The sequence below is a fragment of the Marinobacter adhaerens HP15 genome (genome assembly GCF_000166295.1).
Lineage (GTDB): Bacteria > Pseudomonadota > Gammaproteobacteria > Pseudomonadales > Oleiphilaceae > Marinobacter > Marinobacter adhaerens.
On the sequence record NC_017506.1, the window covers coordinates 282,709 to 396,203 of the forward strand.

The window sequence follows — 113,495 nt, forward strand, 5'->3', positions numbered from 1 at the left end:
TGGCGGCGGATTACGATAACGACTTTGCAGGGCGTTTTTTCGCTGACAAGACAGAGCTCACGGCGATCGCATTCACGCCCTCGGTTTCTCTTAACAATGGCCAGGGCCTGTCAATGGGTGTTGGTTTGAATGTCCTATACGCGGAAGGACGCTTGAGCCGCTACCAGGACATCAGTGCTCAAGTAGGGACAGCGGCGCTTGCGCTTGAGGAGCCTTATGCGGATGCAGAGGGTGACGATGTTGGCATGACGTTCCGTGTTGGCTTTCTTTATGAGTTGACCAGCGCTACTCAGATTGGCCTCACGCTTCAGACGGGTACGGAACTCGAGCTGGAGGGTGACCTTGAAATCTCTGGCATAACCAATCCGTCCAACCCGATGGGGCCGACGCTGTCCGCCTCAGAGAGTATCAAGGTGCCTCTGGCGATTCCTGAGAGCGCGACCCTGGGGCTTCGTCACAGCCTTACCGATAACGTTACTCTTCTGGCTGGAGCAACTTACGCTCGTTGGAGCCGATTCGAGGAGCTTGATATCGTCAGCACCGAAGCTGGTGGTGCCATTAGTGGTGCGCCGCAAGAAGGCGCTGTGATTTCTCATGTTACCGAACAATGGGAAAACAGCTGGCAGATCAACGCTGGTGCTATCTGGCAGGCTTCGCCTGAATGGGCGTTTAAAGCCGGATATGCCTGGGATGAGTCGCCCGTGAATCAGTATGTTACCGCCCGAATTCCCTCCAGTGATCGTCACTGGCTGACTCTCGGTGCCCAATGGGCTGACGCCCAAAGTGGCTGGACGGTCGACGTAGCGGTTGGAACGCTCTTGTTCACGGACGATCCACGAGTCAACGATCGGAATTACCAGCATGAAAACCCGAGCGAGATCGCGCAACTGGCGCCTGGTGTTGAGGATCCAAGCCTTTACGCTGCTGAGTACGATCTGAGCGCCTGGAGCGCTGCGTTCGAAGTAAGCAAGTCCTTCTAAAATCCGGAGAATCTGGCCGGCTGAAGGCCGGTCAGCCAACCACCTGGCCACGGTAGATGACTTTTTTCTTCCGTGGCGGGTCGATCTGTCCCTCCTCGTCCTGTTCCGCTGATGCGGGCGGAGCATCGGCAATGACCTGGCCTCTGTAGTTACGCTTCAGGCCGTCATCTTCTTCCTCGGGCTCAATATTGAGCTGCGGAACCCGTTCTTTGAGGGTCTCCCAAACACGAGTCAGCTGACTGGAGCGGGTTTTCCGCGCGTAATCGGCCAGTTGTTGTTCCAGATGCTCTTCCGTGAGGTGCAGTTTGACGCCGAATTCCGTGTGAATCAGGCGGCGGCACTGGTGAACCAGTTTCAGCACGCTGGGGTCCAGCAGCCAGCTACGTTCAGATGCCAGAGAAGTCATGGTATGAGCCTCGGAGATGGGTGTCACAACATGGCGCAGCCCGGAGTGTCTGATGGGACGGCGCCGACTCTGGAATCGTAGCGAATATCGTGCCGTAAAGGCGATAGAATCGGCCGGCCTTGGCGCCTCCGCGGCCTGGCGGCAAGCCGCGAAAGCTGAGGGCAGGTTCAGTGTTTGCAAGTATGAGCGTTTTCGGTGCGTGCAAGGGCGTCCATGCCCTGTTTTGGGGAGCGTCAGTGTGCCTCATCCCAGTTGTCGCCGACGCCGGCTTCCACCAGCAGGGGAACGTCCAGCTCGGCCGCTGCCGACATACGCTTCTCAAGTCCTGATCGGATCTTGTCGAGTGCCGATTCTTTGACCTCAAGAATCAGTTCATCGTGCACCTGCATGGTCATGCGAGCTTCATCGGCGTGCTCTTTGAGCAGCCAGTTCTCTACATCCACCATGGCCCGCTTGATGATATCCGCGGCAGTACCCTGCATCGGGGCGTTGATAGCGGTTCGCTCCGCAGCCTGCTGCAGCTGTTTGTTGCGGGCATTTATCTCTGGCAGGTACAGGCGCCGGCCGAAGAGCGTCTCCACAAAACCGTCGTCATGGGCCTGTTTGCGGATGTTGTCCATGTATTTAAGAACGCCGGGATAGCGTTCGAAATAACGATCGATGTATTCCTGGGCGAGTTTGCGCTCAACGTCCAGTTGCCGGGAAAGGCCAAAGGCGGACATGCCGTAGATCAGGCCGAAGTTGATGGCCTTGGCGCTCCGACGCTGGTCTGAGGACACATCGTCAAGGCTGACCCCGAATACTTCCGATGCCGTTGCCTTGTGAATGTCTTCGCCCTTCTCAAACGCTTTGAGCAGTCCTTTGTCTCCCGAGAGATGGGCCATGATCCGAAGCTCGATCTGAGAGTAGTCGGCAGCGACGAGCTTGTATCCCTCGGGCGCAATAAAGGCCTGCCGTATACGGCGTCCCTGTTCGCTCCTGATGGGGATATTCTGCAGGTTGGGTTCCGACGAGGACAGTCGACCGGTAGCAGTGACAGCTTGATGGTAGGACGTGTGTACCCGGCCGGTACGATGGTGAATCAGCTCCGGCAGCGTGTCGGTGTAGGTCGACTTCAGCTTGCTCAGGCTTCGGTGCTCAAGAATCAGACGCGGCAGTTCGTGTTCGTGGGCGAGTTCCTGAAGCACCGGCTCCGCTGTTGACGGCGCGCCCTTTGGGGTTTCTTGATGACCGGCAGCCCCATCTTGTCGTAGAAGATCGCCTGCAGCTGCTTGGTGGAGCCCAGGTTGAAGGTTTCCCCGGCCACTTCATGGGCCTCTTTTTCCAGCTCCGCCATGCGCTCCGCCAGTTCCTGGCTGTGCTGGCGCAGAGTACTCGCGCTGATGAGGGTGCCACGCTGCTCCATTCGCGACAGTACCGGCACCAGGGGTAAATCGATATCTTCGTACACAGCGGCCAGTTTTCCGGTCTCTTTCAGCTTCGGTCGCAGGGTCTGGTGCAGGCGCAGGGTAATGTCCGCATCTTCGGCGGCGTAGGGCGCCGCTTTTTCAAGGTCAATCTGGTTGAAAGTGAGTTGTTTCGCGCCTTTCCCCGCAATGGACTCAAAGCTGGTGGTCTTCTCGCCGAGGTAGTACATGGCGAGGCTGTCCATATCGTGCCGCGTGGCCACAGAGTTCAGAACGTAGGATTCCAGCATGGTGTCTTCGGCAATGCCCTCCAGAGTAATGCCGTGGTTGGCCAGTACGTTTTTGTCGTACTTCAGATTCTGGCCGACCTTTGCCAGGTCGGGGTTCTCCAGCAGTGGTTTAAGCTGGTCCAGCACCTGATCACGGTCCAGCTGCTCGGGCGCGCCCATATAGTCGTGCCCCAGCGGGACATAGGCGGCTTCGCCCGGCTTTACGGCAAAGGAGACACCGACGATTTCGGCGTCCATGTAGCGAAGGCTGGTGGTCTCTGTGTCGAAGGCAAACAGCTCCGCCGCCCCAAGGCGCTCCAGCCACTGATCCAGTTCTTTCTGGTCGGTGATGATGCTGTAGTCTTTTTCGCCGGTTTCCGGTTTGGGGGTTTCATCGCCGGCTCTGGCATTGCTGGAAGAGGAACTTTCGTCCTCTTCGAGTTCGGCGATCCAGCTTCGGAATTCATACTCCCTGAACAGCTCAAGCAATTGCTGGTCGTCCTGCTCCCGGAGTTTCAGGTCTTCCAGGCCAAAATCCAGTTCCACGTCGGTGCGGATGGTCGCCAGTTCACGGCTCAGGGGCAGGGTCTCCGTTGCGTCCCGCAGGTATTCACCGATCTTGCCTTTGATCTCGTCGGCGTGTTCGATGACGTTGTCCAGGTTGTCGTAGCTCTGAAGCCATTTGACCGCGGTTTTCGGTCCGCACTTGTTGACGCCGGGGATGTTGTCCACTTTATCGCCCACCAGGGCCAGGTAATCGACAATCTGCTCCGGAGTAACGCCGAATTTCTCCACCACGCCGTCCCGGTCCATCCGGGTCTCGGTCATGGTGTTAATCAACGTAACGTGATCGCTGACCAGCTGCGCCATGTCCTTGTCGCCGGTGGAGACCACCACATCGATGCCTTTGCTGGTTGCTTCGTTGGCAAGGGTGCCGATCACGTCGTCGGCCTCAACGCCGGTCACCGTTAGCAGCGGCAGCCCCATGGCCTTTACGATCTCGTGAATAGGCTCGATCTGGCAGGCGAGATCCTCCGGCATGGGAGGTCGGTTGGCCTTGTACTCTTCATAGAGATCGTGCCGGAAGGTTTTGCCCTTGGCGTCGAACACCACCACCATCTTGGACCCGGGAAAATCCTGCTCCAGGCGGCGGAGCATGCTGATCACGCCTTTAATGGCTCCGGTCGGATGATCCTTGCTTGTGGTGAGTGGTGGAAGTGCATGATAAGCACGGAAAAGATAGGACGATCCGTCCACAAGAACCACAGGTGGTGTGTTTTTGCTGGTCATGTCAAAACAGGTCCGGAATCTGATTGAAGCGTGGGTTGGCTTATGCAACTCTGTACTGAAATCGATGGACGAAAGGGTATCACGAAAATGAAACGAATCGCCTGCCCGGCTTTGTTGCTCGCCTGTCTGCCTTTGGCCGCTCTGGCCCAGGAAGAAGGCGCTCTGGATGAGACGCCGGTGACAACTCCCGACGAGCCAGTGGTGATCTCGGATTACCAGCCTGCAAGCCAGGGCCCCGAGATTGTTATTCGCCCGGGTGAGCAGGAAGTGTTCTATGAATACCGGGTCAACGGACAGCTGATGGAAATCAAGGTTGTACCGGAAGTCGGACCGGAGTATTACCTGGTGCCGGCGGATGGCGGCGGTTGGATCCGGGAAACCGAGTCCGACATGTTGGTGCCTAGCTGGGTGATTTTCCGCTGGTAAACCTCAGTCAGATCAGATCGACGTTGACCGGCGTTGAGCGCCGGCTCTCCAACCCCTGAATATCCACGGTGGTGATGGCGAACTCGTAAGCGCCTGGCGCCATCTCCGCCAGAGAGAGTCTTGTGGTTGCAGGACTCTCAATACGGATAACCTTGAAGTTGTCCTGGTGTCTGAACCGATAGTAGACCCTGAATTCCGCAATCTCTCCAAGTGCCAGTGACGAGCCGTCCTCACGGGTCAATGGAGCTGTCCATGTCAACTCCTTCGGCTCAGTGGCTGTATATCCGGTTTCCCGAGTCTGCCCAAGTGTGGTCATGAGCCCATCGGTCGCCTTGTTCAGCCGCGAATTTGCGATTTCACTGGCCCTGTCAGAGCTGGTGCTGACGGCGCGGGAATCTTCCTGGCAGGCAGCAAGGAGGAAAGAGGCGGCAATCACTGGTAAAAGAAATATGAAGAAATGCGGTTGTCGGGTTTTGCTGGTGGTCATGGTTACTCGCATACGGGCCTGATCGAGGCCTTTGTTGATTAAACGTATGGAGCCTGAATAAAACGGGGAGACGGGCTTCTTTGACAGCTCGGCATTATGCCATCCGGGTTTTCAGGATCAAGTGAATAATCCGTAAAAGCCCTTATTCGTTCACTTCCTGCTTTTAGTATGAACATTCTAATTTTAGAGCGTAACTTGAGTTGTGAGATTGAAGTAAGGCCCTCGTTGTACTGGTTTCGACAGGGCCTTGGAACTTTCAGGAAACCAAGGGGATTTATCATGGGTAAACTCAAGTCTTATCAGGAACAGCTCCAGGAAATCGTGGACAAGGGTATCAACGCCGCTGAAGAGCAGCAGAAGAAGCTGGCTTCCAAGCCGTTCGATTACGCCGAGAAGCTCGAGTCTGAAGCGCGCGAGTACAGCGTGAAGACCCTGCGCAAGCGTTACAACGGCTACAGCGACAGCCTGTTCGATCAGCTGCGCAACCTGAACAGCCGTTTTGGCAGCTTTGCTGGTGACCTGGTCGCCAAGCTGGAAAAAGAAGCAGCCGAAGGCGCTGATGCAGTTGCAGAAGCCGCGGAAGACGTGTCTGACGCTGCGAAGGATGCGAAAAAAACGGTTGAGCCGAAGAAGACGGCTGCACGCAAGACCACTGCGCGCAAGACCACTTCCACTGCCAAGAAGAGCACTGCATCCGCCTGAATTGTGGATAGCACCTCATCGGTAGGTGAGTGAAATGAAAAGGCCACCGGCTAACACCGGTGGCCTTTTTTGGTCTCGGAAACTTCAGTGCAGAATCAGTTGTCGGTCTTGGTGTGATCCAGTGGCAGAGTTCGTGCCTCGCCGGTAACTTCTTCCAGGCGTTCGATGTCGTCCTCAAAAGCCTTTCGTAGTTCGTCGATTTCCTGGGTCTGTGAGGCAATTTCCCGCTCAATGTCGCGAATCTGGGCCTCCAGCCGCCGGATCTTCTCCAGCGTGCCCTCGGGAATCTCGCGACCGGCCCGCTCCATGTTGGCGGCCCGACTCTGTTCGTTATCCAACTGGCTCGATATCACCGATATATTGCCGCGCTTGAGCTGGATAAGACCCTCGAGCTCGCGGACTTTCCGGTGCATGGCTTTCACGGCCTGATCCGGATGGCTAAAGCGTTTCAGCAGCGCCCGGTCTTGCTCTCGCTGTTCTGCGAGTTCCTTCTGGCGCTGTTTTTCCGCTTCCCGGGCAGCAATTTCTTCTTCGGTTGGTGCCGGTGGAATGGTTTCGATCACGCGACCATTGTTGCTCAGGATGTCATAGCCCCGCTTGGTGGCTTCCTGGGGGATGGTGCTGCTGATTACGATCTGGCCGTTCTCATCCGTGTAACGGTACATATTGGCAGCCGCCTGGGCAGAAAACCCCAGGGCAAGCGCCAGCGCCGTTGTTTTAACAGACAGTGCGGTCAGACGATTGGCCATCAATCAGACTCCGTAACGATCCCGATAACTGGCTACCTTTTCGGCATGCCCGGCAAACTCCGGGTTGGCTTTAAGATAGTCCAAAACCTGCTCGAGACGAATAATGCTCACCACCGGAATGCCGAATTCCTTTTCCACTTCCTGGATGGCAGACAGTTCGCCGTTGCCTTTTTCCTGGCGATCCAGAGCAATCAGCACGCCTGCAGGTTCAGCCCCGGCGGCCCGGATGATATCAATGGATTCCCGGATCGCGGTGCCGGCGGTGATCACATCATCAACAATCAGTACTTTGCCCTGCAACGGTGCGCCAACAATGTTGCCGCCCTCACCATGATCTTTCTTTTCCTTACGATTAAACGCAAAGGGTTTGCTGTTACCGTCTGTAGCCAGCGCCATTGCTGTGACGGTGGCCAACGGAATGCCCTTATAGGCAGGGCCGAAAATAATGTCATAATCCAGGCCGCTGCGCGCGATCGCGGCGGCATAGGCCTTGCTTAACTGAAGCAGGTCGTCCCCGGTATTGAAAAGTCCAGCATTGAAGAAGTAGGGGCTGGTTCGGCCCGACTTGAGCGTGAACTCACCAAAGCGTAGTACATTCCGGCGGATGGCAAATTCGATAAATTTTTGCTGATAGTCGTGCATGACAAGGCTTCTGGCGGGTGTTGATCTTTAATTAGCTCGTAAAAACGGTATCATACACACAAACCGAATCAGGGAACACGTATGCGGGTAGTATCAATCAGCGTCAATGGCCTCGCCCAGGCTGTTGAAAAAGGTTTTTTCGACTGGCTGGCGGAGCAGGACGCTGACGTGGTCTGCGTCCAGGACCATCGCATGCGGGCCTACGAGATTGAGGACTATAACCTGATTCCGGAAGGTTACGAGGCCTACTTTATTGATGGCGAAAAGAATGAAGATGGCGGTGTCGGCATATACACCCGTCATTTCCCGAAGGCCATCATGTATGGATTTGCCAACGAACAGGCCGATCGGGAAGGCCGGTTCATTCAGGCCGATTTTGACAAGGTTTCGGTTGCCTGCGTCCTGGCGCCCTGTGCGTTGGGTCGTGAGGACGAGCTGATTGGCGAGGACGACCTGACGGTTCTCGACCACAAGGACGAATTCATGGAGTCCTTCGGTCTGCACATGCAAAAGACCCTTCGTAAGCGCCGTCAGTTCATTTTCTGCGCCAACCTGCAGACTGCTCATCACGTAACCGACGCCAGCCCGCTGTACCACAAACTGGATTTCTCCGGTTTCCTGCCCCACGAGCGTGCCTGGCTGGATCGTCTGTTCGATGAGATGGGCTGCGTTGACGGCTTCCGGGAGATCAACAAGCAGAGCAACCAGTTCACCTGGTGGCCCGAGCAGGCCGAGGGTTCCCGCAAAAATGCCGGCATCCGTGTGGATTACCAGCTGCTGACACCGGGAATCCGCAAGACCATCGAAGATGGCTGGATCGACGACTCAACCCGCTTCTGTGATCACGCCCCGGTGATCATGGATTACGACATCGAAATCGGCTTCTGAGGTCAGATCTTACCTGAATAGTAGCGGGTTCGGAGGGGGAAACCTTTCCGGGACCGTCTCCGGCCAGGGAAGGCCGGAGCCGAGCGCACATGGATGTGCTTGTAGCGTGTCCCGGAAAGATTTCTCCCTCCGGACACGCGGGCGGCCTAATCAGTAGTCGTCAGGCCTCCAAAGCAGCCTTCTGAATCTCAAACAACTGCTCAATACCCTGTTTGGCCAGAGTCAGCATGCTGTCCAATTCTGACTGGTCGAACGGAGCTCCTTCCGCAGTCCCCTGTATCTCAATGAAACCGCCCTGGTCGGTCATGATGACGTTCATGTCGGTTTCAGCTTCGGAGTCTTCCGGGTAGTCCAGATCCACCACCGGGGTGCCTTTGTAAACACCGACTGAAAGCGCGGCGACCATCTGCTTGAGCGGAGATTTCTTGAGACGCTTGTCAGCAACCAGGTGGTTCAGGGCATCAACCAGTGCCACGCAGCCGCCGGTGATGGCTGCGGTGCGGGTGCCGCCATCGGCCTGGATGACATCGCAGTCAATGGTGATGGAGTGTTCACCGAGAGCGGTCAGATCCACCGCTGCACGCAGGGAGCGGCCAATCAGGCGCTGGATTTCGACGGTCCGGCCACCCTGTTTGCCGCGGGCGGCTTCACGGCCCATTCGGCTGCCGGTAGAGCGGGGCAGCATGCCATATTCGGCGGTGATCCAGCCCTTGCCTTCACCCCTCAGAAACGGAGGGACCTTGTTTTCGACGGAGGCAGTGCAGATGACTTTTGTGTCCCCGAATTCCACCAGCACAGAGCCTTCGGCGTGACGGGTGTAGTTGCGGGTGATTCGAACATCTCTGGGTTGTTCGGGCGTTCTGCCGCTTGGACGCATAGTGTTTCCTGAAGTCAGTTTTGAATGTCCGGGAGCGAGTCCCGGGCGAACGTTTGTCGAAAAGGCCGGTCAGTATATCACGTTGGGGTTGGCCTTTTGTCCGGTTCGCCGTTGCTGTTAAGAGCCTGTTAAACTTCATCGATACAACTTTATCGAAGCGGAGCTGACATGATCCGAAGTATGACTGCATTTGCCCGCAAGGACGTCCAGGGAGACTGGGGAACGTTGACCTGTGAAATCCGGACTGTGAATCACCGGTATCTCGAACCCTCCTTCCGCCTGCCGGAAGCGTTCCGTGAGCTGGAGAACCGGTTCCGGGAGGAACTGAGAAAGCAGTTGAAGCGGGGCAAGGTGGATGTCTCCATGCGCTTGCAGTCGGCAGAGAAAGGCTCGCAAAGTTTCGAGATCAGCGAAGACATGGCCCAGGCGGTGAATGAGGCGGCCAACCACATCAACCGGATTCTGGATAATCCGGCCCACATCAATGCCCTGGACATACTCAGGTGGCCGGGCGTGCTGTCAGTGCCGGAACAGGATTATAGCCCTGCAAAAGAGGCTGCCGTCGGACTGTTCGAGCAAACCGTGGCCGAACTTGCATCGGTGCGCGAGCGGGAGGGGGAGCGCCTGCGGCCACTGTTCGAAGATCGCCTGAAAACCATGGGTGACCTCGTTGCCGACGTCCGTAGACGTATGCCGGAATTGCTCGAGGCGCAGGAGAAAGCGCTGCGAGATCGGTTCGAAAAAGCCAAAGTGGAACTGGATGCCGAGCGGGTTGCCCAGGAGATGGTGATGCTGGCTCACAAAAGCGATGTGGCCGAGGAGCTGGACCGGCTGGATGCCCATATCGGTGAGGTGTCCGATACTCTGAAAAGCGAAGATGCCATTGGTCGGCGGCTGGATTTTCTCATGCAGGAGCTCAATCGAGAGGCCAACACCCTGAGCAGCAAGAGCATTGATGCCGGCGTTACCCGTACTGCAGTGGATCTCAAGGTTCTGATCGAGCAGATGCGAGAGCAGGTGCAGAATCTGGAATAAGCCGAATCTCTACGCCGGTGGTCAATTCAGTGTGAGGTCGCTCAGTTCCGCCGGCAGTTCGAACGTCATCTTGCGCTTGTTCAGGGGGCAGTCGAATTCCAGGAAAAAGGCGAGAAGCTGCAAGGGTGCGCCGGCCGGTCGCCCGTAAAGGCGATCACCGATGATCGGATGGCCGAGGCCCGCCAGATGCCGGCGAATCTGGTGTTTTCGTCCGGTTTCGATACTGACTTCCACCAGCGAAGTTTCCCCGGTTTCGTCCAGCTCGAGCGTTGATACACGGCTGACGGCCGCCTTGCCCTCGACGGGCGCATCAACGAGCTGCTCCCGAGCGTCGATGAGGCCGGCCACTCGCGCCTTGTAATGTTTGGTCATGGTCCGCCCCGAAAAACACTGTGAAAGGGCGCCGGCCGCTTTCGAATCATGGGCGATCAGCATCAGCCCGGCAGCGTCGGCGTCGAGCCTGTGGATCAGATGGCATGGTTGCTCAAGCTGGATTTCGGCCAGGCGAAGCAAACTGCAGTGGTCGCCCCACTGGGAGCCCTGGGCCAGAAGTCCATGAGGTTTGAACCAGACGGTGTAGCGCCCCGCATTCTCCAGGAGAATCGGTTTTTCCGGTTTCCTCTCAAGCACCTTCTCGTCGTAGTAAAACTGTAGTCGGATACCCGGTTTCAGCTCCTTTGTGGCACGGCGTAGCCGAAGGCGTTTGCCTTTGTGAGTCCACCAGCAGGCGCCTTTGGTCATGGCGTCCTTGATTTTCTGACGCGAAAGCCCGGGGGCCGCCTCGCTCAGGGCGTCGATGGCTTTGCCGGGCTGCTTCACGGTGATGTCGATGGTGGTTCGCATGGGTTCTTGCAGTCGCTGAACAGTGGATAGGCAAATGGTATCAGCTGACGCCCTTGTGGGGTGCGGTGTTTTGCCAAAGTCCGTATAATTCCGTGCTTTACTGGCCGGAATACGCGGCCGCCGTGTCCAGGTTTGGAGTTCTCGGATTATGAGTCAGGCAGTTGAGCAGGGTACTCTGTACGTTATCTCCGCGCCATCCGGTGCCGGCAAGACCAGCCTTGTGGCGGAAATGCTCCGCAGTGACGAGAAGCTCGGTGTTTCCGTCTCGCACACGACCCGCTCCATGCGGGAGGGCGAACAGAACGGGGTGAACTACCACTTTGTCAGTCGGGCCGTGTTCGAGGCGATGATTGGCGAGGGCGACTTTCTTGAGCACGCCGATGTCTTCGGAAATTACTACGGCACTTCCCAGGCATGGGTTCGGGAAACTCTGGCAACAGGCCAGGATGTGATCCTGGAGATCGACTGGCAGGGTGCCGCACAGGTGCGACGGCTTATTCCCGAGTGTGTCAGTATTTTCATCGTGCCACCGTCGCCGGAAGTGCTGCGCGAGCGACTGGTTGGGCGTGGTACCGATGCGCCGGCGGTCGTGGAGCGGCGCCTGGCCGAGGCTGAGGAAGAGTGCCGTCACGCAGTGGAGTTCGACTTTCTGGTGGTAAATGACGACTTCGAAGCGGCCCTCGGAGATCTGCTCGCGATTGTCCGGGCCCAGCGCCTTCGCATGGAAGTGCAGCAGCCAAGGCATCGAGCGTTGCTGGCAGGATTGTCCGGCCCGGCGTGATACGGGGTTTTCCTGTATACAAATTGAACCGGCCACAGTAAACTGTGCGGTCTGCTGAAACAGTCATTTTATGAGTCGGGGAAGTTATGGCACGAGTTACCGTTGAAGATTGTCTGGAAAACGTTGATAACCGCTTCCAGCTGGTAATGCTGGCAACCAAGCGTGCCCGTCAGCTCGCTACCAAGGGTGCCGAGCCGATGGTGGCTGAAGAAAATGATAAGCCCACGGTTATCGCTCTGCGCGAGATTGCCGAAGGCAAGATTACTCGTGATCTCCTCAAGGAAGAAGACGACGAGTGACCCAGCTGCGGAGCCAGGTATATAAGTATCTGTCCGCAAGCGAGAAGCATTGAAATCTGTCCCCGCGGTTTTATAGTGTAGCTATAGAACGTTGCTGGAAGGACTCTGGAAGGACCCGGATGCGTGCATTCGGGTTTTTTGTCCCTGAATTTCATGAAGTCGTGGAGGCGCGGTGTCGGCAGAGGCTACGGTTGAAGGACTGGCTCGAGAGCTAAGTTCCTATCTGGATACCACTCGCATCAATCAGGTGCGACGCGCCTATTATTATGCCGAGCAGGCCCACGAGGGCCAGATGCGTAAAAGCGGCGACCGGTACATCACTCACCCCCTGGCTGTCGCCCATATTCTCGCCGATCTCCGTCTGGACCATCAGAGCCTGATGGCGGCGATGCTTCACGATGTGATCGAAGACACCGGCATTCCCAAGGATGCGCTGGCGGAGCAGTTCGGCGACGATGTTGCGGAACTGGTGGATGGCGTCAGCAAGCTTACCCAGATCGAATTCCGGTCCCGGGCGGAAGCCCAGGCTGAAAACTTCCAGAAGATGACTCTGGCAATGGCCAGAGATATTCGGGTAATCCTGGTGAAGCTGGCGGACCGCCTTCACAATATGCGCACCCTGGGCCCCATGCCCTATGAGAAGCGACAGCGCATTGCCACCGAGACCCTCGATATCTACGCCCCCATAGCGAACCGCCTGGGTATGCACTCGATCTGCACCGAGCTCGAGGATCTGGGGTTTACCTCGCTGTATCCGATGCGTTCGAAATACATTTCAAAAGCGGTGGACAAGCTCAGGGGCAGCCACCGCGAAATCATCGAGGATATTCGTGGCAAATTGCAGGAGAAGCTTGAAGAGCGCGGCCTGCCGGGGCGGATTCTGGGCCGGGAAAAGCACCTGAACAGCATCTACAACAAGATGAAGTTCAAGCAGAAATCCTTCCATGAAATCATGGACGTTTACGCGTTCCGGATCATCACCGATACCGAAGACGACTGCTACCGGATCCTTGGTGCCGTACACAGCCTCTACAAACCCCTTCCGGGCCGCTTCAAGGATTACATAGCCATGCCCAAGGCCAATGGCTACCAGTCCATCCACACCACTCTGTTCGGGATGCACGTGAACATCGAGATCCAGATCCGTACCGAGGAGATGGAGCATATCGCCAATAACGGGATTGCGGCGCACTGGATGTATAAGAATGAACCCAGCAGCGTGACCAGCGCCAACCAGGCCCGGGTCGACCGCTGGGTGAAGGGGCTGATGGAAATGCGGGAACGGGCCGATGACTCCATGGAGTTTATCGAGCATGTAAAGGTAGACCTGTTCCCGGACGAGATATACGTTTTCACCCCGAAAGGCCGCATCATGGAGTTGCCAAGCGGGGCGACGCCGGTGGACTTTGCCTATGCCATCCACACGGACATCGGCAACGCCACCGTAGCCTGTCGAATCAACCGCAACCTGGGTTCCCTCAGCCAGCCTCTGCAGAGTGGCCAGACCGTGGAAATCATCACTGCGCCCGGCGCCCGCCCCAACCCGGCCTGGCTCAGTTTCGTGGTGACCGGCAAGGCCCGGAGCAGTATCCGGCACGTGCTCAAGAGCCAGAAGCGCGCGGAATCGCTGGAGCTCGGTCGCACCCTGCTGAAGAAATCCCTGAAAGGGTTTGGTGCGAAACTTTCCGAGATCAGCGACGCCCAGAAGCAAGCCGTGGTGAACCACAATCAGGTGAACAGTTTTGATGATCTGATCAGTGACATCGGGCTCGGCAACCGGATGGCCTATCTGGTGGCTCGTCAGCTCGCGAGCGGCTCAGAGGTTGCCGAAGCCATTGAGGCTCCCAGGGATATCGAGGGTGGCAATCATAGCCCGGTGACCATTCGTGGCACGGAAGGCCTTCTGGTCCGGTTCGCCAGCTGTTGCAAGCCGATTCCGGGAGACCCGGTGGTTGGGGTGATGGATTCCGGCAAAGGTATGGTGATTCATTCCGATACCTGCTCCCGGTTGCCCGAGGACGATGAGGGGCGGGCTCGCCTCACGCATCTTAAATGGGCCAAGGACATTACCGACGAATTTTCCGTGGAGCTCCGGGTAGAGCTGGAGCGCCAGCGCGGTGTGATTGCCGAGATGGCCAATGCGGTTGCCATGGCGGACGGCAACATCGAGCGCATTAACGTGGAAGAGCAGAACGCCCGCTTTGGCGTTGTCAGTCTCGTGGTACACGTTAATGGTCGCCGGCACCTGGCCCGGGTGATGCGCCGGATCCGCAACATTCGTGCGATTACCCACATCAGCCGTGTGCGGCACTGACCCCGACCAAAGCCCGGTTGACAGGCGCGCCACGCAAGGGCGAGGATTGGCGTTTTGGAAGAGAGGAAACCAAGGGTCATGACCAACAAATCCGTAATTCAGACCGAGAATGCGCCCCAGGCGATCGGCACATACTCCCAGGCGGTAAAGGCAGGGGATACCGTGTACCTGTCTGGCCAGATTCCGCTGGTGCCGGAAACCATGGAAGTGGTCGCCGGCGATTTCTCTGCCAAGACCCGGCAGGTATTCGATAACCTCAAGGCCGTTTGCGAGGCCGCCGGTGGCGAGCTGAAGGACATTGTGAAACTGAACATCTACATGACAGACCTGGCCAATTTCGCCACGGTCAACGAGATCATGGCCACCTATTTCCAGGAACCGTATCCGGCCCGAGCGGCGGTAGGTGTCGCGGCGCTGCCCAAGGGAGTGCCCATTGAAATGGAAGCGGTGATGGTGCTCAGCTAAGACCTGAAAACACCTGAATTGAGAAAAGGCGGCCTTGGCCGCCTTTTTTAATGCCGAAGGCTCATCCCTGGTCAATCATGGCGCGGTAGCCGGCACGGAAATCCGGGTAGCGGAACTGGAAGCCGGTGCCCAGCAGTCGCTTGTTGCTGCAGCGTTTGCTCCCGGCCCGGCCACCTTTCCGGGCATCAGGCTGCGGATCGGCGCAGGGCGTTTGCTGCCGCACCCAATCTACTACCTCATCAAGTCTTACCGGCTCGCAATCGCTGGCAAGGTAGCAGGTCTCCAGTGACGCTCCCGAAAGTGCCAGCTTCACAAGGTGGGCAGCCGCCTCCGCTGCATCCTCCTCGTGAATCCGGTTACTGAACGGTGCTGGCTTCGCCGGATTCATGCGCCCCTCCTGTACCTCCTCGAGAAAACGACGCCGTGAAGGCCCGTAAATGCCGCTGTATCGAATGATTGTCGCCGGATGGCCGCTTTCCAATGCGGTCTGTTCACCGGCCAGGACCTGCTCGCCGCTGAACCGGGCCGGTTCTGTGGGGCTGGATTCATCTACCCAGCTGTCGTCATCCTGTGAATAGACACTGCTGCTGCTCACAAAGAAAAGGTGCTTCAGAGACTGACTGCCGACGGCCGCCAACAAATTTTCCAGGCCAGTCACATAGGCATCGCGATAGCCCTGCTGGTCGTAGCTGGAGGGCGTCAGGCAATAGAGGATGATATCGAGATCAGCTGGAAGTTTGCGGGCCAGGGTCTCAGGCCTGGTCAGATCGGCGCCAATGCCGTGAACGCCCTCGGGAACAAGCCCGGGATTTCGCCGCAGGCCAAACACGGTGGCCGAGGTTGTCAGCCGGCTGGCAATGGCGCCACCGAGTTTGCCGCAACCGGCAACGAGAATTCGGGGCGTCTTACGACTTTCAGTGATTGCCATAGACAATTTCAATCCTTATGCTTTACCTCATAAATTCGTGAAACTTCGACCCGCATCTATCTGACCGGAGCTCACCATGACTCTCACCGAGTTACGATACGTCGTTACGCTGGCCCGCGAAAGGCATTTTGGCCGGGCTGCAGAGCGTTGCCATGTCAGCCAGCCAACGCTCAGTGTTGCTGTGAAAAAGCTGGAAGACGAGCTCGGTATCCCTCTGTTCGAGCGAAGCAAAAGCAGCATCCGCGTGACCGAAACCGGTCTGCGCATTATCGAGCAGGCCCAGCGGGTGCTCGATCAGGTCGGCCTGATCAAAGACATGGCTCAGGATGGCAAGAACCAGCTCAATTCGCCTCTGAAGGTCGGTGCGATCTACACCATCGGTCCCTATCTGTTCCCGCACCTGCTCCCCGAATTGAGGCGGGCGGCCCCGGAAATGCCGCTCTATATCGAAGAGAACTATACCGCCAACCTGAGGCAGAAACTCCGGCAGTCTGAGCTCGATGCCATTATTATTGCCCTGCCGTTCGAGGAGCCGGAAGTGGTTACCCTGCCGCTCTATGACGAACCGTTCGTTGTGTTGCTGCCCGCGGGACATCCGCTGGCCAGCAAGGAGCAGTTGACTGCCGACGAGTTGGCCAAGGAGCAATTGCTATTGCTCGGGCCCGGACACTGTTTCCGGGATCAGGTTCTGGAATCCTGCCCACCCCTGGTAGAAGCCGTAACCCACCGGGCAAACAACGGTTCACCGGCGCTGGTGACCGAAGGCAGTTCTCTGGAAACCATTCGCCATATGGTCGCTTCCGGCCTGGGCATCACAGTTTTACCACTCTCGGCGGCCACCGCCATGCAGTACCACGAGGACATTCTGGCCGTTCGACCGTTTGCGTCCCCGGTGCCGTTCCGCACAGTGGCTCTGGCCTGGCGGGTTACGTTCCCGCGGCCCAAGGCTATTGATGTGCTCTCCCTGGCTGCCAGCCAGTGCCGGGTAATCGAAAAGGCGAAAACAGACACACCGGTTGTGGCCGAAAGCGCCTGAGCCTGACTATGACGTCACTGGATGACATACCGGTCACCCAGCTCAAGGGCGTAGGAAACGCCCTGGCAGAAAAGCTCGCCAAGCTGGGTATTACCTCCCTGCAGGACCTGCTGTTTCACCTGCCTCACCGATACGAAGACAGAACCCGGGTAATACCCATGGGAAGTCTTCGCATCGGTGATGTGGCCGTGGTGGAAGGGGAGGTTATGAAAGCGGACCTGATCATGGGTCGCAGACGCAGTTTGCAAGTAACTCTCCGGGATAACAGCGGGTTTCTGGTGATGCGCTTTTTTCATTTCAACGCGGCCCAGAAAAACCAGTTGAGCGAGGGCGCCAGGGTTCGCTGCTTCGGCGAAGTCCGGCCCGGGCGCGCAGGTTATGAGTTCTACCACCCGGAGTACCAGATCAATCCGCCGCCCATGCCAGCGGAAGGTGATGCGACCCTGACCCCGGTTTACCCGCTGACAGAGGGCATCCAGCAGCCTCGCGTCCGCTCGCTCTGCCAGCAGGCTCTGGGCTATCTTGACCGGTTCCCGATCCGTGACTGGTTGCCCGGGAACCTGCTGGCCGAGTATCAGCTGCCCGGAATCACCGAAGCTGTCCAGCTGGTGCATTCCCCGCCAGCCAGCGCGCCGGTTAACCTGCTTATGGAAGGACGCCATCCGGCGCAACAGCGCCTGGTGATGGAAGAACTGCTGGCCCATCAGCTGAGCTTGCTTCAGGTGCGTGAACAGATTCAGGCTCGTGAAGCGCTCCCGCTCCTGCCCACGGGGGATTTGCCCGAGCGTTTCCTGGATTCCCTGCCCTTTGCACTCACCGGTGCCCAGCGCCATGTGCTGGCCGACATCCGTCAGGACCTGAGCCAGCCACTGCCGATGCTCCGGCTTGTTCAGGGCGATGTTGGCTCGGGCAAGACCGTCGTCGCGGCATTGGCGGCGTTGCAGGCTATTGGCGCCGGTGCACAAGTAGCCCTGATGGCGCCCACCGAAATCCTTGCCGAACAGCATTTTCAGAATTTCCGGGCATGGCTGGAGCCTCTGGGCATCCGTCTCGCGTGGCTATCCGGGAAGGTAAAAGGAAAGACCCGGACGGAAACGCTGGAAGCGGTCCAGTCAGGGGATGCCGCCGTGGTGATCGGCACCCATGCCCTGTTTCAGGACGACGTCAGGTTCCATCGTCTTGCCCTGGTCATCGTCGATGAACAGCATCGTTTCGGCGTCCACCAGAGGCTGGCCTTGCGGGAAAAGGGTGTCGGTGGCTCACTGGCACCTCATCAGTTGATCATGACCGCAACACCCATTCCCCGTACGCTTGCCATGAGCGCCTATGCCGATCTGGACACCTCGGTGATTGATGAGCTGCCTCCAGGACGGAAGCCGATCGAAACCATTGTGATTCCCGACAGCCGCAGGGAAGACGTGATTGAGCGGGTTCGGGGCGCCTGCCGGGAAGGTCGACAGGCCTATTGGGTTTGCACGCTGATCGAGGAATCCGAGGCTCTGCAGTGTCAAGCTGCGGAGGTGACTGCCCAGGAGCTTGCCGAGCGATTGCCGGACCTGAAAGTGGGGCTGGTGCATGGCCGGCTGAAGGCTCAGGAAAAGGCGGCGGTGATGGAGCAGTTCAAAGTTGGCGAGCTGGACCTGCTGGTGGCCACAACGGTCATTGAAGTGGGCGTTGACGTACCTAATGCCTCGCTGATCATCATTGAGAACCCTGAGCGCTTGGGCCTGGCCCAGTTGCATCAGCTTCGCGGTCGGGTTGGCCGGGGGGAGCAGGCGAGTTTTTGTGTGTTGATGTATCACCCGCCCCTGTCTGCCAATGGCAAGGCCCGCCTGCAGGCGCTCAGGGACAGCCAGGATGGCTTCTTTATTGCCGAGAAAGACCTGGAGATTCGGGGGCCGGGCGAAGTATTGGGTACCCGGCAAACCGGTATGATGCAATTTCGTCTGGCGGACTTCGAACGCGACAAGGGCTGGATTGAGCCAGTTCGGAAAATGGCACCGGGCCTGATGGTCCACCCGGAAATTGTCCGGGCTCTGGTTCGCCGATGGCTCGGCGACCGGGCGCGCTATGGCGACGTGTGAAGGCGTCCAATGAGCCTTCGAAAGCGTATGAAATCGCTTTGGAAATAGAGTTCAGTCAACGTCAGGGCCATTTCTTTGCCCTATACTGAACTTAATGTGATTTTCTCACTCGGATTATCCGACGGAAAGCAGCAATATTCGGGAGAACTTTATGGAATTACCTGTCGCAGTTCAGCAGGCTCTGGGCGAGACCGCAGCTGGTGTATCGCTTAGGGATGCAGGCCAGGCGAGCCGGACAGAACTGTTGCGAATGGTTCTGCTCAATGATGAGCAAGGGAACCTTCAGGTAATCTGCCGCCGCGACGATCTGATTGACCTGGAACAGTTGAACAAGCAACTGGGCCGGGACCTGCGCCTGATGAAGCGTCGCGAGCAGCTGCGGGTTCGGGAGAGGGCTGGCCTCAAGGCACTCCCGGCATTGCCATCACTGACAGGCTGGCCAACCGTGGTCGATGAACGCGTGGATGAGCTGCCCTCGGTTGCCCTGGAACTGGGCGAGCAGAATCTGGCGATGGTCATGCCTGCAGAGGACTTCCGGGCCCTGACGGCCAACGCGGACAGGCGCTCCCTGGCCGTTGCTCCGGAGTCCATCAAGGTTAACCTCGATGACCACGGCAAGGACCGGGAGCAGTTTCATTCCGCCATTAAAAAGTTTACCAGCCTGAGAATACAGCAACGGCTTGAAGACACCCTGGAGCTGCCGCCGTTGCCGGAAACCGCCCAGAGGATTATCCATCTTCGGGTTAATCCTAACGCCGTCATGGGCGATTTGGTGGATATTGTGGAGAGCGATCCAAGCCTCGCAGCGCAGGTGGTAAGCTGGGCCTCGTCGTCGTTCTATGCGGCAGCGGGCCAGGTGAAGTCTGTGCACGACGCCGTCTCCCGGGTACTTGGGTTTGATCTGGTGATGAACCTTGCAATGGGGCTTTCCCTCGGGCGGGCGCTAAAACAGCCACAGGATCATCCGGACGGGTACGTGGATTACTGGCAGCAGGCGATCTGGCAGGCCCAGTCAGCCGGCATCCTGGCCAGCATGATGCCCCGGGGCGAGCGGCCGGTGTTCGGCCTTGCCTATCTTGGCGGTCTCCTCCACAACTTTGGCCACCTGGTGCTTGCCCAGGTTTTTCCTCCCCATTTCAAGCTGGTGTGCCGTTCCCTTGAGGTGAACCCGGATATCGATTCCTCAGTCACCGAGCATTATTTTCTTGGTATCACCCGCGAACAGATTGCGGCCCAGTTGATGGAAAACTGGGGCATGCCGGACGAGGTTACCCTGGCGATCCGTTATCAGAAAAACCCGTCTTACGATGGTAGCCATAGCGTTTATGCCCGGTTGCTCTGGTTGGGCCGGCAGCTGTTGACCGCCCGTGGCGTGGCTTTGGGTGCGGGGGAAGACGTCAGCCAGGCATTTTATGACGAGTTGGGGCTGAATCGGGAACAGGTTGAAGAGCAGTTCGACGAGCTGGTGAACAGCAAGGACAGCGTTATGGCCATGGCCGGCATGATGAGCCAGTAAGGTCAGCATTCCCCATATTTTGACTCAAAAAAAGCCGGCCCAGAGGCCGGCAAGCTCACCCGCTTTATTGCAGAGTCGTCCAAACTTATCAGGAGAAAACAACGTTAGGTGGCACCTGCCGCAGATGAAAGGTGCCTCCCTGTTTTCAATTTAGACCCTGATAGAGAAAAGAAAAGTCAACACTTGTAACCTGGAAGGAATGATCGCCGTGTCAGTTTTTCAGCGCGTCAGAACCTTTTGATTTGATGAGCTAAATTATCCTTTTTGCCGACCGCCTGGTTACAAATTGTTACAAAAATAAGGTCTGACCAGTTCCCTGGATGCTTGAATGGCTGACGCTAACCTGAAAAGGAATGGTGTCGGATAGCGGTTGCGGCTCGGCGAATTGCATCGGCATGCTTCTGTTCCACCTCGAAACGTTCCTTGTCCATCTTGTCCACGAACTTTGTCTCCGTTGCTTGCCGTGCCCGGTGCGTGGGCATGTGCTGCAACTGGTCATGCACTTCCTGGAATACTCTGAAAGGTGATTGCTCCAGCAACTCCGGAGCAATGTGATCGAGCAGTCCCTTGAGTCTCAGACAGGCTTCCGAGTATTCGATCTGATCCTCTTCAACCGCCATCGCAATAACATGAACACTGCGGATCATGTCTTGTCTGCGGTTGGTCTGGAACGCCTCGGCTTTGGCCTGTCGTTTGCGATTTTCCGAAAGCAACCCCATCTGACGCCGGATGAAGACCGCCAGCAGAACGATGGCGATGAGACCAGCAATAATCAGACTCCACTGCAGCCACTGGGGCATTTTCGGCTCCTTTTATGAATCAGGCCCGTTTGCGTTGGCGCTCTGGGCGCCAGACTTTGACAGCAACGGGCTGTCCATTCAATACGGAAGTGCCAGAGAGCGGATCAATTCGACCGTCGCTGAGCAAGTCGTTGATGCTGGCACCGGCATGGGCAGCCGCCACTGACTGACCAGTGCCCTCGCGGTCATGGCCCCAGCCATGGGGAATGGATACCACGCCGGGCATGACATCTTCGGTAATCTCAACCGGCAAGACAATCTGCCTGGATTCCGAAGATATTTCTGCCGAGTCAGCGGCTTGCAAACCCAGGCGGCTGGCGTCTTTGGGATGAATCATCAGGGTGCACCGGTCCTTGCCTTTAACCAGCCGCTGACTGTTGTGCATCCACGAGTTGTTGCTCCGGACGTGGCGCCGGCCAATCAGTTGCAGGGAGTCGCCGGCCGGCGCAGCCAGGGCCTCATGGAGCCTGCCAAGGTCGTCCAGGTAGCGCCTTGGCGCAAGGTTGATCTTGCCGTCGCGGGTAAACAGGCGTTCAGGCAGCGATGGCTGGAGAGGGCCCAGATCGACGCCGTTCGGGTTGTCCTTCAGGGCACTCAGGGAAAGCCCTTTCGGTAGCTCCTGCCAGTGGCGGTTCAGGGGGCTGAGCTTGGCCAGTCCACGAAGCGGGTGTCGTTTCGGCAGGATATCCATCACCAGATCGACCGCAGGCTGCAGCAAGCCCCGCGCACGCCCGGCATCAGCGCCATAGGGGCCGGATCGCAAGAGCAGATCAAGGATCGGGTCTGGCCCAATCTGCTTGAAGGCGCGCCAGCCGAGCTCGGCCCGCAGGGGCAGTTGCCCACCTTTCCGGAGCTTTTCCAGCCGGTGGGCCAGTTCCAGTAGAATCTGCCAGTCATGGCGGACACCCGGGCCGGCATCGAACAGTGCTTCGCTGTACTTGGCGAAATTGCGCACCGCAAACATGCTGAAAATCAGATCGTAGTGGCTCCGTTCCAGCGCCGCGGTCGGGGGCAGGATGATATCCGCATGCCGGGTTGTTTCGTTGAGGTAGTAATCCACCGAGACCATGAAGTCGAGGCCGCCCAGGGCTTCCTCCAGACGTCGGCCGTTGGGGCTGGAGAGAACGGGATTGCCGGCAACGGTGACAAAAGCCCTGATCTGCCCATCGCCGGGGGTTAACATCTCATCGGCCATGGTGCTGGCCGGGTATTCTCCGCCGAATTCAGGCAGCCCCTTCACGCGGCTGTGGCGATTGCCGAAGTGACCCTTCTGACCGGCCATGGCACCAAGCTCTACCAGATCAATCGCCGGCTGCGAGAACAGAACGCCGCCGGGCAGGTCCAGCTTCCCGGTCAGGATGTTGAGGCAATAGGCCAGCCAGGTTGCCACACCGCCAAAGGTCTGGGTGCTTGTCCCCATGCGCGTGTAAAGAGCCGCCTTTCGCGTGGTGGCGAGCTGTCGGGTGAGGGCGCGAATGTCCTCCGCGGAAATGCCAGTGTGGGCGCTGACCGCTTCCGGGGTGAAGCTGAGTGCGGCCAGGCGCAGGAGGTCTGCGTCTTTCACCAGCCTTTCCGCCGGGCCGGGATCCACCAGCTCTTCTTCAAACAATGTATGCACCATGGCCATCATCAGCAGGGCATCGCTTCCGGGCCGGACGAAGTGGAATTCGTCGGCCAGCTTGGCGGTCTCGGTGCGGCGGGGGTCGACCACAACCATCTTGCCGCCGCGCTGCTTCAGGGCCTTGAGTCGCCCGCGGAAATCCGGAACCGTCATCAGGCTGCCGTTGGACGCGATGGGATTAGCGCCAATGCAGATAAACAGATCCGTGTGATCGATATCGGGAATGGGAAACAGAACCTGATGCCCGAACATCTCGAGACTGGCGAGCATGTGAGGTAGCTGATCATTGGACGTTGCTGAAAACCGGTTCTGGGTTCCGATGGCCCGCAGCAATGGCATGGTGGCAACCAGAGAGCCATGGTTGTGTACGTTCGGGTTGCCGAGGTAAACGCCGATGCTGTTGCGGCCGTGGTCCTGGCGGGTCTGGTGGAGCTTTTCGGCGACCAGGTCAAACGCCTCCGCCCACTCCATTTCCTGCCAGCCGGTCCCGGTTTTGCGTATCGGCTTTTTCAGGCGGTCCGGATCTTCGTGCAGATCCTGAAGCGCAACCGCCTTCGGACAGATATGCCCCCGGCTGAGCGGATCATTCTCATCGCCCTTGATGGAAGCAATCCGGCCGTCCTTCATTTCGATCGCGACACCGCACATGGCCTCGCAAAGGTGACAGGTACGATAGTGGGTGCCGTTTTCCATGAAGGGGCTCTCCTGAAGGGTTGTTGTTTTGCTATAGCAGTTTCAATCTGCAACCAGATTAGCAGTAAATGGCTTGGATGGGGAAATAACCACCGCTTGTACCCTGTGCAAAAAGGGCCAACCCGAAGGCTGGCCCTTTGCAGTGGTTTCAGAGCTTTTAATGCTCTGCCGGGATCTCTTTGACCGGGTTGGATATGAAGTTGAGGTAAACGCCCTGTTCGGGGATTTGTAGGGGCAGATCAATCGTCACGATTTCGCCGCCAGGCACCCCGAGCGCCCGCGCCCGGACATTAATGTCGACCAGGTTTGAGTTGCGTTGCTCAATCTGCATCCGGCCGTCATCGAAGAAGGTGATGTTGCCCTCCAGTTCAAGCACAAACTCCCGACCGTACAGGTCGTGGCGGCCTCCCAGCGGGATTTCCATATCGGGTGCATCGAGCATCAATTCGGCCCGGGTCTTGAAGACCGGCTGGCCATTTTCACCCTCGGTTATAACCCCGGGTATCAGGCTAGAGCGGCTGCAGCCCGGGCCGGAACACGCTGGGTCGTCCTTGGCATAGCGCATGCGAAGGACCTGGGTATTGGTAATGGACTCCTCCTGGAGTGGGATAAATCCAAAAACCCTAAGCTCTGTGAACACACTGATCGATGTGGTCGCCAACTGCGTGGGATACAGGTTCACCAGAATCCCCTCATCGCCGGTTGGCTCATAAACGCCAGGGCCAATAACTTCCGTGTTGAGGGCGTAGGTCTGGTAGATGAACTTATCTTTGGGGCAACGCTCGCCGGTCTCGCAGCCAACCCGCGCATCGGCAGTACTGGCCACAATCACGGGCGGAGAGGCTGATGCTTCGTTATTGCGAACCCTCAGTTTCGTTGAATTGGCTGAAGCGGCCCAGCCCTCAGCGTCGCTGCCCTGGTGGTCAAACGGCTCAAGGCAGTCCGGGTTGGTGTTGGAGTCACAGTCCACAATGAAGTTGGCATTGGTGTCGCGAACTGGCAGGTTTCGCAGAGGCGTGAAAACGCTGTCCAGAGGCTCCGTTCCGGTGAAATAGATCACCATGTCGTCCGGTCCGTTGTTGCCACCTCCGTCATCAAGCCCTTCAAGCAGGTCGGTTTTCAGCGCAAGGCCATCGGAATCGCAAATCGAGGTGTAGCTTCCAGTCGAGCAGCTTCCTGCATCCTCCGATGACTTCAGGGTGTACCGATAGTGTGCGTCGGCTTCCCAGGGCTGGTCCGGGTAGAACCGGATCCGCTGGAGATTCTTTTCAAGCCGTCCAGGTACGTTGCTTTCCACAACCGTGACCGAACCATTGGGTTCCTGCCTCACTTTCTCAACGATGAAGGTGTCTCCCTGAATAATGGAATTCAGGTCCATGGACTTGGAGAAGACAACGGTAATGGGACGATCTGACGGCATGGTGCTGACCGGTAGAGTGTCACCCACACCGCCATCGGAATAGCACTGTCCCAGTACGCCGGCGGAGAGATCCAGCAGACTATGATCGGTTTCGCAAGGGTAGCCCGGATAGGTGGTCAGGGCCAGGGCAGGGCGCCGGGTTACAGTGGAGCCGCCAATATCATCCAGTGAAAACTGTAACGGTGCCACGGTGGCTGGGTTGCCGGCCAGATCGGTCAAACCATCGATGACGACTTCATAGTCAACGCCATGTCGCAGACCATCGCCCGGATTCAGGATAACGGCAGTTCCGTCCAGTTGTGTCTCAAGTGTCTCAACAGGAACACCATCCGCGAACAGTGAAATTCCGGTATCAATGGAGTCCGCGGCAAGGGGCTCATCAAAGAACAGAATGACAGGATCCCCGGGGCGCTGCATGGACTGGCGCGTATCCGGAATGGCGTTGTCCGGTCCGGGCATCCAGCTGACCAGGCTGGGCGAAGTGCTGTCCAGCTCGCGGAGTAGCTCGGCATCCAGAACCGAATCGGCATCGGTGGCCGCCTGAAGATGGAACGCGATGGTCGAGTCAGTGTACTCCTGGCCGAGAAGGTTTGGTTCCACCATTCCGATGGCATCGATGGTCAATACGCCTTCCTGCACCAGCGCGATGCCGCGCAACTCGACCCCCATCAGATCCTGGGAGAGCGCTGCGTTGGGCTGGGCATTTTCGGTGTTCATGGAGACATCCATAAACAGCGTGATATGTCTGGGCGCGTTGATGTCATTCGTGTAGGGGTTGGGGCTCAGGTAGCCGGATGCGTCTGACAACATGGTGACCTTGATGTTGCCGGTGGTCTGAAGTTGGCCGGTAGCGGCCTCCAGCACAGGAACCTCGCCGCCCACCAGAACATCCAGACTGGTACTGTTCAGCACGCTGCCCCGGGCGATACGCAACGGAAGCGCTTCATCAGCCTCGAATGCCGGCGCATAAGCCAGCTCTGCAAACAGATCGCCGGTCTGTTGGGAGGGGCCTGCTTCTCCCTGGAGCACCGAGTTGAGCGTGACGCCGTTAATGACCTGGCCGTTCAGGACGGATCGGGTGACGTCTTGCTCCGCAATACCTGCGGCCAGCCCGGAATCAACAGCAGACTGCTGAAGTACGACCGTTGGGCCTGTCTCGCGGGGCGTGAATGCGATCTCCTCACTGAACCGGTCTGTTTCGGGCGAAGTCAGGCTGGCCAGGTTTTCCAGGCGCAGGGTATAGGTCTGGCTGGTGTCCAGGACATCGTCCTTGCTGCCACAGTTCCTGGGATCCTCGACCAGACAAGGGTCCACCGTTATCCGGTTGCCTTTTACCAGAACCATCGCTGGAACAATCCCTCCGCTGCCATCCAGCAGCTGGATGGAACCGCCGAGAGCCTTCCAGTCTGGATGGATCGGGTGGGTCATGGCCAGGCGGAATGTGGAGAAGTTCATGGCCTCGAACGGACTGTTGTTTGCCGGAACCTGCCAGGCGATATCAAAATCCGCGGCCGAGTTGGTTATGCTTGCTGGTCCGGAGAAACTTCCCCGAGTCTCGAACTGGATGCCGGCATCGCCGACCGCGTTGGGGGTGTCGATCTGGCGACCGCCCTCCGCAGCCAGCGGTTCGCTGAACGTCACCGTGTAGTCGCCGAGCGTGTCGAGTTCCGAAGAGGGCGACAGCATGAGGCTTTTACCGCCGTCAATCCGGCTGATAGAAAAGGGCAGTGACTGTTCCTGAGATTGCAGCAGAATCTTGTTTTGGAGATCTGCATCCTCATCGGTCAACGCATGGCTGAAGCGCAGAACAATGTCCGCTTTCGGGCTGACATCTGCCTGTCCATCGGCAGGGTAGGAATACACCACCGAGCCGGGGGAGACTTTCTCATTCATGGTCTGTTCGTCGCCACCACAGGCGGCCAGTAACAGGGCGGGTATCAGTGCCAGTGTGTTGTTGTACTTCATGGCGTGCCCTCCTTAAAACTTCAGGGTGATGGAGCCGCTGACAACGTGAACGTCGCCGTCTGCAGTAACCGGCGTTTCGTTGCCATCAAAATCCACCAGTGTGAAATCGCGCTCCTGCAGTTGCTGGTATTGGTAACCGATGTCCAGGCGGACGGGGTAGGCCAGCAGACGGGTGCGGTCATACGTGGCGCTCAGGCCGAGGCCCACGACAATCTTGTCGGTATCGAGGTAATTGATCTCGGGGTTGCGGGTAGACTTGAGCGGTGATTCCTCATAGGCAACGCCGCCCCGCACGGAAAAGTTCTTGTTGAGGGCATACTCGGCGCCGATTCGTGGAACGAGCACGTCGTCGAATTTGATCCGGCTGCCCGGTGCAACGGACTGCTGGTCCTTGATCGTATCGGAGGAAAATTCGTTTTCCAGCTCGGACCAGTTTTGCTGCTCCAAGCTGCCACCAACCCGCCAGTTTTCGCCCTTGTATTGAGCGCCAAAGCCGAAGGTTTCCGGCTGGAAGGAATCAATGGTCGATACCGCCAGGCTGAGGCCGGGATCAGGAATGGTCTGGGTAACAATGATGTTGGAGTCCACCGACGTGGAGGCTGCCGATTTGGTGCGATAGGTGAATGCTGTTTCCCAGCCGTTCAGGAAACAGTCGCTTTCAGGGCAAAAGGTGCTTCCAAGATCGATGTTGGTGCCAAGAATCGTTTTGAGCGAAGGTTCGGCATTGACTGCAAGGCGCTCGCGGCTGGTTTCACCACCCAGAGTCGACACAGCGTCAAGATTTGCCTGGGCATCCAGTGTGACCCGCACCGACGCCCCGGCCGAGATTCCGCGCCAGAGTGGCGTTGCACCACCAATGTTCAGGAACAATGGCTCCTTGCCATACTTGAGAAACTGCCCGTTCTCCGAGGTCTGGGAATCGAACGCCAGCATTTCCTTACCGTATTTCTCGACCCCGGCAATGAAACCCAGATAGATCGGGTGCTTGAAACGAGTCAACGATCCCAGATTGGTTTTCATGCCGATCAGCACGTGCTGGCTGGGAGAGTTGGCAAGGATGTCGCCGTTGGCATTCGGATTAGCAGAACGCAGCTCCTGCTCGGAGTGCAGAATGCCCGCAGTCAGTTCCCCCCGCTCGTCTTTCGTGAGGTAGGCAGGGTTGTAATAGGTGGCTGACACCTGGTCATTGAACATGGACAACGACTGGGCAGTAGCAACATCTACGGGCATTACGCCATAAGTGGTGCCGATGTTGCCCATGCTGGCATGAACGGAAACGGAGAAACCGACAGAGGCGGTGGCGATCGCAAGAGAAAGTGCCCTTGACCGGGAACGGGAGGAAAAAGCCATTGATACACTCCATTACTTCGTTGTTTTTATACTCGGGCCGCGAAAGGACGGCTGGTATTTTTGTTCAGGAGCTAGTGTATTCGGCTTGTCTTTGGGGGACGTTGGCTTTTTTGACGAAAATGAAGGGCGGCAGAACCATGTATCGACAAGCGATTGTCACGGCTTGACCATTTATTGGACTGAAAACAAACACAGGGAATGGTGGGCCCAGCTGGACTCGAACCAGCGACCAAGGGATTATGAGTCCCCTGCTCTAACCAACTGAGCTATAGGCCCGTTCAGCGAATGCTGTTTTGAAAGGTGTTTCCTGAGGGGAAACAAAGCGGGCGCCATTATACCGGTGAGGTGTGGCGCCCGCTACTGTTTGGGAAATTATCCCTGATTGCCCTGATCGTCGATGAAGCCACGCAGGTGATCGGAACGTGAAGGATGGCGCAGTTTGCGCAGGGCCTTGGCTTCGATCTGACGGATCCGCTCACGGGTAACGTCAAACTGTTTGCCGACTTCTTCCAGGGTGTGGTCGGTGTTCATCTCGATACCGAAGCGCATCCGGAGAACCTTGGACTCGCGGGCGGTGAGGCCGGCCAGTACCGAGCGGGTGGCTTCGCGCAGACCTTCGGCGGTGGCGGAATCCACCGGGGAGAGGGCCTGGATATCTTCGATGAAGTCGCCCAGATGGCTGTCTTCGTCGTCGCCAATCGGAGTCTCCATGGAGATCGGCTCTTTGGCGATCTTCAATACCTTGCGGATCTTGTCCTCAGGCATTTCCATGCGCTCGCCCAGTTCTTCCGGCGTGGGTTCGCGACCCATCTCCTGCAACATCTGGCGGGAGATGCGGTTGAGCTTGTTGATGGTCTCGATCATGTGCACCGGAATACGGATGGTGCGGGCCTGGTCCGCAATAGAGCGGGTGATGGCCTGACGAATCCACCAGGTGGCGTAGGTCGAGAACTTGTAGCCCCGACGGTACTCGAACTTGTCGACGGCCTTCATCAGGCCGATATTGCCCTCCTGGATCAGGTCCAGGAACTGCAGGCCGCGATTGGTGTATTTCTTGGCAATGGAAATAACCAGACGCAGGTTGGCCTCAACCATCTCTTTCTTGGCGCGGCGGGCCTTGGCTTCACCGATGGAAACCCGACGGTTGATTTCCTTGATGTCGGCAACGTCCAGATCCACTTCAGTCTGTACGTTCTGGATCCGCTTCTGCAGGCGAACGACTTCGTCGATACGCTCGGCCAAGGGCGCTGCGTAAGGCTTCTTGCTCTTGGCAATTTTGTCGGCCCAATCCAGGTTGGTCTCGTTGCCCGGGAACGACTTGATGAAGTCCTTGCGGGGCATTTTGCACTCGCGAACACAAATCTGCATGATCGCGCGCTCGTTCTCACGAACCAGGTCGTTGGTGGAGCGAACCACGTTGACCAGCTCGTCAAAGGCCTTGTTGGCGAGTTTGAACGGTGCGAAAACCTGACCCAGCTCGTTCAGGGCTTCCTGGGTCTTCTTGTCGGACCGACCGTGCTTGGCCAGGGCCTTGTTGGCGGCCTCCAGCTTTTCGTTGAGCAGTTCGAACCGGAGCCGGGTTTCTTCCGGATCCGGGCCGTTATCGGTTTCTTCTTCCGAGGAGTCGTCGTCATCGTCTGAATCCGAGTCGGAATCATCAGAGCTTTCGGGTGTGGTGTCCTCACCCATGAACGGCTCGGCGTCGTCCGGATCCAGGAAGCCGGTTACGATGTCGCTGATACGGCCTTCGTTTTCGAGAATGCGGTCGTAGGCCTGGATAACGGTGCCAGCGGTGCCCGGGAAGTGGGCTACGGCGGCCATCACATCGCGAATGCCTTCCTCGATGCGCTTGGCAATGACGATTTCGCCCTCGCGAGTCAGCAGCTCGACGGTGCCCATTTCGCGCATGTACATGCGGACTGGATCCGTAGTGCGGCCGGCGTCGGTCTCAACGGCTGCCAGAGCGGCAGCGGCTTCAGCGGCGGCGGCTTCGTCAGCGGTGGAGTCGCCCTCGGTCATCAGCAGGGTATCGGCGTCCGGTGTTTCTTCGCACACCTGAATACCCATGTCGTTAATCATGCGAATGATGTCTTCGACCTGATCCGGATCGGCGATGTCTTCCGGGAGGTGGTCGTTTACCTCGGCGTAAGTCAGGTAACCTTGTTCCTTGCCTCGTGCAATGAGGTCTTTCAAACGTGATTTTTGCGAATTGCCTGACATAGACACCCTGTAAACTCGCTTTTAGAAGGAAAAAAGTTAAACAGCCATTATAGCTGTCGCTTAGTTGCTCTGCCACCAAGGAGCCTAGGCTCAAAGGTTAGATGGTGATCAGTGCATCAAGTTTCAAGTGCTGCTAGTCCCCGGTGCCGCTGCTCAGGGCTCTCAGCTCCTGTCGTTCCTCGCTTGTGAGGTTCGACAGATTTCTCAATAGTGTGGCAAGCCGCTGCTGGCGGGATGCCTCTTCATTCGGGCTCAAAAGCTCACGGGCGGCGGCCAGTGTGCTTTCCCGCGCAGGGATATGCTCGATCCCGTCAAACAGGTGGTAGAAGCGCTCACGAGCGCCCGTGTCCAGTGCCAGCGTGCGCACCAGGGTTTTCCTGTCCCGGATGTCGTTTGCCAGAATCCACTCGGCAAAATTCCGGGCCTGATTGAATTGCCGGGAGCTTCGGGCCAGCTCGGTGACCTCGGTGGCCAGGTCCGGTGCTTCCAGCAGGGCAAGACACAGAATGCTGTCCTTGCTGAGTTTCACATCGATCCGATCTTCGGAAACCCGATCCCGTCGCTCGCCGTTCCAGCGCCCTTTCTGTCCCTGCTGGCGGCTCTGCCACTGGTTCCGGCCACCACAAAGGCGGAGCATCTCGTGCCACATGGCATCCCGGAGGGTGCTTCTGGGCATCTTGTTGAGCAGCGGTTCGACCCTGGCTCGCAATTCGCCCCGATGCTCTGGCAGTTGCAGGTCCAGCCCTTCACTCTGCCGATCAAACAGATAGCGGGACAGAGGCGTTGCCCCCTCAATGCGCTTCTGGAACGCTTCCGGTCCCTCCTTGCGCACGAGGGTGTCCGGGTCCTCGCCCTGGGGCAGCATCAGGAACTGGAGGTGAAGGCCATCGGCCATCAGTTCCAGTGCGTTTTCCATGGCCCTGTCCGCAGCCCGGAAGCCCGCCTGGTCGCCGTCAAAGCAGAACACGATGTGTCTGACCTGCTTCAATAGCGCTGTGAGACTGTCCTGGTTCGTTGCTGTGCCCAGCGTCGCAACCGCATAGTGAATGCCGTGCTGGGCGAGGGCGATCACATCCATGTAGCCTTCAACCACCAGCAGCTTGTCCAGCTGCCGGATGGCCTGCTTGGCCTCGAAAAGCCCGTAAATCTCGCGGCTCTTGTGAAACACATCCGACTCCGGAGAGTTGATGTATTTCGCCTTGTCGTCGCCCAGGGTGCGGCCGCCGAATGCCACGGTTCTGCCCCGGCTATTGCGAATCGGGAACATCACCCGGTTGCGGAACAGGTCCCTGGGTTTGCCGTACTTGTCGGAAACCGTGCCGGTTTCAATCAGCGGACCCTGCAGGTCCTTGCTGGCAACATCAAACAGCGCCGTGCCGGTAGAGGGCGCATAGCCCACCTGGTACTGCTCGATGATGGCGTTATCCAGACCCCGTTGTTGCAGGTAGTCCCGGGCGTAGGCACCTTGCTGGCCTTTGAGCGCTGATTGATAGAAGCGACTGGCAAAGTCCAGTGCATCGGTCAGCGTTCGCGCCTGCTGGATTTCCTGCTTTGCGGCCCGGTCGTAGGGCACTTCGAGACCAACCCGCTTGGCCAGTTCCTCTACCGCCTCCGTAAAACCCAGGCCTTCAAACTCCCTGACAAAGCTGATGGCATCGCCATGGGCGCCGCACCCGAAACAATGGTAAAAGCCCTTGTCTGGCCGGACATTGAACGAGGGTGTTTTCTCGTCGTGGAACGGGCAGCAGGCCTTGTAGTTAGCGCCGGCCTTCTTGAGCGTAATGCGTGAACCGATCAGTTCCGCCAGGTCGATACGATCCAGCAGGTTTTCAACAAACTGTTGAGGGATCAGTCCGCTCATGGGGGCTCCACATCAGGCCTTCATCGGAGTTGGCCAATAGCCAAAAATGCCGCCGAAGCCAGGCCTCGGCGGCATTTTTGAGTCGCTCTGTGCAGCCTGCGGCTGTACAGGCAATCAGTGCTTTGCAGTCAAGCGGCGTCAGATAAAACTTAGTACAGACGCTCGAACTTGCGCTGTTCCCGCTGAAGCTTCTTGAGATGACGCTTAACGGCAGCGGCTGCTTTGCGCTTACGAACAGCGGTCGGCTTCTCGTAGTGCTCACGACGACGTACTTCGGAAAGTACACCCGCTTTTTCGCAGGAACGCTTGAAGCGACGCAGTGCTACGTCAAACGGTTCATTCTCTTTCACTTTAACAGCTGGCATTCGAAAATCACCTACCTGATAGATTCGGTTTCAATTTTGTCCGTCTGGCGAGGCCAGACCGGTTCTCGATCCCTGGTCAGATTGGCTAAAACTCGACCAGTGCATATTTTAGGGCGGCAATGATAGCGCCTGCGTTATGGCAAGGTCAATGTTTGTTCGATGAATCTGCCAGTGGGTTTCGGGTTTCTGCTAAAATGCGCGTCGTTTTCATTTCCGCCAACCAATGTGGCCCGAAATTATGCTGATTCTAGGTATCGAAACCTCCTGCGATGAGACCGGCGTAGCGCTGTATGACACCGAAGCGGGCCTGCTGGGGCACGCCCTGTTCAGCCAGATCGACATGCACGCCGATTACGGTGGCGTTGTGCCCGAGCTGGCGTCCCGGGACCACGTTCGCAAGCTCCTGCCTCTGTGCGATCAGGTGCTTTCAGATGCCGGTAAAGCTCGGGCCGATATAGAGGGAATTGCCTACACTGCGGGCCCCGGATTGGTGGGCGCCCTGATGGTGGGTGGTTCCGTGGCCCATGCGCTGGGCTTCGCGCTGGGCATTCCTGTGCTGGGCGTGCACCACATGGAAGGCCACCTGCTGGCGCCCATGCTGGAAGACAATCCTCCCGCGTTTCCGTTCGTCGCATTGCTTGTGTCGGGTGGTCATACCCAACTGGTAAGGGTTGATGGCATTGGCGAGTACGAGATGCTGGGTGAATCGGTGGACGATGCCGCCGGTGAGGCTTTTGACAAGACCGCGAAGATGCTCGGTCTGGACTATCCGGGTGGCCCCCGGGTGGCGGCCTTGGCAGAAAACGGTAACGAGGGTCGTTATCGGTTCCCTAGGCCAATGACCGACCGGCCCGGGCTGGATTTCAGTTTCAGCGGTCTGAAAACCTTCACTCTCAATACCGTCAATGCTGCCCGCAAGGCAGGCGGACTGGATGACCAGGCCCGCGCCGATATCGCACTGGCCTTCGAAGCCGCCGTGGTCGATACACTTACCATCAAGTGCCGTCGGGCTCTGGAACAGACAGGCTGCAAGCGGCTGGTCATAGCCGGAGGGGTGAGTGCCAATAAACGGTTACGGGCGGGCCTGGAAAAAATGGCCGACAAACTCAAAGCCCACGTTTTCTACGCCCGGCCGGAATTCTGTACGGATAACGGTGCAATGATCGCCTACGCCGGTGCCCAGCGCATGAAGGCCGGCCAGCAGGACGGCGAGCGGATTGTGGCAGTGCCCCGGTGGCCAATGAACACGCTGCCGCCCATTAACGAACCTCGTTCAACCGGTCTGGTGGACTGATCGTTAAAGTCCGGCTTCCCGTCCCTGGGCGAGCCGGATGAGGTTGTTGCGGTGGCGAACCACGATCAGAAGTGCGAGCAGGCCGAACAGTGGCAGGGTTTCCGGTTCAAGGAAGGCGCTGATCAGCGGGCCGCAGACAATGGCTATCAGTGAGGCGAGGGCGGATATTCGCCAGCGCCAGATCACCAGCATCCAGATAGCGGCCATCATCAGCGTTGTGACCGGCGCCAGCGCAAGACCGGCCCCGAGCGCTGTCGCGACCCCTTTTCCACCCTTGAATCGATAGAAGATCGGGATCATGTGGCCGGTGACGGCGAACAGGGCAACGACAGCCTGAACCATTACGGAAAGACCGGCGGCATGGGCCAGCCAAACGGGTAACCAGCCTTTCGCGGCATCCAGCGCAAGCGTGAGTAGCGCTGGCGGCCACCCGCCGGTTCGGTAGACATTCGTGGCGCCGGGATTGCCCGAACCCTGCGCCCGTGGGTCCGGTAGTTTCCAGAGTTGGCAGACCGGCAGGGCAAACAGCACGGAGCCTGCCAGGTAAGCGGCGGCGCAGAGTAAAACCGTTAAAACCGGATCACTGGGAAACATGCTGTGGGCTCGGAAGCAAAGACGTATACAACCAATATGTGCGAAAATGCCCGCCCTGAAAACGCGGGCCATGCTCTTCACAGTATCCCCTGGTTGTGCGTTATTCAATCACCAAAGAGTGGAAGAACTCCGGAGTACCCTTGGCAGACACTGTATTGATCGAAGGCCTCGTTGTGGAAACTGTGGTCGGCGTTTATGACTGGGAGCGGGAAGTCACCCAGGACCTGGTGATCGATCTGGAAATGGCCTGGGATAACCGGGTGCCGGGTCGAACAGACGATGTCGCCGATGCCCTGGATTATGCGGCCGTCAGTGCTCGGGTGGAGACCTGTCTGCAGGCACTCAGGCCGCAACTGCTTGAGCACGGCGCTGAGGTGCTCGCCAAAGCCTTGCAGGATGAATTTGGCATCACGTGGCTTCGGTTGGCGATACGCAAGCCGGGGGCCGTACCTACGGCACAGGCGGTGGGTGTGCAAATCGAGAGGGGAGTCCGGTGATGGCAGCGGCCGTTCGGGTTTACATCAGTATTGGCAGCAATGTCGACAGGGAACGCTACGTCAGGGCAGCGCTCGATGCGCTCTCGGCATGGTTTGGCGAGCTGATCATCTCCCCGGTCTACGATAGCGAAGCGGTCGGGTTTGATGGCTCGCCCTTCCTGAACCTCGTAGTGGGCGTGGATACGTCCCTGTCGGTTGCCGAGCTTTCGAAGCGTTTCAAACAGTTGGAGGCGGACAACGGCCGGCGTCGGGATGTGCCTAAATTCAGTGCGCGAACGCTGGACCTCGATATTCTCACCTATGGCAGTGCCGTCGGGCGCATCGATGGCGTTGAACTGCCAAGGGGTGAAATCCTGAAAAACGCTTTCGTGCTTCGGCCACTGGCCGACATAGCGCCTGAAGCAGAGCACCCGGTGTGCGGTAAAACCTATGGCCAGCTATGGCGGGAGTACGACACCGGCCAGAAGCTCTGGCCGGTGGGCTTCAGCTGGCAGGGTCGGCAGATTTCACACGCTGCCGGTTGAGCGGAACAGCTCGATGAGGTGATCGGTCGAGCTGTCGCTGGCCTGGGTGCCATCTTCCTCGCCCAATAGCCGCGGCAGGATGCCTTTACCCAGTTGCTTGCCGAGTTCCACACCCCATTGGTCAAACGAATCCACGTCCCAGATAACCCCCTGCACAAAGGTGCGGTGCTCGTAGAGCGCGATCAACGCGCCCACAGTCTCGGGTGTCACCTTCTCCATGGTCAGCGTGTTACTTGGCTTGTTGCCAGGGATTACCTTGTGTGGCGCAAGCTGTTCAATCTCGCTTTCATCCCGTCCTTCGGCTTTCAGCTCGGCCCTGGCTTCTTCCAGTGATTTTCCGGCCATCATGGCCCTGGACTGGCTGAGGCAGTTGGCAAACAGGTCGGCGTGATGGGTGGCCACCGGATTGTGGGTTTTCAGAGGTATGATGAAGTCCGCCGGAATCAGGCGGGTGCCCTGGTGGATCAGCTGGTGATAGGCGTGCTGGCCATTGGCACCGACGCCGCCCCAGATGACCGGGCCGGACTGCCAGGCGAGTGGGGCGCCCGCTTGCGTAACGCTCTTGCCGTTGCTTTCCATATCCAGCTGCTGGAGGTGGTCTGGCAGGCTGCGCAGGTAATGATCGTAGGGCAGTATCGCGTGGGTCTCGGCACCCCAGAAATTGGTGTACCAGATGCCCAGCATGGCCATAACCACCGGCAGATTCTTTGCCAGCGGCGCTTCACGAAAGTGCTGGTCCATGGCATGGGCGCCGGCCAGCAGGGCCCGGAAGTTGGTCATGCCAACGCTAAAGGCAATGGGCAGGCCGATGGCTGACCACAGTGAATAACGGCCGCCGACCCAGTCCCACATCGGGAAGACGTTCTCCGGATCGATACCGAAGTCCTGCGCCGCCGGCACATTGGCCGTCACGGCCATGAAATGCTGCGAGACCGCCTGTTCATCCCCGCAATGATCCAGAAACCACTGTTTCGCGACTTTGCTGTTCTCGAGGGTTTCCTGCGTGCGGAATGACTTGGACTGGATCAGGAACAGAGTGGTTTCGGGATTGACCTGGCGCAGAGCCTCGCAAATCTCGGTGCCGTCAATGTTGGCCACGTAATGGCAGCGAATGCCGGCCTGGGCGTAAGGTTGAAGGGCTTCGCCAACCAGCTTCGGGCCCAGGTAGGAGCCGCCGATACCGATGCTTACCACATCGGTGAAAGGCTTGCCGGTGTACCCGGTGCGGTGTTGGCCCAACACATCCTCCACCAGGGTTTCCATGCGTTGCAGGGTGCGCTGCACCTCGGCGACCACGTCTTCGCCGTCAACGGTGATGGCGTCGGTTCCCGGGTTGCGCAATGCCGTGTGCAGGGCAGGGCGATCTTCGGTAACGTTGACTCTCTTTCCGCTGAGCAAGGCCTCCCGCTGTGCTTCCAGGTTGCAGCTGCTGGCCAGCGCCAGAAGCGTGTCGAGCACGTCGTCAGTGATCCGATTCTTGGAAAAATCCAGTGACAGCCCTGCGCCTTCAATGAAATAACGCTTTGCCCGCCCGGGATCCTGGTTGAACAGGTCCTTCATGAGAACGCCGTCCAGGCGTTGCCGTTGCTCCTTCAGTGTCTGCCATTCGGGTTTCGAGGTCAGTACTTCAGGATGTGCGGGCATCAGAGGTTCCTTTTCTGTTGGCTTATCGGGTCAGGGACAGGTTATCGATCAAGCGGGTGGTGCCCAGGAAAGCTGCCGTCAGGATGGTAATCTCCCGATCCTCAGCCGTGGCCGGTTTGAGTGTCTGACTGTTGACGATATTGAAGTAGTCCGGCCTGAGCCCTGCGTCCCCGAGACTCTGCTCAGCTTCGCTTTCCAGGGCCTGGAAGTCTGTACGACCATCGGTGATCTTGTCGGCAGTGGCCTGCAGCGTCTGGTAGACCGCTGGCGCAATCTGCCGTTCCTCGGGCGTCAGGTAACCATTGCGCGAGCTTTTCGCCAGGCCGTCGTCCTCTCTCACCGTGGGGCCGCCCACCACATCCACAGGGATCATCAGATCCCGGACCATTTTCCGGATCACGGCCAGTTGCTGAAAATCCTTCTCGCCGAATACAGCGAAGTCCGGCTGCACCATATTGAACAGCATGGTGACCACCGTGGCTACGCCCTCAAAGTGACCCGGGCGACTGGCGCCACAGTGGCCGTCGCTGACATCCGGCACGACCACCTGGGTCTGACTTGCCAGCCCTTCCGGATAGATTTCCTCGGCGGAGGGCGCGAATACCAGTGTGTTACCGGCCGAGGCGAGCTTGTCCTGGTCTTCAGCCAGGGTTCTCGGGTAGGTCTCGAGATCTTCGCCGGCTCCGAACTGCATCGGGTTCACGAAGATGCTGGTAACCACCACATCCGCCATCTCCGCTGCTTTGCGCACGAGTGAGATATGGCCCTCGTGCAGGTTGCCCATGGTGGGTACCAGGCCGATGGTTTTGCCCTGCTGCCGGTAGCCGCGGAGGATGGTTCTCAATTCTTTCAAAGAATGTACGGTTCTCATGCCTTGAACGTATGCTCCTCAGCGGGGAATGAGCGCTCGCCTACGGCTTTCACGTAGGCCTGGAGGGCTTCCTGTACCGAATCTGTTTCTGCCAGGAAGTTCTTGACGAATCGTGGCTTACGGCCAGTGGTAATGCCCAGCATATCGTGCAATACCAGAATCTGTCCGTCGGTGTCTGGCCCGGCACCTATCCCGATGACCGGTGCTTTGACGGCCTGGGAGATGCGTGCCGCCAGCGGCGCGGGAACGCACTCCAGCAGGATGGCATCGGCGCCGGCGGCTTCCAGCTCGCAGGCGTGCTCAATCATCATCTCCGCCGCTTTCTCGTCACGGCCCTGGACCTTGTAGCCGCCAAATTTATTGACGAACTGCGGCGTGAGGCCCAGATGTGCGCATACGGGCACGGCGCGCTCAGTCAGAGCGGTAATGGTTTCTTTCATCCAGTCCGTGCCCTCGAGTTTTACCATGTGCGCGCCCGCGCGCATCAGTTCCGCTGCGTTCTCCAGGGCAGACTCGACCGTGCCGTAGCTCATGAAGGGCATATCGGCCATGATCAGGGACCCACGGTTTCCTTTGGCCACGCAGCTGACGTGATACACCATCTGGTCCATGGTCACCGGCAGGGTGCTGTCATGCCCCTGAAGCACCATCCCGAGGGAGTCGCCGATAAGGATTACGTGAACGCCCGCTTCACTGACCACCTGGGAAAAGGTGGCGTCATAGGAGGTAAGGGCAGCGAAGGCTTCGCCCTTCTGCTTGAACTCACGCAGGGTATTGATGGTAACAGCCATAGAATCCTTGCCTTTTGGGTGGATGGGCCTGGGCGTGCCGGGGTATCGGCATTGAAGTGTTAAGGGTAATCCGCCGGTGGAAGCTTGCGCAAGCCGTTGTCGGGGCATTGGCTACGCAGTTTGGCAATCGGTGTGCCGCCGGGCAGAGTCAGGCCGGCCTTCAGGTCCAGCAGAGGCTGGAGCGCAAAGTCCCGGTTCCGCAGTTCCCGATGAGGTACGGTGAGGCGCTCGTCGTCCAACATCTGATCGCCGAAGATCAGTATGTCCAGATCAAGCGTTCGGGGTCCCCAGTGGCGAAGTCTCTCCCGGCCATGCTGTTGTTCGACGTTCTGCAGTTCGTCAAGCAGTTGGTGTGGTAGCAGGGAGGTTCTGAGCCATACCGCGCCGTTGACGAAGTCAGGCTGGTCCTGGGGGCCGACCGGGCGGCTGGCATAAAAGGGCGATTGGGCCACCAGTACCGTCTCCGGCAGGTTGGCCAGGGCCGAGACTGCCCGGGCCAATTGGGCTGCAGGGTCTTTCAGATTGCTGCCAAGACCGATAAAGACGTCTGTCATCATTGCTGGGCTGGGCGTTTGACCGGTTTGCGGCGGCGCCGCCGCTTCTTGGGGGCGTCGGTGCTCAGTTGTGAGAGCATTCGCTCCTGGCCCCGTTCATCTTCCTGCTGGAACTCGGTCCACCATTGGCCAAGCCCGGGCTCAATCTCACCAGACGCCTCGCGAACCAGCAGGAAATCGTAAGCGGCCCGGAACCGTGGATGAGTCATGGTGGCAAAGGCCCGCTTGCCCTGGCGTCGGGGCAGTCGCATCTGAAGTTCCCAGATCTCCTTCATCGGGCCAGAGAATCGTTTCGGAATCGAGGTTGCCTGCACCTGACGGCCAATCACCTTTCCAATGGCGCCGTGCAATGCGGGCTGGACCGGGTCACCGTTGTCCTGCCTGCGATGCCACTCTGCCTGAAGTGCCGGCCAAAGCATGGCGGCAAACAGGAAATAGGGCGTGACCGATTTGCCCTGGGCAATCCGGGCATCCGTGTTTCTCAGGGCCTGGCGGATCAGCTCGTCCGGCTCACCCGACTCAATGGCCCTGACCGTCTCCGGGAACAGAGGCTCCAGCAGATTGTAACGGGTCAGAAGGTCGTAAGTGGCTTCGCCATGGCCTGCGGAAAACAGTTTGAGCACTTCATCAAACAGGCGGGCCGGCGGAATATGGGTTAACAGAGGGGCCAGTTCCCCGATCGGGGCCTCGGTCTCCGGTTCAATGTCAAAGCCGAGTTTGGCGGCAAAACGGATAGCGCGAAGCATGCGCACGGGGTCTTCCCGGTACCGCGTCTCGGGATCGCCAATCAGTCGCAGCTGGCGGTTGCGCAGATCCTCGATCCCGTTGGCAAAGTCGATTACGGTAAAGTCGCGGATGCAGTAGTAAAGCGCATTGACGGTGAAGTCCCGACGCAGGGCGTCTTCTTCCTGGTTGCCGTATACGTTGTCACGCAGAAGCAGGCCGTGTTCACTGGTCCTGCGATCGTCATCATCGGTGTCGGTGTCTGCTTCGGCAGCGTTGCCCCTGAAGGTGGTCACCTCGATGACCTCGCGGCCAAACACCACGTGGACAATCCGGAATCGCCGTCCGATCAACCGGGAGTTCCGGAACAGGTCGTGCACTTCCTCGGGGGTGGCATTGGTCGCGATGTCGAAATCCTTGGGCTTGCCGCCCAGCAGGATGTCTCTTACGCCGCCGCCCACGAGGTATGCTTCATAGCCCGATTTGTTCAGGCGATGCAGAACTTTCTTGGCGGGTTCGCTGATAACCGAGCGGGAGACGTTGTGCTGGTCCCTGGGGATTTCCCGTCGCTGGTAGGTGCGGGCTTTCTTTTTTCCGTTGCCGGGCATGAAGGAACGGAGTTTGTCGACAAGTCGTTTAGGCATTGAAATCCGTGGTTGCGATGAGCAAAAACCGAGAGTTTAACGGTTTGAGCAGGATTTGCACACGTTTGCCGTGGATTACCGTTTCGGAGCCCAGATAATCAAAAGGCGGATCCGTTTTCACGAATCCGCCCTCAAAGCGTTGACGATCTGCATTGTTTTTGTTTTTGCCGGGATTTTTCTTGGTTTTTGTACCCCACTGCATATCCCCACTTCAGGGGCATCTCAGCAGTGCAAACGGAAAGCTTTGAATACACAGAGCGGTCAGAGACATCGAGCGGGCCTTGGGTAGCTGCAGCGTCACCTGGAAGGTGATTCTTCTCTACATCTACAACTCGCACGTGCCGTGGGACCACTAAAAAGCAAAGTACCCAAAACACTCAGTTCGCTTACGTTCTGTTGTTGTTTTTGTTACCGAACGCATCCTGCAGCTTTTTGTTCTTGTTGTTGGCGCTGCTTTGTCACTCTTGTTTTTGTTGTTGTGCGCCAAATAGGTTGCAGTCCATGTGCCAGTTTTTGAATTTCGTTTATTAACAGAGTCTTACGATTTTGTAGGCCATAAGTGTTACCCCGTATTCAACCTAAGTGTTACTGAGGTCACGTTACTTTCGTGAGGAGTGTTACCGACAGGAACATGGGGTAACAACTGAGCCCGGGTTCATACTATGCCGGACTCAGTTGCCAGAGGATTTTTTCCGGGGTATGCCGAGACGCTGGCGACGTTCCCAGAGCGATTTTCGGCTGATGCCCAGTTTCTGGGCCAATTCTGTCTCGCTCATGCGGTCCTGGTTCTCGAGAACAAAATGCTGGAAGTAATCTTCGAGGGAGAGATCGTTGGACGCGTCCACCTCCCGGGTATGTGTCTGCTCGTTGTTGCCGTCCACGAGAGTCTCGGGGATGTATTCGTCGCTACCTTCGCTGTCCAGGTCCAGCAATGAGGGCGTGATCACGTCGCCGTCACACAGGATGGTTGCGCGCTCAATGGCGTTCTCCAGTTCCCGTACGTTTCCCGGCCAGCGATGGCGTTCGAGGGCGCGCATCGCCTCGGGGCTTAGATTGAGATCGGGCTTGCCCATTCTCTCGCCCTGGCGTTTCAGGAAGCGGCGGGCCAGTCCCAGGATGTCGCTCTGGCGCTCACGCAGCGGCGGGATGCGGATCTGCATGACGTTCAACCGGTAGTAGAGGTCTTCCCGGAATTCTCCGGTACGCGTCATGGCCTTGAGGTTTCGGTGGGTGGCGGCAATCATCCGCACGTTGACGGTACGGCTCTGGGTGGAGCCGACTTTCCGGATCTCGCTCTCTTGCAGAACCCGTAGCAGGCGTGCCTGGGCTTCGGCCGGCAGTTCGCCGATTTCGTCCAGAAACAGGCTGCCGCCATCGGCGGCCTCGATCAGGCCGGTCCTGGCCGATACCGCGCCGGTGAAAGCGCCCTTTTCATGGCCGAACAGTTCCGATTCAATCAGGCTTTCGGGGATGGCCGCGCAGTTGACCGAAATTAGCGGCTTGGCAGCGCGCGGGCTGAGCAGGTGCAGGGCGCGGGCCGCCAACTCCTTGCCGGTTCCTGATTCGCCCTGGATCAGGACAGTGGTTTCTGTCGGTGCTACTTTACGGATCAGCGTGAACACCCTCTGCATTGGCTCACACTGGCCGAACATGATGTTGGCAGGATCGCTGCTTTCCGGCGTTTCCAGGGCTGGTGCCGAGTCGTCACCCGAGTTCCGGCCGGCGGGTTTCCGGGCCAGAATGTTTTCGACCGCGGCCAGCATTTCATCGTGATCAAACGGTTTGGCGATGTACTCAACGGCGCCCATTTTCATGGAGTCCACCGCTGATCTCAGGCTGGCATAGCTGGTCATGATCAGCACCGGCGTGTTGGGTGCGCGATTGATCAGTTCGGTGCCCGCTGCGCCTGGCAGGCGCAGGTCGGAAATGATCAGATCGAACTGATCGGGTTCGTGGTTCTGTTCGGCTTCCTCAACGGAGGCCGCATCGGCGACCTCATAGCCGGCATGCAACAACAGTTTGCGCACTGCCGAGCGAATAATGTCTTCGTCTTCCACGATCAGAATGCGAGGCATAACAGTCTCAAGACCTTTGGTTCTGGCTGATGGCAATAGTGCCGGTTTCCGGTTCGTAGGCTGGCAATCTCAGCCTCACGCAGGTTCCGCGGCCGGTGTCGGCATTAGCCGGGCTTTCCACCTGAACGTTGCCATAGTGCTCTTCAATAATGCTGTACACCAGCGACAGGCCAAGACCGGTTCCCTTGTTGGGAGCCTTGGTGGTGTAAAACGGCTCGAAGATATGATCGAGTTGATCCCCGGGAATACCGGAGCCCTCATCAACCACCTCGATGATAGCGGAGTAGCCATCGCCCTTTCCACTGACCCGGATGGTACCGCCTTCCGGTGAGGCATCGCGGGCGTTCGCCAGCAGGTTGACGAATACCTGGACCAGACGCTGCTCATCTCCCAGCACCTGCAAAGAGGGCGGGCAGTCGTTGACATAGTGAATGCCCAGGCCCTTGTCGCTGAGCGACAGCAGGTTGATCGATTCTTCCACACAGCGATGAATCGCTACCGGCTCGTACCGGTTGGCCTGGGCATGATTGCCGGTGCGGGCAAAGTTCATCAGCGACTGCAAAATGGTAGAGATGCGCCGGGTCTGCTGCTGGATCTGGTCCGCGGTGTCCAGGATGTCCGGGTTGTCGGTTTCCAGTTTCAGGTTCTGGGCCAGGGAGGAGATACCGGTGACCGGGTTCCCGATCTCGTGGGCGACACCGGCGGCGAGCCTTCCCACCGATGCCAGCCGTTCGCTGTGCATCAGTTCGTCCTCAAGGAGCCGCGTTTCGGTCTGGTCCTCCACCAGGATAATGCTGCCACCTTCGGTGTGGTCCGGTCCGCTCAGGGCCGCTTTGTGAAGGTTCAGCCAGTGGGGTTTGCCACGCAGGTCCAGCCGGTGCTTGTAGCGATGCAGGTCCGGGCCACGGTTGAAGTCATCAAGCAGCAGGTGCCAGTGCTCGGGCAGTGCCATAAGCCTGGCACCGACCACGTCATCGGCGGTGATGCCGGTGAGCGCCTCCATGGCGTGGTTCCACATCAGGATTTCACCGTCCTCGCCCACGGAGCAGGCAGGAATCGGCAGGTTCTGAAGGGTCTGGCGGTAATGCCGGCGCAGGTTGTCCAGCTCGCCGGCCAGGCCGGTCAATCGGTTCTGGTAGTCGCCGAGGGCGCGTTCTACATAGCGGATGTCCTGGGCAGTGCCGCCCTGGGCCATGGGCTTGAAGCCGAGATGGCGCTTGACCATGTCCCGGGCTACGGAGGGGCCGAGCAGGCCAGACAGGTTTATTTCCACCTGGTCGCGCAGTCGCCTGAGCTGGTACGGCCGATACTCCACATTGGGCAGTTTCAACTGGCCCAGTGCCCGCTCCACTTCTCGCCGCGCCACACCGTAGCCCAGCGGCTCCGCTAACTGTCTCACAAAGTCACTGGAGGACGTGGCCAGCAATTCACGGCGTTGCGGACGGGACAGTGCGCCCAGTGAGCAGGCCTGGGCTGCGCTGTTCTCCTCACTGGTGCTGGTGCTGAGGATGGAAATCAGCGCAAACACGGTAATGTTGGCAGTCAGGCTTACGAACGTGAAGATATGCCAGTTGCTGTAGTCCGGTATCAGTGGCGCATCCAGCCAGGCCAGCAGATTGGCCGTGTGCGAGAATGGCAGCACGAGCGTCACCACCCAGATGGCCAGCCCGACAACAAGGCCGGCGATCAGGCCGCGGCGATTGCCCTCGGGCCAGTAAATCACGCCCAGGGCGCCGGGCAGCAGTTGCAAAGTGCCGGAGAGGGAAATGGCGCCGAGAATGGACAGGTCGAGGTTTTTGCCGACAACTTCATGAAACAGCAGCGCCAGGAAAATGATCACGGCGATGAGCAGGCGCTTGATCCACTGCAGCCACCGGTAGATATCGCCCTGGTCTTTCGGGGTTTTCAGGGGCAACACCACGTGGTTCAGCGCCATGCCCGCCAGTGCCAAGGTGCTGACGATCATCAGGCCGCTGGCCGCTGACAGCCCGGCAATGTACATCAGCAGTGTCAGTGCCGGGCTTTCCATGGCCTGGGCTGCCCCGATGGCAAAGAATCCGGGCCCTGTGGTCACCGCCAGCTCCTGGCCTCCCCAGAGAATCAGGGGCACCGGCAGGCCGAGCAGCAACAGGTAGAGTGGCAGGCCCCAGCTGGCTTTTGCCAGGGCCTTGGGCGAGGGGTTTTCGCTGAAGGTCATGTGGTACATGTGTGGCAGTACCAGAGCAGCGGCAAAGGACATCAGCATCAGTGCCCGCCAACTGCCGTCGTCAATGCTCAGGGTCATGGTTGTGGCTGGCGACGTCCGGTTGTCCAGCCAGCTTTCCAGTCCGCTCATGCCGTCAAAGACCCCGAAGAGAATGACGCCTCCGAGCACCAGCAATGCCACAAGTTTCACCAGCGAATCAAAAGCAATGGCCAGCACCAGCCCCTGATGGTTTTCCGAGTTCTGGTCGCGCCTTGCCCCGAATAGCATGGCGAAAAGCACCACGATCAAGCTGAACATCACGCTGATTACCGCAGGCGATGTGTCCGGCGCAAGAATGCTGGCAGAGGTGGCGACGGCCTGTATCTGCATGCTCAGCAAGGCCAGAATGGCCCCGCCGGAGCAGAGGGTGACCAGGGTGCCAGCCCACTGGCTTCGGTAGCGGTAGGCAAACAGATCGGCGAGGGACGTGAGCTGATAGGCGCGTCCGATCCTCATGACCGGGTTCAGAAGCACAGGCGCCAGCAGGAAAGCGCCGCTGATGCCGAGATAGTAAGCCAGAAAGCCGTAGCCGGATTCGGCGGCCATACCAACCGCGCCGTAGACCGCCCATATGCCGGCATAGACGCCCAGGCTGAGCACATAAACCAGGGGGTGGCGAACCCAGCGCCGGGGGACCATGCCTTTTTCGGTAAACCAGGCGATGCCGAACAGCAGAATCAGATACAGGAGGCTGGCGAGCAGCAGGCCGGAGGGACTAAAACTCATTGGGGTCCCGCCGCCATTCAAGCCAGAAACCGATGGCGATCAGCCCGGCCCAGATAAGGTAGGGGCTATACCAGACGTTTCCCGGCGAAGTCCACCAGTCAAGGATGTTGGGCGAAAAGATATAGATGGCCAGTACCAACAGGAAGACCAGACGGTAGATATACATCAGGCATGCTATCCGCGCTGAGGTGTGAGAAGGGCTTTATACCATGTCCCTCACCGGGATGTCAGGTGGATGGCGCCCCGTCGCCAGTTACTCCGGCCCCACTCCAGCAGCGAATCCAGCGAACCGCTGGCAAGGTTGGCAGGCGGGTTCTGGCCAAGGGCAACGAGCGCCATGAACAGGTTGTCGACAGGCTTGTCATCATCAAGCGCTGGCGCATGGGTCTGCTTGCTCAGCTTCTGACCCTGCTCGTTGAGTATGACCGGGATGTGAAGCCAGCGTGGAGGAAGAGCACCCAGGGCACGATAAATCTGTTGCTGCTGCGCCGTCATGTCCAGCAGATCCGAACCACGCACCACGTCCGTGATGCCCTGATCAATGTCATCGACCACCACCGCCAGTTGATAGGCGTAGAACCCCTCCTTGCGGAGAATGACCGGATCGTCAAGCTCTGCTTGCACCGTCTGGTGCTGGGGTCCCAGCAGCTGGTCCTGCCAGTGGCAGTCTTCGTCTTCGAGGGCAAAGCGGATTGCGAATGGCCGGTCACCGTCAATTTTTGTGCGAGTGCGGCACTGGTTCGGGTGGCGCCCCTCATTGGCCTGCAATTCCTTGCGCGAGCACCGGCAGCGATACGCGTAGCCGCTTTCAAGCAGCCGGTTAACGGCGTGCTGATAGGCGTCGTGACGTCTGGATTGAAAGCGTACCGGCTCGTCGGGAAACAGCCCGTGGGCGTCAAGGCTGGCAATGATCTGGCCGGTCGCCTCCGGCGGCTCTCTCAGAGGATCCAGGTCTTCAATGCGGATAAACCACTGGCCGCCCTGGCTGCGGGCTTCCAGAAAGCTGGCAAGTGCGGTAACGAGGGAGCCAAAGTGCAGCGGGCCTGTCGGAGAGGGCGCAAACCTGCCCCGGTATTGAGGGTTGTTCATGGCGGTCAGTCAGCCGGCGGGGCTGGGAAAAGCCCCAGCCGGCAGCTGTTGCGTAGTAGACTCAGATGCCGGTCTGGCGTTCGCGAATCTCGGCCAGTGTCTTGCAGTCGATGCACAGGGTGGCTGTTGGTCGAGCTTCCAGACGGCGGATACCGATTTCCACGCCACACTGATCGCAGAAGCCATAGTCGTCTTTGTCGATGCGGTCGATGGTCTGGTCAATCTTCTTGATCAGCTTCCGCTCTCGGTCGCGGGTACGCAGCTCCAGGCTGAATTCTTCCTCCTGGGTTGCGCGATCGCTGGGATCCGCGTAATTTGCGGCGTCTTCCTGCATGTGGTGCATGGTGCGGTCGACTTCTTCCATCAGCTCCTGCTTCCATTGCAGCAGCAGATCTTTGAAGTGCTGGAGCATATCCGCACTCATGTACTCTTCACCCTTCTTCATTTCATAGGGGGTGAAGTTGGTAAAACGTTCGCGTGGTTGTTCTGCAGTAGTTGCCATTGAACCCGGCCTCTTGTTTGTACTTCACAAGAACGGTTTGCTTCCCTCCGCGTGAGCCCCCGTGGCTGCGCGGTTGTACCCTGGATGAAGCATTCGTCCTGAAACGGGAATTTGCGGAAAATAGCAGATTAGTCACGGGGGTGCCAGCCTTGTGACATCGACTTTTGTACGGAGATCACATGAAGTTTCCAGAACCGCTGGTTGAAGGCCGGCTTATCCGCCGCTACAAACGCTTTCTGGCAGACGTGCGTCTGCCGGATGGTTCAGAAATTACGGCCCATTGTCCGAACACCGGCTCCATGCTTGGCTGTCAGCCGGAGGATGCCCGAGTCTGGCTTAGCCATAGCGATAATCCCAAGCGCAAACTCCAGTACACCTGGGAGTTGGTGGAAACCTCGCCCGGGCAACTGGCCTGCGTGAACACCGCCCGGCCGAACAGCCAGGCCCGGGCGGCCGTGCAGGCCGGCACCGTGGTGGAGCTGGCCGGCTATTCCGAGTGCCGCGCCGAGGTTAAGTATGGTTCGGAGAAGAGCCGGATCGACCTGCTGCTTTCCGGCCATGACACCGCGGCCGATGCCTGGGTGGAGGTCAAGAATGTCACGCTGGCGGAAGATGCTCAGGGTTTTTTCCCCGATGCGGTGACCGAGCGCGGCCAGAAGCATCTGCGGGAGCTGATTGCCCAGGTTGAGCAGGGCGATCGCGCGGTGCTGTTTTTCGTGGTGAATCACACCGGCATTCAAACCGTTCGCCCGGCGGACCATATTGATCGAAAATACGGTGAATTACTGCGGGAGGCCTGCGATGCTGGCGTGGAAGTGATCGCCTATCGTGCCGATCTGAGCGAGAGCGACGGCACGCCAACAGGTGTGTTGACCCTGACCGAATCGGTGCCCGTTATTCTGGAAGTCTGACCTCAATCTGGCCGTCCCGCTCCCGCAGGTCCAGCTGGGTGAGCGCATCGCCCTGGCAGGGCCCGGCAATGCATTCGCCGTCTGAGGGCTTGAACAGGGCGCCGTGGGTGGAACACTGGATAAACAGGTTGTCGGAATCCATGAACCGGCCGGGCATCCAGTTCAGTTCAACGCCCAGATGCGGGCAGATGTTCAGGTAGGCGCGGGGCGTGCCACCGTCCAGAAACAGGAACCCGGTCAGCGGCATGCCTGCCGGCTCCCGGGCCTTCTCCCGGAGCCGGAATTCCACGAATTGGCCCGGTGTCAGCTTGGAGGCCGGACAGACGGGCTGCCAGGTATGCGGGACGCTGCTCATTTCGGCAAGATCGTGTATCGCATGCGGGTCCCGTGATTCAGGGACATGACGATCTCATCGGCGTCCAGGCGATGCGGAAAATAGCAGCCGGAAATCTTGGCGCTGGCAATACTGGAGCCTTCCATTCTGGATTTCGAGAAGTCGACACCTCGCAGGTCGGCGCCCCGGAAGTAGGCGTGGCGGAAATCCAGCCCCTTGGCATCCATTCCCCTGAGATCCAGACCCCGGAAATCGCCATGGGCGAAACTGGGTAACTCTGCAAGCTTTGCCTTTTCAGCATTGAACGCCTGCATGTCTTCGCTACGAAGAATATCGTAGAGCGGGTGACTGATCTGATGTACTTCGTGTTCGCTTTTATCGTCCATATCGAACCTCGCGCTCGCCAGTGGGAGCCAGTTGTTGTTCTTAGTCGGCCTTGCCGCCGGGGATACCCAGATGTTGGCGGATCCGGTCGGCCACCGCCTCTGCCACATGCTCCTGGTCAGTGTGCAGGTGGATGGTGTGGCTCTTCTCCTCCGCGGTTAACGGTTCAAACCAGGTTTGCTGGGCGTCCAGCAATTCCTCGGTTGCCTCGGAGGCATCGCCCTTGCGATTGCGGATCCACTCCCGGCGCAGATCTTCCGGCGCCTCGCAATGGATCAGGGCAAAGGGCACACCCTGATCTTCGGCTATCGATGCCAGCAGGGCCCGCTCTTTCTGTTTCAGGCTGGCGGCGTCCACAATCACCGGGAAACCGGCTGCCAGAACGTGACTGGCAAGCTCCGCCAGCCGCTGATAGGTTTTCTCTGTCGCTTCCTCGGTGTACAGATTGCCACCGGTCGGTGAGCGGGAGCTGTCGAGTGGGGCCAGTCCGTGCAGGCGCTTGCGCTCGACATCGGAGCGCAGGCGTATCAGCCCCAGTTCATTGGCCATGGCGGCGCTGACGCAGGTCTTGCCGCTGGCGGACAGCCCGGTGGTTGCCAGCAGATAGTGATTCGGAATAGTGCCGTAATCCTCGGCCAGCTGGGCGTAGGCTCGATAGCGCTGCATCAAGTCGGCTTTTTCAGCATCGGTGAGCCCCGGGTTCCCCATGGTAAACAGGGCGATCTTGGCGCGCACCATAGCCCGGTATGCCTTATAAAGCGGCAACAAGGGCAGGGCTTCGAAGTCGTCGCGGTATTCCAGATACGTATTGAGCACCTGGTTGGCAAGGGCGCTTTCCCCACGGGACTCCAGATCCATCAACAGGAACGCGAGATCGTTGATCACGTCGATCCAGCGGAACGGTTCGTTGAACTCAATGCAGTCGAAAACCGTTACCGCGTCCTTGAAGCGGGTGATATTGGCGAGATGGAGGTCGCCATGGCATTCCCGCACCATGCCGCTGTCGCGACGACGGGCAATCAGCTCCCGGTGGCGCTCGAAGGTGGATTCGGTCCAGGCCTGGAGGTTGTCCAGCTGCATGAGCAGATCCGAATCGTCAATCATCGGCCGGATCTGGTCGAAATTTTCCTGCATGGCGGCGAACACGGCTTCCGGAGTGCCAAGCGGCTTGTCGTCCGGCACAGGCGGTAGCTGCTCATGGAAGGCCGCGACCTGACGGGCCAGGTCCGTGAGTGGTTCTGGCGTCAGCTTTCCCTGTTCCTGCAGGCGATCGAAGAGATGCTCCTGGCCGAACTGACGCATCTTGATGGCGTATTCGAAGGCTTCTCCCTCCCCACCGAGGATGGGGTTGTCGGGCGTGCCGGTGATGGGTACCACCTCCAGATACAGTTTGTCGGCCAGTCGCCGATTGAGCCTGAGCTCCTCCTCGCAGAAATGCTTTCGGCGATCGAGGGTGGAGAAGTTCAGGAAGCCGAAATCCATGGGCTTCTTGATCTTGTAGGCGTAGTCACCGGTCAGGATCACCTGTGAGATGTGAGTTTCGATAACCTGGAAACCATCGACAGGATGGTCGTACAGGTCTGGATTCTGCATGGCCAGAATCAGATTGCCTGGGGATGTCTCACTCACCGTGCTCTCCTCGCGTTCCCTGAACCCATTGATTTTTCTTGCTCTATCATAACGGGCAGATTACAGAAATAACACACGGATGGCCTGCCTTCCTCACCGCTCCCTTCGTTATAATCGCGGCATGAAAAAATCCAAAGCATCTTCCAGCCCCAGGCGAAAGCCCTCCAGACGTTCCTCCAACAATGGTCGCCGGCCGTGGTTCTGGCGTTTTATGTTCCGGTTATGTGCCATCGGTCTCGTTTTGCTGGCTGGCTGGATGGTTTACCTCGATGCCGTGGTGACCTCCCGTTTCGAGGGCCGGCGTTTCGAGGTTCCGTCCCGGGTTTACGCGCGCCCTCTGGAGCTTTTCGATGGCGCCAGCGTCAGTGCCGGTGCCCTGGAGAGGGAACTGAGCCTCTCCGGTTTCCGTAAGGGTGACGGCAGGAAATCCGGCAGTTACCAGCGCACGGGCAATCGCTTTGTGATCAGTACCCGGGGCTTTTCCTTCCCGGACGGCGATGAACCCAGGCGCAGGATCTCACTGATCATATCTGGCGATCGGGTTCAGGGCTTTTCGGTGATTGAAGGCGATAATGCCCCGATTGTGCGGCTTGAGCCGGCGCAGATTGGCGGCATCTACCCGGCGCACAAGGAGGACCGGGTGCTGGTTCAGCTGGATGAAGTGCCGGCCCTGTTGCCCACCACTCTGATGGCGGTGGAGGATCGTAATTTCTACGACCATTTCGGCATCGCGCCACTTTCTATTGGCCGGGCCATGCTTGCCAACATCCAGGCCGGGCGCATCGTTCAGGGTGGCAGCACGCTGACCCAACAATTGGTGAAAAACTTCTTCCTGACTCGAGAGCAGACGCTGGTGAGAAAGGCCAACGAAGCCCTGATGTCGGTGCTCCTGGAGTTGCACTATGAAAAAGACGATATCCTCGAAACCTATCTGAACGAGGTCTACCTCGGACAAGCCGGTACGCGCAGCATTCATGGTTTCGGTCTTGCCAGCCAGTTCTATTTTGGCGAATCCCTCAAGGATCTGGATGTGCACCAGATCGCGTTGCTGGTGGGCATGGTCAAAGGCCCCAGTTACTACAATCCGCGCCGCCACCCGGAGCGCGCAACCGAGCGGCGGAATCTGGTGATTTCTGAAATGGAACAGGCCGGCCTCATTGAGCCGGGGCGCGCGTCCAGGGCGCGTGGATTGCCGCTGGGCGTCAGTGAGCGCCCGTCGTATTCGGAAAATCGGTACCCGGCCTATATCGATCTGGTCCGGCGACACCTTGCCCGCGATTACAAGGAGGAGGATCTGCGCAGTGAAGGTTTGCGGATTTTCACGACCCTGAACCCGGCGATCCAGTACGCGGCAGAGTATGCGGTAACCGATACCCTTCCGAGGCTGGGCGGTGGGCAGAATGCCGAGGCGCTGGAAGCCACCCTGGTAGTCACTGCGAAGGATTCCGGGGAAGTGCTGGCACTTGTGGGTGGCCGGGACCCGCAATTTGCTGGATTCAACCGGGCACTGGATGCCAACCGTCCCATCGGGTCGTTGATCAAGCCGTTTATCTATCTGTCGGCGTTGCAGGAGCCGGAGAGGTATACCCTGACCACACCGGTGCTGGATAAGAGCTTTACCCTGGAATTCGACGATGGCAAACGCTGGCAGCCCAAGAACTACGATGGCGAGGAGCGGGGCGAAGTACCCCTGCACAAGGCCCTGTCCCACTCTTACAACCTGCCTGCCGTGCGTGTCGGGCTGGATATCGGAGTGGATCGGGTGCAGGAGACGCTGACAGCGTTCGGAGTCGATACCCCGATTTCCCGTTATCCTTCGATGCTTCTGGGCTCGGTTTCCATGAGCCCGGTGACCGTGGCGCAGATCTATCAGGGGCTGGCGACATCCGGCTTCAATACGCCGCTGCGCACGATCCGTGAAGTCACGGACGCCGGCGGTGAGGCGCTATCCCGTTACAGTCTTGAAGTTGAGCAAGTGGCCGATCCCGCCGCCGTGCACCTGGTGCAATACGCCATGCAGGAAACCATGCAGGAGGGGACAGGACGCTCTGCCTATTACACTGTGCCTGAAGAGCTCAGTCTTGCCGGCAAGACCGGCACCACCGATGATGGTCGGGACTCCTGGTTTGCCGGGTTCAGTGGCGACCTGCTTGCGGTGGCCTGGGTTGGGCGGGATGATAACGGGCCAACTTCACTGACCGGGGCCAGTGGCGCTCTGCCGGTGTGGTCGAGGTTTATGGCGCAGGTTCCCCAGCACGGCTTCTCGCCGGTGGTACCCGACGGGGTCAGTTATCACTGGGTGAATTCGGAGCGGCAGGCACTCACAGACGAATACTGCGACAATGCCCGTCTGCTGCCCTACATTGCTGGCAGTGAACCCACGCAGACAATTTCATGCTCCGGAACTCTGGAACGTCGAATCCGGGGTTGGTTTGAAGGACTGTTTCAATGATTGACCGACTTTCGTTAAGGACTGCCCTGATCGCCACGCTGCTGTCCGTGGCTGGTTGTGCTTCCGGGCCAGGAGGTGGAATCTACGTGCCGATCGGCAGTGAGCCGGCCAAGGCGCCCGAACCACCCAGAACCAGTACTGATAGCGAAGAAAGCGAAGCCCCCGTGTGGCGCAAGAGCGAACAGCCAGAGGCGGCTCCGGAAACGGCGGCTCCGGAAACCCGGGAACCGGCCCGGTCCAGCTCCCCTAGCTATCGGGAAACCGGGGATGGGCTCTCACCGGCGGCGCTCAGCCTGGTACGTGAGGCCGATCAGCTGTTGGCCCAAGGTAACGTCTCTGGCGCTATCGCACGCCTCGAACGCGCACAGCGGATCGCCCCCCGATCTGCCGAGGTGTATTTCAAATTGTCCGAGGCCTATGTGGCGGGCAATCAGTTGGGCTCAGCGGAGCAGTTCACCTTGAAGGGGTTGTCCCTGGCGGGAAGTGATATTCGGCTGCAGAGAGCCGGCTGGCTGTTGCTGGCGGATATTCGCCGGGCTCGAGGTAATGTGGCAGGTGCGGATCAGGCCGAGGAAAGGGCCGCCGCACTCTAACTGTTTCTTGCCTGGCAGTCGGTCCCTGTTGTTCAGCGACCGACTGCCAGGACAGGTGCTTATTCGACGAGAGGAATCAGCTCGGCTTCGGTTGTCTGGTTGGCAACAACCTCAAGGCTCTGTGTTCCCTCGAAGTCAAGGTTGTCATCCTCCTCGTTGTTGTCCTCCTGGCAGCTGTAACTGATGGTGTAGTTACCCTCTGGCAGGAATGCTGCCGTATAGCTGTAGAGGCTAGATTCATCATCGAGCTCAACCGGCACGATCATTAGAGGGTTGCCTTCCTCATTGTTGACGTTCAGGTCTGAGGTTTCGGCATTCTCACCAGAGAAGACGTAAACAGCACCGGTGTACTGACAATCAGCCAGATTCTCATCCGCCATACGGGTGGACGTTATCTGGGCAACATCGACCTGGCCACTGATAGAGCCAACCTCAAGGTTGTTGACCAGTCTCAGGGACGGTTTCAGCATATAGTCGGCCAGGGCCTTACCCTGAGGGTCGACGATGGACTTGCGCACGTCAAAGTCGATGGTGAAGTTGGTGGTTGTGTCTGCGGCCACCAGGAATTCACCCTTAAGCTTGAGGCCACTTTGCTCGCCAGACGGAACTGCCAGTGAGTACTCGCTGTCGCCTGTAGATTCGCGCTTCACAAACGAATTATCCGTGTCGACAATCAGTCGAAGCTCGGTGTAGGTGCCGGCAGGTACTTCTTCATCTGTAATCAGAGGTTCGCTCAGGCCACCCTGAAGATCCAGCAGATTCACCTGTTCGAAGCCTTCAAGGGGAAATTCCACCCATTGTCCTTCCTCGGGTTTTAAACGAATTTCCGTGAAAGCAATGGTGACATTGCTCAGGTCCATGGCCGGAGCGTCGGTAATACCAAAGGACACTGTTCCGGTGCCCGAGGACGCTGAACTGTCGCTACCACTGCCACCACAGGCCGCCATGCCCGCAGCAAGAGTTGAAATGGCAATAAGTTGAACCGAACGTTTCATATAAACCTCCAAGGTTTATTTGCTGGACTCATAGCGAAGCAACATCGCTACCTGACTCCACCCTCACGCTGCGGTAGAGGGCAGAGTTCCGGAAATTTTGTTAACGTTCCCTAATGTCCGGGCAACCGGTGAATCGTCAGATCGGGAACGCGGCCAATGCATCAGCCCGGCGACTTGAGATAGACTGCGCCGCTGGCATGAACCCACGCAGGTAAACAACGGCTTTGGCAATTTTTCCTTTCAAGCCCTCGAAGTCCCGGCGTTTTGACGCTCTGGTGCGGCCTCATCTGGATGCGATGTACCGGTTTGCTTACCGTCTGGCGGGTCAGCAACAGGATGCTGAGGATCTGGTTCAGGATGTGGTGGTCAAGCTATTCCCAAAGCTTGATGAGCTGGAAAGCGTTGACCAGCTAAGGCCCTGGCTGAATCGGGTGCTCTACAGGCAGTTTATTGATCAGGTGCGGCGTAAGAACCGACAGAGTGACCGCCCGTTGACGGAGCTGGTCGGCAGTGAAAGCCAGGCCGATTGGCTGGACAGCCTCGAATCCGACAGTGTTGGCCCGGATCTGCAACTGGAGCAGTCGCGCCTTGGACCGGCGTTGGATCGGGTCATGATGACTCTGACGCCCGATCAGCGAACTCTTTTGTTGCTTCATGATGTGGACGGCTGGCGCCAGGAAGACATCGCGGAGGTGCTGGACATCCCGTTGGGAACCGTGAAATCGCGATTGCACAGGTGTCGGGCCGCCCTGCGAAAGAAATTGCAGCGGGAGCTGGAACCAACCGAGCCGGCCGGACGTGTGGGGGAGTGAGGTGAAGACAATGTCCTGCAATGAAATCCGGGTGGATCTACCCGCCTACATCAACAATGAGCTTTCCGCCCCCGCCCGTGACCGGGTGCAGGAGCACGTTGCTGCCTGCACGTCGTGCAGAGAGAGGCTTGCCTCGGAGCGGTCTCTGAACCGGGCGTTGCAGGAGCAATTCAGAGTCCCTGGGCCTTCCCCTGATTTTCACAGCCGTGTTTTGTCCTCTGCCCGAGGCGAAGCCAAACCGGAGTCCGGATGGAGTCACGGGGCACTGGGTGGCGCCATTGCGGCGGCTCTTGCCCTGGGTATCGGCCTGGGCTTTCTGTTCCAGCCCGATGATGTGACTGACAGCGCCCAGCCTGTTGTCGTGTCCTCGGCGTCCTCGGAGAGTGCCGCTGAAGAGTCGGCAAACGGGATTGCCGAACCTGTTGAGAAAACCGTGCGCCTTGCCTTCCGTTCGGGTGAGGCTCTGGAAAACGTTACGCTTACCCTTGAGCTGCCACCGAATGTGGAACTGGCTTCCTGGCCAGGGCATCGGGAGCTTAGCTGGCAGGTGAGCCTGAATGCCGGGGAGAACGTTTTGTCGCTGCCCCTGAAGCTCCTCTTTCCCGGTGCCGGTGAGTTGGTGGCCCGACTGGACACCGGAGATCGCCAGAAAACCTTTCGGGCCCCGATTCCCGAATATCCACAACGCTCGGTCGAGGATCCCGAATCATGACAGGTTGCAGGTTCGTATTGAGTGCCAGGCTGGTCGGATTGCTGATGTTGGGGTTTTGGGTCCCGGCGACAACACTGGCTAATGATGATCTGGATGTTACCATGCGCATGGTGACTGACGACGCAGAACTCACCGATTCGGTCGTGCGGGAAATCGAGTTGCCCCGCGCTGTCGAAAAACCCGAGAATCCGGGTGAGTCTGGCTCTCGCGGGCTGGATGCGGCGAGTGAAGCCCGAGAAAGGGGGCGCGAGTTTGGTGAGTCCATGTCCGAAAAAGCCAGGCAATCCCGGGAGCTGATCAAGGGTAAGCCTGAGTTACCGGAGCGGCCGGAACGCCCAGAGCTGCCGGATGCACCAGGGCTGGATCGCTGAAACCGGATACATAACCGGACCTGCCCCGCGTGGATTAATCCGGAGAAACCTGTTTGCTGGTATTTTGGCGCGCCCTGTCCCTGATCCTGTTGTTAATGCCCACGATGATTCTTCAGGCGGCTGAAACGAAAGCCGGCATGGAGGATTTCCGTGCCGGCGTTGAAGCCTTTGAAGCAGGAGACCTGAACGCCGCGAAACAGCGCTTCCAGAGAGCCGTTGATGCTGGCCTGAGATCTCCCTCGCTTTTCTATAACCTCGGTGTTGTCTGCTATCAGCTGGGCGATTATGGCGCCGCTGAATCTGCCTTCCGTTCCTTGCTCGACGGCTCCAATGGCGCCCTGGCGCGTTATAACCTCGGTCTGGTCGCGCTTGCCACGGAGGAGTCTGCCGAAGCCCGTCGCTGGTTCGAGCAGGCCTCGGCCGAGAGCGCTCCGGATAAAATCCGGGCACTGGCCCGAGCGCAACTGAATAAACTGGATGGTGGATCGCCCCGGTTGGCCCGCCAGCCCTCCATTCGCGGCTATCTGGGTATCTCTGGCGGTTACGATTCCAATATTGCTGGCCTGCCCGAGGATACGGCGTCGAGTGAAGGTGGGGTGTTCCTCGAAGCGCTGGCTGCCGGAACCTACGAGCGGCCAGTCGGTACCCGCTCACGGCTTGCCCTCGATGCTGCCGCCTATTCCCGGGAACATCCGTCCGATGACGAGTACGACACTCAGGTGTTGCAGGGACGACTGGCCTGGTCTGAGACCCTCGCTGCAGGTGAACGCGGCGCTCTGGTGTCGTTGGTGAAGTCCTGGTTTGGCAGCGAATCCCTTGAAACCCGATACGGCATCGAGGGGTTTTATCGTTGGCGTGAGTGTTCGCTACCCGTAGCCCCGGATCAGTGCGGAATCGCCCTGGCGGCGGCTACCGTGAATGGTGGTTCAGGCTTCGAGGCCTATGACGGACAGTGGTATCGGGCACGCGTTCATGCGCGGAAGTACCTGGGACCCTGGCGATTGGACGGCGACTACTCACTGGAAATCAATGACCGGCGGGATCTGCAAACAACCAGTGAGTTTATCAGTGTCTCACCTACCCACCACACACTGGAGTTTGCCGGTCGCTACCGCTGGCGGCCAGATATCGTATTCGGAACAACGGGCTCTGTTCGCCACAGTCGATACCGGGACGCCCATCAGTTGGTGTCCGGGGAAGGCGAGAGCGGTCGCAGAACAGATAACCGCCTCGAGATCGGGTTGCTGGTGGAGAAGTCCCTGGACAGCCGTTGGCTGGCCCGGGGGGAGTGGCTGGTTCGGGATAACAGAAGCAGTCTGTCGCAGTATGACTATCAGCGCCAGACGCTGATGTTCACCCTGGAAGGGGCCTTCTAGCTCTGCATGGCAAGGCCAGAAGGCCGGCTACCCGTTACAGTCCTGCGTTTCTCAGTCGGTTGGCGTGTTGCTTGAAAACCGCTTTTGGATCAGTTTCGAAGAGGCTATGCAGGCCCAACGCCTGATTCACTTCATCCAGATGGTTCATGAAGTAATTATCCCGGATAACCTTGCCAAACCGGCTGCTGCAGCGGCCTACTAGACCGTCGTTCTGGCTGAAGCCGAAGGCGAGGCTGGTGGTTCCCAACAACGCGTCGGACGGATCCAGTACGTTGGTCAGAACACCGGTGCCACCCCAGGAGTAGAAGCGGACACCATTTGCCGAGTAGGCGCCTTCACCGCAAGCGGTGGTTGGAATCCCGGCAGGGGCAAAGTTGTTGAATTCGGCGCTGCCCTGAGTGGTGAGGGATTCCAGGCTTGACCGCAGGTCCTGGTTATAACCGCCACCGGACAGCAGATCGATAAGCCCGCCCAATGCATTCCCCAGACTGGCCGCCAGGCTTTCGGCAGGGGATCCGTAGATAAGGTCGGCGACCGGCGAGCCTTTATGGGGCGAGCCGACGGACGTCACTGAGGCGACCAGATCCGGCCGCACCCTGGCGATGTAACGGGCCGTGGGGCCCCCGTGGCTGTGGCCAATCAGATTGACCTTGCCGTGCACCGCGGCGATCGCCTGTACCTGCGGCAGAAGCGCTTCACCGCGAGCAATGGTGCTGTCCAGGGCGGGCACCTGAGTGGTGTAGACATCGGCGCCGTATTTGCGGAGATCCTCGGCGACGCCGTACCAGTAGTCCACGCCGGCAATCGAATCAAAGCCGAACATGCCATGCACCAGCACAACCGGGTAGCGAGTGTCCGTATAGTTTGAAGGGGTAGAGTCCCACCACCAGGCGGCGGAGGGGGCCGACCAGGCCACAGTCAGGGCCAGGGCCATTGCTTGGATCCAGAGTTTCATTGTCGTTCCTACAGTTTGATGTTGTGTTTGTTATTCAAACTGCGGCTCAACCTAACGGGTTGCTCCAGAGACTTCCTGCTCGTACTGCATCTACCTGTAGGCAGACCGAGTGCTTCCGTGCGCTGACTTGATTTTTGTGTTTGTTAGATTGGTGCCGTCAGAGCATCTCGGTAGAGATTAGATCAACATTTGATCAGGCTGGATGGTAAGTCAACGGCACAAGAGGCCAGGCAGGGGTGTTCGCCGTGGAAATGTGATGCTCATCACATCGGTGGCCCCGCAGGACATGTTCTGCGGGGCAGCGATGGGGACAGCGGAAGTATCAGAGCGTGGCCATGACCTTTTTGGCCGCCGCTACCGTATCGGCGATGTCCTGTTCGGACAGTGCCGCTGTCGTAAAGCCAGCCTCAAAGGCGGATGGTGCCAGGTATACGCCTTCTTTAAGCATGCCCTGGAAGAACTTCTTGAAGCGTTCGACATCACAGCCCATCACCTGGTCAAAGCGGGTAACAGAGCTTTCCTCGGTAAAGAAGAATCCGAACATGGCCCCGGCACTCTGGACCGTCAGCGGGATGCCAGTGGCGTCAGCGGCTTCTTTCAGGCCGTCGCGAACGGCATTGGTTTTCTCGGTCAGCCGGTCGTGGAAACCGGGCTCGGAAATTGCGTTCAGTGTCGTCAGGCCGGCGCACATGGCCAGGGGGTTACCGCTCAGGGTGCCTGCCTGGTAAACCGGTCCCAATGGTGAGATGTGTTCCATGATTTCCCGTTTGCCGCCAAAGGCGCCGACCGGAAGTCCGCCACCAATCACCTTGCCCAGTGCGGTGAGGTCCGGGGTTACGCCATACAGCCCCTGCGCGCCGCCGAGGGAAACCCGGAACCCGGTCATTACTTCGTCAAAGATCAGCACGGTGCCGTGCTCGTCGCACACTTCCCGCAACCCCTCTAGGAAGCCGGGGACCGGTGGAATGCAGTTCATATTGCCAGCGACCGGCTCTACGATAATCGCGGCGATCTGGTCGCCCATCTCCCTGAAGCATTCGCGAACGCTGTCGATGTCGTTGTAGGTCAGCGTGATGGTGTGCTCAGCCAGGCTGGCAGGGATGCCCGGGGAATTCGGCACGCCCAGGGTGAGGGCGCCGGAGCCCGCTTTGACCAACAGTGAATCCACGTGGCCGTGGTAGCAGCCCTCGAACTTCACGATCTTGTCGCGACCGGTGTAGCCCCTCGCCAGGCGGACAGTGCTCATGGTGGCCTCGGTACCTGAATTCACCATGCGGACCAGTTCGATGGATGGCATCAGTTCGCACACCTTCTTGGCCATCTCGGTTTCGAGGGCGGTCGGCGCACCATAGCCAACGCCCAGATCAACCTGCGCATGCAGGGCGTCTTTGATGCGTTGGTCACCGTGGCCAAGAATCATGGGGCCCCAGGAACCGATGTAATCGATGTAGCGCTGATCGTCTTCGTCGTAAAGATAGGCGCCCTGGGCGTGCTTGAAGAAAATCGGCGTGCCGCCAACGCCTCGAAAGGCCCGGACCGGAGAATTCACGCCACCGGGGATGTATTTCTGGGCCTGCTCGAACAGGGTTTCGGAGTGCGTCATGGATCTGGGCTCCTGTTATTCCGGAAGTGAAAAAAGTGGATGATGGCTTGCGAACAGGCGCTCGAACGCTTTGGCTCGCATCTCAATGTCATGTGTGTCGCCGCCAAAAAGGCCGCCTACCACGGCGAGCATGTCGGCCCCGGCACGGATAAGAGGTTCGCCGTTGTCTGTGGTTACCCCGCCGATGGCGGTGATCGGGAGGCCGAAACGCTTTGCGTCGGTCAGAACACCGGGAGGCGCTGCGGGGGCGCCGGGTTTGGTCGACGACGTATAAAATCGCCCGAACGCCAGATAGTCCGCGCCCGCCCCCAGAGCAGCCTGTGCAAGTGCGAGATCGGCGTGACAGGTTATGCCGATTATGGCCTCATCACCGAGAAGGCGGCGGGCCGCTGCCACTGAGCCGTCCGTCTGACCCATGTGTACCCCGGCAGCCCCGACCCGTTTTGCGAGATCGGGATCGTCGTTGATCAGCAACGGAACGCCCGCATTTCGGCATAAAGCCTGCAAACTGACCGCCTGGGAAATCCGTTCAGCCATCGGCACGCTCTTTTCGCGATATTGTACCATGACCGCGCCGCCCCGAAGCGCAGCCTCAACCGATTCGATCAGTGTTTCGGGTGGTGTCAGTACGCTGTCGGTAATGGCGTAGAGCCCCGGGCGCAGCCCTTTACTCATCGCTCCCACAGAATACCTCGATCCGGCACCGGCTGGCCTTTACCGACTTCCAGGGCGTGGAGTATGGCGCGATGAACGTAGTTCTGGGCCTGGGAAATGGCGGCTCGGGGCGACAGCCCGGAGGCCCTGCCGGCAGAAATGGCCGCTGCCAGGGTGCAGCCGGTGCCATGGTACTCACCACCGATTCGTTCAATTTCCCAGCGCATGGGCTCCGGGGCGTGGTTATAGAGCGTGTTGATAATGTGAATGCCGGTGCCGTGTCCACCAGTGGCCAGGACGGATTCGCAGCCGCCCTTCAGCAGATTGTCGGCGGCCTGATCGGCGTCCTCACTGTTGCCGAGCATGGCCAGTTCAACGCCATTGGGCGTGATCATTTCAGCCACGGGAAAGAGCTTCTCCTTCATCGCGCTGACCAGTTCGTCGTCGGCCAGATCACCGCCGCCTGCGGCCTTGATCACCGGGTCGGTGATCACGGGAATGCCCGGATGTTCACGGATGAAATCCACGAGCACATCCACCACCGCAGCATTGCCCAGGGCACCGGTTTTGATGGCATGAATCGGGGAATCATCGGCGAGACACTGGAGTTGTTTTCGGATCAGGTCAGCCGATACGGGCTCGGCGCCATACACGTTACGGGTGTCCTGCACGGTGAGGCAGGTAAGAACCGGCAAGGGATGGCAGCCAAGGGAGGTGACGGCCTGGATGTCGGCCTGAATGCCGGCGCCGCCGGACGGATCAAGGCCGGAAAGAATCAGAACCTGTGGTCGGGTGTAGCGTTTGATGACTCAGCTCCTCAAAACGGTTTGACAACAGCCAGGATTACAACGGCCAGAAGAATCAGCACCGGCAGTTCGTTGAACCACCGGTAGAATACGTGGCTTCTGGTGTTCCGGTCGTCCCGGAAGACCTTTACAAGGTGCCCGCAATAGAAATGGTAAACGATCAGAATGGCCACCAGAAACAGCTTGGCATGCATCCAGCCCTGGCTGAAATAGCCGGAGGCATTGTAACTGATCAGCCAGACACCGAAGACGACGGTGGCGACCATTGAAGGGGTGGTAATGCCCCGGTAAAGCTTGCGCTCCATGATCTTGAAGCGTTCACGACCGGGCTCGTCCTCGCAGGCCGCGTGGTAGACGAACAGTCTGGGCAGATAGAAAATGCCGGCGAACCAGCACACCAGTGAAATAATATGGAAGGCTTTCACCCACAGCATTCGTCAGCTCCGTCGGTATTGGTAGTAACTCTCGATATCGGCTTTCAGCACCACGCCGTATACCCGCTGGATCATTGGCGCGACGTGACGTTGTACGTAGAGGGCCTCGGCATTGGTTGCATCGAACTCGTTTAATGCCTCCTCCAGGGTGGCCTGGTATTGCACGGGGGCCACGTCGCGACGGTTCGCAGGTATGTCCATCAGGTCAATGGACTCGGGCGGTTCGATCTCTTCCTCGGACACCAGCTTTTCGGTGTCCTCCAGATATCGGGCGAGATCCACGGCCGGCAACAGGGCGGTCGGCCCGCTGCTGCCCTCAACCACCAGCCACTTTGGCTCGGATTTCAGTACTTTCCGCGCTTCTTCCACTGTCAGGTGCCGTTCGGTGCGCAATATACTGCGATCCATGATTGCGCCAACCGATACCCGCCTCAGCGCCTGAATCACCGGGGAATTCTGATAGCTAAGCCCCTGGTTCTTGAGAATGGTCAGGAACAGTGACCTCTTCCCGAACGCCTCGCTGGTCACCAGGCTCGAGGTGGTGATGATCAGCATGCCCGGGAGGATGATGTTGGGGTTACGCGTGAGCTCCATCAATGCCATCAGGGCCGCGAGTGGCGCCTGCAGTACGGCGCCCATCATGGCTCCCATGCCGAGCATGGCGTAGAAGCCAACAGAGGAAGCTTGCTCCGGCATGATCTGGGCGCCAATCAGCCCCATGGCGCCGCCCAGGGTTGCCCCCATAAACAGGGTGGGGCCAATCACGCCACTTGGCATGCCCAGCCCGATGGAGAGCGATGTAATCACCAGTTTGGCGGCGCCGGCTCCGAGCAGGAGCCAGAACCCGAGTTCGCCGTTGATGGTTTCGTTGACGGTGTCGTAACCGATACCCATGGTTTCTGGAATAAAAATGGCGAATGGCACCATCAGAAGACCCGCAAACGTGATGCGCAACAGAACGGGGCGATGGTGATGCTTGCCCATAGTGTCAACCAGCTGGATAAACAGCGCGGCCGAAATGCCGATAATCACCGCTATGGCGAGTATCCAGGGGATTTCCGTTAGCGAGTTCATGGTCAGCGCCGGCACGTTAAAGGCCGGTTCTGTGCCATAGACCGCCTGGGTAACGATGGCAGCACTGACAGAGGCCAGGATGATCGGTGTAAAACCCGCAATGGTGTATTCCATCATCACCACTTCCATGGCGAAGATGACGCCGGAGATCGGCGTGTTGAAAGAGGCTGAGATGGCGGCCGCACAACCGCAGGCCACCAGTGTCCGGATGCTGTTGTTCGGAAGCCGCATCCACTGGCCCATCAGGCTGGAAAAAGCCGCTCCCAGGTGCACGGCAGGCCCCTCACGACCCGCCGACTGACCACTGACCACGGTGGCAACGCCCGAGATGAACTGCACGATCGCGCTGCGCATGGAAATGTAGCCCTGGTGGTAGTTCAGGCGCTCCATCACATGCACAATCCCGACCTTGCGGTCATGGGTGGCCAGACGATGCATCAGCAGCCCCAGACCGAGGGCGCCAGCCAGGGGCAGGAGCCCGCGGGTAATTAGGTCCAGTTGTTCGAAGGATTCGGAGCCATCCCCGGGCAGGAAATGCTCGAGCGGCCATTCGATAGCCAGCCGAAAAACCAGGATCACGCCCCCGGTTATCAAACCGGACAGCAGGCCAAGCACGGCCAGTTGCGGCAAAGCATCAACACCGGAGAGTCGGCGCCGGAAAACAGGAATCAGATGCTCGGTAATCTGGTGCCAGATTTTCTGCATGAGGCCAGAGTTCCGGTGGATTTGAATGGACTGCCAGAAGGATTCTGACAACATTGTAACGGTCGCCCTGAGGGCTGCAATAAGTCATTGGTTTATCATGGTAGACTACGGCGTTAAAGCTCTTAATTCTGATACGACGTCGCTGGAGAAAATGGTGATTAAAGTAGGCATCGTTGGTGGCACCGGCTACACCGGTGTGGAACTGCTGAGAATTCTTGCGGTTCACCCTGAAGTTTCGGTCAGTTGCATTACCTCCCGTTCCGAGGCGGGTATGCCGGTTGCGGAGATGTACCCTAATTTGCGAGGCCATTACGACCTCGCGTTCTCAGAGCCGGACGTCAATGTGCTTGGGGCCTGCGATCTGGTGTTCTTCGCCACGCCCCATGGCGTGGCCATGAGGATGGTGCCGGAACTGATGTCCGCCGGCGTACGTGTAGTGGATCTGTCCGCCGATTTCCGTCTTAAGGATCTGGATGTCTGGGCCAACTGGTATGGCATGGCCCATGAGAGCCCGGAATGGGCGGAGAAGGCGGTTTACGGTTTGCCGGAAGTGGTGCGCGATGAAATCCGCAATGCTCAACTGGTGGCCAATCCGGGTTGCTATCCGACTGCAGTTCAGCTGGGATTCCTCCCGTTGCTGGAGCAGGGACTGGTGGATCCAAAGCGCCTGATCGCCGACGCCAAATCCGGCGCCAGCGGCGCGGGCAGGCAGGGCAAGATCGGCATGCTCCACGGGGAGATCGGTGAAAGCTTCAAGGCCTACGGCGCCTCGGGGCATCGTCATCTGCCGGAAATCCGCCAGGGTTTGTGCGGTGCTGCTGGCGGGGATGTGGGTGTGACGTTCGTGCCCCACCTGATTCCGATGATCCGCGGCATCGAGGCGACGCTCTACGCCGAGCTGAAGAATCCGGCGGACTTTGATCGGCTCCAGGCCCTGTTCGAGCAGCGTTTTGATGACGAGCCTTTTGTCGATGTGATGCCTTTCGGCAGCCATCCGGAAACCCGGAGCGTGCGTGGGGCGAACCAGTGTCGCATGGCACTGCACAGGCAGGAACAGAGCAACATTGTTATTGTTTCTTCCGTCATTGATAACCTGGTGAAAGGTGCGGCCGGGCAGGCGGTCCAGAATATGAACATCATGTTTGGCCTGAAAGAAACCATGGGGCTTGAGGCCCCGGCGCTTTTGCCTTGATACCCAAGGGAATATTGTGAGCGAACAGCGAAAGCCGGCTGAAGAGTATGTGGTCATCCGGCATCGACCGGGTTATCGCCTGCGCAGAACCGCCATCCTTCTGGTTTTTACCGTGGTAGCTGCGGTCGTGGGGTATGCCGCCGGGCTCGCCCAGGGCGGGTTCCGTTTTTCCAGTGCCGAGGAGTCGAACCAGGTGCTGGAAAACGAGGTCGAGAAGCTCAGGGATGATTATCGCAAGGCTCGGCAGCAGCTGATCAATCTTGAGCGTGGGCAGGCGATTGACGAGCAGGCCCTGAACCAGGCGCGAAAAACCATTGTGGATCTGGAAACCCGCATTGTGTCACTGCAATCGGACCTGACTTTCTATAAAAACATCATGGCTCCGTCGGAAACCAGCAAGGGGCTTCAGGTAGACAGCTTTTCACTGGTTCGGGCTCGCAATCAGGACAGTTATGACTTCAAGTTGGTGCTGACCCAGGTTGGCAACAACAAGAGCTACATTTCCGGTGTGGTGGCAGTCAATGTCATTGGTTTGCGGGATGAGGAAAAAGAGGTCATCGCCTTGCGTGATCTCTCGGAGGACATAGCCGATCTCGGTGTGAAATTCCGTTTCCGGTACTTTCAGGATGTCGAAGGCTCCCTGAAACTGCCGGAACAATTTGAGCCGCTTGAGATCCAGGTGGTTGCCCAGGCAGAGGGAAAAAAATCCTCGCAAGCCGAGCGCACCTTTAACTGGGACGATTTAACGGAGAACTGACATGCTTGGCAAGAAAAAGCAGAAGCCGCGCCGGCCCACGGGCCATTTTGACACCCTGATCTCTTCCCGTACGACGGTTGAAGGCGATGTGCATTTCAGCGGTGGGCTTCACGTGGATGGCCGGATTCGAGGTAAGGTCGTTGCCGATGAGGGCACCGACGCGGTACTGAGGATTTCAGAAGTTGGCGAAGTGACGGGTGATATCAATGCGCCGCACGTCATTATCAACGGAACCGTGAATGGTGATGTCTACGCCTCGGCACATCTTGAACTGGCGGAAAAAGCCTCTATCAATGGAAGCGTTTACTACAACCTCATTGAAATGGCGATGGGGGCGTCTGTAAACGGAAATCTGGTGCATCAGCGGGAGCCGGTAGGGTTGCTCTCTCAGGATTCCAAAGCCGCCGTGTCCGGTGAAAAGCAGGCTTCCGCTGGCGATTCGGCAGGGGAGCCCAGCGGTGCGGACGATGGTGGAAAGTCCGAATAGTTGATTGTTTTAGTCAGGAATACCATAATCGCCTGAGTTGTTCATAATTATCCGGAGGCGAACTTGAGCGCAGTTCAGCAACAAATAGCTACACCGCTGTTCTTCAGTGACAGTGCCGTTGCCAAAGTACGTGAGTTGATCGAGGAAGAAGAAAATCCCGAGCTCAAACTCCGCGTCTTTGTGACGGGCGGGGGCTGCTCCGGATTTCAGTACGGCTTCTCGTTTGATGAAAGCCAGGATGAGGAAGACACCGTGATCGAGCGTGATGGCGTTTCTCTTCTGGTGGATCCGATGAGTTACCAGTATCTGGTGGGCGCTACCATTGATTATCAGGAAGGCCTGCAGGGCTCACAGTTCGTGGTTCAGAACCCCAATGCCAGCTCCACTTGCGGGTGTGGTAGCTCCTTCTCCATCTGATTGGCCGTGGTTTTCAGGCCGGGTAAATGGCACCCAGAATACGAGGGCCAGCTGCTCCGGTCACGTCCGGCAGATTGCCGGGCTTTCCTTCCAGTGCCTGCTTTGCCAGCCAGGCAAAGGCGACAGGCTCCACCAGTTGAGGGTCTAATCCCAGCTCCGTTGTGAGTGAAAGCGAAACGCCGGGAAGCGCTTTGGCGAACGCCTCCATCAGCAGCGGATTGCGTGCCCCGCCACCACACACGTAAATCCTGAGATCTGAGATCTCGGGCAGTTGCTGCACGACGCTTTTGACGGTTAATTCCAGCAGGGTCCTCTGAATATCTTCGGCTGGAATGTCCCGGTGGCGGCTTACCAGTGTTTTTACCCAATCAAGATTGAACCGCTCTTTGCCCGTGCTTTTCGGGGGTGCCTTCGAGAAATAGGCATCGGAGAGCATGTCATCAAGAAGTTCCTGGTTAATCGAACCCTCCATGGCCCAATGACCGTCGCTGTCGAAAGGCAGCCCGGTCTGGTCGAGGCACCAGGCATCCATCAGCGCATTGGCAGGGCCCGTGTCAAAACCGGTTGCCGGTATCTCGTCACTGGCGGGGAGCCAGGTAATGTTGGCGATTCCCCCGAGGTTGAGAATGCAGCGGTTCTCCTCATCTGAGCTGAAAAAGGCCTTGTGGAAGGCCGGGACCAGCGGTGCGCCCTGGCCTCCGGCGGCCATGTCCCGTCGTCGGAAGTCCGCAACTGTTGTGATGTTGGTGGCTTCGGACAGCACGCAAGGGTTGCCGATCTGTATGGAGAAAGGTGCGGTGCCAGACGGCTGGTGTCGAATGGTTTGTCCATGGCTGCCAATGCCCCGAATCTTCGCCCGATCGAATTCCGATCTTTGGATGACCGCGTCCGCGGCCTGGGCAAACAGATGACCGACCAGAGTATCCAGTTCGCCGATTTCGTCGGGTTCGGCCTGGTTCTGGCTGGCGGCAATGAGTCGGTGGCGAATCTGATCGGGGTAGGGGATCGTGTGCGATGCGTGGATCTTTACGGCGCTGTGATTGAAAGACACCAGCACGGCATCAATGCCATCCATGCTGGTGCCTGACATCAATCCAATCCAGGCTTCCATTTGTTTCTCAGTCGTCTGAAGCCAGTGCGAGTTGCTGATAGCTCTCGCGGAACACGTCAAACTGCGCGATTCGCTGTTCGGTGAATTGTTTGAATCGGGCCATCTCGGAAGACGGAATGGGCTTGGCGTCCGGCAACTTGACCGTGCGGGAGTTGCGCGGCGACCCGTTCAGCCTGAACTCGTAGTGCAGGTGAGGTCCGGTAACCATGCCCGATGAACCAACATGCCCGATGGTTTGGCCCTGCTTGACTCGGGTGCCATTCTTGATGCCTTTACCCAGGCGGCTCATGTGTGCATACAGCGTGGTGATGTTGTCGCCGTGCTGGAGGATGACAGTTCGTCCGTAACCACCTTTCCAGCCTGCGAATTTCACCCGACCGGAACCTGCCGCCTTGATCGGAGTTCCGGGAGGCGCTGCGTAATCGGTGCCTTCATGCGGACGTACTACGTCCAGAACGGGATGGCGGCGCTGAAGGTTGAACGGAGAAGAAATCCGGGCATTGATGGGGGTTCGCAGGAATGCCTTGCGCATGCTTTTGCCATCGGGAGCGTAGTAATCGCTGTCGCCATTGCTGTCGGTATAAAGCAGTGCGAGGTTTTCTTCGCCGCGGTTAACGAATCGTGCAGACAGGATCCGGCCCGTGTCGAACTTTTCGCCGTCAAGGTAGAGTTCTTCGTAAACCACTTCGAACTGGTCGCCCTTCCGGACGTCGTAAACAAAGTCGATATCCCAGCCGAAGATGCCTGCCAGCTCCATGGTCAGGCTGTCGTTAAGGCCCGCTTCGCGCGCAGCCAGATAGAGGGAGCCGTCAATGGTGCCTGATGCAAAGGCTGGCCGCGCTTCCGGTTTGCGAACTTCGGTTTCGCCGGTAAAGCTCTCGCCTTCTTTGGTAATCTTCAGGGTTTCCAGGCGGTTTCTCTGCAAGTCGATGGCCGCAAGCCCACCTTCTTCGGTTGTCGCAAAGCGAATGGTTTCGCCGGCGTACAGGCGCTGGAGTTTTTCGGCCTCACCGTCGCCATGAATAACCGAGAGCATGATGCCGTCATTAAAGCCAGCTTTCTTGAACAGAGAGGAGAGCGTGTCACCAGACTTGATTGCGAAGGTTTGCCATTCGAGTTCCGGCAACTTCGGAGCGACAGGTTGCTCGGGAGCGGAAACGCTCGCCTGCTGAGTGGCCTCTGTCGCGACATCGGATTCAGGCGCTTTCGGCTGGGTGTCCGCTACGGGAGCCTCTGTCGGCATTGCTTGCTCAGGCGCTGCGCCGGTTTCGGAAACGGTGCCTTGCTCCAGGTCCAGGGCATAGGACATCCGTTTGGCTTCAACGTTGCTGCTGGGGCTCATGAGAATGGCAGCGGTAACAACAACAGTAGCCGCGGCAGCAATGGTAATGTGAGTTTTAGGAAACATTTTCAGCACGTATCGCACCCGTTTTAATCGGTATTACGGCAGCTTGTACTACCTAATTAAAGCTGTTGTTCAAGTATAGTCCAACAGATTACCGTATAAAATGCATGCGGGACAGCGTGGAACATTACGGTTGCTGCTCCATCCTCCGGATTTCTTTTGACAGCGTTGTTATAATACGCCGCCCTGCAAAGTCGGTGTTGGTCAAATTCTGGTCAGCATACTGTAGCAGGGGAACAGGTAACTCACAGATTTCTTTTGTTGAACTCTGTAACTGACAGAATCTTTCCAAGATCAAAGCGGGGACGTGTTGTTCATGGCATCCATTGATGAAGCGTTGGCGATAATCAAGCGAGGCGTAGACGAACTCATTCCGGAAGATGAGCTCATCGAAAAATTGAAGGAAGGTCGTCCGCTGCGGATTAAGGCGGGTTTCGACCCCACTGCGCCGGACCTTCATCTTGGGCACACCGTTCTTATTAACAAGCTGCGGCAGTTTCAGGATCTTGGTCACGAGGTGATGTTTCTGATTGGAGATTTCACCGGAATGATCGGTGATCCCACCGGGAAAAGCGCCACGCGTCCTCCTCTAACAGAGCAGCAGGTCGCCGAGAACGCGGTCAGCTATAAAGAGCAGGTGTTCAAGATTCTTGATCCCGCGAAAACGCGCGTCATGTTCAATTCCGACTGGATGGGTAAGATGAGCGCCGCCGATATGATCAAGCTGGCGGGACAATACACCGTTGCGCGCATGCTGGAGCGGGATGACTTCACCAAGCGCTACCGTGCCGAGCAGGCGATTGCGATTCACGAGTTTCTCTACCCTCTGGTCCAGGGGTATGACTCCGTGGCCATGGAGGCGGATGTTGAGCTGGGCGGTACCGACCAGAAGTTTAATCTCCTGATGGGGCGCATTCTGCAGAAGCATTACGGCCAGTCGCCCCAGGTGATCCTCACCATGCCAATTCTGGAAGGGCTCGATGGTGTCCAGAAGATGTCCAAGTCTCTGGGGAACTATGTCGGCGTCAACGACTCGCCTGGCGAAATGTACACCAAGCTGCTCTCTATGCCGGATGATCTCCTCTGGCGTTACTTTGAACTGCTGAGCTTCCGGCCGCTTGCCGAGGTAGACGAGTTCCGTAAGGCGGTTGCTGGTGGTGCAAACCCCCCAGGATTATAAAAAGCTGCTCGCGGAAGAGATTATTACCCGCTTCCATGATGAAGAGGCGGCCCGGACCGCTCACAAGTCGGCGGGTAACCGGGTGGCGCTCGGCGAGATCCCGGACAATGTCCCAACTGTTGAGGTGCCTTTGGAGGGGCAGTCCGAGATCCCGATGGCGGCGGTGCTTCGCCTGGCCGGTTTGGTAAAGAACGGCGCGGCAGCCCGGGATGTCCTGGGGCGTGGTGCGGTATTTGTCGATGGCCAGAAATTCGAGGGCGACCGGATGTTTGTGGAAGGCGATGATTGCGTCATCCAGGCTGGCAAGAAGAAGATCGCCCGGGTTCTGATTACTGTCTGATCGATTTTGGGCGATTTTGAGTTTTTTTCAGAATCGCCGTTGACACCCACGGGCAGGTCTGTAGAATGCGCATCTCTTTCGAGGGGAGCACCGCTGAGGCGGCTCAGAAATCGAAAGATAACTGTTTGAAAGCGCTGAAGAAAATGAGTTTCAAAATTCTTCAGAAAGCAGTTGACAGGCAAGCGATTCGCTGTAGAATGCGCGCCTCGAAACAAGCAGTAAGCCGGGTCATTTTTCGGCGCTTTCCGGAGACGGAAAACATAGAAAAATAAACGGTTGACAAGGCGGCGCTACGATGTAGAATACGCGGCCTTGATTGAGCAACAGCTCAAACGCTCTTTAAAAAGTTGACCAAGTAATTCGTGTGGGCGCTGGCCGAGGTATTTCGGATATGAAATATCAGGACAGTGACTCGTCGAAATTGAGTTTTGTCTTGAGCAAGAATAGAGAATCTTCGGATTCTTGTATGATTTAAACTGAAGAGTTTGATCATGGCTCAGATTGAACGCTGGCGGCAGGCTTAACACATGCAAGTCGAGCGGTAACAGGGGGTGCTTGCACCCCGCTGACGAGCGGCGGACGGGTGAGTAATGCATAGGAAACTGCCCAGTAGTGGGGGATAGCCCGGGGAAACCCGGATTAATACCGCGTACGCCCTTCGGGGGAAAGCAGGGGATCTTCGGACCTTGCGCTATTGGATGTGCCTATGTCGGATTAGCTAGTTGGTGGGGTAAAGGCCTACCAAGGCGACGATCCGTAGCTGGTCTGAGAGGATGATCAGCCACATCGGGACTGAGACACGGCCCGAACTCCTACGGGAGGCAGCAGTGGGGAATATTGGACAATGGGGGCAACCCTGATCCAGCCATGCCGCGTGTGTGAAGAAGGCTTTCGGGTTGTAAAGCACTTTCAGTGAGGAGGAAAACTCTGCGACTAATACTCGTAGGGCTTGACGTTACTCACAGAAGAAGCACCGGCTAACTCCGTGCCAGCAGCCGCGGTAATACGGAGGGTGCAAGCGTTAATCGGAATTACTGGGCGTAAAGCGCGCGTAGGTGGTTTGATAAGCGAGATGTGAAAGCCCCGGGCTTAACCTGGGAACGGCATTTCGAACTGTCAGGCTAGAGTATGGTAGAGGGTAGTGGAATTTCCTGTGTAGCGGTGAAATGCGTAGATATAGGAAGGAACACCAGTGGCGAAGGCGGCTACCTGGACCAATACTGACACTGAGGTGCGAAAGCGTGGGGAGCAAACAGGATTAGATACCCTGGTAGTCCACGCCGTAAACGATGTCTACTAGCCGTTGGGACTCTTGAAGTCTTAGTGGCGCAGCTAACGCACTAAGTAGACCGCCTGGGGAGTACGGCCGCAAGGTTAAAACTCAAATGAATTGACGGGGGCCCGCACAAGCGGTGGAGCATGTGGTTTAATTCGACGCAACGCGAAGAACCTTACCTGGCCTTGACATGCAGAGAACTTTCCAGAGATGGATTGGTGCCTTCGGGAACTCTGACACAGGTGCTGCATGGCCGTCGTCAGCTCGTGTCGTGAGATGTTGGGTTAAGTCCCGTAACGAGCGCAACCCCTATCCCTAGTTGCTAGCAGTTCGGCTGAGAACTCTAGGGAGACTGCCGGTGACAAACCGGAGGAAGGTGGGGATGACGTCAGGTCATCATGGCCCTTACGGCCAGGGCTACACACGTGCTACAATGGTGCGCACAGAGGGCTGCAAACCCGCGAGGGGGAGCCAATCTCACAAAACGCATCGTAGTCCGGATCGCAGTCTGCAACTCGACTGCGTGAAGTCGGAATCGCTAGTAATCGTGAATCAGAATGTCACGGTGAATACGTTCCCGGGCCTTGTACACACCGCCCGTCACACCATGGGAGTGGATTGCACCAGAAGTGGTTAGTCTAACCTTCGGGAGGACGATCACCACGGTGTGGTTCATGACTGGGGTGAAGTCGTAACAAGGTAGCCGTAGGGGAACCTGCGGCTGGATCACCTCCTTAAACGAAGCCGAATGCTTCGGTCAGAGTCCACACGAATTACTTGGTTAGCTGAATAAAGAGAGCAGATGGGTCGTTGCAGGCCCGTGTTTTTGGGTCTGTAGCTCAGGTGGTTAGAGCGCACCCCTGATAAGGGTGAGGTCGGTGGTTCAAGTCCACCCAGACCCACCAGAATTGCGTGGCTCGTCGTTGCTTCCAAGCTCACGTGCGACTCGCACGCTACGCTTGCAAGCGCCTAGATCCACACAATTCTATAGCTAAGGTTAAACGACCTGGCTTGTGTGGAAGATCGAGGGGCCATAGCTCAGCTGGGAGAGCGCCTGCCTTGCACGCAGGAGGTCGGCGGTTCGATCCCGCCTGGCTCCACCAAAAGCCTGAACGATCGATGCTTACATAACTGACTAACTCCGGTTAGCAGTGTGCAGAAACAAGTGTTTCAACTTGATGAAAAAGTTCGAAGCCCTTCTTTCTGATCACTGGGTCAGATTTGCTCTTTAACAAATTGGACGAGATAGAACACGATTGATGAATTCCATTATCTCCGGAATTCATTAATCAGAGTGATAACGATTTCAAGCGTTATCCGGTGTTGTCGTTGAAGTGGTTGTTATATCGCTTCAAGGAACTGTCTCCACTTATTGATGCCCTGGTTTACCAGGTTGTCGATGAATGGAACACAGTTGTCTTGGGGTTATATAGTCAAGCAACTAAGCGCATACGGTGGATGCCTTGGCAGTCAGAGGCGATGAAAGACGTGGAAGCCTGCGATAAGGTTCGGGGAGCTGGCAAACAAGCTGTGATCCGGGCATTTCTGAATGGGGAAACCCACCGACTTTCGGGTCGGTATCTTGCACTGAATACATAGGTGTAAGAGGCGAACCGGGGGAACTGAAACATCTAAGTACCCCGAGGAAAAGAAATCAACCGAGATTCCCTAAGTAGCGGCGAGCGAACGGGGACTAGCCCTTAAGCTAGACAACTGGTAGGAGAAGGCTCTGGAAAGTGCCGCCATAGTGGGTGATAGCCCCGTATCCGAAACCTGAGTCTGGTGAAATCGAGTAGGACGGGACACGTGATATCCTGTCTGAACATGGGGGGACCATCCTCCAAGGCTAAATACTCCTGACTGACCGATAGTGAACCAGTACCGTGAGGGAAAGGCGAAAAGAACCCCTGTGAGGGGAGTGAAATAGATCCTGAAACCGTATGCGTACAAGCAGTCGGAGCGGACTTGTTCCGTGACGGCGTACCTTTTGTATAATGGGTCAGCGACTTATGTTCAGTGGCGAGGTTAACCGTTTAGGGGAGCCGTAGGGAAACCGAGTCTGAATAGGGCGATTTAGTCGCTGGGCATAGACCCGAAACCGGGCGATCTATCCATGAGCAGGTTGAAGGTGCCGTAACAGGCACTGGAGGACCGAACCCACTGTCGTTGAAAAGCCAGGGGATGACTTGTGGATCGGAGTGAAAGGCTAATCAAGCCCGGAGATAGCTGGTTCTCCCCGAAAGCTATTTAGGTAGCGCCTCGGACGAATACCACAGGGGGTAGAGCACTGTTTCGGCTAGGGGGTCATCCCGACTTACCAACCCGATGCAAACTCCGAATACCTGTGAGTACTATCCGGGAGACACACGGCGGGTGCTAACGTCCGTCGTGAAGAGGGAAACAACCCAGACCGCCAGCTAAGGTCCCCAAGTACCAGTTAAGTGGGAAACGATGTGGGAAGGCTCAGACAGCTAGGAGGTTGGCTTAGAAGCAGCCATCCTTTAAAGAAAGCGTAATAGCTCACTAGTCGAGTCGGCCTGCGCGGAAGATGTAACGGGGCTCAAACTGGTCACCGAAGCTGCGGCTGCATACTTTGTATGCGGGGTAGGGGAGCGTTCTGTAAGCCTGCGAAGGTGTGTTGAGAAGCATGCTGGAGGTATCAGAAGTGCGAATGCTGACATGAGTAACGACAATGCGGGTGAAAAACCCGCACGCCGGAAGACCAAGGGTTCCTGCGCAACGCTAATCGGCGCAGGGTGAGTCGGCCCCTAAGGCGAGACCGAAAGGTGTAGTCGATGGGAAACGGGTTAATATTCCCGTACCTTGGATAGCTGCGATGGAGAGACGGAGAAGGCTAGGTGAGCCGGGCGACGGTTGTCCCGGTTTAAGCGAGTAGGGAGTGGACTTAGGCAAATCCGGGTCCACAATCTCGAGACGCGACGACGACTGCTCTTAGAGCGGGAAGTCATTGATGCCATGCTTCCAGGAAAATCTTCTAAGCTTCAGGCTATTCGAGACCGTACCCCAAACCGACACAGGTGGTCAGGTAGAGAATACCAAGGCGCTTGAGAGAACTCGGGTAAAGGAACTAGGCAAAATGGTGCCGTAACTTCGGGAGAAGGCACGCTGGTGGTAAGTGAAATCCCTGCGGGTGGAGCTGAAGCCAGTCGAAGATACCAGGCCCCTGCGACTGTTTATTAAAAACACAGCACTGTGCAAACACGAAAGTGGACGTATACGGTGTGACGCCTGCCCGGTGCCGGAAGGTTAATTGATGGGGTTAGCGCTTGCGCGAAGCTCTTGATCGAAGCCCCGGTAAACGGCGGCCGTAACTATAACGGTCCTAAGGTAGCGAAATTCCTTGTCGGGTAAGTTCCGACCTGCACGAATGGCGTAACGATGGGGGCGCTGTCTCTACCCGAGACTCAGTGAAATTGAAATCGCCGTGAAGATGCGGTGTATCCGCGGCTAGACGGAAAGACCCCGTGAACCTTTACTATAGCTTCACAGTGAACTTTGAGCATGTTTGTGTAGGATAGCTGGGAGGCTTTGAAGTGGGAACGCCAGTTCTCATGGAGCCAACCTTGAAATACCAGCCTGACATGTTTGAGGTTCTAACTTGGTCCCCTTATCGGGGATGAGGACACTGTGTGGTGGGTAGTTTGACTGGGGCGGTCTCCTCCCAAAGCGTAACGGAGGAGCACAAAGGTGGGCTAAGCATGGTCGGACATCATGCGGTTAGTGTAATGGCACAAGCCCGCTTAACTGCGAGACAGACACGTCGAGCAGGTACGAAAGTAGGTCATAGTGATCCGGTGGTTCTGTATGGAAGGGCCATCGCTCAACGGATAAAAGGTACTCCGGGGATAACAGGCTGATACCGCCCAAGAGTTCACATCGACGGCGGTGTTTGGCACCTCGATGTCGGCTCATCACATCCTGGGGCTGAAGCCGGTCCCAAGGGTATGGCTGTTCGCCATTTAAAGTGGTACGCGAGCTGGGTTTAGAACGTCGTGAGACAGTTCGGTCCCTATCTGCCGTGGACGTTGGAGATTTGAGGAAAGCTGCTCCTAGTACGAGAGGACCGGAGTGGACGAACCTCTGGTGTTCGGGTTGTGACGCCAGTCGCATTGCCCGGTAGCTATGTTCGGACAGGATAACCGCTGAAAGCATCTAAGCGGGAAGCCCCTTCCAAGATGAGATCTCCCTGGACCCTTGAGGTCCCTGAAGAGCCGTTCAAGACCAGGACGTTGATAGGTCGGGTGTGTAAGCGCTGCGAGGCGTTGAGCTAACCGATACTAATTGCTCGTGCGGCTTGACTATATAACACCCAAGACAATTGCGGATAACGCAGAGCGTAAGCTCAAACGAAATCAACATCACTCCGTTCCTTCTCGTCCCCCAGTGATCAACCGTTTTGCCTGACGACCATAGCGGTCTGGAACCACCTGATCCCATCCCGAACTCAGAAGTGAAACAGACCAGCGCCGATGGTAGTGTGGCGTTGCCCATGTGAGAGTAGGTCATCGTCAGGCTCCTAATACCGAAAACCCCAGCATCCTCGATGCTGGGGTTTTTTATTGCCTGAAATTTGGCAAATGCCAAAACCATGACGCTGCGCACAGTGACAACATGTAACCGAGGTTACACTTCTGTAAAAGAACTGGCTAAAACAACATCAAAAATCCAAGCCAGCCTCAGAGACGCTCATCAGTCATCTTTAAATCAGCCGCCAATAACAAGAAGCGGCCGCGGTGAGATGTGACTATGAGTAAACCATTTTATTCGCTTCTCCTCCTGCCTTTACTGGCCTCGGGGGTCAACGCCGAACTGCGCCCGATTTCAGATCGACAGATGTCTGAAGTCACAGGGCAGGCCTTTGTATCGGTTGACCGCCAGTACCATCCTGATGCCAACGACAACACCGCCTATACCCGGGTCAATCTCGGAATGGACATTGAAATCCAGACCAATGTGGATGTGCTGGAAATGGGCCGTTACGACCGGGAAGGTGAGAAACCGGGCACTTCGGATGTCTATATTGAAGATTTTGCCCTTGGTTACATTAACAATCAGGCTTACTTTGACGCCAATCCCAAAGCTCCGAGACAGCGAAAGCCCGATGGCAGTGCCTATGCCGAGGGGGAAATCGTTCCTTTTTTGATCCAGAATCCGTTTCTGGAGTTTGCCTTCGATGAACAAACTGAAGAGGTGGTCGGCTTCCGACTGGGTTTCGGTGAATCCATGGGTGTCCTGTCCGGCAAGATTGAAACGCTGACTGGCAATGTGAACGTGGACATCATTGACCGCGGTGAAGGGCTGAGCCAGGCCAGCTCAAGCGGTAACCTTTTTGACCAAATCATCGTGCTCCTCACCCCTCTACTCGAAGGCGGTAGTCCATTATCCACCAAGGCAGAGCTGGTTTACGGTGCGGAGGGCGATCCGAACATTGGCTCCCTGGACCCGGTAAGAGCGGAATACATCGGTATACCGGATGGCGAACGGTTCATTCTCGAAGGCGCAAGCGGCTTTACCCGCTGGTCGGTAAAGAATCTGATCGGCTGGGGGTCGAGTTCCCGAATCGAGGTTCCGGATTGTTCCTTTTTCAGCTGTTCAGGCGGTGACATTTATGTTTACGCGGAGGACTGCCTGGTCCTTGGAATAGATTCCTGTTTCGACCTGGATATCTATAACAGCTTCCCGGTAGGAGAGGTTGGTGAGGTCAATGGCGAGCGACGTATCACCGGGCCGGCCGACGGTGCTTTTATCTCATTCCAGACCAAAGATCTTGATTGGCTGAAGGATGTAAAGAAAACAGACTTCACGCCCGAAGATTTTATCAAGGCCACATCAGGTGCCTTCTTCAATATTCCCAACGGCGCTACTGAGGTCAATCTCAACGAGGCGCTCTATGGCACCCAGCGTTACCGCACCGAATACATCGACCGCGGCAAAGGTCTGTTCTGAGGAGCTTCGTATGAAATGGTTGAGTTTCAGTCAGCTTCCTGTTTTCGCGCGGCTCCTTCCGGTGATGGCGGCTGTTCTGGCCGCCCCAGTGCCTGTTGAGGCGGAACTTCAGGGGCTTTCGGAAACTGAAATGTCCTCGATTGATGGAGCCGGGATCGGCCTTGTACTGGAGAATTTCAAATTCTCCCATGGAACGGATGAGCCGGATGCCTCGGGAGAGCAGGCACGCATTTTCCGGATTGGCGGGATCAAAAGCACCGACGGCCGTGATGTCGATATTACGGTAAACCATCTCTACATCGCCGGGGCCAATAGCAACTACGGAGAGACCCTGGGCCCGGTCAATCTCGGGAGACTCCTGAACCCGTGGAAAATTGATGTGGTGGATGGCAATGATATTGGTATCGCTAACAAGGCGGTGCTGGAGTTCGCAGCCAGTGCCATGGTCAATAGCGACCAGGGTTATGACTGCATGGACTCCGGGGCCGGTCCTGGCAGCGGCACCTGCTCGAGTCGCCCAGCGTCCGCTGGATACATCGGGGAACGAGCGGACATCGGCATGCAGATGAACGTGGCAGTTGGTGACGACCGGTCTGCCAATATCAATATCCACGCAAAGAGTGCTGTCATCGATGGTAGCTATCTGCGCCTTTGGGGCGATAACGATCGGCGCCAGATGGTCGGCCAGTTCAAGCTGAATTTCTATTCCCCGGAACTTTCTATCAATGCCTGCGCACAGGACGGTTCCACCTGCGGATCACGAATACTGATGAGCAATTTTGCGCTCGAGCTGGCGATTGGCAACCAGCTTCAACCGGTATTCTTCGACGTTGATGGCAGTGGAAACTTTGTTGTGGAGGTTGCTGCAATTCGGCGCCCTCAGCCGGGCGAGATCGGTGCCGACGGTCTCCGCGGCAGCAGTGATGCGGACGCCTGGGATTTCTACGAGTCCTACTACACGAACCCGGAGTTTCGTAGCAATCTCAAGATCGGAAATTTCAGTGTTGGCGACCGCGATTTTGGTTCGGCCCGTGTACAGGGAATGCTGATACAACACTTGAACATTAAGACCAGGGATCTGAGCCAATGAAATCCTTTCTGCGCAGAACAATACTGGCTCTCCCTGTTTTTCTGTTTTCACTCCCCGGCCTTGCCGAACTCGCCCGCCTGGAAGATGAAGCTCTCTCGGATATCTCCGGACAGGGTGGGATCTACCTGTCCGGAGATATCAGCATCAATGAAATGGGCGGTCCGGTTGAGAACAGTTATTTCGGACGTTGTGATGACGTGGACAAAAAGTGTGGCGCCCGTTTTGCTTACCGGCTGAAAGAAAACGGCGGATGGATGGTGCTTGATGATATTCGGGGCAATTTCGCGTTTGAGGGCCTGACACTGCGGGTCCGCAAAGTCGATTCGGGATTCGGTGGTGATGGCGAACTGTTCAATCGGGATGTGCTGGAGCTTGGGCTGCCCAATACTGTTCGGTTCAACGACGTTCAATTCAAGATTTCTTCCAGCAGCACGGCCCGGCCCACCGACCCCGGCTTTCAGCAGACCGACATATTCTCTGTTGATATGCGAGGGGACGTTGTGATGGAAGGAAACCTGCTCGTGTTTCCGGCGGGGAATCCGTGAGATTGAAGAGGTTAACGGTTATGGGCGCGCCAGACAGAATCAAACAACTTGCCCCGATTGCCACTGGGCTGTTTTGTGTGGTCCTCGCCTTGCCGGTGGTCGCCGACATGAAAAGCCTGGACGATTCCACGCTGGCAAACATCAGTGGCCAGAGTGGTTTGTCGGTAGAGCTCGATCTTGGCCTGACGGCAGATCGACTGTCCTATGTTGATGATGGCAGCAGCATCCATCTGGACGGTTTTCGCATTGGGTCCGCCGTTGATCCTTCTGGTCAGGCATTCCACCTGATTCGCATCGATGTTGAGGAGGATGCATCCCTTAACCTCGATTACCTGGTGAAAGACCGACGGATCGAGTTCGGTGATATCCGGCTCGCCGGGGCCCCCGGTGTCAGTATGGGGGGGATCTTTTTCGATCATTCTCTGGAAGGGTATTTAAATATAAGGCAGGGTAGCTCCGTTGGCGGGGCCGGATATACCTTTGACTCCGCCTACACGATGACTGGCGGCCGTCTGGGATATCGCACCAATGGCAATGAAGTTTTTCTGGACGATATCACCATGAATGTGGAGGCACTGGGAGTAACCCTGGATGTGGTCGGCGACACTCTGGCTCTGAATGCGCCCAGAATAACCGGGGATTGGGAGGTCGGCGCGATTCGTTACAGCAGCAACCCCTTGAATCATGGCGTATCCGTCGATTCCGGCAACGGACAGCCTCTGCCCAGCTATGGCAGCCTGAGTGGAAGTTACGAGCTTTCCTCCAGCACAAGCCTGACTGCCGGCGGCCGATCCGGGGAGGGCCTTCGAATCGATAACGAGACCGCTATACACTCGGCCTCTTTTCTATATAGGGATGACGGAAAGGCCCTCGCGCTTCGAGACATCACTGGCGTCTATCGGATTAACGACCTCCGGCTCGATGTGGCGACCGACTGGCAGAATAGATCGGCCCTGGCCCTGACCCTTGGCTCCATGGATGGTGAATTCAGCATTGGCGCTATTGAGGTGGGTGGCAATGGCAAGAGTATCGGTCAGGTGAATGTCAGCTTTCTGCTTGAAGATCAGGTGTTCAACGGCCGCAGCTATTCCAATGCGATCTACCTGCAGGGGGGTGGACACCCTGACGCCGGGCCGCAGGGCTTGCGACTTGCCACTGAATGGAGTCTTCGGCTTGCTGATTTCAGCTACACCGAAGACGGCAACCGGGTGATCTTCAGTGGCCTGCAGTCCTGGGGGCAGGGCGATGTAACGGTCAATGTAACTCGCGATGGCGTCACCAACGATACCGAGTTCTTCGATGGTCTGCGGATTGGTTTCGAGGACATCAGGGCCGGCTACCGGATCAACGGTCTGCGAGTAGGAAGTGATGACGCCCCCTTGCAGGGTGGCACAGAGCTGCTGCTGGCACTGGGGTTCTATCCGGCTTACGAATTCGAGCTTGATGGCCATGTGACGCTCGGTGCAGGCGGCGCATCGGGTGAGGGAATAACCATCAATTCCGATGTCAGCATCAGGAACGGCAAGGCGGCGATTATCGCGGTGCCCTACGATGAAGGTAATGGTGAGATTCCCCAGAAGGGTCTCTGGATTACCGAACTGGATTATGACGCGCATGTCCGTGACATGACCGTTGATGTCAGCCAGGAGGGGCTTGCGGTGATCAAGGGCGAATCCTGGAGCACCATGGATATCGGCAATCTGAGAATCGGCGACAAGGAATCCGGTCAGAGTTTCGGGAGGTTCGTGATTCAGAAATACGAAACCGGCAGCAGCATGACCGTCGTCCCCGGCGGGGCCGGCGATGTCTGCGCCGGTGGCATGGGTGATAGTCCATCCGCCTGTGCGGCTTCCGGAGGTGTCTGGGAAACCCGGGGTGAGGAGGGGCTGACGGTCCGCCTGAAGCAGGTGCTTGCCAAGGCCATCAATGAAGCCCGGAAGAACTCGCTGACCTGGGAAACCAACCGGCAAAGCAGCGGTGTTGGTGAGGCCATGAACGGAACCGGGACGAGCCTCGTTCTGAACGATATCCATACCAGCGATGGTGGGGATTTCGATGGTGATGGCGTAGACGACAACTCGTTTGGGCTACGCACCGATCTTTCCGTGGATGTCTATCAAACCCGGGTTGTGAAGAAAGAGGACGGTCCGGATGCAATGGGAGTGACAGGCAACCGGGGCGATGAAAAAATCATGGATGGTTCGTCCACTGCCGGTTACCGCTATGTCTCCAATCCAACCCTCGCCGAGGCCGACAACAGACCGCTCGGGTTTGCGGTGAAGGCGAGAAGCCGGTTCAAGGAACTCTCGATCAACAATATCGATCTGGTTCATCCCGTTGGTGGTGCTCAGACGGCCGTCTATGGCGTCAAAATGCAGAACTTTGATATCAAGGCCAATCTAACCGCAACCCCGATTCCCTGATCTTCCGACAGGCGGTTCGCAAAGCGACACCGCCAACTTTGTCTTTTTCCCTTCCCTGGTGTTTAATCCGGCCTTACCCAATTTCATGGCTGGATGCATCTTATGAAATCCAAAGCACTTATAGAGCTGCTCAGTGACGGTCAGGTTCACTCCGGAGCCGCGCTGGCCGAAAAGCTCGGGGTTAGTCGTACCGCAATCTGGAAGCAGATTCGTCGCGCGATGGAGGAAGGTGCTGACATTGCCACGATTCGCGGACGTGGATATCAGCTGGTGTCCCGGGTCGACCTGCTCGATAGGGCGCGGGTGCTTCGTGAAATTGCCGCCGGCCGGGAACAGGAGCTTTCACTGACAGTCCTCGACGAGGTTGACTCGACCAATGCCGAGGTGATCAGGCAGATTACCGCCGGAAGCAAGGGTGTCCCGGTGGTTATCGCCGACTGTCAGACGTCCGGCCGAGGCCGACGGGGGCGTGTATGGCAAAGCCCCAGGGGCGAAAACCTATACCTGAGCATGGGGCTCACCTTCCACGGCGGCTTCGGAGTACTGGATGGGTTGAGTCTGGTGCTCGGCGTTGCGGTGGCCAATGCCCTGGAACGACTGGGAGTGCCGGAGGTCGGACTCAAGTGGCCAAATGATATTTTTCTGCCGGACGGCAAGCTTGGCGGCATCCTGGTGGAGCTCCAGGGTGAGCTGGAGGAAGGCGTGGTGCAGGTAATTGCGGGTATCGGGCTGAATGTACATATGTCCCGGGCTGATGGCGTCGATCAACCCTGGAGCAGCCTCGCCAGGGCCTGCCCGCAAGTCGAGTGGTCACGCAGCCAGATCGGCGGTGCAATCATCGATGCTGTATTCGATGCTGTTGCGCTGTTCTCGGATATCGGGTTTGCAGATTTTCGGGAGTCCTGGCAGCGTCGCGATGTGTTCATGGGAAAATCGCTCAAGGCCCGGGGCGGTGATGTCGAAGGTGTCGGTTGTGGCATTGATGACGCCGGCAACTATCAAATCCGGACCGAAAACGGGCTTGTTCCGGTGCGCGCAGGGGAAATCAGTCTGCGAGTGGCAAAATGAATCTGTTTATTGACGCGGGTAACACCCGGCTGAAGTGGTGTCTTGCAAACCAGGATGAGGTTCTGGCCTCGGGGACCGGCTCTCTCGAAGACGAGAACCCCCTGGGCATGTCGGGAGAACTGATCGGAAAGGTTGTGTCTGTCGCCATATCCACCGTCGCCTCTGAAGAAAGGCGAACTCATTTGGCGGGCTCCGTCGAGAAGCTGTGTCAGGCGCCGGTTCGCTTTTACTGGTCGGAACAGTCCCGGAATGGCCTCATGAACGCCTACCAGGATGTCTCGAGAATGGGGGCTGATCGGTGGCATGGAATGTACGGTGCCTGGCTCGATCACAGGCAGGGCTTTGCGGTCTTGGACGCAGGCAGTGCCGTTACTGTCGATTATGTTGATCGGCATGGTCAGCATCTGGGTGGTTATATTCTTCCTGGCCTGCAGATGATGCTGCGCAGTCTCCGGACCGATGCCGCCCGGATCTGGTTCGACCCGGACCAGGGGCTGGCAACGGACCCTGGCAAGAGTACCGGAGAGTGCGTGAACCATGGTCTTGCCTGGCTGTCTGCTGCGATGATTGAGCGGGTGATCGCTGACGCCCGAAAACTGTCACTGTCTGAAATTCTGGTTACTGGCGGCGATGCTGACCGGCTTATCGGTCTTGGTCTGCCCGGGATTTCTTGCCCGGACCTTGTGTTGTCGGGCCTTCGTGCAATTCATGCGGAGGAAGCCTCCGGATGAGGTGGTTGGCGTTGGTGCTGGTGCTGGTGAGTATTGCTATTTATTACCTGCCGGACTTCCTGGGGCCATCGGGCGGCATGGTCAATGTTGCCAGTGGCAGCCTGCCAAGGGTGGCCAGCCTCAAATCGCCGGGGCCGGAAGACTCCGGTGTCGGGCCTGGTGCACCCGCCGACGAATCCGAAATGTCCTGTGCCCGCCTTGGATGGATTGAAACCGCGGAGCGCGCCCGAAGCCTGGTGGACAGTCAACCTCTCGCGGAGGAGGCGGGTTTCAGGATTGAAGAAGTCGAAAGAGAGCTGGCACCCCTGCACTGGGTTCTTATTCCACCCCAGCCCGAGGCTGTCGCCCTGAGCCAGTTCCGTGACATTCAGAGGCAGGGGATCGACTCCTATCTGGTTACCGAGGGCGAAAACCGCAATGCCATTTCGCTGGGGCTGTTCGAGTCCCGCGAATCTGCAATTTCCGTGCTGGAAGAAAAAAACGTCAGAATCTTAATGCGGTACTGGTCAACTTCCCCCGAAATCAGATAAGCTACGCGCTCTCTTTTGAGGCGGAACCAGAACTCGCTGAAGAACTGGTTCAGGCGGTGAAAGCGGATTACGGCAGCAATTTTGATTTCGTTGAAATCAGGCCTTGTGAAGGTGTTGCAACGCCAGAAAAAAATCCGTAGTATACCGCCCTCGCTGACGAGGCGAATGTGAGCTGGCGTAGCTCAGTTGGTAGAGCAGCTGACTTGTAATCAGCAGGTCGGGGTTCGATTCCGTCCGCCAGCTCCACTTTAAGTTTTGACGGATTTGCTCACGCGAATCCGACTCGGAGGGGTTCCCGAGTGGCCAAAGGGATCAGACTGTAAATCTGACGGCATCGCCTTCGCAGGTTCGAATCCTGCCCCCTCCACCACTAAATTGCTCGCGGGCATCGTATAGTGGCTATTACCTCAGCCTTCCAAGCTGATGACGCGGGTTCGATTCCCGCTGCCCGCTCCAATTTGTTTTGTAATGCTCATGTAGCTCAGTTGGTAGAGCACACCCTTGGTAAGGGTGAGGTCGGCGGTTCAAATCCGCCCATGAGCTCCATTATTTATCCGGTCAACGTTACGATCCTGGTTGATTAGGGAGATTGGTCGAATGTCTAAGTCTAAGTTTGAACGTAATAAGCCGCACTTGAACGTAGGCACCATTGGTCACGTTGACCATGGTAAAACCACTTTGACTGCTGCCCTGACCCGTGTATGTCACGAAGTTTGGGGTACCGGCTCTGCGAGTGCCTTCGACCAGATCGATAACGCACCGGAAGAGAAGGCGCGTGGTATTACCATTGCGACTTCCCACGTTGAGTACGATTCCCCGAATCGCCACTACGCTCACGTAGACTGCCCGGGCCACGCTGACTATGTGAAGAACATGATCACTGGTGCAGCGCAGATGGACGGCGCGATCCTGGTTTGCTCCGCAGCTGACGGCCCCATGCCGCAGACCCGTGAGCACATCCTGCTGTCCCGTCAGGTTGGCGTACCTTACATCGTTGTGTTCCTGAACAAGGCGGACATGGTAGACGATGAAGAGCTGCTCGAGCTGGTTGAGATGGAAGTTCGTGACCTGCTGAGCCAGTACGACTTCCCGGGTGACGACACTCCGATCATCACCGGTTCTGCGCTGATGGCGCTGGAAGGCAAAGACGACAACGAGATGGGCACTACCGCTGTTAAGAGGCTGGTAGAAGCTCTGGATGACTACATCCCCGAGCCGGAGCGTGCGATCGATCAGCCGTTCCTGATGCCGATCGAGGACGTTTTCTCTATCTCTGGTCGTGGTACTGTTGTGACCGGCCGTGTTGAGCGTGGCGTTATCAAGACTGGTGACGAAGTGGAAATCGTTGGTATCAAGGATACCGTGAAGACCACTTGTACTGGTGTTGAGATGTTCCGCAAGCTGCTGGACGAAGGTCGTGCCGGTGAGAACATTGGTGCGCTTCTGCGTGGCACCAAGCGTGACGACGTTGAGCGTGGTCAGGTTCTGGCGGTTCCGGGTTCCATCACTCCGCACACCAAGTTCGAGTGCGAAGTGTACGTACTGTCCAAAGAAGAAGGCGGCCGTCATACTCCGTTCTTCAAGGGCTACCGTCCGCAGTTCTACTTCCGTACCACCGACGTAACCGGTTCTTGCGAACTGCCGGAAGGTGTGGAAATGGTTATGCCGGGTGACAACGTCAAGATGAGTGTTACCCTGATTGCTCCGATCGCCATGGAAGATGGCCTGCGCTTCGCGATTCGTGAAGGCGGCCGTACCGTTGGTGCCGGCGTAGTCTCCAAGATCATCGAGTAATAGACTCGAGAGTAAGTGCACTGAGTTGTTTCGGTGCAGGCCAGTAGCTCAATTGGCAGAGCAGCGGTCTCCAAAACCGCAGGTTGGGGGTTCGATTCCCTCCTGGCCTGCCATTTTTTAACATCCGGATACATAAGTTGATTCCTATGGAGTCAAAAGCCGTTCAGTCAGCCAGCCGTTTCGATTTCGTGAAGTGGCTGGTTGTTTTCGTTCTGATCGCCATCGGTGTGGTGGGGAATCAGTATTATAGTGCCGAGTCTCTGCTGTATCGGGTTCTGGCTCTTGTAGGTCTCGCAATTGTGGCGGCGCTTGTTGCCCTCCAGACCGACCGTGGTCGTCGCTTCGCGACGCTGCTGAAGGAAGCGAGAGTCGAGATCCGGAAAGTGGTATGGCCCACCAGGCCCGAGCTCGTGCAGACGACAGCGATTGTTGTGGTGTTTGTGCTCGTTGTGGCTCTGTTGTTGTGGGGTATGGATTCGCTGATCAGCTGGCTGGTCGCCGGGTTTATCGGTTAACAGGAGTGGGCAATGGCTAAGCGCTGGTACGTCGTTCATGCGTATTCTGGCTTCGAAAAGCAGGTGATGCGCACTCTCAGGGAGCGCGTTGCGCTGCACGAGATGGAAGACCGTTTCGGCGAGATCCTGGTTCCGACCGAGGAAGTCGTCGAAATGCGAGAAGGGAAGAAGCGCAAGAGTGAGCGCAAATTCTATCCCGGGTACGTACTGGTCCAGATGGAAATGGACGATGCGACGTGGCACCTTGTGAAGAACACCCCGCGTGTTCTTGGTTTTATTGGTGGTACCAAGGATAAGCCTGCGCCGATTACCGAAAAGGAAGCGGAAGCGATCCTTCGTCGAGTCGAAAGCGGTGCAGATAAGCCCAAGCCGAAGACGCTGTTCGAGCCGGGTGAGATTGTTCGCGTTGTTGAAGGCCCTTTTGCGGACTTCAATGGTGTGGTTGAGGAAGTTGACTACGACAAGAGTCGGGTCAAGGTTGCCGTTCTGATCTTTGGTCGTTCAACTCCGGTAGAGCTGGAGTTCGGGCAGGTCGAGAAAGACTGACCGGTAACGGGAAAGCTGAAAGCTCGCGCGCTCAAGCGACGCGGGCTTTTTGTGTCTGCTCTTAGCAGTTGTAAAAAACGGGGAGCCGAGAGGCGCTTGAACCCACAGGAGATCTATCATGGCAAAGAAAATTGAAGCGTATATCAAGCTTCAGGTTGCTGCCGGCAAGGCCAACCCGAGTCCCCCCGTTGGTCCTGCACTGGGTCAGCGCGGCGTAAACATCATGGAATTTTGCAAGGCGTTCAACGCCCAGACTCAGGACATGGAGCCTGGTCTGCCGATTCCGACCGTGATCACCGTTTACAGTGATCGCAGCTTTACCTTTATTACCAAGACTCCGCCTGCACCGGTTCTTCTCCTGAAGGCCGCTGGCATCAAGAGTGGCTCCGGTCGTCCGAATACCGAGAAAGTTGGTACCGTGACCCGCGAGCAGCTTGAAGAAATTGCCAAGACCAAAGAGCCGGACCTGACTGCAGCCGATATGGACGCAGCGGTACGTACCATTGCAGGAACAGCCCGCAGCATGGGCCTGAACGTGGAGGGCCTGTAACATGGCGAAGCTGAGCAAGCGTCAGAAGCTTATTCGTGAAAAGGTAGACTCTACTCGTTCCTACTCTGTCGACGAAGCAGTTGCACTGCTGGTTGAGCTGGGCCAGAACGTGAAGTTCAAAGAGTCTGTCGACGTAGCCGTCAATCTGGGCGTTGACGCACGTAAATCCGACCAGGTTGTCCGTAGCAGCACTGTTCTGCCTCACGGCACCGGCAAGACCGTTCGCGTCGCTGTATTTACCCAGGGCGCCAATGCCGAGAAAGCAACGGCTGCTGGTGCAGACGTTGTAGGCATGGACGATCTGGCGGACGAAGTTAAGAAAGGCAACATGGATTTCGACGTGGTTATCGCCACTCCGGACGCCATGCGTGTTGTTGGTCAGCTGGGCCAGATTCTTGGTCCCCGTGGCCTGATGCCGAACCCGAAGGTGGGTACTGTGACTCCTGACGTCGAGACTGCGGTCAAGAACGCCAAGGCCGGTCAGGTTCGTTACCGCACCGACAAGAACGGCATTATCCACGCTCCGCTGGGTAACGTTGAATTCTCTGCGCAGAACATCAAGGAAAACCTTGAAGCTCTGGTAGCAGATCTGAAAAAGGCCAAGCCGTCGTCGGCGAAAGGTGTGTATCTCAAAAAGATCACCATTTCCTCGACTATGGGTCCTGGCCTGACTATCGATCAGAGCGGTCTCGCTATTTGATCCTTTGATCGGTGGTTACTTTGTAGTCTGGGCGGAAGCCAAGGCTGTCAAAGACCGCAGGCCCCCGAAGCACTTTCGGTCTGACTGGAAGTGCTGCAAGGGTTAAAGCAACGCCTGCGCAGACGGTGTGAAGACGTTCTCTCTGAACCCAAACACCGTTAGGAGCCCCGCGAGGGGTATATGTGGGTTTGCCGGGAAGACCCGGCGAAATCGAGGAGAAATCCAGTGGCAATTAGACTCGAAGACAAGAAAGCGATCGTCGCTGAAGTCAACGAGACTGCCGGTGGTGCTCTGTCTGTGGTTATGGCTGACTACCGTGGTGTTACCTCTGGTGACATGACGGCGCTTCGTGCCAAGGCTCGTGCCGAAAACGTGCGTCTGAAGGTTGTTCGTAACAACCTGGCGAAGATCGCGATTCGCGGTACCGAGTTCGAGTGCATCGACGAAGCCCTGGTCGGCCCGACTATTCTGGCATTCTCTATGGAAGATCCGGGCGCGGCAGCGCGTCTGTTGAAGGATTTTGCGAAAGAGAAAGAGGCGTTCGAGATTAAGGCACTGGCCGTCGGCGGAGAGCTGATGGGTGCAGACCAGATCGACCGTCTTGCCAAGCTGCCAACACGTCACGAAGCGCTGACAATGCTGGCCGCAGTAACACAGGCACCGATCACCAAGCTGGCACGGACACTGAACGAAGTTCCTTCGAAAGTGACTCGTGCTGTAGCGGCAGTTCGCGACCAGAAGCAAGAAGCTGCTTGATTCTGTTGAACACCATTTTTTATATTTTTGGGAGAAAGTCATGGCTCTGTCTAACGAAGACATTTTGAACGCAATCGCTGAAATGAGCGTAATGGACGTAGTTGCGCTGGTTGAAGCAATGGAAGAAAAATTCGGTGTTTCTGCCGCTGCAGCCGTTGCTGCTGCGCCGGCAGCTGCTGGTGGTGGCGAAGCCGCTGCTGAAGAGCAGACCGAGTTTGATGTTGTACTTACCGGTCCTGGTGAGAAGAAAGTAAACGTAATCAAGGCCGTTCGTGAACTGACTGGCCTGGGTCTGAAAGAAGCCAAGGAAATGGTCGACAGCGCTCCTTCCGTTATCAAGGAAGCAGCTAGCAAAGACGACGCTGAAGAAGCCAAGAAGAAGCTTGAGGAAGCAGGCGCTTCTGTTGAGCTCAAGTAAGAGTCGGCTGTTGATCGAAACCGTGCGATAAGCATGGACAGGCTGGTGGCTTTGGGCCACCGGCCTTTTTCTGTTGTATATGCTATAGAGTCTGGTGAGCAATTGCAGGTTGATGTCAGATCTATAACCTACAGCCAGAGTCTTGTTCAAGACGGCGCGATAAGCCGAGCAATTCGGCCCCGAAGCAGAACATTGGTTGCTTCTTGATACCAGGTATCAGGTCTAAAGCTGGGGAATGCAGATGACTTACTCCTACACTGAGAAAAAGCGGATTCGCAAAGATTTTAGTAAATTGCCTTCCGTGATGGACGTCCCCTATTTGCTGTCTATTCAGCTGGATTCGTTCCGGGACTTCCTCCAAATGGAAGCCGCTCCTGAAGACCGCCGGGAAACCGGTCTTCACGCAGCATTCAAATCCGTATTCCCGATTGTCAGTTACTCTGGCAATGCCGCGCTCGAATACGTGAGCTATCGTATTGGCGAGCCGGTTTTTGATGTCAAGGAATGCCAGCTTAGGGGCGTAACCTATGCAGCGCCGCTGCGGGTGAAGGTCCGCCTTATCATTTACGATAAGGAATCGTCCAACAAGGCGATCAAGGACATTAAAGAGCAGGAAGTCTACATGGGCGAGATGCCCCTGATGACCGAGAACGGTACCTTCGTTATCAACGGTACCGAGCGCGTTATTGTTTCCCAGCTCCACCGGTCTCCGGGTGTGTTCTTCGATCACGACAAGGGCAAGACCCATTCCTCCGGCAAGCTGCTGTATTCTGCCCGGGTGATTCCTTACCGTGGTTCCTGGCTGGACTTCGAGTTTGATCCGAAGGACTCCGTGTTCGTTCGTATCGACCGTCGTCGTAAGCTTCCGGCATCCATTCTGTTGCGTGCCCTGGGCTACACCTCCGAGCAGATGCTGGAGATGTTCTTCGAAACCAGTAAATTCAGCCTGGGCGCGGAAGTGTGCAAGCTGGAGCTGGTGCCGAGCCGTCTGCGTGGCGACATCGCAACCTTCGATATCAAGGACAATGACGGTAACGTGATTGTCGAGGAAGGTCGCCGGATTACGGCCCGCCACATCAAGCAGTTGGAAAAAGCCGGCATCAACGAGCTTGAGGTGCCGACCGAGTACCTGTACGGCCGTGTACTGGCGAAAGACATGATCGATCAGGCTTCCGGTGAAGTCCTGGTGGAGTGTAACTCCGAGCTGACAGAAGAGCTGGTCACCAAGATTCTCGATGCTGGCGTGAAGGATATCGAAACCCTTTACACCAACGATCTGGACTGTGGTCCGTTCATGTCTGACACCCTGCGTATCGATCCGACTCGCACGCCGCTCGAAGCGCTGGTTGAGATCTACCGGATGATGCGCCCGGGTGAGCCGCCCACCAAGGAGTCGGCTGAGAACCTGTTTAATAACCTGTTCTTCTCTGAAGAGCGCTATGACCTGTCTGCGGTTGGCCGGATGAAGCTGAACCGCCGTCTGCGCCGTGAAGAAAGCACAGGTGAGGGCACCCTGACCCACGAAGACATCATCGACGTTCTCAAGACCCTGATCGACATACGTAACGGCCAGGGCAATGTGGACGATATCGATAACCTGGGTAACCGTCGTGTTCGCTGCGTTGGCGAAATGGCCGAAAACCAGTTCCGCGTTGGCCTGGTTCGGGTTGAGCGAGCGGTTCGTGAGCGTCTGAGCCTTGCTGAAAGCGAAGGGCTGATGCCGCAGGACCTGATCAACGCCAAGCCGGTAGCAGCCGCGGTTAAAGAATTCTTCGGCTCAAGCCAGCTGTCGCAGTTCATGGACCAGAACAACCCGTTGTCCGAGGTCACGCACAAGCGTCGTATCTCTGCGTTGGGCCCAGGTGGTCTGACCCGTGAGCGTGCAGGCTTTGAGGTTCGTGACGTACACCCGACCCACTACGGTCGCGTATGCCCGATCGAGACGCCGGAAGGTCCGAACATCGGTCTTATCAACTCGCTGGCGACTTACGCGCGCTCCAACTCCTACGGTTTCCTCGAGAGTCCGTACCGGAAGGTTGAGAACGGCGTGGTAACCGATGAAGTGGTTTACCTGTCCGCTATCGAGGAGAGCAACTACGTCATCGCCCAGGCCAGTGCTGCCATGGACGAGAAGACCAAGCGTCTGACCGACGAACTGGTTACCGTTCGCCACCAGAACGAATTTACCGTTACTCCGCCGGAGAGCGTTAACTTCATGGATGTATCTCCGCGCCAGGTAGTATCGGTCGCGGCATCCCTGATCCCGTTCCTGGAGCATGACGACGCCAACCGGGCACTGATGGGTGCGAACATGCAGCGTCAGGCGGTTCCGACACTCAAAGCCCAGGTTCCCCTGGTAGGAACCGGTGTTGAGCGTACGGTTGCCCAAGACTCTGGCGTCTGTGTATCGGCTCGCCGCGGCGGTGTGATCGAAAGCGTTGACGCTTCGCGCATCGTGGTTCGTGTCAATAACGAGGAAACCGAAGCGGGTGATGCAGGTGTGGATATCTACAACCTGACCAAGTACACCCGTTCGAACCAGAACACCTGTATCAACCAGCGTTCCATCGTGCGTCAGGGCGATATTATTGCCCGTGGCGACGTGCTGGCAGACGGTCCCTCTGTGGATCTGGGTGAGCTGGCGCTGGGGCAGAACATGCGCATCGCGTTCATGCCCTGGAACGGTTACAACTTTGAGGACTCCATTCTCATTTCCGAGAAAGTGGTGCAGGAAGATCGCCTGACCACCATCCACATTCAGGAACTGACCTGTGTGGCTCGGGACACCAAGCTGGGTAGCGAAGAAATCACCGCGGATATTCCGAACGTTGGTGAAAGTGCGCTGTCCAAGCTGGATGAGTCCGGTATTGTTTACATTGGTGCTGAAGTGGGCCCCGGTGACATTCTGGTAGGCAAGGTCACACCGAAGGGTGAGACCCAGCTGACGCCGGAGGAGAAGCTGCTGCGCGCCATCTTTGGTGAGAAGGCGTCCGATGTTAAGGACACCTCCTCCCGCGTGCCGACTGGCACCCGCGGCACCGTTATCGACGTGCAGGTCTTTACCCGCGACGGTATCGAGAAGGATCAGCGTGCCCAGTCCATCGAGAAAGAGCAGCTGGACCAGTATCGCAAGGATCTGAAAGACGAGTACCGGATTGTTGAAGGTGCGACATTCGAGCGTCTGAACAGTGCGTTGAAAGGGCAGGAAGTGATCAGTGGGCCGGGCCTGAAGAAGGGCGCCACCCTCGAAGAGAGCTATCTGGCCGAGCTGCCGCGTTCTGACTGGTTCAAGCTCCGGATGAAAGACGAGAGCCTGAACGAGCTGCTGGAGAAATCCGAGCAGGGTCTGGAAGACCGCAAGAAGGAACACGAAGCGCGCTTTGACGACAAGAAAGGCAAGCTTCAGCAGGGCGACGACCTCGCACCGGGCGTACTGAAGATCGTCAAGGTATACCTGGCTATCAAGCGTCGTATCCAGCCGGGTGACAAGATGGCCGGTCGTCACGGTAACAAGGGTGTTATTTCCTCGGTGATGCCGATCGAAGACATGCCTTACGACGAGCACGGCAACACGGTTGACGTGGTTCTGAACCCGCTGGGTGTTCCCTCGCGGATGAACGTAGGTCAGGTGCTTGAGACTCATCTGGGTGCTGCAGCCAAGGGTCTGGGTGAGCGTATCAGCCAGATGCTGGACGAGCAGCGCAAGGTGGCTGAATTACGCAAGCTGCTGGATGAGATCTACAATCACTCAGACGAAGTGTTCAAGGTGGACCTGGATTCCCTGTCCGACAAGGAAATCCTGGAGATGTGCCACAACCTTCGCGGCGGTGTGCCCATGGCAACGCCGGTATTCGACGGTGCCAAGGAAGCCGAGGTCAAGCGCATGCTTGAGCTTGCGGGACTGAGCACCACCGGTCAGACCATGCTGTATGACGGTCGTACTGGTGATATGTTCGACCGCCCGGTAACGGTTGGCTACATGTACATCCTGAAGCTGAACCACCTGATCGACGACAAGATGCACGCTCGTTCCACCGGCTCTTACAGCCTGGTTACCCAGCAGCCGCTGGGTGGTAAGGCGCAGTTCGGTGGCCAGCGCTTCGGTGAGATGGAAGTGTGGGCTCTCGAGGCCTACGGTGCAGCTTACACGCTGCAGGAGATGCTCACCGTCAAGTCTGATGACGTGAACGGTCGGACCAAGATGTACAAGAACATTGTCGATGGCGATCATCGGATGGAGCCGGGCATGCCCGAATCCTTCAACGTTCTTGTCAAGGAAATCCGCTCGCTGGGTATCGACATCGAGCTGGAATCCGAGTGAGCCGAATTGTTTTTGGCAGCGTGAGCGGGCACGACCAGTGCCCGCCCGAGATTAACGCCATCCGGAGCTTTTACTGATGAAAGATTTGCTGAATCTTCTCAAGAGCCAGAACCAAAGCAAGGAATTCGACGCCATCCGTATTGGCCTGGCGTCGCCTGACATGATCCGTTCCTGGTCCTTTGGCGAAGTGAAGAAGCCTGAGACCATTAACTACCGTACCTTCAAGCCGGAGCGCGACGGTCTTTTCTGTGCCAAGATCTTCGGCCCGATCAAGGACTACGAGTGTCTGTGCGGTAAATACAAACGCCTCAAGCATCGCGGTGTTATCTGCGAGAAGTGTGGCGTTGAGGTTGCGCTGGCCAGTGTCCGCCGTGAGCGCATGGGCCATATTGAGCTGGCCAGCCCGGTCGCGCACATCTGGTTCCTGAAGTCACTGCCGTCCCGTATCGGTCTGATGCTGGACATGACCCTGCGCGATATCGAGCGGGTCCTGTACTTCGAATCCTTTATTGTTATCGATCCGGGGATGACCACCCTGGAGAAGGGCCAGCTGCTGAACGATGAGCAGTACTATGAAGCCCTGGAAGAATTCGGTGACGAGTTCGACGCCCGCATGGGTGCCGAAGCGGTCAAGGAGCTTCTCGAAGGTATTGACCTGCAGGAAGAGGTCGATGCCCTTCGTGAGGAGATTCCGCAGACCAACTCCGAAACCAAGATCAAGAAGTTTAGCAAGCGTCTGAAAATTCTTGAGGCGTTCCTGTATTCCGGCAACAAGCCAGGCGACATGGTCATGACCGTGCTTCCGGTGCTTCCGCCGGATCTGCGCCCGCTGGTACCGCTGGACGGTGGCCGCTTCGCGACCTCTGATCTGAACGATCTCTACCGTCGGGTGATCAACCGGAACAACCGTCTCAAGCGCCTGCTGGAGCTGAACGCTCCGGATATCATCGTGCGTAACGAGAAACGGATGCTGCAGGAAGCCGTTGACGCGCTGCTGGACAACGGACGCCGTGGCCGGGCCATTACCGGCACCAACAAGCGCCCGCTGAAGTCCCTGGCTGACATGATCAAGGGTAAGCAGGGTCGTTTCCGTCAGAACCTGCTTGGTAAGCGTGTGGACTACTCCGGTCGTTCAGTGATCGTGGTCGGTCCGTACCTGCGGCTGCACCAGTGTGGTCTTCCAAAGAAGATGGCACTGGAACTGTTCAAGCCGTTTATTTTCTCCAAGTTGGAGCACCGCGGCCTGGCGACCACCATCAAGGCCGCCAAGAAGATGGTCGAGCGCGAGGAAGGCGTGGTCTGGGATATCCTGGACGAAGTCATCCGTGAGCACCCGATCATGCTGAACCGTGCGCCGACCCTGCACCGTCTGGGTATCCAGGCGTTCGAGCCCGTTCTGATCGAAGGCAAGGCGATCCAGCTGCATCCGCTGGTGTGTGCGGCCTACAACGCCGACTTTGACGGTGACCAGATGGCGGTTCACGTACCGCTGACCCTGGAAGCCCAGCTCGAAGCCCGTGCGCTGATGATGTCCACCAACAACGTACTGTCGCCGGCCAACGGTGAGCCGATTATCGTGCCGTCCCAGGACGTGGTACTCGGCCTGTACTACATGACCCGTGAGCGCAAGAGCGCCCTGGGTGAGGGTATGGTGTTTGCCGACGTCAAAGAGGCGCATCGTGCCTACGGCGCTGGCAAGGTCGACCTTCAGGCGATCGTCAAGGTTCGCGTGAAGGAAGTGGCGATTGCCGAAGATGGCTCCCGTACCGAGCAATACAAGATTGTTGATACTACTGTTGGTCGTGCTCTGCTGTTTGACATCGTGCCTGATGGCCTGTCCTACGAGCTGGTCAACAAGCCGATGGTCAAGAAGGCAATCTCAAACCTGATCAACACCTGCTACCGTGATGCCGGTCTGAAAGACACCGTCATCTTCGCGGATCAGTTGATGTACATGGGTTATCACTACGCGACCGTTTCCGGTATCTCTATTGGTTTCAACGATTTCGAGATTCCGCCGGAGAAGTACGAGCTGGTTGATGCCGCATCCGCTGAGGTGAAGGATATCGAAACCCAGTACGCGTCCGGTCTGCTGACCCAGGGCGAGAAGTACAACAAGGTTATCGACATCTGGTCACGTGCCAACGATAAAGTTTCCAAAGCCATGATGGAGCGTCTGGCGAAGGAGCAGGTTATCGGGCCTGACGGACAGCCGGTGAAGGGCGAGGACGGCGAATACCTGATGCAGGAGTCGTTCAACTCGGTTTATATGATGGCCGATTCCGGCGCCCGGGGTTCCGCGGCCCAGATCCGTCAGCTGGCCGGTATGCGTGGCCTTATGGCCAAGCCGGACGGCTCTATCATCGAAACGCCGATCACTGCGAACTTCCGTGAAGGTCTGAACGTACTCCAGTACTTCATCTCCACTCACGGTGCCCGTAAGGGTCTGGCGGATACCGCTTTGAAGACCGCGAACTCCGGTTACCTGACCCGTCGTCTGGTAGACGTCTCCCAGGATCTGGTCGTTACCGAGCCTGATTGTGGTACCGACGAAGGTCTGCTGATGACGCCGCACATCGAAGGTGGCGACGTTGTAGTACCGCTGGGTGACCGGGTTCTGGGTCGTGTGACCGCCCGTGATGCGTTTACTCCGACCGACAAGGACAACGCCGTTATCGAAGCCGGCACTCTGCTGGACGAGAAGGCCGTTGAAACCCTCGAGCGGGCCGGTGTGGATGAAGTCTGGGTTCGCTCTGCGATCACCTGTGAAACCCGCCACGGTATCTGCTCCAAGTGCTACGGCCGTGATCTGGCCCGTGGTCACGAGGTCAACGTCGGTGAAGCTGTGGGCGTTATCGCTGCGCAGTCCATCGGTGAGCCGGGTACCCAGCTGACTATGCGTACCTTCCACATTGGTGGTGCGGCCAGCCGGGCGTCCGCGGTGGACAATATCCAGGTCAAGCATGGCGGTACCGTCCGTCTGCACAATATGAAGTCGATCGAGAAGGCCGACGGTACTCTGGTAGTGATTTCCCGTTCCTCCGCGTTGGCCATTGCCGATGATCAGGGTCGTGAGCGTGAATGGTACAAGCTGCCATACGGTGCTGTTCTATCCGTCAAGCACGGTGATGCGGTTGAAGCGGGCGTTGTGGTTGCCAAGTGGGATCCGCACACCCACCCGATCATCGCCGAGGCTGGTGGTACCGCGAAATTCGTCAACATGGACCAGGGCATCACTGTCCGCACCCAGACCGACGAATTGACGGGCCTGTCCACCATGGAGGTCATCGACTCCAAGGAGCGTCCTGCAGCTGGTAAGGACATTCGTCCTGCGATCCAGCTCATTGATGAGAAGGGTGAAGAAGTGGAGCTGCCAGGTGGCGGTACTGCGATCTTCTTCCTGCCGGCAAACGCTCTGGTCACCATGGCCAACGGTGCGCGGATCGAACTGGGTGACGTGGTAGCACGGATCCCGCAGGAAAGCTCCAAGACCCGGGATATCACCGGTGGTCTGCCGCGGGTTGCCGACCTGTTCGAGGCCCGTCGTCCGAAGGAATCCTCCATCCTTGCTGAAATCAGCGGTATGGTCTCGTTCGGCAAGGAAACCAAGGGCAAAAAGCGTCTGGTTATCACACCGAAGGATGGGGATGCTTACGAAGTTCTGATTCCGAAGCACCGTCAGCTCAACGTCTTCGAAGGCGAGACCGTTGAGAAGGGTGAGGTAATCTCGGACGGTCCTTCCAACCCGCACGATATTCTGCGTCTGCTGGGTGTGGTTGAACTGGCCAAGTACATCACCAACGAAATCCAGGACGTTTACCGGCTGCAGGGTGTTGTCATCAACGATAAACACATTGAGGTTATCGTTCGTCAGATGCTGCGGAAGGTGGAAATCACCGATCCCGGCGATACCACTCTGCTCTCCGGCGACCAGGTGGAAATCACCCAGGTGCTGGAAGAAAACGAGAAGGCCGATGCCGCCGACAAAGAGCCTGCACGGTTCGAGCGTCTGCTGCTGGGTATCACCAAGGCTTCCCTGGCCACCGAGTCGTTCATTTCTGCGGCTTCGTTCCAGGAAACTACCCGGGTACTCACCGAAGGTGCGGTTACCGGTAAGCGTGATTACCTGCGCGGCCTGAAGGAAAACGTTGTGGTTGGTCGACTGATTCCGGCCGGTACCGGTCTGGCATACCACAACGAGCGTCGTCGCAAGCGTGACCTGGAAGAGCAGGGCGTAACCGCGGCCGACGTGGAAGAAGCTCTGAGTGCCGAGCTCAACCGCGAAAGCTGAGTTGGGACGACGCGCCGCCTCCGGGTAGTTACCTACCCGAGAGGTGGTCAAAAAGAGACCAGTCATCTTGACTGTCCGGGGGCGCAGGCTTACACTTGCGTCCCTTAAATTTTACCCCCTGCACAGGGGGTAAGTTTCATTGATATGGTTTTTTGGAGTTTGCTTACATGGCAACGATTAATCAGTTGGTGCGTAAGCCTCGTAAGCGCAAGGTAGCCAAGAGCGATGTTCCTGCTCTCCAGGCCTGCCCTCAGCGCCGTGGTGTGTGCACTCGTGTGTATACCACAACGCCGAAGAAGCCGAACTCAGCACTGCGTAAAGTGTGCCGTGTTCGTCTGACCAACGGCTACGAGGTTTCCTCATACATTGGTGGTGAAGGTCACAACCTTCAGGAGCACAGTGTTGTGCTTATCCGTGGCGGTCGAGTAAAAGACCTTCCGGGTGTGCGCTATCACACTGTTCGCGGAACGCTGGACACCCAGGGTGTACAGAACCGTAAGCAGGGCCGCTCCAAGTACGGTGCAAAACGACCCAAGTCCTGATGTCCCGAGCGGGTGTCTTTTATCGTTGCTTGTCAGAACGGTAAGAGTAAGGCTGAGTAGCATTTGCTATCTCAGGGGTTCCTGAAGACCTTTTAGATATATAAGGGCTTATCGATGCCTAGAAGAAGAGTTGCAGCTAAACGGGAAATTATCCCGGATCCGAAATTCGGCAGTGCACGTCTTGCCAAGTTCATCAACCACGTGATGGAAAGTGGCAAGAAGTCTACCGCAGAGCGCATTGTTTACGGCGCTCTGGACATTGTTGCCGAGAAATCCAAAGAAGAGCCGATCGACATGTTCGAGAAGGCCCTGGAGAACATCCAGCCGATGGTTGAGGTTAAGTCCCGTCGTGTTGGTGGTGCTACTTACCAGGTGCCTGTCGAAGTACGGCCTTCCCGTCAGAACGCGCTGGCAATGCGCTGGCTCGTAGAATATTCACGGAAGCGCGGTGAGAAGTCCATGGCTCAGCGTCTGGCTGGTGAAATCCTGGACGCCGCTGACAGCAAAGGCTCCGCTGTTAAGAAGCGTGAAGATGTTCACCGCATGGCAGAAGCCAACAAGGCGTTCTCTCACTTCCGTTTCTAATCAGCCGAGGTTTATACAGTGGCACGCAAGACTCCTATCAAGCGTTACAGAAACATTGGTATTTGTGCGCACGTTGATGCGGGCAAAACCACGACCACCGAGCGGGTACTGTTCTATACAGGTATTTCCCACAAGATCGGTGAAGTTCATGATGGTGCAGCTACCATGGACTGGATGGAGCAGGAGCAGGAGCGTGGTATTACCATCACCTCTGCTGCGACTACGACATTCTGGCAGGGTATGGACAAGCAGTACCCGGAGCACCGGATCAACATCATCGACACCCCGGGGCACGTTGACTTCACTATCGAAGTAGAGCGCTCCCTGCGCGTACTCGACGGTGCGGTTGTCGTGTTCTGTGGTTCCTCCGGTGTTGAGCCGCAGTCCGAGACTGTATGGCGTCAGGCCAACAAGTACGAAGTTCCCCGCATGGTGTTCGTCAACAAGATGGACCGTGCCGGTGCAAATTTCCTGCGCGTCGTCGAGCAGATCAAAAAGCGTCTCGGTGCGAACTGCGTTCCCATCCAGTTGCCGATCGGTGCTGAAGATAATTTCGCCGGTATCGTTGACCTGATCCGGAACAAGGCCATCTACTGGAACGAAGCTGACTCTGGCGCAACTTACGAGCAGAAAGACGTTCCCGCGGAAATGGAAGACGAAGTCGCCATGTACCGCGAGCAGATGGTTGAAGCTGCTGCAGAAGCCAACGAAGAGTTGATGGAAAAGTACCTCGAAGAGGGTGAGCTCTCCATCGACGATATCAAGAAGGGTCTGCGTATGCGTACCCTGGCGAACGAGATCGTTGTTGCTACCTGTGGTTCTGCGTTCAAGAACAAGGGTGTCCAGGCGGTTCTGGATTCCGTTATTGAGTTCCTGCCGGCGCCGGACGAAGTCAAGGCCATCCGTGGTGAAGTTGACGAAGACGGTACCGAGGAGCTTCGTGAGGCGGATGATGATGCGCCGTTCGCGGCACTGGCGTTCAAGATCGCCACAGACCCGTTTGTGGGCACGCTGACCTTCTTCCGGGTTTACTCCGGTAAGCTTGAGTCCGGTAATGCCGTCTACAACTCGGTCAAAGGCAAGAAAGAGCGCGTCGGCCGTATGGTTCAGATGCACTCCAAGGATCGCCAGGAAATCAAAGAAGTACTGGCGGGCGACATCGCTGCTGCGATCGGCCTGAAGAGCGTGACCACCGGTGACACCCTGTGCGACGAGAATCACAAGATCATTCTCGAGCGCATGGAATTCCCGGAGCCGGTAATCTCCGTTGCTGTTGAGCCGAAGTCCAAAGCGGACCAGGAAAAGATGGGCGTTGCCCTGGGTAAGCTGGCTCAGGAAGATCCGTCGTTCCGCGTTCGTACCGACGAGGAATCCGGTCAGACTATCATCTCTGGCATGGGTGAGCTTCACCTGGACATCATCGTTGACCGTATGCGTCGCGAGTTCAAGGTAGAGGCGAACATCGGCAAGCCGCAGGTGGCCTACCGTGAGCGCATTCGCAAGTCGGTAGACGTCGAAGGCAAATTCGTGCGTCAGTCTGGTGGTCGTGGTCAGTACGGTCACGTCAAGATCAAGCTCGAGCCGTTGCCGCTGGATGATGAAGATGGTGAAAACTTTATCTTCGTGAATGAGATTGTTGGTGGTGTTGTTCCCAAGGAATACATCCCGGCAGTTCAGCAGGGTATTGAAGAGCAGATGCAGAACGGCTGTCTGGCCGGTTATCCGCTGCTGCGTATCAAGGCAACCCTGTACGACGGTTCCTACCACGACGTCGACTCGAACGAGATGGCCTTCAAGGTCGCTGGTTCCATGGCAATGAAGAAGGGTGCCCTCGAGGCGAACCCGGCACTGCTCGAGCCGATCATGCGTGTTGAAGTCGTGACGCCGGAAGATTACATGGGTGATGTTGTAGGCGACCTGAACCGTCGTCGCGGCGTTATCCAGGGCATGGACGAAGGTCCTGCCGGTAAGGTCATCCGTGCAGAGGTTCCGTTGTCGGAAATGTTCGGTTACGCCACCGACCTGCGTTCTGCAACGCAAGGCCGGGCGTCCTATGCGATGGAGTTCTCTGGTTATTCAGAGGCACCTTCGAACATTGCCGAAGCGATCATTAAAAAGGGTTGATCCCCAGGACTTAAGAAACAGGAAGAGGTGTAACCGTGTCTAAATCTAAATTTGAGCGTAATAAGCCGCACTTGAACGTAGGCACCATTGGTCACGTTGACCATGGTAAAACCACTTTGACTGCTGCCCTGACCCGTGTATGTCACGAAGTTTGGGGTACCGGCTCTGCGAGTGCCTTCGACCAGATCGATAACGCACCGGAAGAGAAGGCGCGTGGTATTACCATTGCGACTTCCCACGTTGAGTACGATTCCCCGAATCGCCACTACGCTCACGTAGACTGCCCGGGCCACGCTGACTATGTGAAGAACATGATCACTGGTGCAGCGCAGATGGACGGCGCGATCCTGGTTTGCTCCGCAGCTGACGGCCCCATGCCGCAGACCCGTGAGCACATCCTGCTGTCCCGTCAGGTTGGCGTACCTTACATCGTTGTGTTCCTGAACAAGGCGGACATGGTAGACGATGAAGAGCTGCTCGAGCTGGTTGAGATGGAAGTTCGTGACCTGCTGAGCCAGTACGACTTCCCGGGTGACGACACTCCGATCATCACCGGTTCTGCGCTGATGGCGCTGGAAGGCAAAGACGACAACGAGATGGGCACTACCGCTGTTAAGAAGCTGGTAGAAGCTCTGGATGACTACATCCCCGAGCCGGAGCGTGCGATCGATCAGCCGTTCCTGATGCCGATCGAGGACGTTTTCTCTATCTCTGGTCGTGGTACTGTTGTGACCGGCCGTGTTGAGCGTGGCGTTATCAAGACTGGTGACGAAGTGGAAATCGTTGGTATCAAGGATACCGTGAAGACCACTTGTACTGGTGTTGAGATGTTCCGCAAGCTGCTGGACGAAGGTCGTGCCGGTGAGAACATTGGTGCGCTTCTGCGTGGCACCAAGCGTGACGACGTTGAGCGTGGTCAGGTTCTGGCGGTTCCGGGTTCCATCACTCCGCACACCAAGTTCGAGTGCGAAGTGTACGTACTGTCCAAAGAAGAAGGCGGCCGTCATACTCCGTTCTTCAAGGGCTACCGTCCGCAGTTCTACTTCCGTACCACCGACGTAACCGGTTCTTGCGAACTGCCGGAAGGTGTGGAAATGGTTATGCCGGGTGACAACGTCAAGATGAGTGTTACCCTGATTGCTCCGATCGCCATGGAAGATGGCCTGCGCTTCGCGATTCGTGAAGGCGGCCGTACCGTTGGTGCCGGCGTAGTCTCCAAGATCATCGAGTAATCTTCTCGTTTGATCAGGAAAAAGGGGCTGATTCTTCAGCCCCTTTTTCTGTTTCAGCCGCAAAGCCAGCCTGACCCGGTCAACCAGTATTGCTGTTGACAGGGTTGGGTATTATGCATACAATGCGGCTCCTTTTTTTGAAGGTCGGCTAACTAGTAGCTGCTACGAGTGGAGTTTGGTGCATCATGCAAAGCCAAAAAATTCGAATCCGGTTGAAGGCGTTTGATTATCGCCTGATCGACCAGTCCACGCAGGAGATCGTCGATACCGCCAAGCGGACCGGCGCTCAGGTGCGTGGCCCTATCCCTCTGCCGACGCGGAAGGAAAAGTACACCGTATTGATCTCTCCGCACGTCAATAAGGACGCGCGCGATCAGTATGAAATTCGTACGCATAAGCGTTTGCTCGACATCGTTGAGCCGACGGAAAAGACAGTAGATGCTCTGATGAAACTGGACCTGGCAGCAGGTGTAGACGTTCAGATCAGCCTCGGCTAATACCGCCCGGTATTAGTCTGTGTAACTGTCATAAGGCCATAGAGGGTGAGAGCCCCGTACACTTAAGAGGTGAAACATGGCAATTGGTGTTGTCGGTCGTAAGGCCGGTATGACCCGTATTTTTACGGAAGATGGGCAGGCACTGCCCGTAACGGTAATTGAGGTTGAGCCCAACCGCATTACCCAACTGAAAACTCTTGAAAGCGATGGCTACCGCGCCGTTCAGGTGACTGTCGGTACTCGTCGTTCCTCTCGTGTTACCAAGAGCGAAGCGGGCCACTTTGCCAAGGCGGGTGTTGAAGCCGGTCGTGGTATGTGGGAATTCCGTCTTGCCGATGGCGAAGGTGAAGACCTGGCCGCCGGTGGCGAGATTACGGCTTCTGTATTCGAAGATGGTCAGGTGGTAGATGCCATCGGCCAGTCCAAGGGTAAGGGCTTCCAGGGCGGTGTTAAGCGCTGGAACTTCTCCATGCAGGATGCCACTCACGGTAACTCTCTGTCTCACCGTGCTCCGGGTTCCATTGGTCAGAACCAGACTCCGGGCAAGGTATTCAAGGGCAAAAAGATGGCGGGCCAGATGGGTAATGCTCAGGTAACTGTGCAGAACCTGAAAATTGTCCGTGTCGACGCCGAGCGCAACCTGCTGCTGGTAAGTGGTGCCGTTCCCGGCGCAACTGGCGGCGATGTTGTCATCAAGCCTGCAGTTAAAGCCTGAGGAGCGGTGCGATGGAATTGACTATTACAGGTAGCGGCAAGGGAATTTCTGTTTCCGACGCTGCATTCGCCAAAGATTTTAACGAGTCGCTGGTTCACCAGGTAGTGACTGCCTACATGGCAGGCGCCCGCCAGGGTACCAAGGCTCAGAAAACGCGTTCCGAAGTAAGCGGTGGCGGTAAAAAGCCATGGCGTCAGAAGGGTACTGGTCGTGCCCGTGCCGGTACTATCCGTAGTCCGATCTGGCGCTCCGGTGGCGTTACCTTTGCAGCCAAGCCTCGCGGCTTTGAGCAGAAGGTAAACCGCAAAATGTACCGCGCAGCGATGCGCTCCATTTTTTCCGAGCTGGTTCGCCAGGAGCGTCTGGTTGTTGTTGACGACATGAACGTTGACAGCCCGAAGACCAAGGCATTCAACGCCAAGCTGAAGGATATCGGTGTGACCAATGCGCTGATCCTGTCCGACAACGTCGAGCAGAACCTGCATCTGGCCTCGCGCAACATTCCGCACGTTGACGTGCGTGATATTGCCGGTCTGGATCCGGTTAGCCTGGTTGCCTTCGAGAAGGTCGTTGTGACCGTTCCCGCTCTGAAGAAGATCGAGGAGATGCTGGGATGAATCAGGAACGTATTTACAAGGTCCTGCTTGGGCCGCACGTATCGGAAAAAGCGTCTCTGGCAGCAGAGCGTGGTCAGGTAGTGTTTCGTGTAGCACCTGATGCCACCAAGCCCGAGATCAAAAAAGCCGTTGAGCAGCTGTTCAACGTCACCGTAGAAGGTGTTCAGGTTCTGAACCGTAAGGGTAAGCTCAAGCGCACTATCCGCGGGTTCGGCAAGCGTAATGACATTCGTAAGGCTTACGTAAAGCTGGCAGAAGGTCAGGACATCGATTTTCTGGATGTGGAATAAGGTAAAGGGGTCGTAATATGCCGATCGTCAAAACCAAACCAACATCTGCCGGACGCCGTCACGTTGTAAAGCTTTACAACCCGGATCTGCACACTGGGCGCCCCTACGAGCCGTTGGTAGAAAGAAAGAACAAGACGGGTGGTCGTAACAATGTAGGCCGCATCACAACCCGTCACACGGGTGGTGGCCACAAGAAGCACTACCGTGTCATCGATTTCAAGCGGACCAAAGATGGTATCCCGGCGGTCATTGAGCGCCTGGAATACGATCCGAACCGCTCTGCGCACATTGCACTGTTGAAGTATGCCGATGGCGAGCGTCGTTACATCATCGCTCCCAAGGGTATGCAGATCGGTGATCCTGTGCGCTCCGGTATCGACGCGCCAATCAAGGTGGGTAGCACGCTGCCGCTCCGGAATATTCCGGTCGGTTCAGTGATCCACTGCGTCGAACTCAAGCCTGGCAAAGGTGCACAGCTGGCTCGCTCTGCGGGCGCATCCGTACAGCTGGTTGCCCGGGAAGGTGCTTACGCCACCATCCGCCTGCGCTCAGGTGAAATGCGTAAGGTGCTTGTTGACTGTCGCGCAACGTTGGGTGAAGTGTCCAACAGCGAACGCAGCCTCAAGCAGCTTGGTAAAGCGGGTGCATCACGTTGGCGCGGCAAACGGCCAACAGTACGTGGTGTTGCTATGAACCCAGTTGACCACCCACATGGTGGTGGTGAAGGGCGTACCTCTGGCGGGCGTCACCCGGTTACTCCGTGGGGTGTTCCGACCAAAGGGCATAAGACTCGTAAGAACAAGCGTACTGACAAAATGATAGTACGTCGTCGTTCGGCCAAGTAAACGACTACATAGAGGTAATTGCTGTGCCACGTTCTTTGAAGAAAGGTCCTTTTATAGACCTGCATCTGTTGAAGAAGGTCGAGGCAGCTCTGGAAGCTAACGACAAGCGGCCGATCAAAACCTGGTCCCGCCGGTCGACAGTCTTTCCGGAGATGGTAGGCCTGACCATTGCAGTCCACAACGGCAAGCAGCACGTGCCGGTTTATGTCACCGAAGATATGGTTGGACATAAGCTGGGTGAGTTCGCGGCAACGCGTACTTATCGTGGTCATGCGGCCGACAAGAAAGCTAAACGCTGATTCTGAGGTAATCAAAATGGAAGTAGCAGCCAAGTATAAGGGCGCTAACCTCTCAGCTCAGAAAGCACGTCTTGTCGCTGACCAAGTACGTGGCAAGGCTGTTGAGGATGCCCTGAACATTCTGACTTTCAGCCCGAAGAAGGCGGCGGTCGTGATCAAGAAAGCTCTTGAGTCCGCCATCGCCAACGCTGAGCATAACGAAGGTCTGGACGTTGACGAACTGCGGGTTTCCACCGTGATGGTGGATGAGGGTCCGACGCTCAAGCGAATCAAAGCTCGAGCCAAGGGGCGCGCTGACCGTATTTTCAAGCGCACCTGCCATATCACCGTCAAGGTCGCCGACAAGTAGGAGATGCTCAGATGGGTCATAAAGTAAATCCAACCGGCATTCGCCTGGGTGTGATCAAAGAGCACAACTCAGTCTGGTATGCCGACAAAAAGGAATACTCCAAGAACCTGCTGAATGATATTCAGGTTCGCGAGTTCCTCGACAAGCGTCTGGTTAAGGCGTCTGTCAGCAAGATTGTGATCGAGCGCCCTGCTCAGAACGCCCGTATCACGATCCATACTGCCCGTCCCGGTATTGTTATCGGTAAGAAGGGTGAAGATGTTGATCGTCTGCGTCGCGAAGTCAGCGACATGATGGGTGTGCCTGTGCACATCAACATCGAAGAAGTCCGCAAGCCGGACCTCGATGCCCGCCTGGTAGCGCAAAACGTTGCCGGCCAGCTGGAGCGTCGTGTGATGTTCCGTCGCGCTATGAAGCGTGCGGTCCAGAACGCCATGCGCCAGGGTGCCAAGGGTATCAAGATCCAGGTTGGCGGTCGTCTCGGGGGTGCTGAAATCGCGCGTTCCGAGTGGTATCGCGAAGGTCGTGTTCCGCTGCACACACTGCGTGCAGATATTGATTACGCAACCTACGAAGCGCATACCACTTACGGCGTAATCGGCGTCAAGGTATGGATCTTCAAAGGTGAGATTCTTGGTGGTATGGAGCAGGTCCGTGCTGACAAGAAAGCCTCTGGGAAGAAAGGTTCTAAGTAAAGGGGCACTCTTATGCTGCAACCAAAACGCACCAAATTCCGCAAGGTAATGAAAGGCCGTAACACCGGTCTTGCTCACCGCGCCAACAAGGTGAGCTTCGGTGAATACGGATTGAAGGCTACGAGCCGTGGGCGTATAACTGCGCGCCAGATTGAGGCAGCGCGTCGTACCATGACTCGTCGCATCAAGCGGGGCGGTAAGATCTGGATCCGGGTATTCCCGGACAAGCCGATCACCGGTAAGCCGCTTGAAGTTCGAATGGGTAAAGGTAAGGGTTCTGTCGAGTATTGGGTGGCTGAAATCCAGCCTGGCCGTATGCTCTACGAGATGGAAGGTGTTTCCGAGGAAATCGCTCGTGACGCATTCACTCTCGCGGCGGCCAAACTGCCGGTACAGACCACCTTTGTAACGAGGACGGTGATGTGATGAAAGCAACAGAGCTGCGTGAAAAGTCAGTCGAGGAGCTGAACAAAGAGCTGATCGACCTCCTGAAGGAGCAGTTCAACCTGCGCATGCGTAAGGCGACAGGTCAGCTGAATCAGTCTCACCTTCTCGGCAAGGTGAAGCGCGACATCGCTCGCGTGAAAACAGTATTGAACGAAAAGGCAGGACAGTGACATGACCGAAGCTACCCAAACTGCCAGAACTCTGAGCGGCAAGGTCGTGAGCAACAAGATGGAGAAGTCCATCGTGGTGCTGGTCGAGCGTCAGGTGAAACACCCGCTGTACGGTAAGTACATGAAGCGTTCAACCAAGATCCACGCTCACGATGAGAGCAATCAGTGCAACATCGGTGACACTGTGACCATTCAGGAAACCCGTCCGGTCTCCAAGACCAAGAGCTGGGCCCTGGTGGAAGTCACTGAACGTGCATCCAAGGTGTAATTCGCCCGGAGAACAACCATGATTCAGACTCAAACAATGCTTGAAGTCGCGGATAACAGCGGTGCGCGTCAGGTGATGTGCATCAAGGTCCTGGGCGGTTCACATCGGCGTTATGCCAGCGTAGGGGATATCATCAAGGTGACCGTCAAGGAAGCCATCCCCCGCGGTAAAGTGAAGAAAGGCCAGGTCCTGAAAGCTGTCGTGGTACGCACCCGCAAGGGTGTTCGCCGTCCCGACGGTTCGCTGATCCGTTTCGACGGAAACGCGGCGGTACTTCTGAACAATCAGGACGCACCGATTGGTACCCGTATCTTCGGACCGGTTACCCGTGAACTGCGTAATGAAAAGTTCATGAAGATTATCTCACTGGCACCCGAAGTACTTTAAAGGACCAGAGGCCGGTTATGAAAAAGATCAAACGAGATGACGAAGTAATCGTCACCACGGGGAAAGATAAAGGCAAACGTGGTAAAGTCCTGAAGGTTCAGGACGATGGCCGCATGGTGGTTTCTGGGATCAATATGATCAAGAAGCACACCAAGCCGAACCCGATGCTGGGCTCCCCAGGTGGCATCGTCGAAAAAGAAGCACCTATCCAGGCTTCCAACGTGGCTATTTTTAATCCGCAGACCGGCAAAGCCGATCGTGTAGGCTTCCAGATCAAGGAAGACGGCGCGAAAGTGCGGATCTTCAAGTCCACGAATGAAGCTGTCGATAACCAGTAAGCGGTGGTGGTTACGATGCTTAACATGAAAGAGCAGTACAGTAAGGAAGTGGTACCCGCCCTGCAGAAAGAGTTCAGCTACAAGAACATCATGCAGGTGCCGCGTATCGAAAAGATCACCCTTAACATGGGTGTCGGCGAAGCGGTTGGTGACAAGAAGCTGATTGAGAATGCTGTGGCGGATCTCGAGCGCCTGGCAGGTCAGAAAGCGGTTGTTACCAAGGCTCGTAAATCCGTCGCGGGTTTCAAAATCCGTGAAGGTTGGCCTATCGGTTGTAAAGTTACCCTGCGCGGCGAGCGTATGTGGGACTTCTTTGATCGTCTGGTTCACATTGCGGTTCCCCGCATTCGTGACTTCCGCGGTCTGAATCCCAAATCGTTCGACGGTCGCGGTAACTACAGCATGGGTGTGCGTGAGCAGATCATTTTCCCCGAGATCGAGTACGACAAAGTCGACAAGATCCGTGGTCTGGATATCACCATTACCACCACTGCCGGTACCGACGATGAAGGTCGCGAACTGTTGAAAGCCTTTGGCTTTCCGTTCAAGAAATAAGGAACGAGTGTAATGGCTAAGGTTTCCATGAAAAACCGTGAGCTCAAGCGCGAAAAGACCGTTGCGAAGTTTGCAGCGAAGCGTGCCGAGCTCAAGGCGATTATCAAGAACCCGAATACCAGCGATGATGACCGTTGGGACGCACAGATGAAGCTTCAGCAGCTTCCTCGCGATGCTTCTCCTTCGCGTCTTCGTAATCGTTGCCAGGTGACTGGTCGTCCCCACGGCGTTCTGCGCAAGTTTGAGCTGTCACGGATCAAACTCCGTGAATACGGCATGCGCGGTGACGTTCCGGGCCTGACCAAGGCAAGCTGGTAAGATAGGCACCCTGACCTCGGTCGGGTGCCTGTTGGTAAGCGGTGCGGCAAGCCGCTGCACAACTAAAAAGATCAGGAGCCTCATACCAATGAGTATGCAAGACACGCTTGCGGATATGTTTACCCGTATCCGTAATGCACAGATGGCATCGAAAGCAGACGTTACGATGCCGTCTTCAAAAATGAAGATCTCCGTAGCCCAAGTCCTTAAGGACGAAGGTTACGTCGACGATTTCTCCGTTTCAGCCGACGCGAAGCCCGAGCTGACGATTACTCTGAAATATTTCGGTGGCAAGCCGGTTATTGAAGAGATCAAGCGGGTCAGCCGTCCGAGTCTGCGCCAGTACAACGGCGCTGGGGAACTGCCGAAAGTATCCGGTGGTCTGGGAGTCGCGATTGTCTCAACGTCCAAGGGCGTTATGACAGACCGCGCCGCACGAGCTGCTGGCGTGGGTGGCGAAGTCATCTGCACCGTATTCTAGGAGATACACATGTCCAGGGTTGCCAATAATCCTGTCGTGCTGCCTTCCGGTGTTGAGGTTAAGCTGAACGGACAGGAAATTAGTGTGAAGGGTTCCAAGGGAGCGCTTCAAATCACCATTCACCAAGCGGTTGAAGTAAAGCAGGAAGAGAATGTTCTGCGCTTTGCGGCCCGCGATGGTGCTACCAAGTCCCGCGCTCTTGCTGGTACTACTCGTGCACTGGTCAACAACATGGTGACCGGTGTTTCCACAGGCTGGGAACGTAAACTCCAGCTGACGGGCGTAGGTTACCGTGCCCAGGCGCAAGGTAAGAAGCTCAATCTGACTCTGGGTTTCTCACACCCGGTCGAGTATGAGCTGCCCGAGGGGATTACCGCAGAAACTCCGTCCAATACGGAAGTTGTGATTCGCGGTATCGACAAGCAACAGGTTGGCCAGGTCGCTGCGGAAGTCCGCGCGTTCCGTCCGCCCGAGCCTTATAAGGGCAAGGGTGTTCGTTATGCGGATGAGCAGGTCAGACGCAAAGAAGCCAAGAAGAAATAAGGCGGGACTATGAGCGCGAATACTGAAAGATTGCGTCGCGCACGCAAAGTGCGCATGAAGATCCGTGAACTGGGTACCAATCGTCTGTGCGTTCACCGCACACCGCGTCACATGTACGCCCAGGTCACAACTGCAGACGGCAGCAAGGTGCTGGCTTCTGCCTCCACGTTGGATAAGGAACTGCGCCAGGGTGCAACCGGTAACGTGGACGCTGCCAAAAAGGTCGGTCAGCTGATCGCTGAGCGTGCCAAGGCAGCAGGTGTAGAGCAGGTTGCTTTTGACCGCTCCGGTTACCGTTATCACGGCCGTATTCAGGCTCTGGCCGACGCAGCCCGTGAAGCTGGCTTGCAATTCTAAGAGGTGGAGAAGATGAGCGTTAACGAACAGAAGGCGCCTGAGCTCCAGGAAAAGCTGGTTCAGGTCAATCGTGTCGCCAAGGTTGTTAAAGGTGGCCGTATTTTCGCCTTCACCGCACTGACTGTAGTGGGTGATGGTAAAGGTCGCGTTGGTTTCGGTCGTGGCAAGGCGCGTGAAGTGCCGGTTGCCATCCAGAAGGCCATGGAAGCTGCACGCAAGAACATGGTAGAAGTTCCGCTTGACGGTACTACCCTGCAATACCCGGTCAAGGCTCAGCATGGCGGCTCCAAGGTCTACATGCAGCCTGCGTCCGAAGGTACTGGTATCATCGCCGGCGGTGCGATGCGCGCAGTACTGGAAGTGGCGGGTGTTCAGAACGTACTGTCCAAGTGTTACGGGTCTACCAACCCGGTGAACGTGGTACGTTCCACCATCAAGGGTCTCCAGGCAACTCAAGCGCCTGAAGATATTGCAGCCAAGCGCGGTAAGACCGTGGAAGAGATTCTGGGTTGAAGTCATGGCGAACGCAAAAACGATCAAAGTAACTCTGACCCGCAGCCCCATCGGCTGCCAGCCCAAGCACAAGTTGTGTGTGAAGGGCCTGGGTCTTCGTAAAATCGGTCACACCGTGGAAGTGGAAGATACCCCTTCCATCCGCGGCATGATCAACCGGGTTGATTACCTGGTTCGGGTTGAGGAGAACTAAGATGCGTCTGAACGAACTTAGTCCGGAACCCGGTTCACGCCAGGCCCCCAAGCGGGTCGGTCGTGGTATCGGTAGCGGTCTCGGTAAAACCGGCGGTCGTGGTCACAAGGGTCTGAAAGCCCGCTCCGGCGGCAGTGTAGCGCCCGGTTTCGAGGGTGGTCAGCAGCCGTTGGCCCGTCGTCTGCCGAAGTTTGGCTTCACCTCCCGTCAGCAGCGCTACGTTGCTGAAATTCGCCTGAACGAGTTGGCGAAGGTTGAAGGCGATGTGGTGGATCTGGAAGCCCTGAAAAAGGCAGACATTATTCGCGGAGAGATTCGCGAAGCCAAGGTTATCATGTCCGGCGAACTGAGCCGCGCGGTAACTGTGAAGGGACTTCGGGTAACCAAAGGCGCGCGCGAGGCAATTTCTGCCGCGGGTGGTAAAGTCGAAGACTAAGGCGAGTCGAGGACTAAATGGCCAAGAACGCATCATTGCCTGCGGGCGCGGGTAAAGGACTGGCAGAGCTGCGATCGCGGCTCTGGTTTGTCTTCCTGGCATTGCTGGTGTACCGGATTGGTGCCCACATTCCGGTGCCGGGTATCAACCCCGACCGTCTGGCGGCACTGTTTGAACAGAACCAGGGCACAATCCTGAGCATGTTCAACATGTTTTCCGGTGGTGCGCTTGAGCGCATGAGTATCTTCGCTCTCGGTATCATGCCGTACATTTCGGCCTCTATCATCATGCAGCTCATGACTGCGGTTAGTCCGCAGCTTGAGCAGCTGAAGAAAGAAGGTGAGGCTGGCCGTCGAAAGATCAGCCAGTACACACGGTATGGTACGGTTATCCTGGCCCTGGTTCAGGGTTTTGGTATTTCTGTCGGTCTGGCATCTCAGGGTGTCACTTTCAATGACAGCTTCAGCTTCCACTTTGTGGCGGTTGTGTCATTCGTGAGTGGTGCCGTGTTCATGATGTGGCTTGGCGAGCAGATCACCGAGCGGGGTGTTGGTAACGGCATCTCCCTGCTGATCTTCGCCGGTATCGTCGCCGGGCTTCCCGGTGCGATCGGTCAGACGCTCGAGCAGGCCCGAAATGGTGAGATGAGCCTGCTGGTCGTGCTCGGTATTGGTGTTCTTGCGGTTGCTGTTATCGGCTTCGTGGTCTTCATGGAGCGCGGGCAGCGCAGGCTGACAATCAATTACGCCAAGCGGCAACAGGGTCGCCGGGTGTTCGCCCAGCAGTCCAGTCACCTTCCCCTGAAGGTAAATATGGCCGGTGTTATTCCGCCCATCTTTGCGTCTTCCATTCTGCTCTTCCCGGCATCGCTGGGGCAGTGGTTTGGTCAGGGTGAGGGTATGGAATGGCTGAGCGATGTATCCCAGGCTCTGGCGCCGAGCCAGCCGTTGTACATTATCCTGTTTGCAGCAGCAGTGGTTTTCTTCTGCTTCTTCTAT

The 113,495-nt window shown here is 57.3% G+C and carries 106 protein-coding genes, 8 tRNA genes, 3 rRNA genes and 2 pseudogenes (2 of these 119 only partly in view); 79 read left to right on the top strand and 40 right to left on the bottom strand.

All coding sequences use genetic code 11. The features are described from left to right. Nucleotides 1–980: the 3' portion of an OmpP1/FadL family transporter gene (locus tag HP15_RS01400; RefSeq protein ID WP_014575889.1), read on the top strand. It extends 304 nt beyond the left edge of the window; only the last 980 of its 1,284 coding nucleotides appear in the window; the start codon falls outside the window, past its left edge; the stop codon is at nt 978–980. A gap of 31 nt (nt 981–1,011) precedes the next feature. Here the strand turns inward: HP15_RS01400 and HP15_RS01405 are convergent, their stop codons facing one another. Together HP15_RS01405 and polA are read right to left on the bottom strand one after the other, a co-directional pair. Then, entirely contained in the window at nt 1,012–1,386 is a 375-nt protein-coding gene (locus tag HP15_RS01405; RefSeq protein WP_008174194.1) for a hypothetical protein, read from the bottom strand. Nucleotides 1,387–1,619: 233 nt separating this feature from the next. Further along, nucleotides 1,620–4,351, bottom strand: a pseudogene (polA, locus tag HP15_RS01415) (DNA polymerase I). Nucleotides 4,352–4,438: 87 nt separating this feature from the next. On the opposite strand from polA, the gene HP15_RS01420 reads away from it, so the two are divergent. Next, nucleotides 4,439–4,777 carry a DUF2782 domain-containing protein gene (locus HP15_RS01420; protein ID WP_008174197.1) on the top strand — a complete coding sequence of 113 codons (339 nt, stop codon included), beginning with the start codon at nt 4,439–4,441 and terminating at the stop codon, nt 4,775–4,777. A 7-nt stretch (nt 4,778–4,784) separates the two neighbouring features. Here HP15_RS01420 and HP15_RS01425 read toward each other — a convergent pair whose 3' ends face one another. Further along, nucleotides 4,785–5,264, bottom strand: coding sequence for a fibronectin type III domain-containing protein (locus tag HP15_RS01425; protein WP_169702128.1), 480 nt, complete (start codon nt 5,262–5,264; stop codon nt 4,785–4,787). A 279-nt stretch (nt 5,265–5,543) separates the two neighbouring features. On the opposite strand from HP15_RS01425, the gene HP15_RS01430 reads away from it, so the two are divergent. Next, nucleotides 5,544–5,966: a hypothetical protein gene (locus tag HP15_RS01430; RefSeq protein ID WP_014575893.1), complete on the top strand. Its 423-nt coding sequence runs from the start codon at nt 5,544–5,546 to the stop codon at nt 5,964–5,966. A 95-nt stretch (nt 5,967–6,061) separates the two neighbouring features. On the opposite strand, the gene HP15_RS01435 is transcribed toward HP15_RS01430, so the two are convergent. Next, nucleotides 6,062–6,715 carry a DUF4124 domain-containing protein gene (locus tag HP15_RS01435; RefSeq protein WP_014575894.1) on the bottom strand — a complete coding sequence of 218 codons (654 nt, stop codon included), beginning with the start codon at nt 6,713–6,715 and terminating at the stop codon, nt 6,062–6,064. Between the two features lie 3 nt (nt 6,716–6,718). Beyond that, the gene (pyrE, locus tag HP15_RS01440) at nt 6,719–7,357 is read right to left on the bottom strand and encodes an orotate phosphoribosyltransferase (RefSeq protein ID WP_008174208.1); all 639 of its coding nucleotides are present in this window, start codon (nt 7,355–7,357) and stop codon (nt 6,719–6,721) included. An 81-nt stretch (nt 7,358–7,438) separates the two neighbouring features. Here pyrE and HP15_RS01445 point away from each other — a divergent pair, with 81 nt between their 5' ends. After that, nucleotides 7,439–8,245, top strand: a complete 807-nt coding sequence (locus HP15_RS01445; protein ID WP_014575895.1) for an exodeoxyribonuclease III — start codon at nt 7,439–7,441, stop codon at nt 8,243–8,245. 160 nt (nt 8,246–8,405) lie between these two features. Here HP15_RS01445 and rph read toward each other — a convergent pair whose 3' ends face one another. Beyond that, nucleotides 8,406–9,122: a ribonuclease PH gene (gene rph / locus HP15_RS01450; protein WP_014575896.1), complete on the bottom strand. Its 717-nt coding sequence runs from the start codon at nt 9,120–9,122 to the stop codon at nt 8,406–8,408. A gap of 168 nt (nt 9,123–9,290) precedes the next feature. Between rph and HP15_RS01455 the strand changes: the two genes are divergently transcribed. Further along, a complete protein-coding gene (locus HP15_RS01455; RefSeq protein ID WP_014575897.1) occupies nt 9,291–10,157 on the top strand; it encodes a YicC/YloC family endoribonuclease in 867 nt (288 codons plus the stop codon). A gap of 21 nt (nt 10,158–10,178) precedes the next feature. On the opposite strand, the gene HP15_RS01460 is transcribed toward HP15_RS01455, so the two are convergent. Then, complete coding sequence (locus tag HP15_RS01460; protein WP_014575898.1) at nt 10,179–11,000, bottom strand: RluA family pseudouridine synthase; 822 nt, start codon at nt 10,998–11,000, stop codon at nt 10,179–10,181. A gap of 148 nt (nt 11,001–11,148) precedes the next feature. Between HP15_RS01460 and gmk the strand changes: the two genes are divergently transcribed. The 4 genes from gmk to HP15_RS01480 all read left to right on the top strand — a co-directional run bounded on the left by gmk (nt 11,149) and on the right by HP15_RS01480 (nt 14,859). Further along, a complete protein-coding gene (gene gmk / locus HP15_RS01465; protein WP_014575899.1) occupies nt 11,149–11,781 on the top strand; it encodes a guanylate kinase in 633 nt (210 codons plus the stop codon). Between the two features lie 86 nt (nt 11,782–11,867). Next, complete coding sequence (gene rpoZ / locus HP15_RS01470) at nt 11,868–12,080, top strand: DNA-directed RNA polymerase subunit omega (RefSeq protein WP_008169593.1); 213 nt, start codon at nt 11,868–11,870, stop codon at nt 12,078–12,080. A gap of 172 nt (nt 12,081–12,252) precedes the next feature. Continuing rightward, nucleotides 12,253–14,394 carry a RelA/SpoT family protein gene (locus HP15_RS01475; RefSeq protein ID WP_014575900.1) on the top strand — a complete coding sequence of 714 codons (2,142 nt, stop codon included), beginning with the start codon at nt 12,253–12,255 and terminating at the stop codon, nt 14,392–14,394. Between the two features lie 78 nt (nt 14,395–14,472). After that, nucleotides 14,473–14,859, top strand: a complete 387-nt coding sequence (locus tag HP15_RS01480) for a RidA family protein (protein WP_008169589.1) — start codon at nt 14,473–14,475, stop codon at nt 14,857–14,859. 61 nt (nt 14,860–14,920) lie between these two features. Here HP15_RS01480 and HP15_RS01485 read toward each other — a convergent pair whose 3' ends face one another. After that, entirely contained in the window at nt 14,921–15,787 is an 867-nt protein-coding gene (locus HP15_RS01485; protein ID WP_014575901.1) for an NAD-dependent epimerase/dehydratase family protein, read from the bottom strand. A 76-nt stretch (nt 15,788–15,863) separates the two neighbouring features. On the opposite strand from HP15_RS01485, the gene HP15_RS01490 reads away from it, so the two are divergent. The 3 genes from HP15_RS01490 (at nt 15,864) to HP15_RS01500 (ending at nt 20,423) form a co-directional block, all read left to right on the top strand. After that, nucleotides 15,864–16,823, top strand: a complete 960-nt coding sequence (locus tag HP15_RS01490; protein WP_008169585.1) for a hydrogen peroxide-inducible genes activator — start codon at nt 15,864–15,866, stop codon at nt 16,821–16,823. Between the two features lie 8 nt (nt 16,824–16,831). Further along, the gene (recG, locus tag HP15_RS01495) at nt 16,832–18,907 is read left to right on the top strand and encodes an ATP-dependent DNA helicase RecG (protein WP_014575902.1); all 2,076 of its coding nucleotides are present in this window, start codon (nt 16,832–16,834) and stop codon (nt 18,905–18,907) included. Nucleotides 18,908–19,058: 151 nt separating this feature from the next. Further along, nucleotides 19,059–20,423, top strand: coding sequence for an aminoacyl-tRNA deacylase and HDOD domain-containing protein (locus tag HP15_RS01500; RefSeq protein ID WP_014575903.1), 1,365 nt, complete (start codon nt 19,059–19,061; stop codon nt 20,421–20,423). Between the two features lie 338 nt (nt 20,424–20,761). Here HP15_RS01500 and HP15_RS01505 read toward each other — a convergent pair whose 3' ends face one another. From HP15_RS01505 to rpsU, 8 genes are all read right to left on the bottom strand, one after another. Continuing rightward, the gene (locus HP15_RS01505) at nt 20,762–21,223 is read right to left on the bottom strand and encodes a DUF2489 domain-containing protein (protein WP_014575904.1); all 462 of its coding nucleotides are present in this window, start codon (nt 21,221–21,223) and stop codon (nt 20,762–20,764) included. 19 nt (nt 21,224–21,242) lie between these two features. Then, nucleotides 21,243–23,537 (bottom strand): molybdopterin-dependent oxidoreductase, encoded by a 2,295-nt coding sequence (locus HP15_RS01510; protein WP_014575905.1) that lies wholly within the window; start codon nt 23,535–23,537, stop codon nt 21,243–21,245. Between the two features lie 157 nt (nt 23,538–23,694). Further along, complete coding sequence (locus HP15_RS01515; RefSeq protein ID WP_014575906.1) at nt 23,695–26,922, bottom strand: Ig-like domain-containing protein; 3,228 nt, start codon at nt 26,920–26,922, stop codon at nt 23,695–23,697. Between the two features lie 12 nt (nt 26,923–26,934). Next, nucleotides 26,935–28,272, bottom strand: coding sequence for an alkane uptake protein AupA (gene aupA / locus HP15_RS01520; protein ID WP_014575907.1), 1,338 nt, complete (start codon nt 28,270–28,272; stop codon nt 26,935–26,937). Nucleotides 28,273–28,471: 199 nt separating this feature from the next. After that, a tRNA-Ile gene (locus HP15_RS01525) sits at nt 28,472–28,548 on the bottom strand. A gap of 96 nt (nt 28,549–28,644) precedes the next feature. Next, nucleotides 28,645–30,492, bottom strand: coding sequence for an RNA polymerase sigma factor RpoD (rpoD, locus tag HP15_RS01530; RefSeq protein ID WP_008169681.1), 1,848 nt, complete (start codon nt 30,490–30,492; stop codon nt 28,645–28,647). 133 nt (nt 30,493–30,625) lie between these two features. Further along, a complete protein-coding gene (gene dnaG / locus HP15_RS01535; RefSeq protein ID WP_014575908.1) occupies nt 30,626–32,353 on the bottom strand; it encodes a DNA primase in 1,728 nt (575 codons plus the stop codon). 149 nt (nt 32,354–32,502) lie between these two features. Beyond that, nucleotides 32,503–32,718: a 30S ribosomal protein S21 gene (gene rpsU, locus HP15_RS01540; RefSeq protein ID WP_007153483.1), complete on the bottom strand. Its 216-nt coding sequence runs from the start codon at nt 32,716–32,718 to the stop codon at nt 32,503–32,505. 238 nt (nt 32,719–32,956) lie between these two features. Between rpsU and tsaD the strand changes: the two genes are divergently transcribed. Next, the gene (gene tsaD / locus HP15_RS01545; protein ID WP_014575910.1) at nt 32,957–34,012 is read left to right on the top strand and encodes a tRNA (adenosine(37)-N6)-threonylcarbamoyltransferase complex transferase subunit TsaD; all 1,056 of its coding nucleotides are present in this window, start codon (nt 32,957–32,959) and stop codon (nt 34,010–34,012) included. A gap of 3 nt (nt 34,013–34,015) precedes the next feature. On the opposite strand, the gene plsY is transcribed toward tsaD, so the two are convergent. Further along, nucleotides 34,016–34,606 (bottom strand): glycerol-3-phosphate 1-O-acyltransferase PlsY, encoded by a 591-nt coding sequence (gene plsY / locus HP15_RS01550; protein WP_014575911.1) that lies wholly within the window; start codon nt 34,604–34,606, stop codon nt 34,016–34,018. A 140-nt stretch (nt 34,607–34,746) separates the two neighbouring features. Here plsY and folB point away from each other — a divergent pair, with 140 nt between their 5' ends. Together folB and folK (HP15_RS01560) are read left to right on the top strand one after the other, a co-directional pair. Then, a complete protein-coding gene (folB, locus tag HP15_RS01555; protein ID WP_041644908.1) occupies nt 34,747–35,103 on the top strand; it encodes a dihydroneopterin aldolase in 357 nt (118 codons plus the stop codon). Next, nucleotides 35,103–35,627, top strand: coding sequence for a 2-amino-4-hydroxy-6-hydroxymethyldihydropteridine diphosphokinase (gene folK, locus HP15_RS01560; protein WP_008169659.1), 525 nt, complete (start codon nt 35,103–35,105; stop codon nt 35,625–35,627). Before folB ends, folK (HP15_RS01560) begins: the two co-directional genes overlap by 1 nt. Here folK (HP15_RS01560) and pgi read toward each other — a convergent pair. The 11 genes from pgi to dksA form a co-directional block, all read right to left on the bottom strand. Beyond that, complete coding sequence (gene pgi, locus HP15_RS01565) at nt 35,610–37,271, bottom strand: glucose-6-phosphate isomerase (RefSeq protein ID WP_014575914.1); 1,662 nt, start codon at nt 37,269–37,271, stop codon at nt 35,610–35,612. The two genes, folK (HP15_RS01560) and pgi, sit on opposite strands and share 18 nt — an antisense overlap. A 22-nt stretch (nt 37,272–37,293) precedes the next feature. After that, nucleotides 37,294–38,142 carry a pantoate--beta-alanine ligase gene (panC, locus tag HP15_RS01570; RefSeq protein ID WP_014575915.1) on the bottom strand — a complete coding sequence of 283 codons (849 nt, stop codon included), beginning with the start codon at nt 38,140–38,142 and terminating at the stop codon, nt 37,294–37,296. Continuing rightward, on the bottom strand, nt 38,139–38,933 hold the full coding sequence (gene panB, locus HP15_RS01575; protein WP_008169652.1) for a 3-methyl-2-oxobutanoate hydroxymethyltransferase: 795 nt from the start codon (nt 38,931–38,933) through the stop codon (nt 38,139–38,141). The genes panC and panB overlap by 4 nt, the downstream gene beginning before the upstream one ends. Before the next feature lie 59 nt (nt 38,934–38,992). Next, entirely contained in the window at nt 38,993–39,490 is a 498-nt protein-coding gene (gene folK, locus HP15_RS01580) for a 2-amino-4-hydroxy-6-hydroxymethyldihydropteridine diphosphokinase (RefSeq protein ID WP_014575916.1), read from the bottom strand. Further along, nucleotides 39,487–40,854 (bottom strand): polynucleotide adenylyltransferase PcnB, encoded by a 1,368-nt coding sequence (gene pcnB, locus HP15_RS01585; protein WP_041644910.1) that lies wholly within the window; start codon nt 40,852–40,854, stop codon nt 39,487–39,489. The genes folK (HP15_RS01580) and pcnB overlap by 4 nt, the downstream gene beginning before the upstream one ends. Continuing rightward, nucleotides 40,847–41,056, bottom strand: coding sequence for a hypothetical protein (locus HP15_RS01590; RefSeq protein ID WP_008169646.1), 210 nt, complete (start codon nt 41,054–41,056; stop codon nt 40,847–40,849). Before HP15_RS01590 ends, pcnB begins: the two co-directional genes overlap by 8 nt. A gap of 469 nt (nt 41,057–41,525) precedes the next feature. After that, nucleotides 41,526–42,929, bottom strand: a complete 1,404-nt coding sequence (locus HP15_RS01595; protein WP_008169641.1) for a sigma-54-dependent transcriptional regulator — start codon at nt 42,927–42,929, stop codon at nt 41,526–41,528. A 7-nt stretch (nt 42,930–42,936) separates the two neighbouring features. Next, nucleotides 42,937–45,900, bottom strand: a complete 2,964-nt coding sequence (locus HP15_RS01600) for an ATP-binding protein (protein WP_014575918.1) — start codon at nt 45,898–45,900, stop codon at nt 42,937–42,939. Beyond that, nucleotides 45,890–46,066 (bottom strand): hypothetical protein, encoded by a 177-nt coding sequence (locus HP15_RS22260; RefSeq protein ID WP_008173184.1) that lies wholly within the window; start codon nt 46,064–46,066, stop codon nt 45,890–45,892. Before HP15_RS22260 ends, HP15_RS01600 begins: the two co-directional genes overlap by 11 nt. Nucleotides 46,067–46,116: 50 nt before the next feature. Next, entirely contained in the window at nt 46,117–46,989 is an 873-nt protein-coding gene (gene gluQRS / locus HP15_RS01610; protein WP_014575919.1) for a tRNA glutamyl-Q(34) synthetase GluQRS, read from the bottom strand. Nucleotides 46,990–47,050: 61 nt separating this feature from the next. Continuing rightward, on the bottom strand, nt 47,051–47,491 hold the full coding sequence (gene dksA / locus HP15_RS01615) for an RNA polymerase-binding protein DksA (protein ID WP_014575920.1): 441 nt from the start codon (nt 47,489–47,491) through the stop codon (nt 47,051–47,053). 179 nt (nt 47,492–47,670) lie between these two features. On the opposite strand from dksA, the gene sfsA reads away from it, so the two are divergent. Next, nucleotides 47,671–48,402 carry a DNA/RNA nuclease SfsA gene (gene sfsA / locus HP15_RS01620; RefSeq protein ID WP_014575921.1) on the top strand — a complete coding sequence of 244 codons (732 nt, stop codon included), beginning with the start codon at nt 47,671–47,673 and terminating at the stop codon, nt 48,400–48,402. Here the strand turns inward: sfsA and HP15_RS01625 are convergent. Genes HP15_RS01625 through HP15_RS01635 form a run of 3 tightly spaced genes read right to left on the bottom strand, consistent with a single transcriptional unit; the run spans nt 48,386 to nt 50,713 of the window. Continuing rightward, complete coding sequence (locus HP15_RS01625) at nt 48,386–48,757, bottom strand: Rieske (2Fe-2S) protein (protein WP_041644911.1); 372 nt, start codon at nt 48,755–48,757, stop codon at nt 48,386–48,388. The genes sfsA and HP15_RS01625 overlap by 17 nt on opposite strands. Next, a complete protein-coding gene (locus tag HP15_RS01630; protein ID WP_014575923.1) occupies nt 48,754–49,122 on the bottom strand; it encodes a pentapeptide repeat-containing protein in 369 nt (122 codons plus the stop codon). Before HP15_RS01630 ends, HP15_RS01625 begins: the two co-directional genes overlap by 4 nt. A gap of 40 nt (nt 49,123–49,162) precedes the next feature. After that, nucleotides 49,163–50,713 (bottom strand): bifunctional aminoglycoside phosphotransferase/ATP-binding protein, encoded by a 1,551-nt coding sequence (locus HP15_RS01635; protein WP_257903198.1) that lies wholly within the window; start codon nt 50,711–50,713, stop codon nt 49,163–49,165. Between the two features lie 157 nt (nt 50,714–50,870). Between HP15_RS01635 and mrcB the strand changes: the two genes are divergently transcribed. Together mrcB and HP15_RS01645 are read left to right on the top strand one after the other, a co-directional pair. Beyond that, nucleotides 50,871–53,201 (top strand): penicillin-binding protein 1B, encoded by a 2,331-nt coding sequence (mrcB, locus tag HP15_RS01640; protein ID WP_041646075.1) that lies wholly within the window; start codon nt 50,871–50,873, stop codon nt 53,199–53,201. Further along, the gene (locus HP15_RS01645; RefSeq protein WP_014575927.1) at nt 53,198–53,794 is read left to right on the top strand and encodes a tetratricopeptide repeat protein; all 597 of its coding nucleotides are present in this window, start codon (nt 53,198–53,200) and stop codon (nt 53,792–53,794) included. Before mrcB ends, HP15_RS01645 begins: the two co-directional genes overlap by 4 nt. A gap of 59 nt (nt 53,795–53,853) precedes the next feature. On the opposite strand, the gene HP15_RS01650 is transcribed toward HP15_RS01645, so the two are convergent. Then, the gene (locus HP15_RS01650) at nt 53,854–54,789 is read right to left on the bottom strand and encodes a DUF4382 domain-containing protein (RefSeq protein WP_014575928.1); all 936 of its coding nucleotides are present in this window, start codon (nt 54,787–54,789) and stop codon (nt 53,854–53,856) included. Nucleotides 54,790–55,013: 224 nt separating this feature from the next. Between HP15_RS01650 and HP15_RS01655 the strand changes: the two genes are divergently transcribed. Genes HP15_RS01655 through HP15_RS01670 form a run of 4 tightly spaced genes read left to right on the top strand, consistent with a single transcriptional unit; the run spans nt 55,014 to nt 58,060 of the window. Then, nucleotides 55,014–55,601, top strand: a complete 588-nt coding sequence (locus HP15_RS01655) for an RNA polymerase sigma factor (protein WP_008173164.1) — start codon at nt 55,014–55,016, stop codon at nt 55,599–55,601. 10 nt (nt 55,602–55,611) lie between these two features. Then, entirely contained in the window at nt 55,612–56,313 is a 702-nt protein-coding gene (locus tag HP15_RS01660) for an anti-sigma factor family protein (protein WP_014575931.1), read from the top strand. After that, entirely contained in the window at nt 56,310–56,684 is a 375-nt protein-coding gene (locus HP15_RS01665) for a hypothetical protein (protein WP_041644913.1), read from the top strand. Before HP15_RS01660 ends, HP15_RS01665 begins: the two co-directional genes overlap by 4 nt. A gap of 53 nt (nt 56,685–56,737) precedes the next feature. After that, nucleotides 56,738–58,060 carry a tetratricopeptide repeat protein gene (locus tag HP15_RS01670; protein ID WP_014575933.1) on the top strand — a complete coding sequence of 441 codons (1,323 nt, stop codon included), beginning with the start codon at nt 56,738–56,740 and terminating at the stop codon, nt 58,058–58,060. Between the two features lie 34 nt (nt 58,061–58,094). Here HP15_RS01670 and HP15_RS01675 read toward each other — a convergent pair whose 3' ends face one another. The 6 genes from HP15_RS01675 to HP15_RS01700 form a co-directional block, all read right to left on the bottom strand. Beyond that, nucleotides 58,095–59,015: a lipase family alpha/beta hydrolase gene (locus tag HP15_RS01675; RefSeq protein ID WP_041644915.1), complete on the bottom strand. Its 921-nt coding sequence runs from the start codon at nt 59,013–59,015 to the stop codon at nt 58,095–58,097. 322 nt (nt 59,016–59,337) lie between these two features. Next, nucleotides 59,338–60,618: a glutamate-1-semialdehyde 2,1-aminomutase gene (gene hemL, locus HP15_RS01680; protein WP_014575935.1), complete on the bottom strand. Its 1,281-nt coding sequence runs from the start codon at nt 60,616–60,618 to the stop codon at nt 59,338–59,340. A 15-nt stretch (nt 60,619–60,633) separates the two neighbouring features. Next, on the bottom strand, nt 60,634–61,293 hold the full coding sequence (gene thiE / locus HP15_RS01685) for a thiamine phosphate synthase (RefSeq protein WP_014575936.1): 660 nt from the start codon (nt 61,291–61,293) through the stop codon (nt 60,634–60,636). After that, on the bottom strand, nt 61,290–62,048 hold the full coding sequence (gene thiD / locus HP15_RS01690) for a bifunctional hydroxymethylpyrimidine kinase/phosphomethylpyrimidine kinase (RefSeq protein ID WP_081449807.1): 759 nt from the start codon (nt 62,046–62,048) through the stop codon (nt 61,290–61,292). The genes thiE and thiD overlap by 4 nt, the downstream gene beginning before the upstream one ends. A 41-nt stretch (nt 62,049–62,089) precedes the next feature. Next, nucleotides 62,090–62,512: a protoporphyrinogen oxidase HemJ gene (hemJ, locus tag HP15_RS01695; protein ID WP_008173152.1), complete on the bottom strand. Its 423-nt coding sequence runs from the start codon at nt 62,510–62,512 to the stop codon at nt 62,090–62,092. A gap of 3 nt (nt 62,513–62,515) precedes the next feature. Beyond that, on the bottom strand, nt 62,516–64,291 hold the full coding sequence (locus tag HP15_RS01700) for a chloride channel protein (RefSeq protein ID WP_014575938.1): 1,776 nt from the start codon (nt 64,289–64,291) through the stop codon (nt 62,516–62,518). A gap of 154 nt (nt 64,292–64,445) precedes the next feature. Between HP15_RS01700 and argC the strand changes: the two genes are divergently transcribed. From argC to erpA, 4 genes are all read left to right on the top strand, one after another. Further along, nucleotides 64,446–65,483, top strand: coding sequence for an N-acetyl-gamma-glutamyl-phosphate reductase (argC, locus tag HP15_RS01705; RefSeq protein WP_041646077.1), 1,038 nt, complete (start codon nt 64,446–64,448; stop codon nt 65,481–65,483). A 16-nt stretch (nt 65,484–65,499) separates the two neighbouring features. Continuing rightward, nucleotides 65,500–66,240 carry a DUF6776 family protein gene (locus HP15_RS01710; RefSeq protein ID WP_014575940.1) on the top strand — a complete coding sequence of 247 codons (741 nt, stop codon included), beginning with the start codon at nt 65,500–65,502 and terminating at the stop codon, nt 66,238–66,240. A 1-nt stretch (nt 66,241) separates the two neighbouring features. After that, complete coding sequence (locus HP15_RS01715; protein WP_008173148.1) at nt 66,242–66,727, top strand: bactofilin family protein; 486 nt, start codon at nt 66,242–66,244, stop codon at nt 66,725–66,727. 63 nt (nt 66,728–66,790) lie between these two features. Next, nucleotides 66,791–67,144, top strand: coding sequence for an iron-sulfur cluster insertion protein ErpA (gene erpA / locus HP15_RS01720; RefSeq protein ID WP_008173146.1), 354 nt, complete (start codon nt 66,791–66,793; stop codon nt 67,142–67,144). A 13-nt stretch (nt 67,145–67,157) separates the two neighbouring features. Here the strand turns inward: erpA and HP15_RS01725 are convergent, their stop codons facing one another. After that, nucleotides 67,158–68,255: an anhydro-N-acetylmuramic acid kinase gene (locus HP15_RS01725; RefSeq protein WP_014575941.1), complete on the bottom strand. Its 1,098-nt coding sequence runs from the start codon at nt 68,253–68,255 to the stop codon at nt 67,158–67,160. A 7-nt stretch (nt 68,256–68,262) separates the two neighbouring features. Next, nucleotides 68,263–69,672, bottom strand: coding sequence for an OapA family protein (locus HP15_RS01730; protein WP_041644917.1), 1,410 nt, complete (start codon nt 69,670–69,672; stop codon nt 68,263–68,265). A 304-nt stretch (nt 69,673–69,976) separates the two neighbouring features. On the opposite strand from HP15_RS01730, the pseudogene tyrS reads away from it, so the two are divergent. The 53 genes and pseudogenes from tyrS to secY form a co-directional block, all read left to right on the top strand. Further along, nucleotides 69,977–71,180 (top strand): annotated as a pseudogene (gene tyrS, locus HP15_RS01735) (tyrosine--tRNA ligase). 473 nt (nt 71,181–71,653) lie between these two features. Beyond that, nucleotides 71,654–73,193 (top strand): 16S ribosomal RNA (locus tag HP15_RS01745). 91 nt (nt 73,194–73,284) lie between these two features. Beyond that, nucleotides 73,285–73,361: transfer RNA gene (locus HP15_RS01750), tRNA-Ile, on the top strand. Between the two features lie 122 nt (nt 73,362–73,483). Beyond that, a tRNA-Ala gene (locus tag HP15_RS01755) sits at nt 73,484–73,559 on the top strand. 328 nt (nt 73,560–73,887) lie between these two features. After that, nucleotides 73,888–76,779: ribosomal RNA gene (locus HP15_RS01760) — 23S ribosomal RNA — on the top strand. 97 nt (nt 76,780–76,876) lie between these two features. Then, nucleotides 76,877–76,991: ribosomal RNA gene (gene rrf / locus HP15_RS01765) — 5S ribosomal RNA — on the top strand. The 16S, 23S and 5S rRNA genes sit together here with 2 tRNA genes alongside, the layout of an rRNA operon. A gap of 232 nt (nt 76,992–77,223) precedes the next feature. Further along, nucleotides 77,224–78,423, top strand: coding sequence for a hypothetical protein (locus HP15_RS01770; RefSeq protein WP_041644920.1), 1,200 nt, complete (start codon nt 77,224–77,226; stop codon nt 78,421–78,423). Nucleotides 78,424–78,433: 10 nt separating this feature from the next. Further along, the gene (locus HP15_RS01775) at nt 78,434–79,513 is read left to right on the top strand and encodes a hypothetical protein (protein WP_014575945.1); all 1,080 of its coding nucleotides are present in this window, start codon (nt 78,434–78,436) and stop codon (nt 79,511–79,513) included. After that, nucleotides 79,510–80,058, top strand: coding sequence for a hypothetical protein (locus HP15_RS01780; protein WP_014575946.1), 549 nt, complete (start codon nt 79,510–79,512; stop codon nt 80,056–80,058). The genes HP15_RS01775 and HP15_RS01780 overlap by 4 nt, the downstream gene beginning before the upstream one ends. 20 nt (nt 80,059–80,078) lie before the next feature. Then, nucleotides 80,079–82,481, top strand: coding sequence for a DUF6160 family protein (locus HP15_RS01785; protein WP_014575947.1), 2,403 nt, complete (start codon nt 80,079–80,081; stop codon nt 82,479–82,481). Between the two features lie 102 nt (nt 82,482–82,583). Then, entirely contained in the window at nt 82,584–83,549 is a 966-nt protein-coding gene (locus HP15_RS01790; protein ID WP_014575948.1) for a biotin--[acetyl-CoA-carboxylase] ligase, read from the top strand. Beyond that, nucleotides 83,546–84,280, top strand: coding sequence for a type III pantothenate kinase (locus tag HP15_RS01795; protein ID WP_014575949.1), 735 nt, complete (start codon nt 83,546–83,548; stop codon nt 84,278–84,280). The genes HP15_RS01790 and HP15_RS01795 overlap by 4 nt, the downstream gene beginning before the upstream one ends. Further along, the gene (locus HP15_RS01800) at nt 84,277–84,810 is read left to right on the top strand and encodes a hypothetical protein (RefSeq protein WP_041644922.1); all 534 of its coding nucleotides are present in this window, start codon (nt 84,277–84,279) and stop codon (nt 84,808–84,810) included. Before HP15_RS01795 ends, HP15_RS01800 begins: the two co-directional genes overlap by 4 nt. Before the next feature lie 171 nt (nt 84,811–84,981). After that, nucleotides 84,982–85,056: transfer RNA gene (locus HP15_RS01805), tRNA-Thr, on the top strand. A gap of 39 nt (nt 85,057–85,095) precedes the next feature. Further along, a tRNA-Tyr gene (locus HP15_RS01810) sits at nt 85,096–85,180 on the top strand. A gap of 11 nt (nt 85,181–85,191) precedes the next feature. Next, nucleotides 85,192–85,266: transfer RNA gene (locus tag HP15_RS01815), tRNA-Gly, on the top strand. A 14-nt stretch (nt 85,267–85,280) separates the two neighbouring features. Next, nucleotides 85,281–85,356 (top strand) — tRNA-Thr (locus HP15_RS01820). A gap of 51 nt (nt 85,357–85,407) precedes the next feature. Beyond that, nucleotides 85,408–86,604 carry an elongation factor Tu gene (gene tuf, locus HP15_RS01825; RefSeq protein ID WP_041644923.1) on the top strand — a complete coding sequence of 399 codons (1,197 nt, stop codon included), beginning with the start codon at nt 85,408–85,410 and terminating at the stop codon, nt 86,602–86,604. A 37-nt stretch (nt 86,605–86,641) separates the two neighbouring features. After that, a tRNA-Trp gene (locus HP15_RS01830) sits at nt 86,642–86,717 on the top strand. Between the two features lie 33 nt (nt 86,718–86,750). Continuing rightward, complete coding sequence (secE, locus tag HP15_RS01835) at nt 86,751–87,119, top strand: preprotein translocase subunit SecE (protein WP_008174826.1); 369 nt, start codon at nt 86,751–86,753, stop codon at nt 87,117–87,119. 12 nt (nt 87,120–87,131) lie between these two features. Beyond that, nucleotides 87,132–87,665 (top strand): transcription termination/antitermination protein NusG, encoded by a 534-nt coding sequence (nusG, locus tag HP15_RS01840; RefSeq protein WP_008174829.1) that lies wholly within the window; start codon nt 87,132–87,134, stop codon nt 87,663–87,665. Nucleotides 87,666–87,783: 118 nt separating this feature from the next. Further along, nucleotides 87,784–88,215, top strand: a complete 432-nt coding sequence (rplK, locus tag HP15_RS01845; protein WP_008174831.1) for a 50S ribosomal protein L11 — start codon at nt 87,784–87,786, stop codon at nt 88,213–88,215. Between the two features lies 1 nt (nt 88,216). Continuing rightward, complete coding sequence (gene rplA / locus HP15_RS01850) at nt 88,217–88,915, top strand: 50S ribosomal protein L1 (protein ID WP_008174833.1); 699 nt, start codon at nt 88,217–88,219, stop codon at nt 88,913–88,915. Nucleotides 88,916–89,140: 225 nt separating this feature from the next. Further along, nucleotides 89,141–89,671, top strand: a complete 531-nt coding sequence (gene rplJ / locus HP15_RS01855; RefSeq protein WP_008174835.1) for a 50S ribosomal protein L10 — start codon at nt 89,141–89,143, stop codon at nt 89,669–89,671. A 40-nt stretch (nt 89,672–89,711) separates the two neighbouring features. Beyond that, nucleotides 89,712–90,089 (top strand): 50S ribosomal protein L7/L12, encoded by a 378-nt coding sequence (gene rplL, locus HP15_RS01860; protein WP_008174836.1) that lies wholly within the window; start codon nt 89,712–89,714, stop codon nt 90,087–90,089. A gap of 241 nt (nt 90,090–90,330) precedes the next feature. Beyond that, a complete protein-coding gene (gene rpoB / locus HP15_RS01865) occupies nt 90,331–94,410 on the top strand; it encodes a DNA-directed RNA polymerase subunit beta (protein ID WP_041646080.1) in 4,080 nt (1,359 codons plus the stop codon). A 76-nt stretch (nt 94,411–94,486) separates the two neighbouring features. Beyond that, nucleotides 94,487–98,701: a DNA-directed RNA polymerase subunit beta' gene (gene rpoC, locus HP15_RS01870; RefSeq protein ID WP_008174840.1), complete on the top strand. Its 4,215-nt coding sequence runs from the start codon at nt 94,487–94,489 to the stop codon at nt 98,699–98,701. Nucleotides 98,702–98,868: 167 nt separating this feature from the next. After that, nucleotides 98,869–99,243 carry a 30S ribosomal protein S12 gene (gene rpsL, locus HP15_RS01875; protein WP_008174844.1) on the top strand — a complete coding sequence of 125 codons (375 nt, stop codon included), beginning with the start codon at nt 98,869–98,871 and terminating at the stop codon, nt 99,241–99,243. 114 nt (nt 99,244–99,357) lie between these two features. Continuing rightward, nucleotides 99,358–99,828: a 30S ribosomal protein S7 gene (rpsG, locus tag HP15_RS01880; protein WP_008174847.1), complete on the top strand. Its 471-nt coding sequence runs from the start codon at nt 99,358–99,360 to the stop codon at nt 99,826–99,828. Between the two features lie 18 nt (nt 99,829–99,846). Then, complete coding sequence (fusA, locus tag HP15_RS01885) at nt 99,847–101,952, top strand: elongation factor G (RefSeq protein WP_008174849.1); 2,106 nt, start codon at nt 99,847–99,849, stop codon at nt 101,950–101,952. A 35-nt stretch (nt 101,953–101,987) separates the two neighbouring features. Next, nucleotides 101,988–103,184: an elongation factor Tu gene (tuf, locus tag HP15_RS01890; protein ID WP_008174823.1), complete on the top strand. Its 1,197-nt coding sequence runs from the start codon at nt 101,988–101,990 to the stop codon at nt 103,182–103,184. Between the two features lie 185 nt (nt 103,185–103,369). After that, nucleotides 103,370–103,681: a 30S ribosomal protein S10 gene (rpsJ, locus tag HP15_RS01895; RefSeq protein WP_004580743.1), complete on the top strand. Its 312-nt coding sequence runs from the start codon at nt 103,370–103,372 to the stop codon at nt 103,679–103,681. Between the two features lie 76 nt (nt 103,682–103,757). Beyond that, on the top strand, nt 103,758–104,396 hold the full coding sequence (gene rplC, locus HP15_RS01900; protein ID WP_008174858.1) for a 50S ribosomal protein L3: 639 nt from the start codon (nt 103,758–103,760) through the stop codon (nt 104,394–104,396). An 11-nt stretch (nt 104,397–104,407) separates the two neighbouring features. After that, on the top strand, nt 104,408–105,013 hold the full coding sequence (gene rplD / locus HP15_RS01905; RefSeq protein WP_008174860.1) for a 50S ribosomal protein L4: 606 nt from the start codon (nt 104,408–104,410) through the stop codon (nt 105,011–105,013). After that, on the top strand, nt 105,010–105,303 hold the full coding sequence (gene rplW / locus HP15_RS01910; protein ID WP_008174862.1) for a 50S ribosomal protein L23: 294 nt from the start codon (nt 105,010–105,012) through the stop codon (nt 105,301–105,303). The genes rplD and rplW overlap by 4 nt, the downstream gene beginning before the upstream one ends. 17 nt (nt 105,304–105,320) lie before the next feature. Then, the gene (gene rplB, locus HP15_RS01915; protein WP_014575956.1) at nt 105,321–106,148 is read left to right on the top strand and encodes a 50S ribosomal protein L2; all 828 of its coding nucleotides are present in this window, start codon (nt 105,321–105,323) and stop codon (nt 106,146–106,148) included. A gap of 23 nt (nt 106,149–106,171) precedes the next feature. Beyond that, entirely contained in the window at nt 106,172–106,447 is a 276-nt protein-coding gene (gene rpsS, locus HP15_RS01920; protein ID WP_007154011.1) for a 30S ribosomal protein S19, read from the top strand. A 16-nt stretch (nt 106,448–106,463) separates the two neighbouring features. Then, nucleotides 106,464–106,796 carry a 50S ribosomal protein L22 gene (gene rplV / locus HP15_RS01925; RefSeq protein WP_008174870.1) on the top strand — a complete coding sequence of 111 codons (333 nt, stop codon included), beginning with the start codon at nt 106,464–106,466 and terminating at the stop codon, nt 106,794–106,796. 11 nt (nt 106,797–106,807) lie between these two features. Continuing rightward, complete coding sequence (gene rpsC, locus HP15_RS01930; protein WP_008174872.1) at nt 106,808–107,491, top strand: 30S ribosomal protein S3; 684 nt, start codon at nt 106,808–106,810, stop codon at nt 107,489–107,491. 12 nt (nt 107,492–107,503) lie between these two features. Next, complete coding sequence (gene rplP, locus HP15_RS01935; protein WP_008174875.1) at nt 107,504–107,917, top strand: 50S ribosomal protein L16; 414 nt, start codon at nt 107,504–107,506, stop codon at nt 107,915–107,917. Then, on the top strand, nt 107,917–108,108 hold the full coding sequence (gene rpmC, locus HP15_RS01940) for a 50S ribosomal protein L29 (protein WP_008174877.1): 192 nt from the start codon (nt 107,917–107,919) through the stop codon (nt 108,106–108,108). The genes rplP and rpmC overlap by 1 nt, the downstream gene beginning before the upstream one ends. 1 nt (nt 108,109) lies before the next feature. Then, a complete protein-coding gene (gene rpsQ, locus HP15_RS01945; protein WP_008174879.1) occupies nt 108,110–108,376 on the top strand; it encodes a 30S ribosomal protein S17 in 267 nt (88 codons plus the stop codon). A gap of 18 nt (nt 108,377–108,394) precedes the next feature. After that, nucleotides 108,395–108,763 carry a 50S ribosomal protein L14 gene (gene rplN / locus HP15_RS01950; RefSeq protein WP_007154005.1) on the top strand — a complete coding sequence of 123 codons (369 nt, stop codon included), beginning with the start codon at nt 108,395–108,397 and terminating at the stop codon, nt 108,761–108,763. 17 nt (nt 108,764–108,780) lie between these two features. Continuing rightward, nucleotides 108,781–109,101: a 50S ribosomal protein L24 gene (rplX, locus tag HP15_RS01955; protein ID WP_008174881.1), complete on the top strand. Its 321-nt coding sequence runs from the start codon at nt 108,781–108,783 to the stop codon at nt 109,099–109,101. A gap of 15 nt (nt 109,102–109,116) precedes the next feature. Continuing rightward, nucleotides 109,117–109,656, top strand: a complete 540-nt coding sequence (gene rplE, locus HP15_RS01960) for a 50S ribosomal protein L5 (RefSeq protein WP_008174883.1) — start codon at nt 109,117–109,119, stop codon at nt 109,654–109,656. Nucleotides 109,657–109,668: 12 nt separating this feature from the next. After that, nucleotides 109,669–109,974: a 30S ribosomal protein S14 gene (gene rpsN / locus HP15_RS01965; protein WP_008174884.1), complete on the top strand. Its 306-nt coding sequence runs from the start codon at nt 109,669–109,671 to the stop codon at nt 109,972–109,974. 88 nt (nt 109,975–110,062) lie between these two features. Then, on the top strand, nt 110,063–110,455 hold the full coding sequence (gene rpsH / locus HP15_RS01970) for a 30S ribosomal protein S8 (RefSeq protein WP_008174886.1): 393 nt from the start codon (nt 110,063–110,065) through the stop codon (nt 110,453–110,455). A gap of 9 nt (nt 110,456–110,464) precedes the next feature. Next, entirely contained in the window at nt 110,465–110,998 is a 534-nt protein-coding gene (rplF, locus tag HP15_RS01975; RefSeq protein ID WP_008174888.1) for a 50S ribosomal protein L6, read from the top strand. Between the two features lie 9 nt (nt 110,999–111,007). Next, a complete protein-coding gene (gene rplR / locus HP15_RS01980; RefSeq protein WP_041644927.1) occupies nt 111,008–111,355 on the top strand; it encodes a 50S ribosomal protein L18 in 348 nt (115 codons plus the stop codon). A gap of 12 nt (nt 111,356–111,367) precedes the next feature. Beyond that, nucleotides 111,368–111,868, top strand: coding sequence for a 30S ribosomal protein S5 (rpsE, locus tag HP15_RS01985; RefSeq protein WP_008174892.1), 501 nt, complete (start codon nt 111,368–111,370; stop codon nt 111,866–111,868). 4 nt (nt 111,869–111,872) lie between these two features. Next, a complete protein-coding gene (rpmD, locus tag HP15_RS01990) occupies nt 111,873–112,061 on the top strand; it encodes a 50S ribosomal protein L30 (protein WP_012139786.1) in 189 nt (62 codons plus the stop codon). 1 nt (nt 112,062) lies between these two features. Then, nucleotides 112,063–112,497, top strand: a complete 435-nt coding sequence (gene rplO / locus HP15_RS01995) for a 50S ribosomal protein L15 (RefSeq protein WP_014575962.1) — start codon at nt 112,063–112,065, stop codon at nt 112,495–112,497. Between the two features lie 17 nt (nt 112,498–112,514). Further along, a protein-coding gene (gene secY, locus HP15_RS02000) for a preprotein translocase subunit SecY (protein WP_008174899.1) crosses the window boundary here: on the top strand, nt 112,515–113,495 show its 5' portion. Its footprint extends 342 nt past the window's final position; only the first 981 of its 1,323 coding nucleotides appear in the window; its start codon is at nt 112,515–112,517; its stop codon lies off the right edge, out of view.

Coding starts and splice junctions, on each gene's coding strand:
- HP15_RS01405 (WP_008174194.1), bottom strand. CDS start 1,386: ATGACTTCTCTGGCATCTGAACGTAGCTGGCTGCTGGACCCCAGCGTG.
- HP15_RS01420 (WP_008174197.1), top strand. CDS start 4,439: ATGAAACGAATCGCCTGCCCGGCTTTGTTGCTCGCCTGTCTGCCTTTG.
- HP15_RS01425 (WP_169702128.1), bottom strand. CDS start 5,264: ATGACCACCAGCAAAACCCGACAACCGCATTTCTTCATATTTCTTTTA.
- HP15_RS01430 (WP_014575893.1), top strand. CDS start 5,544: ATGGGTAAACTCAAGTCTTATCAGGAACAGCTCCAGGAAATCGTGGAC.
- HP15_RS01435 (WP_014575894.1), bottom strand. CDS start 6,715: ATGGCCAATCGTCTGACCGCACTGTCTGTTAAAACAACGGCGCTGGCG.
- pyrE (WP_008174208.1), bottom strand. CDS start 7,357: ATGCACGACTATCAGCAAAAATTTATCGAATTTGCCATCCGCCGGAAT.
- HP15_RS01445 (WP_014575895.1), top strand. CDS start 7,439: ATGCGGGTAGTATCAATCAGCGTCAATGGCCTCGCCCAGGCTGTTGAA.
- rph (WP_014575896.1), bottom strand. CDS start 9,122: ATGCGTCCAAGCGGCAGAACGCCCGAACAACCCAGAGATGTTCGAATC.
- HP15_RS01455 (WP_014575897.1), top strand. CDS start 9,291: ATGATCCGAAGTATGACTGCATTTGCCCGCAAGGACGTCCAGGGAGAC.
- HP15_RS01460 (WP_014575898.1), bottom strand. CDS start 11,000: ATGCGAACCACCATCGACATCACCGTGAAGCAGCCCGGCAAAGCCATC.
- gmk (WP_014575899.1), top strand. CDS start 11,149: ATGAGTCAGGCAGTTGAGCAGGGTACTCTGTACGTTATCTCCGCGCCA.
- rpoZ (WP_008169593.1), top strand. CDS start 11,868: ATGGCACGAGTTACCGTTGAAGATTGTCTGGAAAACGTTGATAACCGC.
- HP15_RS01480 (WP_008169589.1), top strand. CDS start 14,473: ATGACCAACAAATCCGTAATTCAGACCGAGAATGCGCCCCAGGCGATC.
- HP15_RS01485 (WP_014575901.1), bottom strand. CDS start 15,787: ATGGCAATCACTGAAAGTCGTAAGACGCCCCGAATTCTCGTTGCCGGT.
- HP15_RS01490 (WP_008169585.1), top strand. CDS start 15,864: ATGACTCTCACCGAGTTACGATACGTCGTTACGCTGGCCCGCGAAAGG.
- recG (WP_014575902.1), top strand. CDS start 16,832: ATGACGTCACTGGATGACATACCGGTCACCCAGCTCAAGGGCGTAGGA.
- HP15_RS01500 (WP_014575903.1), top strand. CDS start 19,059: ATGGAATTACCTGTCGCAGTTCAGCAGGCTCTGGGCGAGACCGCAGCT.
- HP15_RS01505 (WP_014575904.1), bottom strand. CDS start 21,223: ATGCCCCAGTGGCTGCAGTGGAGTCTGATTATTGCTGGTCTCATCGCC.
- HP15_RS01510 (WP_014575905.1), bottom strand. CDS start 23,537: ATGGAAAACGGCACCCACTATCGTACCTGTCACCTTTGCGAGGCCATG.
- HP15_RS01515 (WP_014575906.1), bottom strand. CDS start 26,922: ATGAAGTACAACAACACACTGGCACTGATACCCGCCCTGTTACTGGCC.
- aupA (WP_014575907.1), bottom strand. CDS start 28,272: ATGGCTTTTTCCTCCCGTTCCCGGTCAAGGGCACTTTCTCTTGCGATC.
- rpoD (WP_008169681.1), bottom strand. CDS start 30,492: ATGTCAGGCAATTCGCAAAAATCACGTTTGAAAGACCTCATTGCACGA.
- dnaG (WP_014575908.1), bottom strand. CDS start 32,353: ATGAGCGGACTGATCCCTCAACAGTTTGTTGAAAACCTGCTGGATCGT.
- rpsU (WP_007153483.1), bottom strand. CDS start 32,718: ATGCCAGCTGTTAAAGTGAAAGAGAATGAACCGTTTGACGTAGCACTG.
- tsaD (WP_014575910.1), top strand. CDS start 32,957: ATGCTGATTCTAGGTATCGAAACCTCCTGCGATGAGACCGGCGTAGCG.
- plsY (WP_014575911.1), bottom strand. CDS start 34,606: ATGTTTCCCAGTGATCCGGTTTTAACGGTTTTACTCTGCGCCGCCGCT.
- folK (WP_008169659.1), top strand. CDS start 35,103: ATGGCAGCGGCCGTTCGGGTTTACATCAGTATTGGCAGCAATGTCGAC.
- pgi (WP_014575914.1), bottom strand. CDS start 37,271: ATGCCCGCACATCCTGAAGTACTGACCTCGAAACCCGAATGGCAGACA.
- panC (WP_014575915.1), bottom strand. CDS start 38,142: ATGAGAACCGTACATTCTTTGAAAGAATTGAGAACCATCCTCCGCGGC.
- panB (WP_008169652.1), bottom strand. CDS start 38,933: ATGGCTGTTACCATCAATACCCTGCGTGAGTTCAAGCAGAAGGGCGAA.
- folK (WP_014575916.1), bottom strand. CDS start 39,490: ATGATGACAGACGTCTTTATCGGTCTTGGCAGCAATCTGAAAGACCCT.
- pcnB (WP_041644910.1), bottom strand. CDS start 40,854: ATGCCTAAACGACTTGTCGACAAACTCCGTTCCTTCATGCCCGGCAAC.
- HP15_RS01590 (WP_008169646.1), bottom strand. CDS start 41,056: ATGCAGTGGGGTACAAAAACCAAGAAAAATCCCGGCAAAAACAAAAAC.
- HP15_RS01595 (WP_008169641.1), bottom strand. CDS start 42,929: ATGCCTCGCATTCTGATCGTGGAAGACGAAGACATTATTCGCTCGGCA.
- HP15_RS01600 (WP_014575918.1), bottom strand. CDS start 45,900: ATGAGTTTTAGTCCCTCCGGCCTGCTGCTCGCCAGCCTCCTGTATCTG.
- HP15_RS22260 (WP_008173184.1), bottom strand. CDS start 46,066: ATGTATATCTACCGTCTGGTCTTCCTGTTGGTACTGGCCATCTATATC.
- gluQRS (WP_014575919.1), bottom strand. CDS start 46,989: ATGAACAACCCTCAATACCGGGGCAGGTTTGCGCCCTCTCCGACAGGC.
- dksA (WP_014575920.1), bottom strand. CDS start 47,491: ATGGCAACTACTGCAGAACAACCACGCGAACGTTTTACCAACTTCACC.
- sfsA (WP_014575921.1), top strand. CDS start 47,671: ATGAAGTTTCCAGAACCGCTGGTTGAAGGCCGGCTTATCCGCCGCTAC.
- HP15_RS01625 (WP_041644911.1), bottom strand. CDS start 48,757: ATGAGCAGCGTCCCGCATACCTGGCAGCCCGTCTGTCCGGCCTCCAAG.
- HP15_RS01630 (WP_014575923.1), bottom strand. CDS start 49,122: ATGGACGATAAAAGCGAACACGAAGTACATCAGATCAGTCACCCGCTC.
- HP15_RS01635 (WP_257903198.1), bottom strand. CDS start 50,713: ATGCAGAATCCAGACCTGTACGACCATCCTGTCGATGGTTTCCAGGTT.
- mrcB (WP_041646075.1), top strand. CDS start 50,871: ATGAAAAAATCCAAAGCATCTTCCAGCCCCAGGCGAAAGCCCTCCAGA.
- HP15_RS01645 (WP_014575927.1), top strand. CDS start 53,198: ATGATTGACCGACTTTCGTTAAGGACTGCCCTGATCGCCACGCTGCTG.
- HP15_RS01650 (WP_014575928.1), bottom strand. CDS start 54,789: ATGAAACGTTCGGTTCAACTTATTGCCATTTCAACTCTTGCTGCGGGC.
- HP15_RS01660 (WP_014575931.1), top strand. CDS start 55,612: ATGTCCTGCAATGAAATCCGGGTGGATCTACCCGCCTACATCAACAAT.
- HP15_RS01665 (WP_041644913.1), top strand. CDS start 56,310: ATGACAGGTTGCAGGTTCGTATTGAGTGCCAGGCTGGTCGGATTGCTG.
- HP15_RS01675 (WP_041644915.1), bottom strand. CDS start 59,015: ATGAAACTCTGGATCCAAGCAATGGCCCTGGCCCTGACTGTGGCCTGG.
- hemL (WP_014575935.1), bottom strand. CDS start 60,618: ATGACGCACTCCGAAACCCTGTTCGAGCAGGCCCAGAAATACATCCCC.
- thiE (WP_014575936.1), bottom strand. CDS start 61,293: ATGAGTAAAGGGCTGCGCCCGGGGCTCTACGCCATTACCGACAGCGTA.
- hemJ (WP_008173152.1), bottom strand. CDS start 62,512: ATGCTGTGGGTGAAAGCCTTCCATATTATTTCACTGGTGTGCTGGTTC.
- HP15_RS01700 (WP_014575938.1), bottom strand. CDS start 64,291: ATGCAGAAAATCTGGCACCAGATTACCGAGCATCTGATTCCTGTTTTC.
- HP15_RS01715 (WP_008173148.1), top strand. CDS start 66,242: ATGCTTGGCAAGAAAAAGCAGAAGCCGCGCCGGCCCACGGGCCATTTT.
- HP15_RS01725 (WP_014575941.1), bottom strand. CDS start 68,255: ATGGAAGCCTGGATTGGATTGATGTCAGGCACCAGCATGGATGGCATT.
- HP15_RS01770 (WP_041644920.1), top strand. CDS start 77,224: ATGAGTAAACCATTTTATTCGCTTCTCCTCCTGCCTTTACTGGCCTCG.
- HP15_RS01775 (WP_014575945.1), top strand. CDS start 78,434: ATGAAATGGTTGAGTTTCAGTCAGCTTCCTGTTTTCGCGCGGCTCCTT.
- HP15_RS01780 (WP_014575946.1), top strand. CDS start 79,510: ATGAAATCCTTTCTGCGCAGAACAATACTGGCTCTCCCTGTTTTTCTG.
- HP15_RS01785 (WP_014575947.1), top strand. CDS start 80,079: ATGGGCGCGCCAGACAGAATCAAACAACTTGCCCCGATTGCCACTGGG.
- HP15_RS01790 (WP_014575948.1), top strand. CDS start 82,584: ATGAAATCCAAAGCACTTATAGAGCTGCTCAGTGACGGTCAGGTTCAC.
- HP15_RS01795 (WP_014575949.1), top strand. CDS start 83,546: ATGAATCTGTTTATTGACGCGGGTAACACCCGGCTGAAGTGGTGTCTT.
- HP15_RS01800 (WP_041644922.1), top strand. CDS start 84,277: ATGAGGTGGTTGGCGTTGGTGCTGGTGCTGGTGAGTATTGCTATTTAT.
- tuf (WP_041644923.1), top strand. CDS start 85,408: ATGTCTAAGTCTAAGTTTGAACGTAATAAGCCGCACTTGAACGTAGGC.
- secE (WP_008174826.1), top strand. CDS start 86,751: ATGGAGTCAAAAGCCGTTCAGTCAGCCAGCCGTTTCGATTTCGTGAAG.
- nusG (WP_008174829.1), top strand. CDS start 87,132: ATGGCTAAGCGCTGGTACGTCGTTCATGCGTATTCTGGCTTCGAAAAG.
- rplK (WP_008174831.1), top strand. CDS start 87,784: ATGGCAAAGAAAATTGAAGCGTATATCAAGCTTCAGGTTGCTGCCGGC.
- rplA (WP_008174833.1), top strand. CDS start 88,217: ATGGCGAAGCTGAGCAAGCGTCAGAAGCTTATTCGTGAAAAGGTAGAC.
- rplL (WP_008174836.1), top strand. CDS start 89,712: ATGGCTCTGTCTAACGAAGACATTTTGAACGCAATCGCTGAAATGAGC.
- rpoB (WP_041646080.1), top strand. CDS start 90,331: ATGACTTACTCCTACACTGAGAAAAAGCGGATTCGCAAAGATTTTAGT.
- rpoC (WP_008174840.1), top strand. CDS start 94,487: ATGAAAGATTTGCTGAATCTTCTCAAGAGCCAGAACCAAAGCAAGGAA.
- rpsL (WP_008174844.1), top strand. CDS start 98,869: ATGGCAACGATTAATCAGTTGGTGCGTAAGCCTCGTAAGCGCAAGGTA.
- rpsG (WP_008174847.1), top strand. CDS start 99,358: ATGCCTAGAAGAAGAGTTGCAGCTAAACGGGAAATTATCCCGGATCCG.
- rpsJ (WP_004580743.1), top strand. CDS start 103,370: ATGCAAAGCCAAAAAATTCGAATCCGGTTGAAGGCGTTTGATTATCGC.
- rplC (WP_008174858.1), top strand. CDS start 103,758: ATGGCAATTGGTGTTGTCGGTCGTAAGGCCGGTATGACCCGTATTTTT.
- rplD (WP_008174860.1), top strand. CDS start 104,408: ATGGAATTGACTATTACAGGTAGCGGCAAGGGAATTTCTGTTTCCGAC.
- rplW (WP_008174862.1), top strand. CDS start 105,010: ATGAATCAGGAACGTATTTACAAGGTCCTGCTTGGGCCGCACGTATCG.
- rplB (WP_014575956.1), top strand. CDS start 105,321: ATGCCGATCGTCAAAACCAAACCAACATCTGCCGGACGCCGTCACGTT.
- rplV (WP_008174870.1), top strand. CDS start 106,464: ATGGAAGTAGCAGCCAAGTATAAGGGCGCTAACCTCTCAGCTCAGAAA.
- rpsC (WP_008174872.1), top strand. CDS start 106,808: ATGGGTCATAAAGTAAATCCAACCGGCATTCGCCTGGGTGTGATCAAA.
- rplP (WP_008174875.1), top strand. CDS start 107,504: ATGCTGCAACCAAAACGCACCAAATTCCGCAAGGTAATGAAAGGCCGT.
- rpmC (WP_008174877.1), top strand. CDS start 107,917: ATGAAAGCAACAGAGCTGCGTGAAAAGTCAGTCGAGGAGCTGAACAAA.
- rpsQ (WP_008174879.1), top strand. CDS start 108,110: ATGACCGAAGCTACCCAAACTGCCAGAACTCTGAGCGGCAAGGTCGTG.
- rplN (WP_007154005.1), top strand. CDS start 108,395: ATGATTCAGACTCAAACAATGCTTGAAGTCGCGGATAACAGCGGTGCG.
- rplX (WP_008174881.1), top strand. CDS start 108,781: ATGAAAAAGATCAAACGAGATGACGAAGTAATCGTCACCACGGGGAAA.
- rplE (WP_008174883.1), top strand. CDS start 109,117: ATGCTTAACATGAAAGAGCAGTACAGTAAGGAAGTGGTACCCGCCCTG.
- rpsN (WP_008174884.1), top strand. CDS start 109,669: ATGGCTAAGGTTTCCATGAAAAACCGTGAGCTCAAGCGCGAAAAGACC.
- rpsH (WP_008174886.1), top strand. CDS start 110,063: ATGAGTATGCAAGACACGCTTGCGGATATGTTTACCCGTATCCGTAAT.
- rplF (WP_008174888.1), top strand. CDS start 110,465: ATGTCCAGGGTTGCCAATAATCCTGTCGTGCTGCCTTCCGGTGTTGAG.
- rplR (WP_041644927.1), top strand. CDS start 111,008: ATGAGCGCGAATACTGAAAGATTGCGTCGCGCACGCAAAGTGCGCATG.
- rpsE (WP_008174892.1), top strand. CDS start 111,368: ATGAGCGTTAACGAACAGAAGGCGCCTGAGCTCCAGGAAAAGCTGGTT.
- rpmD (WP_012139786.1), top strand. CDS start 111,873: ATGGCGAACGCAAAAACGATCAAAGTAACTCTGACCCGCAGCCCCATC.
- rplO (WP_014575962.1), top strand. CDS start 112,063: ATGCGTCTGAACGAACTTAGTCCGGAACCCGGTTCACGCCAGGCCCCC.